The sequence below is a fragment of the Arthrobacter globiformis genome, assembly GCF_030818015.1.
In the GTDB taxonomy this organism is placed as follows: domain Bacteria; phylum Actinomycetota; class Actinomycetes; order Actinomycetales; family Micrococcaceae; genus Arthrobacter; species Arthrobacter globiformis_C.
The window spans coordinates 1,707,784-1,820,617 of the sequence record NZ_JAUSZX010000001.1 but is presented as its reverse complement, the minus strand read 5'-3'; the positions used below and the strand labels follow the sequence as shown (position 1 = coordinate 1,820,617).

Genomic DNA, 112,834 nt, shown 5'->3' with positions numbered 1-112,834 from the left:
ATAGCACCGCCCCCGGCGAGGCACGCGTGTTCACGTCGCTGACGCTGTCCAAGACGTATGGGCTCACGGGCCTGCGCATCGGAGCACTGGTGTGCCCGCCCGGACTGGAACAGCGGATGAACAACGTCATGGAGGCGATCGTCTCCTGCGTAGCGTCACCGTCCCAGTACGCTGCGCTCGCCGCGTTGACCGGTCCGCAGGACTATGTGTCGCAGGCCCACACGCACTACCGTGCCAACCGGGACGCGGCGTCGGCCGTGTTGGCAGAGAAAGGCATTCCCTTCCTGAGCGCGCAGGGGGCGTTTTACTTGTGGGCGGACGTCTCGCACGTGAGCGGCGGAAACGTCCGGGCCTGGGTCAAACAGTTCCTCGCCGAGGCCGGCGTCTCCTTTGCTCCGGGAACCGCCTTTGGCTCCATCGGCGAGGGCTGGATCCGGATAGCGTTATGCGGCGACCAAAGCGAACTGGTCGAGGGCGTGGCCAGGCTCCCCCAGAGGTAGCCCGGCCCGGTAAGAGGTTTCAGTAGTCGGTGCGTTCGGCGTTGTTGCGCCAGGCATCGAACGGGTTGCCCGACGTCGGAACCGGGGTGTGGCTGACAGGCAGCAGTTCCGGCCGGGAGCCGCCGAAGTATTCGTAGAAAAGCGCGTCGTCGAATCCCGCGGCGGCCGCGCCGTGCCGGTCGGCGGCGAAGTACACCCGGTCGATCCGCGCCCAGAGCGCAGCAGCGAGGCACAGCGGGCAGGGCTCGCAGCTGGCGTACAGGACAGCGCCACTGAGATCAAAGTTCCGGGTCTCTGCAGCAGCGGTCCGGATTGCCACCACCTCGGCATGGGCGGTGGGGTCGTTGTCCCGCGTGACGCGGTTGACCCCTTCGTGGACAGTGCCGTCGGCCGTCACCACCAGCGCACCGAAGGGACCGCCACCGGCCGCGACGTTCCGTTGGGCCAATGCCACAGCCTCGGTCAGGTGTTCGGTCACGTCTGCAGCTGAAGGGTGGGCGCGCATGGTCTGATCATAGCCAGCAGGATGGCGTTGCGGGACAGCCGGGTTCCGTTCATTTGTGTTGGCATCGTGCCATCGACAGGTCCCAAGAGCCGGGCTTAGAATACGCGCGTTGGGGGGACCCGATTTTCGGACCACATATCGGTCTCAATGTTCTGGATGCGCACCATTGACATTGGAGACGGTATGGAAAAGCAACGAGCACTTTTGGCGGCTGTCGCGGCTGCCTCACTCCTCTTGTCGGCGTCCCCGGCGGGCCACGCGGCCCCGGCAGGCAAGGCAGCAGGGAGCCAGTCCGCACCGACTGTGCTTGCAAAGGGCCTGCTGAGCCCGCTCCACCTCAGCGACGGACCGGACGGTTCGGTTCTGGTCAGCGAGGAATTCGCGGGGCAGCTGACGAAAATCGCCCGGGACGGCAGCAAATCGGTGGTCTACCGGAACGCGGCCTGGGATGTGGCCGGCAGCGACCGCCGCGGCCGCACCATATACCTGGCCGAGAGCCAGGGCGCCGGTCCCATGGATCCGAGGCCGTTGGCCGGCCACATCAGGAGCATTGACGCCGACGGCAAGCACCGCACCTTCGGCGACCTTGCTGCCCTGGAGAGGAAGCACAACGCCGACGGCGGCACCAGCTACGGCTTCAAGGACCTTCCCGCCGCCTGCGCTGCGAAGCTCCCGAAGGACATCCAGGCCTCCTACAAGGGCCAGATCGATTCGCATCCCTACGGAATCGAAGTTTACGGCGACACCATCTACGTAGCCGACGCCGGAGCCAACGCCATCGTGTCGGTCGATGTGGAGTCGGGCGAGGCCGAAACCGTTGCCGTGCTGCCCGCCCGGCCGCACACGTTCACCGCCAAGGAGGCCGCCGCCCTCAAGCTTCCGGGCTGCATCGCCGGCCACACCTACCGCTTCGAGCCCGTGCCCACCGACGTCGAACGCGGACCGGATGGTTGGCTCTATGTCTCCGTGCTGCCCGGCGGCCCGGAGGACCCGGTGCTGGGTGCCCGCGGAGCGGTGTACAAGGTCAATCCCCACAACGGCCACGTGAAGCTGTTCGCCGACGACGTCATGTCACCGACCGGGCTGGACATGGACGACGACGGGCACGTGTACGTCGCGTCCCTGTTCGGCAAGGGCGTGCTGCGGCTGTCTGCCCACTCAGGCAAGCAGACTGTGGTGCTTCCGGGAATGCTCACGGCAGACGTCGACATCAGGGGCGAGAGCATCTACGCGACGGTCAACTCGCTGCCGGCACCGAATGCGGCACCGGACGGCCGCGTCGTCAAGGCCCCGCTCGGCGACTGACAAAATAAAGGGGATCAAAAAGTAGAGGTGCGGCCGGATCGAATAGATCCGGCCGCACCTTTACAGTGCCAGATGGCTTGGGCTGTGCCGTGCGGAAGCGGAAAGGCTAGCGGTTCCGGTCCTCGTCGATTGCCTCGTCGTCCGCCAGATCGAGGTCTTCTTCGTCGAAATCGTCTTCGTCGATTTCCACGTCCGGCTGGACGTCGCTCTTGTATGGGTCGGCGTCGCCGGCGTGCTTGGCCTTCTCGGCCAGGGCAGCCACCTCGGCGTCGCGCCGCTTGGCCTCCCGGAGCAGCTCCTCCAGGTTGGAGGCGTTCACCGGAATTTGGTCGGCCACGAACTCGAGTGTGGGGGTAAGCCGGGCAGTGATGTTGCGGCCCACTTCCTGCCGCAGCACACCCTTGGCCTTCTCCAGTCCCCTGGCGGCATCAATCTGCACGGCCTGGTCACCGAACACGGTGTAGTAGATGGTGGCATGCTGCAGGTCATTGGTCACCCGGGCATCAGTGACAGTAATGCCCTCAAGCCGGGGATCTTTAACCTTCCGGCCCAAAGCCTCAGCAACAACAACCTTAATCCGCTGCGCCATCTTGGCAGCGCGTGCCGGATCAGCCATTTTTTCTCCTAGAAAATTGATGTACGACGGCGCGATGGCGGCTTGGCTTTTGAGTTGCGTTACTGCCACGCACCTGAGGTGAGTTTATGACGATGCCGGAGAGTTTTGGGGCGCCCGGGAGTGGCATCGGGCACCCCAAAACTCGGAGGCTCCCGGATCGGGCGACAGGGCGGGGCCGCCGGGAAAAACCCAACGGCCCCGCACCTGAGACGCTAAGACAACCTAGACGCGCGGCTTCTCGCGCATCTCGAAGGTCTCGATGATGTCGCCCTCGGTGATGTCGTTGTACGAGCCAAGTCCGATACCGCACTCGAAGTCCGTGCGGACCTCGGTGACGTCGTCCTTGAAGCGCTTGAGCGTCTCCACCGTGAGGTTGTCGCCAATGAGCTTGCCGGCGCGGGTGATGCGGGCCTTCGTGTTGCGTCGGATGGTACCGGTGCGAACGATGGAACCTGCAATGTTGCCGAACTTGGAGGAACGGAACACTTCGCGGACCTCGGCCGTGCCCAGCTGGACCTCCTCGTACTCCGGCTTGAGCATGCCCTTGAGGGCCAGCTCGATGTCATCGATGGCTGCGTAGATGACGGAGTAGAAGCGCATGTCCACGCCTTCGCGGTCTGCCAGTTCGGCAACACGCTCGGCGGGCTTGACGTTGAAGCCGATGATGACGGCGCTGTCGACCGTTGCCAGGTTGACGTCGTTCTGCGTGATCGCACCGACACCGCGGTGGATGACGCGGAGCTGGACGCCTTCGCCGACGTCGATCTTGAGCAGCGCGTCTTCGAGGGCTTCCACGGCACCGGACACGTCACCCTTGAGGATGAGGTTGAGGGTGTCGATCTTGCCTTCGGCGACGGCCTGGTCGAAGTCTTCCAGGCTGATGCGCTTGCGGCGCTTGGCGAGCTGGGCGTTGCGGTCGGCCGCTTCACGCTTTTCGGCGATCTGGCGGGCCGTACGCTCGTCGGTGGTCACCAGGAAGGTGTCACCGGCGCGCGGCACGTTGGACAGGCCAAGGACCTGAACCGGACGCGACGGCAGTGCGACGTCGAGGGCCTCGCCGTCTTCGTCGAACATGGCACGTACGCGGCCGTGAGCCGTGCCGGCCACGATCGTGTCGCCGACCGCGAGGGTACCGGACTGCACCAGGACGGTGGCCACGGAACCGCGGCCCTTGTCCAGGTTCGCTTCAATGGCGATTCCTCGTGCAGCCTTGTCCGGGTTGGCCCGAAGGTCCAGCGCAGCGTCGGCGGTCAGCAGCACGGCGTCGATCAGTTCGTCGATGTTGACGTTCTGGCGGGCAGAAACCTCAACGAACATGGTGTCGCCACCGTATTCTTCCGGAACCAGGCCGTACTCGGTCAGCTGGCCCTTGACCTTGTCCGGGTTGGCGCCTTCCTTGTCGATCTTGTTCACGGCCACGACGATCGGCACGTTGGCCGCTTGGGCGTGGTTGAGGGCTTCAACGGTCTGCGGCATCACGCCGTCGTCCGCAGCCACAACCAGGATGGCGATGTCCGTGACCTTCGCACCACGGGCACGCATGGCGGTGAACGCCTCGTGGCCCGGGGTATCGATGAAGGTGATGTCGCGCAGGGCGCCCTCGTGCTCGTGGCTGATCTGGTAAGCACCGATGTGCTGCGTGATGCCGCCATGCTCGCCGGCAACGACGTCGGAGTTACGGATCGCATCCAGAAGCCGGGTCTTACCGTGGTCAACGTGACCCATCACGGTAACTACCGGCGGACGCGCCTCAAGCTCTTCGTCGCCTTCAGCCTCGAGTTCGGCCTCGACGTCGATATCGAAGGCGCTGAGCAGTTCGCGCTCCTCGTCCTCCGGAGAAACGACCTGCAGCTTGTAGCCGAGTTCCTCACCAAGGAGTGCAAACGTGTCCTCGTCCAGCGACTGGGTTGCCGTTGCCATTTCACCGAGGTGGAAGAGCACGGTAACCAGTGCGGCGGGGTTCGCCTCGATCTTGTCAGCGAAGTCCGTGATGGACGATCCACGACGAAGCCGGATAACGGTGTTGCCGTCGCCGCGGGGTACGCTCACGCCGCCCAGCGACGGTGCGCTCATCTGCTCAAGTTCCTGGCGCTTTGCGCGCTTCGACTTGCGCTGCTTGCCGCGGCCAGCGCCGCCCTTGCCGAAGGCACCCTGGGTGCCACCGCGACCGCGGCCGCCCTTGCCGAAGCCACCGCCGGCCGGAGCACCGCCGCCGCCACCGGGAGCGCCGGTTCCGGGAGCGCCGGGACGGCCGGGACCGCGTCCGCCGCCACCGGGACGGCCGGCACCTGCAGGTGCGGGACGCTCGGTGCGGTTAGGCATCATGCCAGGCGTGGGCCGGTTTCCGCCGGCACCCGGACGGGGACCGCCGGGACGGGGTCCACCTGCGCCAGCTGCGGGACGCGGGCCGGGCGTAGCGCCTGGACGCGGAGCACCGGGGCGGGGTCCACCTGCACCGGCTGCCGGACGCGGGCCGCCGGGACGGTCGCCGTCAGTGCGGCCGCCGCCCGGACGGGGCATGCCCTGGGAAGTTGCAAACGGGTTGTTGCCCGGGCGCGGCGGACGTTCGCCGTCGCCTCCGCGGCCGCGGGGCATGCCCTGGGACGTGGCGAAGGGGTTGTTGCCGGGGCGGGGGCCACCGGGACGCGGAGCGCCGCCCGGACGTGAGGGGGTTTCAGCCTTCGGCGCGGGACGTGCTCCCGGCTTGGCACCGGTGGAGGGCGCAGCAGGCGTTGCGGCAGCCGGAGCTGCCGGTGCGGCGGGAGCAGCCGGGGCTGCAGGCGCCTCGGCCTTGGGGGCCGGTGCCGGTGCCGGTGCCGGTGCGGGAGCCGGAGCAGGCGCCGCAGCCCTGGGGGCAGCGGGGCCGGGAGCCGGCGCGGTACGGGTTTCTGCCGGCTTCGCCGGAGACTTGGGGGCGGCTGCGGGGGCTTCGGACTTCGAAGCGGCAGCAGCCGGGAACGCGTTGCGGAGTTTCCGCACCACGGGGGCCTCAATGGTGGAAGAGGCGGAGCGAACAAATTCGCCCAGTTCCTGCAGTTTGGTTACTGCATCTTTGGAAGTAATACCGAGCTCTTTTGCAAGCTCATGTACGCGGACCTTGGCCACATTTCTCCTGTCTCGGTCCGCACCGAGCCAGGCACGAACCGTCTACTTCTTACTGCGGGCCCCCGCTGCTGTTACAGCTGAAAGGCCCATTGCAGAGCGCAACAAAATTGTCATCGTTACGCACTCATCGCTGGGAACTCATCGGGTTTCCATCAGATTTCTGACCCGCTTTCAGGTTGGACGGTTGGTACTGCAGACGCCGGGACGTCCGCAGCGTGCGCTCCTGCCGTTATCCGGCGTTCGACGTCGGCGGTTCCGGTTGACCCGTTGAGGGCTCTTCCGAAGGCTCGCCGCTTGACCGCCAGGGCCAGGCACGCTTCGCTGGGGTGCAGCCATGCACCCCGGCCAGCCATCCGGCGTCGTTCATCCACCACCACGGCGGACGAACCGCCGGTGTCGGAGACGAGCCGGAGCAACTCTGACCGCGGCCCTTTTTTCCGGCATCCGATGCAGGTACGCTGCGGCTGATTCCCGAGTTGCTGCACGTGTGCCACTGCCGAGTATCTTCCTGCCTGTACCTATCTGCCTGCCCGGCCGCCCGCCACTGCCTTGCGGCAGGACCCGGCGCTCGAACACGCTGATGCCGGCCGCTAGGCGCGGCCAAGTTCTATTCTAGCCCCTCACGGGGCCCATACCCGAAACCGGAAACCGAAACTGCCCGCCGCAGGGGCGGGCTGTTCGATCAGGCTACGAGCTTGTGCCGGACGATTTTTCCTCCGCCCCGGCCGGCGCTTCTAACCGCGCGGAGCGGCGGCGTCGGAGACGATATCGATCCGCCACCCCGTCAGCTTGGCGGCGAGGCGGGCGTTCTGCCCCTCCTTGCCGATGGCAAGGGAGAGCTGGTAGTCCGGCACCACGACGCGGGCCGAACGGGTAGCCTCGTCGGTGATGGTGACTGAATTCACACGCGACGGCGACAATGCGCTGGCGATGAAGGTGGCCGGATCCTCGCTGAAGTCAACGATGTCGATCTTTTCGTCGTTCAGTTCGGTCATAACCGCCCGCACGCGCGAGCCCATCTCGCCGATGCACGCACCCTTGGCGTTGATGCCCGGGGTGTTTGCCTTCACCGCGATCTTGGTGCGGTGCCCGGCTTCGCGGGCCAGGGCGACAATCTCCACGGAACGGTCGGCGATCTCCGGGACCTCCAGTTCGAAAAGCTTCCGAACCAGGCCCGGGTGCGAACGGGAGAGGGTGATGGACGGGCCCTTGGTGCCCCGGTGCACGTCGATCACGTAGGCACGAAGCCGGTTCCCGTGGATGTACTTCTCCCCCGGCACCTGCTCCGGCGGCGGAAGCAGGGCTTCCACGGTGCCCAGGTTGACCTGGATCATGTGGGGGTTGTTGCCCTGCTGGATCAGCCCGGCAACAAGTTCACCCTCACGGCCCTTGAATTCACCCAGGACGTTGTCGTCCTCAACGTCGCGCAGCCGCTGCAGGATGATCTGCCGGGCGGTGCTGGCGGCAATGCGGCCGAACCCGGCCGGCGTGTGCTCGAACTCGCCGATGGGTGCGCCATCGTCGTCGATTTCCGTGGCCCAAATGGTTACGTGGCCGCTCTTGCGGTCCAGCTCCGCCCGGGCCTTCTCGAAGGCGCCCGGCGACTTGTGGTAGGCGACGAGCAGTGCCTGCTCGATCGTGGGGATGAGGAGATCCAGCGGGATTTCGCGCTCACGCTCCAGGAGTCTCAGCGCGCTCATGTCAATATCCATCAGGCCTCCTCAGAAGGTCCATTGTGCTCAGTTTCCAGACCGGCCTCGTCGAGGCGGCTGAACTCAATTTCGACTTTTCCGCTGCGGATCTTGTCGAAAGGAAGTTTTACGGGGTCGCCCTGCCTGGGCTTCATGCCCTTTTTCACGGCTATTTCGGGGACGAGGGTCACGCCGGCATCGTCAACCGATTGGATCCGGCCGGTGACGTTCTCGCCCTGGATCACGTTGACGTTGACCATGCGGCCGCGGGCGCGGTGCCAGTGCCGGGGCTCGGTCAGCGGCCGCCCAACGCCGGGCGATGAAACCTCAAGATCATACGGACGGCTGTCCGTGCTCGGGTCAGTGTCCAGGATGTCGGAAAGTTCCTTGGAAATGTCTGCAATGACGTCAAGGCTTACCCCGCCGGTTTCTTCCTGCGGCAGATCCACCACTACGTGGACCACGCGGTTGGAGCCTGCGATGTGGATGGCAACATCCTCCAGGTAAAGCCGGTGCGACTGGACCGCGGGTTCCAGCAGCGCCCGGAGGCGTTCAGCCTCGGGATTGTGGACAGCCGCGGGTTCAGCCTTTCCCGCGTCGGTCCGGTCTGATGAAGTCGTGGCTTCTGCATTGCTCACGATGCCGGCCGCCTCCCGTTAGATGATGTTGTGACTACTAGCCTAGCGATTTTCCGGGCGGCTTGGTGCACGGACTTCCCGCCGGCCGTGACAACATGGTCTGTTGTGAATGACGACAGCGGGCGAAAAGGAAGGCCGGCCAGCTATCTACGGTACGGCCTGCTGGCACTCTCCGCATTCCTGGTGCTGAGTCTCGGTTTTGCGCTGGTTCCGCGGGAATCTCCGGCACCGGCAGCCCCACCCTTCTCCGAGCAGGCGCGCACCGCCGCCCTCGCCGAAACCCTGGACCTGAGGACTTCCAGCCAGCAGCTCGCGGACGGGTCGTCCGGAGCCCGGCGGCAGCTGTTTTCGCACACTGTGACATTGCTGACTACGCAGGCAAGGGCGCTCCTTCTTCCGGGCGGTGCCACCGCCGGTGCTGCGGCGGGCGCAAGTTCAGCGGCCGGCGCGTCGGGAACCGCAGGCCCGGCCGCCACGGCATCATCAGGGACAGCACCAGCGGGCACGGCAACGCTGCCTAAGCTGGTGGCCGCGCTGTCCAAGAGCGGCAAGGCACGTCTCGTCCATGCCGAGAAGGCCGACGGCGGGATGGCCCGCCTGCTCGCTGCGGTGGGGACCGCTCAGCTGCTTCAGGCGACGGCGCTTGCACAGGCTGCCGGGACACCGCCACCTGCGCTTGAGGCGCCAACGGCAACGCGGGGCAACGCGGCTACGGCGTGCTCCGTCGCCGGCCCTTCGGACAGCAGCACTGAGTCACATGACGGCGCCCAGTCAAGCAACGGTGCCCAGTCCACCCGGACTGCCGACCCGTCTGGCAGTGCCACGCTGGCTGCAGCCCTGAACCGGGTGGTCCGGACAGAAGTTGAGACGGTGTACGGCTACCAGGTGGCGCTGACCCGCCTGGACGGGTCCGCCGCGGACCAGGCTGCCTCCCTCCTGGCCACGCACGAGACCCTGGTTGGCCAGGCAGAGGCGTACACACGCGTTCACTGTGTGCCCGTTCCTCCCCGTGAACCGGGCTACACCCTGGGCACCTCGTTCCTGCAGAAGCCCGCTGCGGGACTGGCCAGCCTGGAGGCAGGAACGCTCCCGGTCTACGGCGACCTTGTGGCGCTGAGTGACGGTGAGACGCGGCGGTGGGCCGTCGCCTCGCTGGTCGCCGCTGCCCAGCGGACAATGCGCTGGGGGTCCGATCCGGGGCCCGTTCCTGGCATTGTGCTGGACACCACGCTCCTGCCGGAGCTTCCGGAACCGGCTGCGCCGTCGGCCCGCCAGACCGACGGCGGCGCAGCGGCAACCCCCGCCGCACCCTAATGCGGGGCAGGTTACATTCCACTGGCAGCCTGCTACCTCCAAGTGGTTTGCTGGAGCCATGGATTCAGCGAACAAGCCAGCGTTGCCCCCTGCGGGGCAGCACGCTAATGAGCCCCACGGCAACGACTTCGTGCACCGCCTGAACTGGCTGCGTGCGGGCGTGCTCGGCGCCAACGACGGGATCGTGTCGGTCGCGGCCATTGTGGTGGGCGTGGCCGGAGCGACCAGCGAGAACGGCCCGATCCTCGCCGCCGGTGCTGCCGGCCTCGTAGGTGGTGCAGTATCCATGGCCCTGGGTGAGTACGTCTCCGTGAGCAGCCAGAGCGACAGCCAGAAGGCGTTGATCGAGAAGGAACGGCGTGAACTTGCCGAGGAACCGGAAGAGGAGCTGCTGGAGCTCGCCGCGATCTACCGGAGCAAGGGCCTGAGCGAGGAGACGGCCCGGAGAGTGGCCCGGGAACTCACGGAGCACGACGCCCTGGCTGCCCATCTTTCCGCCGAGCTCAATATTGACGAAGAGGACATTGTGAGCCCCTGGCATGCCGCCTTTGCATCGGCCATCGCCTTCACACTGGGGGCCGTGCTGCCGATGCTTGCCATCCTGCTGCCTCCGGAAAGCATTCGTGTTGCTGTGACTTTTGGAGCAGTCCTGCTTGCCTTGGCCGTGACGGGCGCCGTCGGAGCGTGGATCGGCGGGGGCTCGAAAACCCGGGCGGCTGCACGGGTGGTGGTGGGGGGCGGCCTCGCCCTGGCTGCGACGTTCACCATCGGCAACCTGCTAGGAGCCAGCGGCATCGTGTAGGCGTGCCAGCGGCATCGTCCAGGAAGCTGCTGCCCAGCCCACCCGTCTCGTTAGGCCGCCTCTACTACGCTTGAGCTGTGAGCCGGCCAGCAGACGTTCCCATCCCCCCGGACCTGGCGCGCCGCTATTCGCGTACCAGCGCCGGCAGGGCCTGGCTGGCGTCACTGCCGGACATGATCCGGGGCCGGCTGGAGCAGTGGCAGCTTGAGCTTGACCTGGAACCGGGAGCGCTCCCCTGGAGCGGACACGGCGGTGTAGTGGTGCCGGTCCGCGCGGCAGGATCGGCCGCGGCATTGAAGGTGGCCTTTCCGCATGATGAAGCGCTGGTGGAACGCCACGCGCTGGCGCTGTGGAACGGCCACGGTGCGGTGCGGTTGCTGGCCTCCGACGCCGGAACGTGTTCCATGCTCCTTGAGCGCCTGGATGCCGGCAGGTCGCTCCGGACAGAGCCGATGGACACCGCCCGTGAGGTGTGGGGCGGGCTGATGCGGCAGCTGAGCCTCGTTCCCGACGGCCGGCCGCAGTGGCTGGAATTTGTGCACGTCGCCGCGCGGGCAGAACAGTGGAGCGATGACCTGCCCGCCGAATGGGAACAGCTGGGCCGCCCGTTTCCCCGGTGGCTGCTGGAGGCCGCGCTCGAGGTTTGCCAGACGCGCGGCGCCGTGGGCCGCCGCTCCTCTGAGGACGTCCTTGTCAACACTGACTTCCACTACCTCAACATCCTGGCCAGGCCCGAAGCGCCCGGGCCGGCGTCTGGGAGCACAACTGCCGGAAATACTGTCGCCGACGGCTTTGCCGCCATCGATCCCCAACCGATGGTGGGTGAGGCGGAGTTCGCCGTGGCTCCCGTGCTCTGGAACCGGATTCCGGACCTGCCCGCAACGGATCCAGCCGCGGGCCTGCTGGCCAGGTGCCATGACTTCAGTGTCTCGGCCGGGCTGGACCCGGAGGTCGCCCGGCAGTGGAGCCTGGTCCGGGAAGTGGACAACGCCCTGCACTACACCTCGAGGCCAGGCCACGCCGGTGACGTGGCACGGTCACTGTGGGTGGCCAGCACACTTGCCGGGCGGACCTTGGACGGGCTTCCGGCTGCCCACGATTTGCCCGAACCGGGCGAGGACGCCATGAACACGTCGCCGTCGTAGGGGCGTCAGGGCCGGCATTACCGGACGGCTTCGACGGCCGTCCGCACCGCTTCCACCGCAGTGGCGACGTCGTCGGCGTCGGTGGTCCAGTTGCTGACAGATATCCGCACCACGTCCCTGCCGTGCCAGCGGGACCCGGACATCCACACCTTGCCGTCGGCGATGAGCCGATCCGCCACGCGCCGGGTTGTGGCGTCGTCGCCGAAGGCTACCGTGACCTGCGTGTAGCCGACGTCGTTGAGCACTTCCACCCCAACGGCGCTGAGCTTTTCCGCGAACTGGGCGGCGGAGGAGGCCATACGGCGTATCTGTTTCGCAACGCCGTCCCTGCCCAGGGACCTCAGCGCTGCCCAGACGGGCACTCCCCTGGCCCTGCGGGAGAGCTCCGGCACCCGCTGGCTGGGATCACCGGAGCCGTCGGCATCCTGGAGGAGGTAGCTGGCATTCAGCCCCATGGCACTGCGCAGCGCCTGGGCGTCCCGAACCGCGACAACGCCGCAGTCGTACGGGACGTTGAGGCTTTTGTGGGCGTCCGTGGCCCACGAGTCGGCGCCTTCCACACCGGCTGTCAGCCCTGCGAGTTCCGGGACGGCCGCGGCCCAGAGTCCAAAGGCCCCGTCAACATGCACCCAGGCGCCGTGTGCTTTGGACACCGCGATGGCTGTGGCGAAGGGGTCGAAGGCTCCGGAGTGGAGGTTTCCGGCCTGCAGGCACACCAGCACCAGGGCGGGCCCCGGACTCTGGGCTCCGCCAGATTGGTCCGCGGAAGTATGTTCCAGCGCGATCCGGTCCAGGGCACAGTCCAGCTCGGCGGCGTCGATGCGTCCCTGGCTGTCGGCCGGAACCAGGGCGGGGCTGCCCATTCCCAGGTAGCGCAGCGCGAGGTCCATCGTCTCGTGACGTTCCTCCCCCACAAGGCAGTGGATCCGCGGCGCCCCGAAGAGTCCGTCGCGTTCCAGGTTCCACCCGGCGTCCTTGAGGAGCCGCCACCTGGCGGCCGCCAGCCCGGTGAAGTTGGCCATGGTGGCTCCGGTGACAAAGCCGACGTCGGACTCCTCCGGCAGGCCCAACAGCTGCAGCAGCCAGTGGCCGGCGGCATCCTCGATCGCGGCAATGGCGGGGGTGGCGTAGCGGAGCACCGAGTTCTGGTCCCAGGAACTGACGAGCCAGTCGGCCGCCATGGCAGCCGGGAGGGTGCCTCCGATGACCCACCCGAAAAAGCGTCCGGACGGCATGGCCATGAGGCCCGGTTCGGCGTGGCTGGCCAGGTAGTCCACCACGTCGGCAGGGGCCATGCCCGACTGCGGCAGCGGCCCGTCGAATGCTGCGGCAAGTTCCCGGGCTGTCTGCTGCGGACCTACCCGGCGGCTGGGCTGGCTTTCCAGCCAGTGCGTGGCGTGCCGGACGGCCGCAGCCAAGGCATCCCGGTACGGTTCTGCACCGGCTGACATAGAGGCATGCTACGCCGTCCCTGAGCAGCCCGCGAGGAGATAGCTCCGGCGGGAGCCGGGCTCAGGCGAAGTTCTCCTGCCAGACGTCGAAGGCGAGCTTGACGATCAGGGCGAAAACCACCATGAGGAACACCACACGCACGAACTTGCTCCCCTGCTTTACAGCGGTGCGAGCGCCGAGGTAGCCCCCGGCCATGTTCGCCGCGCCCAGCAGCAGGCCGACTCCCCAGAGCAGGGAGCCGTGCGGGAGGAAAAATATAAGTGCCCCGGCGTTCGTCGCCACGTTGACGATTTTTGCCTTGGCGCTGGCCTCCAGGAAGGCGTACCCCATCGCCGAGACCAGCGCGATTACCAGGAACGATCCGGTGCCGGGTCCGATCAGGCCGTCATAGAACCCGATCACGGCGCCGATGGCGCAGGCCACTACATAGTGCTTGTGGCCGTCGTGCCGGAGGACGGTGATGTGGCCGGCATCGGGCTTAAGGGCAGTGAACACCGCGACGGCGACCAGGGCCACCACGATGATCGGCTTGAACACCTCCGCCGGCAGCCGGGTGGCCAGCAACGCACCGCCAAAGCTGCCCGCCAGTGCGATCACGGCCATCGGCACGGCCGTGCGCAGATCGGGCCGGACGCGGCCGTAGTAGGTCACGGCGCTGGTGGTGGTGCCGAAAATGGAGCCCATTTTGTTGGTGCCCAGTGCCTGTACCGGGGTGATCCCCGGCACGAGCAACAGCGCAGGCAACTGCAGCAGGCCGCCGCCGCCCACGACGGCGTCCACCCATCCTGCGGAGAAGCCAGCCACCACTATCAGGACAATAGTGGCGAGCTGGATCGACTCGAACCCCGAAACCACTTAGTGGATCGGCGTCAGTTGCTGCGGACGGCGTTGACCACGTAGTCAACGGCCTTGTCCACTGCCACGTTTTCAGCCTCGCCGCTGCGGCGGTCCTTGATTTCAACGACGCCGTCCGCCAGTCCGCGGCCGACGGCAAGGATGGTGGGCACGCCAACAAGCTCGGCGTCACCGAACTTGACGCCCGGGGAAACTTTGGGCCGGTCATCGTAGATGACTTCCAGGCCCGCGCCTTCAAGCTCGAGGGCAAGCTGCTCAGCAGCGGCGAAGATCTCCTCGCCGCGGCCGACCGCCACCACATGCACATCGGCCGGAGCCACGGAGCGGGGCCAGACGAGGCCCTTGGCGTCGTGGTTGGATTCCGCCAGCGCGGCCACGGCACGGGTGACGCCCACGCCATAGGAACCCATGGTGACCACCACCTGCTTGCCGTTCTGGTCCAGGACCTTCAGTTCCAGCGCTTCGGCGTACTTGCGGCCCAGCGCGAAGATGTGTCCCATCTCGATGCCGCGGGCCGTTTCGAGGGGTCCGGAGCCGTCCGGGGCTTCGTCACCGGCGCGCACTTCGGTGCACTCGATGACGCCATCCCAAGTGAAGTCGCGGCCCGCGACGAGACCGAAGACGTGCTTGCCGGCCATGTTGGCGCCCGTAACCCAGGCCGTGCCGCTGACGACGCGGGGATCCACCAGGTACAGGAGCTTGGCGGCGCCTTCCAGGCCGAGGAGGGGTGCGCCCAGGGACATGCCCGGGCCGAGGTAACCGCGGACGATGAGCGGGTTGCGGGCCAGGTCCTCCTCGCCCGCGGCTTCCACGGCGATCTCGCCGGCCACCGGGAGGTAGGCACCGATGTTGGCCTCGACGCGCTTGAGGTCGACGCCCCGGTCGCCGGGGACACCGATGACGACGATCTGGCGCTCTCCGGTGGGGAGGGTGACGGCGAGAACAACGTTCTTGAGCGTGTCGGCGGCAGTCCAAGGGCCGCCGTCGGCCTCGCTGCGCGGCACGAGCTCGTTCGAGGCAGCCACAAGCGTTTCGATCGTGGGAGTGTTCGGGGTATCGCGGATCTCCGCGGCCGGGGCGTTGGTGAAGTCGATCTCGGCGGGAACCACAGTGGTCACAGCTTCGACGTTGGCGGCGTAGCCACCGGCCGAGCGCACGAAGGTGTCCTCGCCGACGTCGGTGGGGTGCAGGAATTCCTCGCTCCTGGAGCCACCCATGGCGCCGGCCGTGGCCGTCACAGGAATGACTTCCAGGCCCAGCCGCTCGAAGATTTTCAGGTAAGCCGCACGGTGGGCGGAGTAGCTGGCGTCCAGCCCGGCGTCGTCGACGTCGAACGAGTAGGAGTCCTTCATGATGAATTCGCGGCCGCGGAGGAGTCCGGCGCGGGGACGTGCCTCGTCGCGGTACTTGTTCTGGATCTGGTAGATGCTCAGCGGCAGGTCCTTGTACGAGGAGTACAGGTCCTTCACCAAAAGAGTGAACATCTCCTCATGCGTGGGGGCCAGCAGATAGTCGCCGCCCTTGCGGTCCTTCAGCCGGAACAGCCCTTCGCCGTACTCGGTCCAGCGGTTGGTCGCCTCGTAGGGCTCCTTCGGGAGCAGCGCGGGAAAGTGAACTTCCTGGGCGCCGATGGCGGCCATCTCTTCCCGGATGATCTGTTCCACCTTGCGCAGCACGCTCAGTCCCAGCGGCAGCCAGGTGTAGATGCCCGGAGCCGCGCGGCGGATGTATCCCGCACGCACGAGCAGGCGGTGGCTGGCCACCTCGGCGTCGGCGGGGTCTTCACGCAGGGTGCGCAGGAAAAGCTTGGAGAGTCGAAGAACCACGGGTAGGTGTCCGTTTCTGGGGGAAGTGCTGATTGTCTGGGTACTAATCTACCGGCTGGGGAGCAGTACAGGTTTCCGGGCCCTGTGGTGGCTGCAGAGAAAAGCCACGCCCCGCAGGAGAAGCCCCTGGCCGTTTCCGGCTGGTCATCCCTGTGGTGGCGTGGCTTCACGGCCGGTCATGCCGCTAATTCTCGTAAGACCACCCGAGCCCGAAAACGCGGTTAGAACGAACCTATGTGATAGCCGTCACCGATTCCAAATCCGCTTTGGCGGGGGCAGCGTGGGTCGCAGGCTAGAAGAGGACTGTAGCGAAGGTCCCCACCTGCCGGAAGCCAACGCGTTCGTATGTTGCCCGTGCCCGGGAGTTGTAGTCATTGACGTACAGGCTGGTGACGGGTGCCATTTTCTGGGCCAGCAGCACCACGGCCGCCATGTACCCGGCGCTCAGCCCAAGTCCCCGGTGGCTGGGATTCATCCATACGCCCTGCACCTGCGTGACCTCCGCCGTGACGGCGCCGAGTTCGGCTTTGAATACGACTTCGCCGTCCTTCAGGTGGACCAGGGAGTGGCCCTGGCGGATCAGGCCTGCCACCCGGCGGCTGTAGAAGTCGCGGCCGCCGAGGTACGGCGAGTAGCCAACCTCTTCCTCGAACATCGCCGCACAGGCGGGGAGGATGGTGTCAAAATCTGCGTACTGCCCATATCCCAGCTGCCAATTCGGCTCGACGGCAGGAGGGCCGGTGATGGTCATGAGCGGCTGGTCGGGCCGTACCTCGTGGGCCAGGTGGCCCAGCTCCTCCAGGTGGCGGTGCAGGGCAAGGACCGTGGCGGCCGGTCCGAAGACTGACGCGTACCGGCGCCCGGAGCGGTGGGCCGCAGCAGCCACTGGTCCGGCCAGCTCGGGATCCAGCTGGACGGGGACCAGGTTGGCGCCTGCCCAGCAGGCGCCAACCAGGACGTCGTCGTCGAAAACACCCAGGACGTTCGCACCGCCCGGGGTGGGCGCGGCAGAGTCCGTTGACTCCAGATGCGCCAGAATGAACACGTTGGCGACGGGATCCGTGCCGGCCAGTTCGCGCAGTTGCCGGGTGTCCGCAACACCCAGTACCCGGACGGTGGCACCGTCCGGCGCGGCGCCGTCCTTATGAGACGCTAACCACGGGGCTACCCTTGACAGCATCTTCGCCATCGGCCTCCCCCATCTCTTCCGCGATACGCATGGCCTCTTCGATCAGTGTCTCAACAATCTGGCTCTCGGGGACAGTCTTGATGACCTCGCCCTTCACAAATATCTGGCCCTTGCCGTTGCCGGAGGCGACGCCGAGGTCAGCTTCCCGCGCTTCACCCGGACCGTTGACGACGCAACCCATGACGGCGACGCGCAGCGGGATCTCCATTCCTTCGAGCCCGGCGGTGACCTGCTCGGCGAGGGTGTAGACGTCCACCTGGGCGCGCCCGCAGGACGGGCACGAGACAATTTCCAGCTTGCGGGGCCGCAGGTTCAGCGACTGCAGGATCTGGTTGCCCACCTTGATCTCCTCGACAGGAGGGGCGGAGAGGGACACGCGGATCGTGTCGCCGATGCCGCGCGAGAGGAGGGCGCCGAAGGCTGTGGCCGACTTAATGGTTCCCTGGAAGGCGGGTCCGGCCTCCGTCACGCCGAGGTGCAACGGCCAGTCGCCCTTCTCGGCGAGCATTTCGTAGGCCGCCACCATGACCACCGGGTCATTGTGCTTGACGGAGATCTTGAAGTCGTGGAAGCCGTGCTCCTCGAACAGCGAGGCTTCCCAGACTGCCGACTCGACCAGGGCCTCCGGGGTGGCCTTCCCGTACTTCTTCAGGATGCCTGGTTCCAGCGATCCGGCGTTCACGCCAATGCGGATGGACGTGCCGTGGTCCTTGGCCGCCTTGGCGATCTCCTTGACCTGGTCGTCGAACTTGCGGATGTTGCCCGGGTTGACGCGTACTGCCGCGCAGCCGGCCTCGATGGCTGCGAAGACGTATTTCGGCTGGAAGTGGATGTCGGCGATGACCGGGATCTGCGACTTCCGGGCGATGATCGGAAGCGCTTCAGCGTCGTCGGCGGACGGGCATGCCACGCGCACGATGTCGCAGCCGGACGCGGTCAGCTCGGCAATCTGCTGCAGTGTGGCGTTGATGTCCGTGGTGGGCGTGGTAGTCATCGACTGCACGCTGATGGGGAAATCGGAACCGACGCCGACGGAGCCCACCTTGATCTGGCGCGTCTTGCGGCGCGGGGCAAGGACGGGCGGCGGTGCGGATGGCATTCCCAGGCTGACCGAGGTCACGTGGACTCCTTGAATTCGAAAATCGGTAGTGCGGCGGCGGCTAGGCTGCGTGCTCAGCCAGGAGGCCGGTCACAGGTGCCCATTCGGTGGTTCGGGTGCCGGAAATGACGCCCGCAGCAGCGAAGGGATCCTGCCGCAGGATCTCGTTGAGTGCGGCTTCGTCGGCCGCCTTGAAGATGAGCAAAGCGCCTGCGCCGTCGCCGTAGGGTCCGCTGGCAAGGAGAGCGCCGTCCTGCGCCAGTCCTGCAGTCCATTCGCGGTGTGCTGGGCGGGTGGCCGCGCGCGTTTCGGAGGACTCGGCGTCGTATACGTACTCAACAGCAAAAACAGTCATAGAGATACCCTATCCCGCGGCCGGGCTAGCCGAGGAGCACGACCTTCGTGAAGGCGGCAACTCCCGCCGCCCACAGCATGGAGGCCAGGGTGCCGATGATGAACCGTTCCGCAGCCACGGGCGTTTCCTTGAGTTCCGCGAACCGGCCCAGGCCCTTGATTGCCACCACGTAGGCGATGGCCACGGGCTGCCCGGCCAGGATGGCAAGGCAGACAGCCAGCCGCTCGAGCACGCCGATGATGGCGCCGCCCCGGAGAATCCGTGTGGCAGAAGGGCCACCTCCGGGTGCCGGCGCGGCAGCCGTTCCGGCGTCCACCGTAATGTCGCCGTTCACTGTATTGCCCCTGTCCCCTGCGGCCGGGCTGTCCCCTGCGGTCGGGCTGTCCACTGCGGTCGGGCTGTCCCCTGCGGGGCTGTCCACCGTCACATCCGCCGAGGGATCGTCGGCGCCGTCCCGGCCGGCGGCGGCATCGGCTTTGTCGTCGATGGTCCGGGCCAGCCGGAAAACCAGGGCCGTGACAGGCCAGCCCACGAATCCGGCCGTCAGCAGGGCGGCTGCGATCCAGACAGCGTTCATGGTTCTCCTCGGTTGTCGTCGCCGTCCTGGGCCCCGGGGGTGAGGTTCTCAAGGACGAGGCGGTGGGCGGTCGCCAGCAGCATTTCCACCGCCGGCCTTGCGGCCCATTCTTCCTGCCAGCCCGACCGGAGGACGGCCCGGCTCACCGACTGTTCGCTGATTCCCAAGTCCTGCGCAACCTGTTTCTGGCGTCCGTGACGTCCGGGGCCCCGTGCCGTTGTGGCTCCACTTTTCGCGCGGAGGGCATCCACCACGCGCCATTGGGCCTCGGTCCGGTCCTGCACCAGCCTCCCGACCAGGCGCAGCACCGCCTCCGCGTTGGCGCACGCCACGGCGGCCTCGCGCTCCCGGCTCCCCGCAACGACTGCCGCGGGGACATGGCTCGCGGCTGACTTGGCCCGCTCCACCGCCCGGCGCGCGGCAACGAAGGCGGGTCCAGACCCTTCACGGGGGCTGGCGTCCGGCGCCAAGGTCCCCGGGCCAACACCGATTCCCACGTACCAGTGCCCGCTTCGCAGGGCCTGCAGCGCCACGTCGACCACCAGGGCAGGGTCCTGCAGAACCCCCTGCACTTCGTCGCCGACAGAGCGTTCAAAGCGGACATCGGGATGGCTGCCGAGGGCTCCGAGGAGCTCGGGCACGCGGTCCACGTCATTGGTGCTGCCACGCTGGTCGATGGTCAGAACGTACATTGCTAAACCGTATCCGGCTTATTTTTGCAAATCAATCATTTAGGGCTGATATTTCCGAATCAACCGATCGAGGGGGACACGCGAAGATCAGCCGAAAAGATTAACGGGCTTCACGATGTCTGCATAGATCAGCAGCGCACCCATTCCCATGAGAAGCGCGGCAACCACGTAGGTCGCAGGCAGCAGCTTCGCGATGTCGAAGGCACCAGGGTCGGGTTTGCCGAGCAGCTTCGCCACCCGCCGGCGCACGGCCTCGTAGAGTGCGCCTGCCACATGGCCGCCGTCGAGCGGGAGCAGCGGGATCAGGTTGAAAACGGCCAGTGCAAAGTTCAGCCCGGCGAGGAGTCCCACCAAGGCGGCAAGCCGGGCCTGGGCGGGCACTTCCTCCATGGCGGCCACCTCGCCGGCCGCGCGGCCCACGCCCACCACACTCATGGGACCGTTGGGGTCGCGGGGTTCTTCGCTGAACGCCGCCTTGGCGACGCCGGCAACCCGGGCCGGCAGATTAAGGACCACCCCGGCCACCTGCTTGATGTTCTCCCCTGCCATGGGCAGGACGGACGACGCCGGCTGCGGAACCAAGGCGGTCTGCGCACCGATGCCCAGGAAGCCGACCTCCTGGTACAGGAGCTTTCCGGTGTCGTCCTTTGCCTGGCGTCCGTCCGCTCCGAGGACCGGGCGGGCGGACAGGACAGGGGTGACGCTGCTGGTCACCGGGGAGCCGTTGCGGTCCACTGTGATGGACACTTCCTTGCCGGCGGAAGCGCGGATCCAGCCCGTCAACTGGTCCCAGCTGGTGACGGTTTTTCCGTCGAAAGCGGTGATGACGTCATTGGGCTTGAGTTGGGCTGCAGCTGCCGGTGTCGGCTTGCAGTCGGCGGAGTCCGGGTTAACGGTCTCTCCCGCCTTCACCTGGCACTTGGAAACTTCCGCGATGGTGGTGGTGGGCTCTGAGATGCCGAAGCCCATGAGCAGCACGGCAGTGAGCACGAGGCCGATCAGCAGGTTCATTGCCGGCCCGCCGAGCATGATGATGATCTTCTTCCAGACCGGGAGCCGGTAGAACACGCGGTTCTCGTCCCCGGGACCCACATCTTCATGGGCCATGGAGCGGGCCTCGCTGGCCAGCGTCTGGAACATGCCGGTGCTGGACGGGCGCACCGAGCCGTCCTCCTTGTTGGGCGGGTACATGCCGATCATCGACACATAGCCGCCAAGCGGCAACGCCTTGAAGCCGTACTCGGTCTCACCTTTTTTGGTCGACCAGATGGTGGGGCCGAAGCCGATCATGTACTTGGTGACGCGCACCTTGAACAGCTTGGCGGGCACCAGGTGGCCCACCTCATGCAGCGCAATGGATACCGCAATGCCGACCGCCACAAAGACGACACCAAGAATAAAGAGGATAACGGGACTCATGCTTCAGATCTGCTGCTTCCTAGAGACTGCTCACTGCTAAACGTTCGTGGGTGCGCGCACGTGCCCATTTCTCAGCATCGAGCACGGATCCGACCGTTAGCCCGGAGGAACCCGAATGTTCGCTGAGGACGGCCTCGATGGTGTCCACGATGCGCGTGAACCGGATGTGGCCGGCGTGGAAAGCCGTTACAGCTTCCTCATTGGCGGCGTTGAACACAGCAGGGTAGGTGCTTCCCTGCCTCGCCGCGTCCTTGGCCAGCCGGACGGCGGGGAACGCGGCGGAGTCCAGCGGCTCGAACGTCCAGCTGGTGGCGCGCGTCCAGTCGCAGGGTGTTGCGGCGTTGGGCACCCGGTCGGGCCAGCCCAGGCCAAGCGCAATCGGCAGGCGCATATCCGGTGGCGACGCCTGGGCGATGGTGGAACCGTCCACGAACTGCACCATCGAGTGGATCACGGACTGCGGGTGGACCACCACGTCGATCCGGTCCAGCGGAATGTCGAACAGCAGGTGCGCCTCAATGACTTCAAGGCCCTTGTTCACCAGGCTGGCTGAGTTGGTGGTGACCATCAGGCCCATATCCCAGGTGGGGTGGGCCAGCGCCTCCTCCGGCGTCACGGCGAAGAGCTCTTCGCGGGTACGGCCGCGAAAGGGCCCGCCCGAGGCGGTCAGGATGAGCTTGTCCACCTCCGCGGCAGTACCCGAGCGCAGGCACTGGGCGATGGCGGAGTGCTCGGAGTCAACCGGCACAATCTGTCCCTCCGCGGCGGCGGCTTTGACCAGCGAACCGCCAACGATCAGGGATTCCTTGTTGGCGAGCGCCAGGGTGGCGCCGGATTCCAGCGCGGCGAGCGTGGGTGCCAGCCCGATCGAGCCCGTGATGCCGTTGAGCACCACGTCCGCCTTCACGGCGGCGATCGTGGTCGAGGCCTCCGGGCCTGCGATGATCTCGGGACGGTACTGCCCGATCCCCGCCTCGCGGGCGGCGTCGTTGATCAGGTCCCTGAGTCGCCCGGGATCGCCTTCGGCGATGCCGACGGCCGCCGCCCGGGTGTGCACGGCCTGCCGGGCGAGGAGTTCGAGGTTGCCGCCCCCGGCGCTCAGCGCCACAACCTCGAAAAGATGGGGGGCGCCGTCGACGACGTCAATCGCCTGGGTGCCGATGGAACCGGTGGATCCGAGGATGACAATGGTCCGCGGCTGGCTGGCTGGACGGCTGGAGCCGGAAGTCTGCATGGCTTAAGTATCCCGCACCGCCGGTGGCCGGCGGACGTGCGGGGACCGCCACAAGGCGGGCTGCGCGGGCAAGTGGCAGCACCTTGACGCGCATCCGCGCCGGGGTAACGTGGTGCCCGTGGACTGGGCCGCGTGGTTCGATGCGCCGGACTATGAATTCGCCCGGCAGGTGCTGCAGCGCGGTGTTGCTGCACTCTATCTCGTTGCGTTCCTCTCCTCCCTCAACCAGTTCCCGGCCCTTCTCGGCGAGCGCGGACTCCTTCCGGTTCCGGACTACCTGGAGGCTTTCAGCCGGATGCGCCGGCCCACGCTGTTCCGCTGGCGCTACTCCGATCGGCTGTTCCGGGCCGTCTGCGCTACGGGTCTGTTCATCTCCGGCGTCCTGGTCCTCGGCCTCCCCCAGCTGGGTCCGCCCTGGGTACCGCTGATCGCGTTCCTGGCGCTGTGGCTGCTGTACATGTCAGTGGTCAATGTAGGGCAGACGTTCTACGGGTTCGGCTGGGAAATGCTGCTCCTGGAGGCCGGCTTCACCGTGGCCTTCCTGGGATCTGACCAGACCGATCCGCCCCGGACCATCCTGATCCTCGTGGCCTGGCTGGTGTTCCGGCTGGAATTCGGGGCCGGCATGATCAAGATCCGCGGCGGCCGGGAGTGGCGCGACCTCACTGCCCTGTACTACCACCACGAGACCCAGCCGATGCCAGGCCCTCTGAGCCGGCAGGCGCATCTGCTGCCGAAGCCCTTCCACCGGCTGGAGGTGGTGGGCAACCACTTCGCCCAGCTGGTGGTGCCGTTCTTCCTCTTCGCGCCCCAGCCGCTGGGCAGCATCGCGGCGGGCATCATCATCTTCACCCAGCTGTGGCTGGTGGCCAGCGGCAACTTTGCGTGGCTGAACTGGATAGCGATCGTGCTGGCCTTCGCCGGCGTCAGCGATCCCGTGGCGCACACGGTGCTGCCGGTCATTCCGCTGGACTGGCACACCACCGGGGAGACGCCGCTGTGGTGGCTTCTCATCACCCTGGCCGCGTCCCTGCTCCTGGTGGTCCTCAGCTACTGGCCCATCCGCAACCTGTTCTCCCAGTACCAGCTGATGAACGCCAGCTTCAACCGCTGGCAGCTGGTGAACACCTACGGCGCGTTCGGCACGGTAACGAAGCAGCGCATCGAGGTGGCGGTGGAGGGCACCCTGGACGAGGATCCGGACGAGGCGGCCGACTGGCGCGAGTACGGTTTCAAGGGAAAACCCGGCGACGTGTACCGGCTCCCCCGCCAGTGGGCTCCCTATCATTTGCGGCTGGACTGGCTCATGTGGTTCCTGCCCCTGCGCACGGTCCACGAGGAATGGTTCTACGCCTTCCTTGGCAAGCTGCTCGAGGCTGACGCAGCCATGCTGCGGCTGCTGCGCCATGACCCGTTCGACGGCGAACGCCCCCATTGGGTGCGCGCCCGCACCTATCTGTACCGTTTCGCCACCCGTGCGGAATTCCGGGAGACCGGCCAGCGCTGGATCCGGACACCCCTCTACGAGGCAATCCCGCCCATTTCCCTGCGGGCACGGAAGTGATGGCGTCCGGAATATAGGAGACCGACGGCGGGCTACCGTGCCCGGCGGAACCTAACGGGCCCTGCGGAGCACCGACTCTGCGTGCCGAAGGATGGGACCGTCGATCATCCGGCCCTGGTATTGGAACACCCCGGTCCCGGCTTCCTTTGCTGCCTCCAGCAGGTGCGTAGCAGCGGCCACGTCCTCGCCCGAGGGTGCGTAGGCGGCCCGGACGGCGGCCACTTGGTTGGGGTGGATGCAGGCCTTGGAGCCGAACCCGGAGGCAGCGGCGTCCCGGGCCTCCGCGGCGAGCCCGTCGAGGTCGGGGATGTTCACGTAGACCGCGTCCACGGCCTGCTTGCCGGCTGCGCCCGCTGCCAGGAGCACGGAGGAGCGGGCGTGCAGGGCGACGGCGCGGTAGCCGCCGTCGTCATTCCTGCTGGAAGTGCCGCCGAGGGAGGCAAGCAGGTCCTCCGCCCCCCACATCATGGCCACCACGTTGGGTTCGGCAGCAATGGCTGGTGCGTGGACCACGCCCGCGGCCGTTTCGCACAGGGCAATCACGTGGAAGTCCGGCAGCGCCCGGAGCTGATTCGCGCTCTCCGCCTTGGCGAGCATGACGGTGCGGTAGGGCGTGTGGGCCAGGCAGTGCAGGTCCTTCTCGAAGTCCTCGGTGCCGGCCGGGTTGATCCTGATGATGGTCCGGCTGGGATCGAGCTCCGGCCCCTCGCCGGAGCCTCCGAGCTGGGCCAGGATGGCGCCCCGTGCCCGCTGCTTGTCCGGCGACGCCACGGCATCCTCGAGGTCCAGGATGACGGCGTCGGCGCGCTCGGCGGCCTTCTGGAAGCGTTCGGGGCGGTCGGCAGGGCAGAAAAGCAGGGCAGGGCCCATCACAAAGGTCATACAGACATTGTCCGATTATTTGCCCCGCTGCGCCTCTATATGCGCCTCGCGCGTCCACATCAGGCAGCTCCGCGTGGCCAGTGCCACCACGGTGCCGTCCTGATTGCGGCCGGTGTGCTGCATGGTGACGACGCCCTGCCCCGGCCGTGACCCGGACAGCCGCTTGCCGGTGATGACGGTCTCCGTATAGAGCGTGTCACCGTGGTAGAGCGGGTGCGGGAAGGAGACGTCGGTCAGCCCCAGCTGCGCGATGATGGTGCCCTGTGTCAGCTGGCCGACGGACTGACCCACCACCGTCGACAGCGTGAACATGGAGTTGACCAGCCGCTGGCCGAAGGGCTGGCCCGCGCTCCATGCGGCGTCCAGGTGCAGCCCCTGCGTGTTCATGGTCATGGTGGTGAACAGCACGTTGTCCGTTTCCGTGACGGTCCGGCCCGGCCGGTGCGCGTAGACGACGTCTTCCTCGAGTTCCTCAAAGTAGAGTCCCCGCTGCTCGATGACGCGGACGCTGCCGCTGCTGGAACTGCCTGCGTCCCCGGCTGCGCTCATACGGTAAGTTCCTGGTCTTCCTCGAACAGCTCCGCACCGGTAGCGGCGGCAACATCCTCCGCCGACACGTTCGGGGCGAGTTCGCGCAGGATCAGCCCGTCAGGCGTGACGTCAAGGACGGCAAGGTCGGTGATGATGCGGTCCACGCAGGCCTTGCCCGTCAAAGGCAGCGAGCAACGATCCACGATCTTCGGTTTCCCGCTGCGGTCCACGTGCTCCATCATGACAATCACCTTTTTGGCGCCGAAGACCAGGTCCATGGCGCCGCCCATCCCCTTGACCATCTTTCCGGGGATCATCCAGTTGGCGAGGTCCCCGTTGGCGGCCACCTCCATGGCGCCGAGTACGGCCACGTCCACATGCCCGCCGCGGATCATGCCGAAGGACTGCGCGGAGTCGAAGAACGCCGCGCCCTTGTTGACGGTGACGGTCTCCTTGCCGGCGTTAATCAGGTCCGGATCCACCTCGTCCTCCCCCGGATAGGGGCCGACGCCGAGGATGCCATTCTCGGAGTGCAGGACCACTTCAACGCCGGCCGGGATGTAGTTGGGGATCAGCGTGGGCATGCCGATGCCGAGGTTCACGTACTGGCCGTTGCTGAGTTCCTGCGCCACCCGCGCCGCGAGTTCGTTGCGCGTCCATCCCTTGCCCTCAGGGTGGGACGTGGCGGCACGCCGGTACTCGTGACGGACGGCCTCGGGGCGGGGCGGCGCCCCTTGCGGGCTGTTCGACTCCATGGCTACGCTCCTGCCTCTTCGGTGGTGCCGGTGGTTCCTGCCGTTCCCGTGCTCCCTGACTGGGTTGCCGACGCCGCGGAAAGTGCGACGGTCCGTTTTTCAATGCGCTTCTCGGACTCGGGCACCACGACTACCCGCTGGACGAAGATGCCGGGCAGGTGGACGTGTTCGGGATCCAGCTCGCCCGGCTCCACGAGTTCCTCCACCTCCGCGATGGTGATCCGTCCTGCCATGGCGCAGAGGGGGTTGAAGTTCATGGCCGTGGCGTGGAAGACGAGGTTCCCGTGGCGGTCGCCCTTCCAGGCGTGGACCAGCCCGTAGTCGGGGGTCAGTGATTCCTCCAGGACGTAGTCGACGCCGTCGAAGCTCCGCACTTCCTTTGGCGGTGACGCGACGGCGATGCCTCCGTCGGCGTCGTATTTCTGCGGCAGGCCACCGTCGGACACCTGGGTCCCCACCCCCGCCTTGGTGTAGAAGGCGGGTATGCCGGCGCCGCCGGCGCGCAGCTTCTCGGCCAGGGTGCCCTGTGGGGTCAGGACCACCTCCAGTTCGCCGGCGAGGTACTGCCGGGCGAACTCCTTGTTCTCCCCCACGTACGAACTGACAGTCCGGCGGATCCTGCCGTCCCTGAGGAGGATTCCCAGGCCCCAGTCGTCCACGCCGCAGTTGTTGCTGACGGTCTCCAGGTCCTTGGTGCCCCGGCGGTGAAGGGCATCGATGAGCGCCACCGGGATCCCGCACAGTCCAAAACCACCGACGGCGAGCGACGCGCCGTCGGGTATGTCGGCGACCGCTTCGTCAGCGCTGGCAACAACCTTGTCAATCATCGTTGATCCTTTCGGCGTCTCCACGGACTTTCGACAGACACAGCCACCGGGCCTGCTACAGCCCGAGTTCCCGGGCGATCAGCATCAGCTGGACCTCCGTGGTGCCCTCCCCGACCTCCAGGATCTTGGAGTCGCGGTAGTGGCGCGCCACGGTGAACTCGTTGATGAAGCCATAGCCGCCGAATACCTGGGTGGCATCCCGCGCATTGTCCATGGCCGCCTCGCCTGCGACCATCTTAGCTATGGCCGCCTGGGTCTTGAACGGCTTGCCGGCGAGCATCCGGGCGGCCGCATCGTAGTACGCAAGACGGGCCGTATGGGCGCGTGCCTGCATGCGGGCGATCTTGAACGCGACCGCCTGGTGCTTGCCGATGTTGGTCCCGAAAGCGCTGCGGTCCTTGGCATAGCGGACCGAGAGATCCACGCAGCCCTGCGCAGCGCCGGTGGCCAGGGCCGCGATGGCGATCCTGCCCTCGTCCAGGATGGACAGGAAGTTGGCGTAGCCGCGGCCGCGCTCCCCCAGCAGGTTTGCCTCGGGGACGGTGACGTCATGCAGCGTCAGGGGGTGGGTGTCCGAGGCATTCCAGCCCACCTTGTTGTACGCCTTCTCCGCCTTGAAGCCGGGCGTGTCGGTGGGCACCAGGATGGTGGAGATCTCCTTCTTGATGCTGCCGTCCTTGCGCTCTTGCTGGCCGGTGACGGCGGTGACGGTCACCAGCTTGCTGATGTCCGTTCCCGAGTTGGTGATGAATTCCTTGTTGCCGTTGATGACCCAGTTTTTTGCCTCTGCGCCGCCTTCCAGCCGGGCGGTGGTCTTCGTGCCGCCGGCGTCCGAGCCTGCTTCCGGCTCGGTCAGGCCGAAGCCGGCGAGCGCCTTTCCGGATACGAGCAGCGGGAGCCACTCCTGTTTCTGGGCCTCGGTGCCGAAACGGTAAACGGGCATAGCGCCAAGGGATACCCCTGCCTCCAGCGTGATGGCGACGGACTGGTCCACCCGCCCCAGCTGTTCCAGCGCGAGGGCCAGCGCGAAGTAGTCGCCGCCCATGCCGCCGTACTCCTCGGGGAACGGCAGGCCGAACAGCCCCATGTCCGCCATTTGCGACACCACTTCGTAGGGGAAACTGTGTTCCTCGTCGTGCTTGGCGGAGACGGGGGCCACCACCTCGTCGGCGAATTCGCGGACGGTCTTGCTGAGGTCCTGGTATTCCTCGCTGAGGTCAAAATCGGCCATGGCTAGGCCTCCTTACGTTCGTCTGTTGGATCCTGTGTTGCGGTGCCGGCCGCGTGAATGGTGGCTACGACCTGGTCGGCCTTGACCAGGTCGCCTGTGGCGACGGTGATATGGACGGTGCCGGAGACTTCGGCCACGAGCTGGTGTTCCATCTTCATGGCCTCCACGGACAGCAGCACCTGGCCCGCCGTCACCGGATCGCCGTCGCGTACCGCAACGGAGACGACGGTCCCGGGCATGGGTGACCGGACTTCCGGATCGGCGGCGCCCTCTTCGCGTTCGACGGCGGCCAGCACCCGCTCCAGGCGGGACTCACGGGTGAGGACTTCGAGCCCGCAGGACCAGCCGCCGCTGCCCACGTAGACACGCTCCGCCCGCACTGCCCGGCGACGGCCGCCGTCGGCATGTTCCTCCCGTGACACACCAATCGCGAAGGTGTGCTGCTGGTCCTCCACCTCCAGTGTGATGACGTCGAGCCCGGTGGCCGCCAGCCCGCCAGCATTGAACCCGTCCAGCCCCGGACCGAGGACCCGCACCGCGAGCTCCGGCCCGTCGTCGACGCGGACCATTGCGTGGGCCGCATCGCCCTGCCAGGTGATGGCCACTGTGGCCATGGCACCGCCGGGAAGGCCGAAGCTCATCCGCCACGGTGCGGGAGCGCCGAGGCGCCAGCCCCGGGCGCTCTCCCAGGGCGAGAGGATCGCTGCCCCTCCTCCGCCGGGTTCAACAGCACCGACCTCGCTTAGCCAGAACCGCAGGGCGGCCGCCGTGAGTTCCGCGTCGCCGATGTTCCGGAACTCCAGGTCCGGCATCTTTCGGTCAATGAGCGTGGTGTCGAGGCGGCCGGCGCGGACGTCCTCGTCGTCTATCAGCAGACGCAGGTACTCAACGTTGGTGTCGATGCCAAGGACGGTGTACCGCTCCAGCGCCGCGTCCAGCTTGTCCAGGGCGGCCTTGCGGTCCGTGCCCCAGGCGATGACCTTGGACAGCATGGGGTCGTAGTCGCTGGAGATTTCCAGCCCCGGCAGCAGCGATGAGTCGATGCGCACGCCCTCGCTTTGTGCGTCAGTCCGCTCTCGGGGCGGAAGGACGCCGCCGTGTTCGTCGAGGAGCACCACCTCGCCCGAGGACGGCAGGAAATTCCGGTGCGGGGTTTCGGCGTAGACGCGGGCCTCCGCGGCATGGCCGTTAAGTTCGACGTCGTCCTGTCCGACGGCAAGCACCTCACCGGCGGCGATGCGCACCTGCCACTCGACGAGGTCCATTCCGGTGACCATTTCCGTCACCGGGTGTTCCACCTGGAGCCGGGTGTTCATTTCCATGAAGAAGAACTCGTCCGGGGAGTCGTCCGAAACGAGGAACTCCACCGTGCCGGCGCCGGTGTAGTGGACGCTGCGGGCGGCCTGGCACGCGGCCTCGCCGATCTTCGCACGGACGGCCTCGCCGTCGGACAGGGATTCCAGCAGCGGTGACGGCGCCTCCTCGATGACCTTCTGGTGCCGCCGCTGCAGGGAGCATTCGCGCTCCCCCAGGTGGATCACGTTGCCGTGCGTGTCGGCCAGGACCTGCACCTCGATGTGCCGCGGGGACGTCACCAGGCGTTCCAGGAAGAGGGTGTCGTCTCCAAACGCGCTCGCAGCCACGCGCCGCGCGGTTGCCAGGGCGGCCGGCAGGTCCGGCGGCTGCTCGACAGCATGCATTCCCTTGCCACCGCCGCCCGCCGAGGGCTTGATCAGGAGGGGGAACCCCACGGCCGCGGCGGCGGCGATGAGTTCCTCATCCGTCATGCCGGGCTCGGCGATGCCCGGGACCACCGGAACGCCGTACCCGGCCACATGGTTCTTCGAGCGGATCTTGTCCCCCATGACATCCAGGGCTTCGGCCCTGGGGCCGATGAAGGCGATGCCGGCGGCGTCCAGCGCCCGGGCGAAGTCCGAGTTCTCGCTGAGGAATCCGTAGCCGGGGTGCACCGCCTGGGCGCCGGTGTCCTGGCAGGCCCTGATGATCGCCTCGATGCTGAGGTAGCTCTGGGCCGCCGCAGCGGGCCCGATCCGGACGGCGGCGTCGGCTTCGCGCACGTGGCGGGCACCGGCGTCGGCATCGCTGTAGACCGCGACCGAACGGATGCCCATGGCGCGCAGGGTCCTGATCACCCGGCAGGCAATCTCGCCGCGGTTGGCCACCAGGACGGTGCGGAACATGTTGTCGGCAGTCATCTCGGGCTCACATTCGGAAGAGGCCGAAGGAGGTCTCCGGCAGCGGAACACGGGACACGACGTCGAGAGCCAGGCCCAGCACGGTGCGGGTGTCCGCGGGATCGATCACGCCGTCGTCCCACAGGCGAGCCGTCGAGTAGTAGGGGCTGCCCTGGTCCTCGTACTGCTGCCGGATTGGTGCCTTGAACGCCTCTTCATCCCCGGCGGACCACTCCTGCCCGGCCGCCTCGAACTGGTCGCGCTTGACGGTCGCCAGGACGCTTGAGGCCTGGTTGCCGCCCATGACGGAGATCCGGCTGGCTGGCCACATCCACAGGAAGCGCGGTGAATAGGCCCGGCCGCACATCGAGTAGTTGCCGGCGCCGAAGGACCCGCCGATCACCACGGTCAGCTTGGGCACGCGCGTGGTGGCCACGGCGGTGACCATCTTTGCGCCGTTCTTGGCAATCCCGCCCTGCTCATAGTCCTTGCCCACCATGAAGCCGGAGATGTTCTGCAGGAAGAGCAGCGGAATGCCCCGCTGGTCGCACAGTTCAATGAAGTGGGCGCCCTTGAGTGCCGACTCGCTGAACAGCACGCCGTTGTTGGCCACGATGCCGACCGGGTGTCCGTGGAGCCTGGCGAATCCCGTCACGAGGGTGGCGCCGTAGTTCTTCTTGAACTCGTGGAAGCGGCTGCCGTCCACCAGCCGGGCGATCACCTCGCGGACGTCGTACTGCGCGTTGACGTCCGTGGGGACCGCGCCGTAGAGCTGGCCTGGCTCGGCAGCAGGTTCGACGGCGGTGTCCACGTCCCAGACGGGCGCGGCGGGCCGCGGCAGCGTGGCGACGATGTCGCGGACAATCTGCAGGGCGTGTTCGTCGTTTTCGGCGAGATGGTCCGTAACGCCGGAGATCCGGGAGTGCACATCGCCGCCCCCGAGCTCTTCAGCGCTGACGATCTCTCCGATGGCCGCCTTCACTAGGGGCGGCCCGCCCAGGAAGATGGTGCCCTGGTTGCGGACAATGACCGTTTCATCGCTCATCGCGGGAACGTAGGCGCCGCCGGCGGTGCAGGAGCCCATGACGGAAGCGATCTGGGGAATCCCGGCGGCGGACATTCGGGCCTGGTTGTAGAAGATCCGGCCGAAGTGGTCCCGGTCCGGAAAGACCTCGTCCTGCTTGGGGAGGAAGGCACCGCCCGAATCCACGAGGTAGATGCACGGAAGCCGGTTCTCAAGCGCGACCTCCTGGGCCCGGAGGTGCTTCTTCACCGTCATGGGATAGTAGGTGCCACCCTTGACGGTGGCGTCGTTGGAAATCACCAGCACGTGGCGGCCGTGCACCATGCCGACGCCCGCGATGATGCCGGCGCCAGGCGAATCGTCATTGTACATGCCGTTCGCGGCCAGAGGGGCGATTTCGAGGAAGGGGCTGCCGTCGTCGAGAAGGCGGTCGATCCGCTCCCGGGGAAGCAGCTTGCCGCGTGCCATGTGCCGCTCGCGGGATTTCTCCGGCCCGCCCACGGCCGCCGTCGCGAGCCGTTTCCGCAGCTCATCGGCGAGCGCGCGCTGCGCAAGGCTGTTGGCCTCGAATGCGCTGCCGGTGGTATCCAGCCGGCTGGCGAGTGTCTCCATTGACCGTTTCCATTCCCGGGCACTTCCGGCGGCAGTCCTGCCGCATTTTCGGTTAGTGCCTCGTAACTGAGTTTAGGTTAGTCTCTAGTAACTGTGATGTCCAACACAGGATGTTGGTAGAGTTCTTGGGTTCCGAGGAGGAAATGTGCCCACCACAGATCACGGAGAGCTCACCGCTCCCGGCCAGGCCGCAGCCGGCCATGAGGCATCCGGCCCCACGCAGCGCAGCCAGGCGAAGGAGTCCCGCCGGCAGGCGCTCCTGTCCGCTGCGGCCACGCTCTTCGCCGTCAACGGGTTCAACCGGGTCTCCCTTGAGGACCTTGGCGCCGCAGCCGGCGTGAGCGGACCCGCCGTGTACCGCCATTTCCCTGGAAAGCAGGCCGTGCTGGGTGCGCTGCTGCTCACCGTCAGCCAGGACCTGCTCGACGGCGGCCGCCGCGTGGTTGCCGACGCCGCCGATCCCTCCGCCGCCTTGGCACGGCTGGTGCAGTTCCACGTGGACTTTGCCCTCAGCAACCCCGACGTGATCCGGGTGCAGGACAGGGATTTCAGCAACCTGACCGGCGAGGACCAGGCCCAGGTTCGTGCCCTTCAGCGCAGCTACGTGGAAGTGTGGGTGGACGTGCTGGCTGGCATCCACGGCACAACGGACACGGCAGACCTCCGCATGCGCGCCCACGCGACGTTCGGCCTGATCAACTCCACGCCGCACTCCGTCCGCAACCACGGCCGGCGGATGGCCATCAAGTCCGCGCGGCCGCTCCTGGAGAACATGGCCCTGGCGGCCCTGCTGGTGACGGCCAGCCCCCTCGCCGGCTGACCCTGATTGGTGGTTTGGTGCAAGGCTGCCTGCCTCCCGAGCCCGAGCGGCAGGCAGCCGGTGCAACCTGCTAGGCCATCGCGAAGGCCATGGCGGGATCCGCGAGGAGGGCGCCGACGTCGGCCAGGAACCTGGATCCCTGCTCGCCGTCCACCAGTCGGTGGTCGAAGGAGAGGCTCAGGGTCATGACCTGCCTCAGCGCGACCTGGTCCTGGTACTCCCACGGGGTCTTGCGCACGGCGCCCATGGCAAGGATGGCGGCCTCCCCGGGGTTGAGGATGGGTGTGCCGGCGTCGATCCCGAAGACACCGATGTTGGTGATGGAGATGGTGCCGCCGGAGAGGTCTTCCGGGCTGCTCTTGCCGGCCCGGGCGGTGTCCGTCAGTTCTGCGAGCGCCGTGGACAAGTCGACGAGCGTCAGGCGCTCGGCATCCTTGATGTTGGGAACGGTGAGGCCTCGCGGGGTTGCGGCCGCGATGCCGAGGTTCACGTAGTTGAACTGCACGATCTCCTGGTTGGCCTCGTCCCACTTGGCGTTCAGGCCGGGATTGCGCCGCAGGGCGATCAGGACGGCCTTGGCCACGAGAGTCAGCGGTGTGAGCTTGTGGCCGGCAAAGGGCTTGCTTTCCTTGAGCCTGGCCAGCAGTTCCATGGCCGGAGTGACATCGACCGTCAGGAACTCCGTCACATGCGGCGCCGTGAAGGCGCTGCTTACCATGGCAGCCGCCGTGAATTTGCGGACACCCTTGATAGGCGTACGGACCTCACGGTCGCCCTGGGCCGTCGCGGAACGTGGTGCCGTTTCCTGTGCTGCCAGCTCCTGGGCGGCCGCGGGAAGGTCCCCGCCGCCCACGAAATTGCGCACATCGTCACGGGTAATGAGCCCGCTGGGGCCGGTCCCCGCCACCTTCTCCAGATCCACGCCGAGGTCCCTGGCAAGCTTCCGGACAGGCGGCGTGGAACGGGGCCGCTCGGCGGGGTTGGTGCCGGCAGGCTTGGTTTCGACAGGCTCAACCACCGGGGCGGCGGTTTCGGCAGGCTTGGTTTCGACAGGCTTGGTTTCGACAGGCTCAACCGGCGGGGCGGGCTCGACCAGCGTGCGCTGCCGGCGGACGGGAGGGCCAGTGCTTTCGATGACGGCGCCGTACCCGACGAGGTTGGGTTCCCTCTTGGGGAGCGGCGCCTCAGCTGGAGCGGCAGCGCCGGCCTGGTTACCGGCGTCGTCCTTTACCTCGAACGAGACAATCGGTTTGCCCACCTCCACCACGGTTCCCGGCTGTTCATGCAGGGCCGTGATCACGCCCGCGAACGGTGAGGGCAACTCCACCACTGCTTTGGCGGTCTCCACCTCTGCGATGACCTGGTTCAAGCTGACGGTGTCCCCGACCCCCACCTTCCAGCTGACGATTTCGGATTCGGTCAGTCCTTCGCCGAGATCGGGCAGCCGGAATTCCTTGATCATGGTGGCGGTCATCCTTCCAGCCCGCTCAGCGAATTCGGCCGGCCCAGCGCGCGGTCCACGCCGTCGAGGATCCGGTCAAGATTCGGCAGGTGGTGCATCTCCACCTTCGAATAGGGGTACGGCACGTCAAAGCCGGTGATGCGGACCGGTGCCGCCTCCAGGTGGTAGAAGCAGCGCTCGGTGATGCTGGCCGCAACCTCCGCGCCGAGCCCGCCCGACTGCCCGGCCTCGTGGGTGATCACCAGCCTGCCCGTCTTGCGGACCGAGGCTTCAACGGTGGCGAAGTCCACGGGAGCCAGCGACCGCAGGTCAATGACCTCAACCGACACGCCTTCGTCCGCGGCCGCAGTGGCTGCATCGCGGGCCGTCTTCACCAGCGGCCCATAGGCCACGAGCGTGACGTCGCGGCCGTCCGCCACCACCCGCGCCTGGCCCATCGGCGGGGCGGCATTGGGATCGAGCGACTCGTCCACCTCACCTTTGTCGTGGTACCTGCGCTTCGGCTCAAAGAAGATCACGGGGTCATCACAGGAAATGGCCTGCTGGATCATCGTGTGCGCATCCTGAGGGCTGGCCGGGGTTATCACACGAAGACCTGCCGTATGGGTGAAGTAGGCCTCCGGCGACTCGGAGTGGTGCTCCGGAGATCCGATGCCGCCGCCATACGGGATGCGGATGGTGATGGGCATCTTCACGGCGCCGCGGGTACGGTAGTGCATCTTCGCCAGCTGCGAGACGACCTGGTCGAAGGCGGAATAGACAAAACCGTCGAACTGGATTTCCACCACCGGCCGGTAACCGCGGTAGGCCAACCCCACCGCCGTCCCGACAATCCCGGATTCGGCGAGGGGTGTATCAATGACGCGGTGCTTGCCGAAGTCCTTCTGCAGCCCGTCAGTCACGCGGAAAACACCGCCCAGGGTGCCGATGTCCTCGCCCATGAGGACCACTTTGGGATCGTTGTCGAGGGATTTGCGAAGGCCGGAGTTTATTGCCCGCGCAAAGGTCAGCTGCGTCATCAGCGTGCACCTTCTTCAGTAGTGGCCCCTGCGGGATCGCCGAAGCTGGCCAGGTAACGGGAGTAGTGGTCCTGCTGGCGGTCCAGCCAGGAGTTGGGAGTGCTGTACACATGCTTAAAGACGTCCAGGGGTTCGGGATCCGGCATGCCGACGCAGCCGGAACGCAGCTCGCTGGCGACTGAGTCCGCTTTGTTCCGCACGGAAGATTCGAACTCTTCGGTGAACAGGCCCTTCCGGTCCAGCAGCGCACGGACGCGGCCGATCGGATCCTTTGCCGCCCAGTCCTCGAGTTCGTTGGCGTCACGGTACCGGGTGGGGTCATCCGCCGTAGTGTGCGGGCCCATCCTGTAGGTGACGGCCTCGATGAAGGTGGGGCCGCCGCCCCGGCGGGCCCGGTCAAGTGCCACGCGCGTGGCGGCCATGACCGCCAGCACATCGTTGCCGTCAACGCGCATGCTGGGCATGCCGAAGCCGGTCCCTCGTTCCGCGAGGTGGGTGTGGGACTGGAGGCGCACGGGTTCGGAAATGGCCCAGTGGTTGTTTTGGCAGAAAAACACCAGCGGCACCTGGTAACTGGCCGCGAAGACCATGGCCTCGTTGACGTCGCCCTTGCTTGTGGCACCGTCGCCGAAGTACACAATTGCCGCGGAATCGGCACCGTCATTCTGGATTCCCATGGCGTACCCGGTGGCATGCAGCGTCTGCGCGCCGATGACGATCTGCGGAATCGCCATGTTGACCGCGTACGGGTCCCAGCCGCCGGAGGCAGCACCGCGCCAGACACGCAGGATGTCCGCCAGGTCCACCCCGCGGCAGTAGGCCACGCCGTTCTCGCGGTAGCTGGGAAAAATAAAATCGTCATCCCGTAGTGCCCGCACGGATCCCACCTGCGAGGCCTCCTGGCCCAGCAGAGGCGGCCAAAGGCCAAGTTCGCCCTGGCGCTGCAGTGCAGTTGCCTCTTTGTCGATCCGCCGGATCACCACCAGGTCCTCGTAGAGCGAGCACAGCTGCTCGTCTGATACGTCCCTGACCCAGGGGTCATACTCCGGATGGCTGACGCGCTCCCCCGCGGGGGTGATCAGCTGAACCATGCTGTGGCCTGCGCCACCCTGGTGCCCTGTCTTGTTGTCCCGGCCGGCGGCTGTTCCGCCCTGGCCCGCATCGTCTGTCACCACTGTTGCCGCAACCTTCTGACGTCGTGTAACCATCCCGCGGCAGGACTCGTGATCCCGCCGCATTCCGGCCTCCCGGGCGCCTTTGCCCCGGTTAATTGTGACCATACTCACAATGTTCAGGTGGTACAACCACCGCGGCAAAAACTGAGCACAATGCCCTGTCTGACGGCCTCGGACCGTGCTAGCCTTGCGCATTATGCAAGCTTTGGATGGCACAGACACCCGGCTGCTCTCCGCCCTGGCACAGGACCCGCGCCGCACTGTGGTGGCCCTGGCCCAGAAGCTCGGCCTCTCCCGCAACACCGTCCAGGCGCGGATGGCCCAGCTCGAGAAGAAGCACGCCTTCCTGTCGTTCGAGCGGCGCATCAATCCGGTGTCCCTTGGCTATCCGCTGATGGCTTTCATCTCTGTGCATGTCCAGCAGCAAAAGCTCGGTTCCCTTGCCGAGGAGCTGGCGGCCGTGCCGGAGATCCTCGAGGGCTACGGCCTTACGGGCTCGGCGGACCTGCTGCTGCGCGTGGTGGCACTGGACGCCGAAGACCTCTTCCGGATCAACGGGAAGATCCTGGCCTGCGACGGTGTCGAGAGGACCGATACCGCCCTGGCCATGGGTGAACTGATACCTTTCCGGATCCAGCCATTGCTTGAGCGCAACTCTGCGGAAGACTGACCGCAACAGACGGCCGTAACCACGGGAAGCATCGCTGTTCCGGGCCGCTGGCGCTATAGGCTATTCCACAAAAGTGACCGGGCGCCGGCTGTGCCCCGTTAGTTGGAGCGCCGCTGGTGCGGTGCCGGAAAGGCCCACCCTTGAGCAATCCCCCGCTCCCCCCGCAGCAGCCCGGTTCCTACCAGCCAGGCCAGCAGCCCGGTTTCGAGCAGCCGGGCCAGCAGCCCGGTTCCGGGCAGCTTCGCCGGCGGCCGCTTCCACCTTCCCCGTTCGGCTTGCCCGGCATGCCTCCGGCCAGGAGCCGCAAGGGCCTCTGGCTCGTCCTGGGGATCGTGGCAGGCGTGCTCTTGCTGGTGGTAGTCGGGGTGCTGCTTCTGGTGAACCTCGTGGGCGGGGCCACCCGGCAGGCCGGTGACCTCGCGGACAGCTTCACCAAGCTGGTTATCGCCGGAGACACGGACAAGGCCTACAACGACTACATGGACCCGAGCCTCAAGGAGCAGCTGACGCGCGATGAATTCGCTTCCGGCGTTAAGAGCCTCCAGCTGGATCCGTCGTGCACCACGGCCTACGACGACCTCAAAGTCAGCACGCAGAACGGCAGCAACATTGCGGACGTCGCCGGGCTCATCAAGTGCGAGGGCAAGGACATCGAACTCGTGTACCGTTTCGCCGGCAAGGACGAGTTGAAGCTGGTCACCATCCGGCTCCGGCCAAAGACCTGACCCTTCTCTGACCGCCCACCCATCCAAGAGCCGACCTGACCCGAATTGCTTCCGAGAGTCCCGACCGGGGCTCCGCACATCCGGCCGGGGCATCTGCCCGGGCCGGCAACCGGAAGGAATTTGGGCCATGCGCAACTCACCTAACCGTCTTATCGCCACGGTCTTTGGAGCCGTCTACCTGCTGGTGGGCCTCGTCGGATTCGCCGTGACCTCGGGAGTCGGCTTCTTCTCCACCGAAGGCAGCAACCTGATCATCTTCGAGGTCAACCCGCTGCACAACGTGATCCACCTGGCCATCGGCGCGGCCCTGCTCTACGCGGGGGTCAAGGGCATCCAGCTGGCGCGCACCGTCAACACGGCAGTGGGTGCGGTATACCTCCTGGTCGGTATCCTCGGCCTGTTCCTGCTCAGCTCGCCGCTCAACATCATTGCCCTCAACGGCGCGGATAACGTTCTCCACCTGGCGAGCGCCGTCCTGCTGCTCGGCGTCGGCCTGTCCCTGGACAAGGTCCCCGCCACGGCCCGTGCCTAGATGGCGATGACCGGCCAGGCCATCGCGGCAACCCCGGCGACGCAGGAAACGTTCCGCTCCGATGCCGTGCGGCTCTTCGCCGGCTTTGCCGGCCTAGGCGCCGCAGCGGTGAACCTCGCCGTCGCCTCCAGCCTGTTTGCCGCCGCCGGCCCTGCCCTCCCAGTGAGGGCGGCCGGCGCCACGGCGGCCCTGCTCTGGGGAGCGGCCCTGCTGGGGTGGACGGTTGCCGGACTGAGCAGAAGCCGCTTCCCGCTGCTGCGGACCTCCACCCTCCTGCTGCCTGCGGTTGCCGCCGTGCATGTGGCGGCCATCGTTCTGGGCGCCGGGAGCGGCGTGGCGGGTCTGGGCATCAGCCACCTCGCCGCCCTGCTGCTGACCCTCATGATCCTCGCGGCCACATCGTGGCTCCGCCGCAGGTCCCCCAATCTTCCTGGCGGATCGGGCCGGAACACATCGGGCCGACTTGGCGCGGGAACGCTGCTCGCCGCCGCCTTCGCCGGAGCGCTGCTGGTTGCGGCCATCACGACGCCCGGACTCGCCGCGTCGACGGCGGGCCAGTTCGCTGTGCCACACGGTGAACATACTGGGGGCCACCACTCGCCTTGAGTCACAGGCTTACCCCCGACGGCGGCAAGTTCGACGGCGACAAACACAGCTGGAGCCCCCGCGCGGTGCGCGGGGGCTCCAGCCTGTGTGGGTACGGCTAGTGCTCCACGGCCTTCTCGGCGCCAACCCCGGTCAGCGACCGGACTTCCATCTCGGCCTGCTTGCTGCGATCCTCCTGTCTCTTGTCCAGGACTGTGCCGAGCCAGCCCAGCAGGAAGGCCAGCGGGATGGACACGATGCCCGGGTTGCTCAGCGGGAAGACGGCGAAGTTGGCGCCCTTGATCATGGAGGTCGCACCGCCCGACACCACCGGTGAGAGCGCGATCAGGATGATGGCCGACCCGAGCCCGCCGTACATGCTCCAGATGGCACCCTGTGTGGTGAATCGGCGCCAGAACAGGGAGTAGATGATGGTGGGCAGGTTGGCGGAGGCCGCCACGGCGAACGCCAGGGCCACCAGGAACGCCACGTTCTGGCCGTTGGCGAAGATCCCGCCCAGGATGGCGAGGACGCCAATCACAATCACAGTGCGGCGGGCCACCTTAACTTCGGTGTCGGCGTCGGCCTTTCCCTTCGCGATGACGTTGGCATAGATGTCATGGGCGAACGAGGCGGCGGCGGTGATCGTGAGGCCGGCAACCACGGCGAGGATCGTGGCGAAAGCCACGGCCGAGATGAAGCCCAGCAGCAACGGGCCGCCCAGGTGGAAGGCCAGCAGCGGCGCTGCGGAGTTGACGCCGCCCGGGGCGCCCTTGATGGTGTCCGCCCCCACCAGGGCGGCGGCGCCGTAGCCGAGGACCAGCGTGAAGATGTAGAACAGTCCGATCAGCCAGATGGACCACACGACCGACTTGCGGGCTTCCTTGGCGGTGGGCACCGTATAGAAGCGCATCAGCACGTGCGGCAGGGCGGCCGTACCCAGCACCAGGGCCAGGGCCAGGGACATGAAGTCCAGCTTGGACGTTTCGGTCTTGCCGTACTGCAGGCCGGGGTTGAGCACGGCAGGGTTGTTCGCGGCCTCGACCGCGCCGCCCAGCAGGCTGGAGAGGTTGAACCCGTAGATGGCCAGGACCCAGAGGGTCATGACGGCGGCACCGGCGATGAGCAGGCAGGCCTTGATGATCTGCACCCAGGTGGTGCCCTTCATGCCGCCGATCAGGACATACATGATCATCAGGGCGCCGACGACGATGATCACCAGGGCCTGTCCGCCCCAGTCGCTGATGCCCAGCAGCAGCGAGATCAGGCTTCCGGCGCCGGCCATCTGGGCCAGGAGGTAGAAGAAACAGACCGCCAGGGTGGAGATGGCGGCCGCGATGCGGACCGGACGCTGCCGAAGGCGGAACGACAGGACGTCGGCCATGGTGTACTTGCCCGTGTTCCGGAGCAGTTCCGCCACCAGCAGGAGCGCCACCAGCCAGGCGACCAGGAAGCCAATGGAGTACATGAAGCCGTCGTAGCCGTTGATGGCGATGGCGCCGGTGATGCCCAGGAAGGAGGCCGCCGACAGGTAGTCGCCGGCGATGGCGGTGCCGTTCTGCGAGCCGGTGAAGGAACGCCCGGCGGCATAGTAATCGGCGGCCGTCTTGTTGTTCCGGCTGGCCCTAAGAACGATGACCATGGTGACGGCGACGAACAGGGCGAAAATGCCCATGTTCAGCAGCGTGGTGTCCTTGAGTGCGGCAACGTCAACCGCTGCGGGAATGGTGATCATTTTGCTCCTCCGCCCTGTGCGCTGCTGCGGGACTTGTCATACCCGTGGCCTTCAATGCCGTGCCGGATGTCTGCGGCGATCGGGTCCAGGCGCCGGTTCGAATAGCTGACGTACCAGCCGGTGATGGCGAAGGTGGTCACGAACTGCAGCAGCCCCATGATAATGCCCACGTTGATGTTGCCCCACACCTTGGTGGACATGAAGTCCACGGCGTAGGCGGCAAGGATGACGTACGCGAAGTACCAGAGCAGAAACGCGATGGCCATGGGGAACACAAAGCTGCGGTGGCGCTTGCGCAGTTCCTGGAACTGCTGCGTGACCTGGACTTCCTCGAAGTCCGCGGACGCCGCCGCGGCCGGGGTTCGGGCATCGTTACCCATCATTCCTCCTCGTTGAGACTGACTCACACACGGCCGCACTTCTCCAGCCAATGTGACTGCCATCACTCTGCATCTGGCGCGGATGATTTTCCAGTGCTTGCACGCTGTCGGTCGGCCAACGGCGTCGCTACTGCGCCAAACGGCACGCGCTACGCTGGCAGCATGCCGGACTCCCCTCTCTATTCCGCAGCCGCCGTGGCCGTCATCGCGCTCGCGGTGGCCGTCGTCGTCGCCGTCGGACTCAAGGTGCTGCGCTCCTTCCGCGAGCTGGGCACCGATGCCGAGCGGGCCACCTACAACACCCTCCACGCCGCGTCGAAAGCCGGACGGCACCTGCGGACGGGTTTGAACCCCGCGGGCGCCGCCAAGGCAAGCCGCCAGCTGCGGGCCCTGCTTGGCTGTGACGCGCTGGCCATTCTGGATGTATCCGGCGTACTGGCCTGGGACGGGACCGCCGAGGAGCTCCGTCCGGGTCTGATGGCGCTCGCCGCGGACGTGCTCTCCAGCGGCAGGACCCAGGTTTTCAACGCCGCCGACCTGCAGCTCCACTCCCCCAAGTCCGGATCAGTCGCGGCCGCCGTCGTGGCTCCCGTCCGGGCCGGCTCGCGCGTGGTGGGAGCGGTTGCCGCATTCGCCCCGCAGGCGGGGTCAGGGCTGGTACGCGCCACCACCGAAGTGGCCGACTGGGTGGCCGCACAGGTGGAGCTGGCCGAGCTGGACGCCTCCCGGACGCTCCTGATGGAGGCTGAGGTGCGGGCCCTCCGCGCCCAGATCAGCCCGCACTTCATCTACAACTCGCTGAACGCCATCGCCTCCTTCATCAACACCGATCCGGCCCGGGCGCGGGAACTGGTGGTGGAGTTCGCGGACTTCACCCGGTACTCGTTCCGGCGGCACGGGGACTTCACCACGTTGGCCGAGGAGCTGCGCTGCATCGACAGGTACCTGCTGCTGGAGCGGGCCCGGTTCGGCGAGCGGGTGCAGGTCAGCCTGCGGATCGCGCCGGAGGTGCTGAGCACGGTGATCCCCTTCCTGAGCCTGCAGCCGCTCGTGGAGAATGCGGTCCGGCACGGTCTGGAGGCAAAGGAGGGTCCCGGCCACATCACCATTTCCGCCAACGATTCGGGGGCGTTCGCCGAGGTCACCATCGAGGACGACGGCGTGGGGATGGATCCGGTGCAGCTGCAGTCCATGCTGGCCGGCCACGTGGACGGTGAGCACGTGGGCCTGCGGAACGTCGATGCCCGGCTCCGGCAGGTATACGGCGACGAGCACGGACTGGTGATCGAGACGGCTCCGGGCGAGGGCACGCTCATCACGATGCGGGTGCCCAAGTCCCAGCCGGACCACGACGCGTGAAATTGCCGGCGCCGGAGGTTCCTAAGCCCGAAGCTGCGGGCCCGAAAGATAACCTTGGACCATGATTAACGTTCTCGTCGCCGACGACGAGCTGCCCGCGATCGAGGAGCTTGCCTTCCTCCTGGGCAGTGACGAGAGGATCGGCACCATCCTCCGCGCCTCCTCCGGTGCCGAGGCCCTTCGGGTCCTTGAAGCCGAGGCGGTGGACGCCGTCTTCCTCGACATCCACATGCCGGCGGTATCCGGCCTGGACATCGCACGGGCCATATCCCGCAGCAGCCGGCCGCCCGCCGTCGTCTTTGTGACAGCGGATGAGGACTGCGCCCTGGAGGCGTTCGAGCTTGCGGCCGTGGACTACCTGCTGAAGCCCGTTCGGGCCGAGCGGCTGGCCCGCTCCGTGGGCCGGATCAGTGAACTGATCCGCGACGGCGGTTCCGCTCCGGAGATGATCACCGTCGACCAGGGCGGCACCACCAGGATGATCCGGCGCGACGACGTCACATACGTCCAGGCGCAGGGTGACTACGCCCGGCTCCACACCGCCGATGCCAGCTACCTGATCCGGGTTCCCCTTGCCGACCTGGAGCAGCAGTGGGCGGACGCGGGCTTCATCCGCACCCACCGCTCCTACCTGGTGGCCCTCGCCCACGTCTCCCACCTCAAGCTCGCCGCCGGCCGCCCCAGCGTGTCTGTCGAGGACGCTGAATTGCCGATCAGCCGCCGGCACCTGCCGGCCGTCCGCGAGAAGCTTGAGGCAACCAGGATCCGGCCGCAGGCATGACGCGAGTGAGGGTCACGGCGCCCCGTTCGGTGTCCCGCGGTTCGGCCGACTCCTCGGCCGAACCGCGGGAGTCCGCTGAGGAGTCGGCCGTCGGCCAGGTGTTCGTCCGCTCGCTGATCCGATCACAGCTCCGGCTTGCCCTTGTGGTGGCCGGCGGATTCCTGCTGATCCTCGGCGCCTTTCCGCTGCTGCTTGCCGCCATACCGGGCCTGGCACAGACCCGGATTGCCGGGATCCCGTTGGACTGGCTCCTGCTGGGCGCCGGGATCTACCCTGTGACCGGAATCAGCGCCTGGCTGTACATCCGCAGCGCGGCCCGGAACGAAGCCCGTTACCGCGATCTCGCCGGGGATAGATGATGCACCGGAAAGTGATGCACCGGCAAATAATGTTCCGGCAAGTGATGCTCCGATGAACCCGGCAGTGGGCATCGCGGCGGTAGCGGCCGTTTCCGTGGCGACGGCGGTGATCGGCTTCTACGGGCTACGGATCTCCCGCACCACCGGCGACTTCTATGTCGCCTCCCGAACCGTGCCGCCGTGGTGGAACGCGTCGGCAATCGGCGGGGAGTATCTGTCCGCCGCCAGCTTTCTGGGCGTTGCTGGCCTGATCCTGCTGTCCGGCACGGATGCCCTTTGGTATCCCGTGGGCTACACCGCCGGGTATCTGATGCTTCTGTTGTTCGTGGCCGCGCCACTGCGGCGTTCCGGGGCCTACACAATCCCCGATTTCACCGAGGCCAGGCTCGATTCGCGGGCCGTGCGCCGTGTCACCAGCCTGGCTGTGGTCATTGTGGGCTGGCTCTACATCGTCCCGCAGCTGCACGGCGCTGCCCTGACGATCCGGACCACTACCGGCCTGCCGGCCTGGGCCGGCTCAACGGCCGTCGTAGTGGTGGTGTGCCTCACCGTGGTGGCCGGCGGCATGCGTTCGATCACTTTCGTCCAGGCCTTCCAGTACTGGCTGAAGCTCACGGCCCTGGCCGTGCCCCTCATTTTCATCCTGCTGGTGCTGGCAGACAACGGCTCCCCGGCGCCGGCGGCAGCGGCCACGAATCCGGGCGGAGCGGATCCGGCCAGCCCCTACCAGAGCATCTCACTCCTCGTTGCCCTGCTGTTCGGAACGCTGGGACTACCCCACGTTTTGGTCCGTTTCTACACCAACCCCGACGGGCACTCGGCGCGGCGGACCACGCTGATCGTCCTGGGCCTGTTGTCCGTGTTCTACCTCTTTCCCACGGCGTACGGCCTGGCCGGCAGGCTGTTCGCCCCGGATCTGGCCAGGGCGGGGCAGGCGGATGCGCTGGTGCTGCTGCTTCCGGGCCGTCTCGTTGGGGGCCCGGCCGGCGAATTGTTGTCTGCCCTCGTCGTGGCAGGGGCCTTCGCCGCGTTCCTGTCCACGACGTCCGGGCTCGTCGTCTCGCTGGCCGGCGTAATCAGCCAGGACGTCCTGGGCGGCAGTGTGCGCGGCTTCAGGGTGGCGGCACTGGTCTCGATCACCGTTCCGCTGGGCCTGGCGCTCATGACGGACTCGCTGGCACTCGCCGGTAGCGTGGGCCTGGTCTTCGCCTTCACGGCGTCAACCATCTGCCCGGTCCTGCTGCTCGGCATCTGGTGGCGGGGCCTGACCGACGCCGGCGCCATCGCCGGCATGGTGACCGGGGGCCTCCTGTGTGGCGGCGCCATGGTGGCGGGGACGGTGCTCGGTGTGGCGGGAACGCCGCCGTGGCTGGCGCAGCCCGCGGCCTGGACGGTGCCGGCTGCCTTCACCGTGATGGTCCTGACATCGCTTGCCACCAGTTCCCGGGTGCCGCGGACCATCACCAGGGTGATGACCAGGCTGCACACGCCCGAGCGGCCGCTGGCCACGGAACGCTGAGCGGCTGGGCCAACGCTGAGCGGCCAGGCCGTCAGTCGATGGCGGCCATCAGCTCGACCACCCGGTCAAGGAAGGCGTCCACCTGCGTTTCCTCGTAGCCGTCCGTGCCGACGGCGGGCCGGAAGACGGCCCGGCGCACGTTGTCAACGCTGAGGGGCTTGTCCTGCTCCAGGTAGCCGATCAGGTCCCGGCACAGGGTGTCCACGTCTTTAGTGTTGTAGCTGCGTGCTTTTTTCTTGACCGGGCGGCGGAACCTCTCGCCGTCGGGCCGGTGAAGGCGGCCGCGGAGTGTCCCGGAAAGCTGTCCGATCTGCCGGAGCCAGGCGTCCTCGCCCCGTTCGGCGATGAGATCGTCCCGCTCCCGGCGGGCGAAGGCGTCTTCAAGCCGGTCCAGCGCGGCGTCCACGGCGGTGGCCGAGTACCCACCCTTCACGGGGTCGAAGGAGACGGACCGGACGTCAGCGCTTTTGATGGGGTGGGCGGAAGCCTCGGGCGTCTCCAGTGATACGCGGGCCTGCTGGAGGAACTGGTCCACCTGCTTGGCGTTGTAGCCGTAGTCGGTCCGCGCCACGCGTTCGAACGACGCGGGAATCTGACGCTTGCTGTCCACTCTCACCATGTTTCCTTCGATACTTCTTCGGCGGGTCGTAACCGCATTATTCTAGGGCGTGCGGAGGGCAGGGTGCCGGAGGCCCCTGCCGGGAAAACTCAGGCCCCTGCCCGAAAACTCAGGCCGGGGAAATACTCAGGCCCCGGAGAACAGGACGAACAGCATGAAGGCCACCGGCGAGGCGAACACGATCGAGTCCAGCCGGTCCATCACCCCGCCGTGTCCTGGCAGGATGCTGCTCATGTCCTTGACGCCGAGTTCGCGTTTGACCATCGATTCGGCGAGGTCGCCGGCAGTGGCGGCAGCGACCATGCCGATCGCCAGCACAACCCCCACCCACCAGGGCTTATTCAGCAGGAAGATGCTGGCCAGGATTCCGACGAGCATGGCGCCCGCGATGGATCCGGCAAAACCCTCCCAGGACTTCTTCGGGCTGATCTTCGGCGCCATGGGGTGCTTGCCCAACCGGGCGCCCACGAGGTAACCGAACGTGTCGTTGGCAACCACCAGGAGCAGCAGGATGACAATCTGCCACGCGCCCTCCGGCACAGTTCCGCCAGGCCACGGTCCCACCGGGGAAGCGCCGCCTTCGACGTGCAGCGGCAGCGCGGCGAAGCTGATCAGGAAGGGCACCCAGGCGAGCGTGAACACCCCGGCGAAGATGCTGCGGGCCGAGCCCGTTGCGCTTTCCACCGACCGCCAGAGCAGCACCGCCACGCTGCTGGCGAGCATCGCGAACAGCAGGCTTTCCAGGCCGCCGAAGTAGGCCGAGAACGGCATGGCCACCGTGCCCACCATGACCGGCACGATGGGCAAGCGGGTGCCGTTCGTTTCGAGGGCGCGGAAGACCTCCCACACCCCGAAGGCGGCGAAGGTGGTAACCACGGCAACGAAGCCGAGCGGCAGGAAGATCAGCCCGCCGAGCACTGCAAAGAGCATGGCCAGGCCCACGGCGATTGCGGCCGGCAGGTTGCGCCCCGCCCCGGGGGTGGGGTTGGGCCTTGGCTGGCGGGTCCGGGTTCGGGCCCGCGCACCGGGGGCCTGTTGTGCCTGGCCCATCAGACCTCGAGCAGCTCAGCTTCCTTGCGCTTGAGGAGCTCGTCGATACCGTCGACGTGCTGCTTGGTGATCACGTCGAGTTCCTTTTCACCGCGGGCGCCCTCGTCCTCGCCGGCTTCGCCATCCTTGACGAGCCGGTCCAGGGTTTCCTTGGCCTTGCGCCGGATGTTGCGGATGGACACCTTGGCGTCCTCGCCCTTGGACTTGACGATCTTGACGTATTCCTTGCGGCGTTCCTTCGTCAGCTCCGGGATGGTGATGCGGATGACGTTGCCGTCGTTTGACGGGTTGGCCCCGACCTCGGAATCGCTCAGCGCACGCTCGATGTCGCGCAGCGCGGTCTTGTCGTAGGGCGTGATGAGGATGGTGCGGGCGTCGGGAACCGCGAAGGACGCCAGCTGCTGCAGCGGGGTGGGGGTTCCGTAGTACTCCACCATGACCTTGTTGTACAGGCCGGGGGTGGCACGGCCGGTGCGGATCGAGGCGAAGTCTTCCTTGGCTACCTCAACAGCCTTGTCCATCTTGTCCCCGGCTTCGAGCAAGGTTTCTTCGATCACGATCTCTCCTCAGAAATTGGTTCCCGGCCAACCGGGCATTTCATAATCCTGGTCCCACCCAATGGGCGGAACCGTCCTAGAAATATCCTAGCTGTAACTAGGGTGTGACCAGCGTTCCCAGCTTTTCGCCGCGGATGGCGCGCGTGACGTTGCCTTCGCCTTCCATGCCGAACACCACCATGGAGAGCTTGTTGTCCTTGCACATGGTCATTGCGGTCTGGTCCATGACGCGGATGTCGCGGCGGAGGGCGTCGTCGTAGCTGAGGTTTTCTAGCTTCTCCGCCGTCGGGTCCTTCTTCGGGTCGGCGGTGTACACACCGTCCACGCCGCTCTTGGCCATCAGCACGACGTCGGCGTGCACCTCGAGTGCGCGCTGGGCAGCCACGGTGTCCGTGGAGAAGTACGGCAGGCCAGCGCCGGCACCGAAGATGACCACGCGGTTCTTTTCCATATGGCGGATGGCCCGGCGCGGAATGTAGGCCTCGGCCACCTGTCCCATGGTGATGGCGCTCTGGACCCGGGTCTCAACACCCGCCTGCTCCAGGAAGTCCTGCAGCGCGAGGCAGTTCATGACGGTTCCCAGCATGCCCATGTAGTCGGCACGCGACCGGTCCATGCCGCTCTGGGACAGTTCGGCACCCCGGAAGAAGTTACCACCGCCAACCACGATGGCCACCTCGACGTCGGGAACGGCTGCGGCGATCTGCTTGGCTACTGCGCGGACGGTGTCCGGGTCGACGCCCAGCTTGCCGCCGCCGAAGACTTCACCGGACAGCTTCAGGAGAACCCGGCGCCTGCTCTTCTCTGACTGGACGGGAGTATTGACGGCTTCCATGGTGCCTTCCGGTTGGTGAACTCTGAGCTAGGTTATCGCGCATCCGGCCAGCGCTCACATTCTTATGTGGCCGGTGCATGCAAAAGGGGCGGCCACCGAAGTGGCCACCCCCTTGCGTGTCAGACTAGGAGCCGACGCGGAAACGCGTGAAGGCGGTTCCCTTGACGCCGGCCTCTTCGAGGACCTGCGCCACAGACTTCTTGGCGTCCTTGGCGAAAGCCTGGTCAACCAGGACCTCACCCTTGTAGAAGCCGGTAACGCGGCCTTCGACGATCTTGGTCATCGCAGCTTCGGGCTTGCCCTCGGCCTTTGCGGTTTCCTCGGCGATGCGGCGCTCGGATTCGACCAGGTCCGCCGGAACGTCCTCGCGGGAGAGGTAGTTCGGGGCCATTGCCGCAATGTGCACGGCGACGTCGTGGGCTGCGGTTGCAGCTGCTTCGCCTTCGCCGTCAACAGCGAACAGGACGCCGACCTGGGCCGGGAGGTCCTTGGAGGTCTTGTGCAGGTAGGCGTCAACCGTGGCACCCTCGATGCGGGCGATGCGGCGGACAACAACCTTTTCGCCGAGGATAGCGCCCTCTTCGACGACAACCTCGGACAGCGGCTTGCCGTCAACATCGGTGGCGAGCAGGGTCTCGAGGTCGGCAGCGCCAGACTCGACGGCGATGGCCAGGACCTTGTCAGCCAGCTGGATGAACTTGTCAGCCTTGGCGACGAAGTCGGTCTCGCAGTTGACCTCGATCATTACGCCGACGCCGCCCTCGACCTTGGCAGCAACCAGGCCTTCAGCGGTGGAGCGGCCTTCGCGCTTGGTGGCGCCCTTCAGGCCCTTGATGCGGATGATCTCGATCGCCTTCTCGGCGTCGCCGTTGGCTTCGTCGAGAGCCTTCTTGACATCCATCATGCCGGCGCCGGTGCGCTCGCGCAGAGCCTTGATGTCAGCGGCAGTGTAGTTCGCCATGTGAACCCCTCTGTCTAGAAAATTTTTGTGTGTACGGACCGACAGGACGGCAGCTCACTGGGTGAGCGGCCATCCTGTCAGTTGCCCGGACGCTGCGGACAGCGCCCGGAAATCCCGATGAAGTTGTTACTTCGCGGAGTCGGTGCCCTCGGCGTCCGCCGGGGCTTCCTCAGCGGCGGGAGCAGCCTCGGCAGCCGGAGCTTCCTCGGCCTTGCTGCCTTCGAGGAGCTCGCGCTCCCATTCAGCCAGCGGCTCTTCCGGAGTCTCGGTGGTGCCGGTTGCGCGCTGGTTGCGGGCGATCAAACCCTCGGCAACGGCGTCAGCAACAACGCGGGTCAGGAGGTTCACGGAGCGGATGGCGTCGTCGTTGCCCGGGATCGGGAAGTCGACCTCGTCCGGATCGCAGTTGGTGTCCAGGATAGCCACAACCGGGATGTTGAGCTTCTTGGCCTCGTCAACAGCCAGGTGCTCCTTCTTGGTGTCAACTACCCAGAGCACGGACGGTGCCTTGGTCAGGTTGCGGATACCACCGAGGTTGGACTCGAGCTTGGTGAGCTCGCGGCGCAGGAGCAGCAGTTCCTTCTTGGTGTAAGCGGAGCCGGCGACGTCGTCGAAGTCGATCTCTTCGAGTTCCTTCATGCGCTGGATACGCTTGGCAACGGTCTGGAAGTTGGTGAGCATGCCGCCGAGCCAACGCTGGTTGACGTACGGCTGGCCAACGCGGGTGGCCTGCTCGGCGATGGCTTCCTGAGCCTGCTTCTTGGTGCCGACGAAGAGAACGGTGCCGCCGTGGGCAACGGTGGCCTTGACGAACTCGAAGGCGCGGTCGATGTAGGACAGCGACTGCTGGAGGTCAATGATGTAGATGCCGTTGCGCTCGGTGAAGATGAAGCGCTTCATCTTCGGGTTCCAACGGCGGGTCTGGTGTCCAAAGTGGACGCCGCTGTCAAGCAGCTGGCGCATGGTTACGACGGGCATGCCGACGCTCCTTCCGGCAGGTCATTCATGAGAGCGGCCGCGGCCGCTCTTACCCTGCCAATAGTTGACGGTTATTTAGCCTTGCCCAGGCGGGCACAGGCTCCTGGCATCCATTGCACATCTCATCAGGACCGTTGCCGGACCTGACCGCAAGAGGCGCAATCCTCCGCAGCAGCAAGCAACTGCTTACCGGTTGTGGAGGGCTGGATACGCGTAGTCAGCTGCTGCTCCCCCGCACTCCTGAATGGGGCGTGCTGACGCTACCCATGAAAGGGAATGCGTTGAGGGCACAGCAAACTGCTCCACCAAGTGTACTACAGCGGGCCGCGGCAACTGCACCGGATCTGCCGCGCCAGGCGGCGTTTTCCACATAGGCCGAAGGCCCCGTTCCGGCAGGCGGATCGGGCGCCCATGCTTGGGGACATGAAAGCTCACGTGATGGCGGCGGTACTCCTGCTCACGACGGCGGCCGCCGTACCTTCCGCTGCACCAGCACTGTGTGCTGCAGGAGCACCCCCCGGCTCGGTCTTTTCCCCTGCCAGCGTTACTTCTCAGGCCACTACGCCGGCGCCGGCGGGCTGGAGCTGGCCGCTTGCGCCACGGCCGGCGGTCCTGCGTCCGTTCGATCCACCGGACAAACCGTGGCTGAGCGGGCACCGGGGCGTGGACCTCGGATCAGCGGCCGACGGCGGTCCGGTCACCGCACCGGAGTCTGGAACCGTCAGCTTTGTGGGCGTGGTGGTGGACCGGCCCGTCATCACCATTGATCACGGCAATGGCCTCCGCAGCAGCTTTGAACCGGTGCGGAGCACCCTCAAGAAGGGCGCTTCCGTAGCCAAGGGTGCCGTGGTGGGCACCCTGCTGGCCGGCCACTGCGGCTCTTCGCCGTGCGTGCACTGGGGCGTCCGCCGCGGAGAGGAGTACCTCAATCCGCTGTCTTTCATCCTGGACCTGCGGCCCTCGGTGCTGCTGCCGCTGAACTGACTTAGACGATCGCCCGTGCTAGACGATCGCGGAGACGCCGGTAATGGCCCGGCCGGCCACCAGGGTGTTTACTTCGTGGGTGCCCTCGTAGGAGTAGATGGCCTCTGCGTCGGCGAAGATCTTTGCCATCTCGAAGTCCGTCACAATGCCGTTTCCGCCAAGGAGGCTGCGGCCGATGGCAACACTCTCCCGCATCCGCGCGGTGGTGAACGCCTTGGCGAGGGCTGACTGCTCATCCTTGGCCTGGCCGGCATCCTCGAGCTGGGAGAGCCGCACCATCATGCCCATGGAGCTCACCGCGTTCCCCAGGATCTGGACCAGCTGGCTCTGCACCAGCTGGAAGGAAGCCAGCGGACGCCCGAACTGGTGCCGCTCCACGGCGTAGCTCCGGGCCACGTCGAAGGCGGCTAACTGCTGGCCTACCGCCTGCCAGGCGACGGCAAGGCGTGTGACCTTCAGGACCTTGTTGGTGTCGCGGAAGCTGTTGGCGTTGGCCAGCTTGAAGAAGTCCGGCACCGCCACATTGTCGAGGGTGATATCGGCATTCTGCACCGTCCGCAGCGAAATCTTGTTCTCGATCTTCGTTGCACTGAACCCCGGCAGCGCCGTGTCCACGAGGAAAGCCTTGACCTGGTTGTCGGCCACATCGCGCGCGTAGACCACTACCCAGTCGGAGAAGGTTGCGTTGCCGATCCAGCGCTTGGCGCCGTTGAGGATCCAGCGGTCGCCGTCCCGCCTGGCCGTGGTGCGCGTGCCGCCGGCGACGTCGGAACCGCCCAGGGGTTCGGTCAACCCGAAGGCCCCGATCTTGCGCAGCGAGTAGATGTCCGGCAGCCAGGCCTCCTGCTGCTCCCGGGACGCCAGGGCTTCGATGGAGCCGGTGAAAAGCCCGTCGTGCACACCCATGAAGGTGGCGATGGACGTGTCCGCGCGGGTAACTTCCGCGTGCACGATGCCGGCGAACAGATTGGAATATCCCTGGCGGCGCACCGGGCTGACGAGGTCCAGCTCGGCCAGCTTGGGAATCAGATCCAGGGGAAATTCGCCGCGGTTCCAGCAGTCCACCGCTATCGGCTTTACTTCCCGGGCCAGGAAGGAACGGACCTCGGCCAGCCTGTCCTGCTCCTTGGAACTGAGCAGCTGCTCGAAGGCGAAGAAGTCGCCGTCGGCGTAGGGCAGGCTGTTGATGTCGGTTGCAGCGGCGGACATGGCGCTCCTTCGCACTGGCCAGCGTCCGCGATGAAACAACACGGCACCGGCGGGATAGTTACTGGTCAGTAACATATCGCAGCATCGCGGAAAATGGAAAGAGCCCTGATCCGCGAAGACGCAGATCAGGGCTCTGGAGGTAGGGCTACTCGGACTTGAACCGAGGACCTTAGGATTATGAGTCCCGCGCTCTAACCAGCTGAGCTATAGCCCCATGCACCGGCCCCGCATACCGGGAGGTGCGCCCCGGCCAGCGCCGGCCCGGAAGGGGCCCGTCGTCGGCGGGGCAGATTCACTCTAGCAAACCGGCGAAGCGCTTCAGACCACTTCAGATACCGCTGACCCTCAGACGACCTGGACCTTGGACGGCCCTGAACCCTAAACGACCTTGTCCTCGTAGCTCGCCCCGTAGTACAGGTCCTCGAACGTCTGCAGAGTCCCCTGGATGCTGTGCGGTTCCACCATGCAGCGGCTGGCCTTGCCCATGGCTTTTCGCTCTTCGGCCGGCAGGCGGAAAATCCGGGTGATTTTCTCCGCGAGGTCCGCACTGTCATTCGGCGTGAACAGGTAGCCGTTTTCGCCGTCGCGAACCAAGTGCGGAAGGGCCATGGCGTCCGCCAGCAGGACGGGCGTCGATGCGGACATGGCCTCCAGGGTCACCAGTGACTGCAATTCCGCAGTACCGGGCATGCAGAACAGGTCGGCCCGGATATAGGCCTCGCGGAGTTCGTCATCGCTGGCCAGGCCCAAAAACTTCACCCGGTTCTGCAGTCCGAGCCGTTCCACCAGGGCCTCGAGCGACGGGCGCACCTCGCCGCCGCCGACGATTTCAAGATGGACATTCAGGTCGGCAGGGGTGTCGGCCACCGCCTTGATCAGCACGTCAACGTGCTTCTCCTCAGCCAACCGCCCGGCAAACAGCACGGTCGGGTGTTCGTGCGGCTCAATGACCTCGTCGGGCTTGAGCTCGTATGCTGCCGAGTCGATGCCGTTGGATAGCGGCAGCACCTTGCGCAGGAAGGCATGCTGGTGCATCGCCTTGGCGGCCAGCGGGGTGGGAGTGGTGACGACGTCCGCCTGGCCCATGACCTTCCCCATGTCCCTCCAGGAGATCTTCCCGATGATGTCCTTGAACCACTGCGGGAACGGCAGGAACGGGTTAAGGTTCTCCGGCATGAAGTGGTTGGTGGCGACGATGCGGACGCCGCGCTTCACGGCCTCGTACAGGACGTGCTCGCCGATCATGTAGTGGCTTTGGATGTGCACCACGTCCGGCTGGACCTTGTCGAACAGCAGGCTGATTTCCTTCTTGATCTCCCACGGGAAACAGATCCTGAAGTACTCGTGCGTGAAAACGCCGTGCGAGCGGAGGCGGTGGACAGTGGCTTCGGCTCGGAACTCCGTATAGCTCTTGCCCTTGTCCTGCCGGCAGGCCAGCACGTGGACGTTGTGTCCGCGTGCCGTCATGCCCTTGGCCAGCCGGTAGCCGAACTGGGCGGCTCCGTTAACGTGGGGCGGATACGTGTCCGCCGCGATGAGGATGGTCAGTGGACGCTGGGCGTCGGGCATGGTCACGTAGAAAGCTCCTGGTGGTCATGGTGGTCGGCTGCGGCTGACCACACCGGCCGGTGCCGGCACGTAATGCACCGGCACATTCTTGCCTGGTCCGCAGTAACAAATCGGCTAGTGGGGCGCCCTGCCCGTGGCCTTCCGAACGTCCTTCTTCCGTTTGGTGACCTCGGGATGGTGTCTTGAAAGGGCGATTACCCCCACGATAGCAAGGGTTGCCGCCGTACCCATGGCAATCGCCAAGACGGCGTGGACATCGGGGCGCAGCTCGCCAAGGATCGTGATGCCGATCGCGATGCCCACAATGGGGTCGACCACGGTGAGGCCCGCAATCACCAGATCCGGCGGACCCGTGGAGTACGCGCTTTGGACGAACCAGGACCCCAGTCCCCCGGCCGCTGCGATCGCCACCACCGAATACCACGGCACGTTCAGCAGGAGCAGGCCGTTCGGATCCAGCAGGTGTTTGCCGATAATCCGCGTCAGCACGGCCACGAAACCGAACAGGATGCCGGCACCCAGGATGTAAATGAACGCGCTCATGCGGTTCTTGAACATGGCGGCGAGGCTGCCGAAGATGCCCACCGCCAGGGAAAGCAGCAGCACAATGGTGAGTTCGTCTTCAGGCGTGACGTGGTGGCTTTCCTGCGTGACGTTGACGGCCAGCAGGACGAACAGTGCCGATCCCGTAACGCACAGGGTGATCGCCACCACCGTGGCGCGGTTGATGCTCAAGCCCTGGTCCTTGGTGTTGACCACGGTGGTGATCACCAAGGCAATGGCGCCGATGGGCTGCACCACAGTGAGGGGTGCCGTGACCAGCGCTACGGCGTTCATCGCCATACCCATGCAGAGCAGGAGGAGGCCGAAGACCCACCGGGGGTTCCGCAGGAGGCGCAGGAAACCGTTGGAGCTCAGCGCCAGACCGCCCGTGTCTGCCTTGACGGCACTGCCCTGGCGCTGGGCACCAAAGGCGAGGCAAAAGGCGCCCATGACCGCGAGCAAAACCGCAACCCAGACCATCAGTTGTTCCCGCCGTCGTCGGCCGTCTGCATTTTTCCTTTGCGCCGGATCGCCCAGAAATAGTTGTAGGCGGCAATCCAGTGGCCAACGAGCCCCAGCCCCAGGACCACCCAGGCCGCGACGAAGCAAGCCCCGGCGAACGGAGTGGACAGCTTGGACAGCACCAGGAGCGGAGTTCCCAGCAGCAGCAGGCCGGTGCGGGCCTTGCCCACGAGGCTGACGGGCAGGTCCGGGTGTCCGCGGAAGTAGAACAGCGACATGCCCAGCAGGACGGCGTCGGGAACGACGAGCGCCGCCAGGTACCACCACTGCACGACGCCGGCGATCACCAGGGTGACCGCGACGGCTATCAGGGCCAGCCGGTCGGCGATGGGATCCAGGACGCGCCCCAGTTTGGAGGTCTGGTTGAACCGCCGGGCGATGTAACCATCCACCCAGTCGGTGCTGCCCATGATGGCCAGCACCAGCACGGCAAGTCCGTATTCTTTCTGGGCCAGCACAAGCCAGATGAAGATCGGCACGCCCATGAAGCGCAGCACCGTGAGGAAATTCGGGACGGTGAAGATCAGATCGCGATCGACGTGCGGCTGGCCAGGACGGGAACCAGCGCCGATGAATCTCATCAGGCCTCCCTCTCCACGGCCGGCGGCCTCGTACAGTCTTCGATCAGGGGTCTTCGTTCAGGGCTCTTCGTTCAGGGCAAGGCTCAGCTCTTGAAGAGTTTCCGCAGCAGGGCGAGCAGGACGGCGGTGGAGGCCGCGAGGGCAAGGAGCGGCTTCCACCGCGCCTCCAGCTGGCCGGGCAGCGAGGCTTCCGAAGCCCCGGAGCGGGCCGACGCCGACACGGCGGCAAAGCGTTCGGCCACACGTCCGCGGGCCTCCTGGAACTTCTCGTTGCCCTCCGCGGCGCGGTGCCTCGCGACGCCGAGGAGAGCCTGGGCCTGGGTCTTGACGTCCAGTTCCTCGCCAAGCTCATCCCGCACACCGGTGAGGTGTTCACGGCGCTGCTTCAGCCGGCGGCGGAGTTCAGGCTCGGTGGGCACGGGAACGTCCACGGCCTCGGCAGCCTTCTTGGCTTCCTTGTCCGCCTTCTCCCTGGCCTTCTCGGCGGCCTTTGCTTCGGCGGCGGCCTTGGCCTGGGGTGAGTTGGGATCAAGCACGGCGGCGTCGAAGTCCGAGCCCTCCTTCGCGATGCCCAGGTCGTGCCTGAGGCCGCGGACGGTGTCCTCGGGAATCAGCGGCATGGCCTGCTTGAACTTCCGGAGGCCGATGAGCCCGCCAATCAGGGCAATGAGCAGGAAGACCGCGCTGACGAGCAGGGCCGCCAGCCAGGCCGGCATGATGGTGGCCAGGCCCATGATGGCCGCAACGACCAGCCCGGTGATGAGCAGGGCCAGGAAGACGGCGGCCACCCCGAAGAAGGCCCCGGCGACGCCAAGCTGCTTGCCTTTGCGCTTTGCCTCAATCTTGGCCAGCGCGATCTCATCATTGAGCTGGCGTGGCACGAGTTTGATGGCGAGCCTCAAGGATTTTGGCAGCGCAGTGATACGCAGTCCTTGGTTGGCCCGCCCGCTGTGACGCCCGCTCATAGGTTCCGCCTAACTGGTTCTGTCGTCGATTTTTCTTCGCTGCTTCGGGGGTTCCCGGTGCGCCCGCGCTCCCCCGCTGACAAAACTATCATTCAGGGTCAGCCGGAACTTCTGGAAATAGCCCCGGCGAGCCCTCCAACGCTGTAAAAGTCTGATCTGTCAGCCCTAGGATGGTTCTCTGTGACCACCACCAACCCGGGCGATGCGCTCAGCCGCCGGCAGAAATTCCTATACATCCTTCTACTCGGCGCCCTCACCGCCCTCGGGCCGTTCACCGTGGACCTCTACCTGCCCGCCTTCCCCGCCCTGGAAGCGAGCCTCAACGTCTCGGAAGCTGCCGTCCAGCTGACCCTGACCGGCACCACCGTCGGGTTTGCCCTGGGGCAGCTGGTGGTGGGTCCTTTCAGCGACAAGTTCGGGCGCCGGCTCCCGCTGATCCTGGCGACCGCGCTGCACATCGCCGCCTCGCTGGGAGCGGCGCTCTCCACCGACATCACCACCTTGGGCGTATTCCGGGTCCTCATGGGCATCGGCGCTGCCGGCGGCGGCGTGGTGGCGATGGCCATGGTCCGCGACCTGTTCAGCGGGTACGCCATGGTCCGGATGTTTTCCCGGATGGCACTGGTCAACGGGCTCGCGCCCATCCTGGCGCCCGTTATTGGATCCCAGCTTCTGCTGGTCATGACGTGGCCGGGCATCTTCGTGTTCCTGGCCTGCTACGGCACGGCGGTGATCCTTGCCGCCGTCGTGCTTGTCCGGGAGACACTGCCGCGGGAGAAGCGGGGCCAGTCCGGCCTGACGGCCCGGCAGCGGTACGGTGTGCTCTTCTCCGACCGCATCTTCGTGGGCTTGCTGATGCTGGGCGGAATGAACTTCGGCGGTCTGTTTACCTACCTCTCGGCTTCCCCGTTCCTGTTCCAGGACGTCTTCGGGTTCTCACCCCAGCAGTACGGACTGCTCTTTGGCATCAACTCGCTGGGCATCGTTGCGGGGGTCCAGACGAGTTCCCGGCTGATAAAGCGGGTCCCGCCGCAGTGGATCCTGGCCTGCTCCACCGCATGGATGTTCCTGATGGCCGTGCTGATCGTGGTGTTCGACCAGTTGGGGTTGGGCCTCTGGGGCGTCATGGTGCCGCTGTGGTTCTACATCCTGGGCACCGGGTTCACTTTCCCCTGCGTGCAGGTCCTGGCGCTGGCCAGCCACGGCGCACAGGCTGGCACAGCCGCGTCCCTGCTGGGCGCGTCCACGTTCCTGATGGCGGGCATCATCTCCCCGGTCGTGGGGTGGCTGGGAGGTAACTCCGCCACTCCCATGGGTGCCGTCCAGGCCTGCTGCATCTTCCTCGCCGCGGCGGCCTTGTGGCTCGTGGTCCGGCCCCGGACGGTGCCCTCCATCCACTGACTCCCGGCAGGCTGCGGCAGCCGCGGCGGGTAGGCTGGCAGCATGACCCGCAAACCCCACCGCAACGGCCGAGGGCTGTTCCTCGGAGCCATCCTCGGCGCGGTGGCCGGCTTCTTCGCCGGCAGGATGATGGGCAACGCGGCACTGGGCATCCTGGTAGGCGCCGTCGTCGGTTCTGCGCTGCTATACCGCGTCAATCCGGGACCGTGGAACAGGCCCTGACCCGCCGCTTCCCCTGAGCCACGCCATGCCTCCAGAGAGGAGGCGACCGACGCCGGGCCATCTGTTCGCTTGGGTACCTGCGCGATAAAGTTGTTACGTGCCCCACTGGCAGGATCATCCTCCACTTCCGGCCACGTGGCAGCGGTGCGACTCCGGCATACTGCCGTTGTGGTGGGACCGGCTGTGCACCCAGACCAGTGCGCAGTCGGCAGCGCTCTATGCGGCGGGGCTTTTCACTGAGGACCGGCGCCGGCCCATAGCCCAGTGGTTCAACCCGGCTTTCAATGCTGCCCTGCTGGTGGCCCCCGAGACCTCCCCCGAATGGCCCGTCCAGCGGTTCGGCATCTTCTATGCCCCGCCCGACAGCGGCTTCACGCGCGTGCACTCCTCGCCCCACGAGTGGCACCCCCGCGAACCGCGGAAGTCCCCCACGGAGAGGGAAGCGTTTGAAGCCGCCATCGCCGAGGCCGAGCGCTTCCTCCAGGTGGAGATGGATTTCGTCTGACCCCGCACCGTCTGGCACACAATCTGGCCACACGCTCTGGCACAGCACTGACGGCACAAAAAAGTCCCGCGGCCGACTCTTGGGCCAACCGCGGGACTGTGCGCTCCTCCTGCTGGACTTGAACCAGCAACCCTTCGATTAACAGTCGAATGCTCTGCCAATTGAGCTAAGGAGGAATGAAGCAGGTATGACATTAGCAAACGTTCCGCCTCAATGTGAAATCGGCGCCAATGCTGGGCACACATACCCCTCCGGGGTATAAAAAAGTCCCCGTTCCGGAACCCGGAACGGGGACTGTGCGCTCCTCCTGCTGGACTTGAACCAGCAACCCTTCGATTAACAGTCGAATGCTCTGCCAATTGAGCTAAGGAGGAATGAAGCGGGTACTAGCCTAGCAAACACCCGGCCCGGAAACGAAATCGGCGTCTTTCCGTCTCCGGAGACCCGGCCGTGGAGACGGGGCGCTGCTCCACGCTAGGCATCGGAGCGCAGCGACCGGCGCTCCATTTCGAGCATCATGAGCTCCCGGTTCAGCTGCTGGAACTCCTCGGGGTGGGTAGCGGCATCCAGGCGCTGCAGCTGCCCCAGCTTGTCCGCCTTCACGCGGGTGATCTGCAGCTCGAACAGCCTGGCGAGGATGTCCCGGCAGTACTTCTGCACCGCTTCGGCGGTATGGGCAGGCAGCGGAACCACAGCGAGCTCCGAAACCAGCGGCTGCAGGGGCTCGGGAACCTCCTGCCGCAATGCCTCCACCCACTGCACGGCATCCCCCGAGAAGCCGGGAGCCGTGGCGCGGATGGCGTCGTGGATGGCCTGGTAGGCGGGCGTGGCGAACCGGGCGGTCGCGAACCGCTCCCAGGCCGCGCCGCCCAGCATTGCCGGCTCCTGCAGCGCCACCTCGAGGGCCTGCCGCTCCATGGACGCCACCGGGTCCCGGGGATCCGGACGGTGGAAGGACGGAAGAACGCCCGACGGCGGGAGCGCCGCTACGCCGGGTGCGTTCTGGCCGCTCCCCGGGGCTGAGTTGTATCCGGTTGAGTTGTATCCTGCACCGCCGGACCGGGCGGCTGCCCCGCCGGCTTGGGCTCCGCCCGCCTGCGAGCCGGGACCCTGCGCCCCGGACGCCTGCGCACCCGGTGCCCCGCGCTTCGCGGCGGCCGCTACAGCCCGCGTGACGTCCTCAATGGGCATCCCCAGCCACCCCGCCAGTTCCCGGGCATAGCCGGGCCGGAGCCCGGCGTCGCGGATCTGGGCCACAACGGGGGCGGACTCGCGCAGCGCGGCCACCCGCCCCTCCACGGTGTCCAGGTTGTGCCGGCGCAGGGTGGCGCGGATGGCAAATTCGAAAAGCGGGCGCCGGGAACTGATCAGCTCGCGGACGGCGGCGTCCCCCCGCGTCTGGCGCAGGTCGCAGGGGTCGGCCCCGGTGGGTTCGACGGCCACGTAGGTCTGGGCCACGAAACGCTGGTCCTCTTCAAAGGCCCGCAGGGCGGCCTTCTGGCCGGCCGCGTCGCCGTCGAAGGTGAAGATGACCTCTCCCCCGGTGCCGTCGTCGGACAGCAGCCGGCGGGCAATCTTGATGTGGTCGGCAGCGAACGCCGTACCGCAGGTGGCCACGGCCGTCGGAATTCCCGCGAGGTGGCAGGCCATGACGTCCGTGTAGCCTTCCACCACCACCAGCTGCCGGTCCTTGGCGATGTTCCGTTTGGCAAGGTCGATCCCGTACAGCACCTGGGACTTCTTGTAGAGCGTGGTTTCCGGGGTGTTGAGGTACTTGGGGCCCTGGTCGTCCTCGTACAGCTTGCGGGCGCCGAAGCCGATGGTGTCGCCGGCGATGTCCCGGATGGGCCAGATCAGGCGGCCGCGGAAGCGGTCGTAGATTCTCTGCTGATTTCCGGGTCCCCCGGCGGAGAACATCCCGGTCAGCTTCAGTTCGGCATCGGTGAAACCCCTGCCGCGCAGGTGCTTGAGCAGCGCGTCCCAGCCCTGGGGTGCGTAACCGACGCCGAAGTGGTCGGCCGCTGCCCGGTCGAAGCCGCGCTGCTGCAGGAATTTCCGGCCCTCAGCGGCGCCGGCGGTGAGCAGCTGGGCGCGGAAGAACTCGTCGGCGATTTTGTGGGCGTCCAGGAGCCGCTGGCGCTTGCCCACTTCCTCGCGGCTGGGTCCGGTGCCACCGTCCTCGTAGCGGAGCTCGTACCCGATCCGCGCGGCCAGCTTCTCCACGGCCTCGTGGAAGGAGGTGTGGTCCAGCTTCTGCACGAACGAGATGACGTCGCCGTCCTCGCCGCAGCCGAAGCAGTGGTAGCGGCCCACCTGCGGGCGGACGGTGAACGACGGCGAGCGCTCGTCGTGGAAGGGGCACAGGCCCTTGTAGGAGCCGAGGCCGGCGCCCTTGAGCGTGACGTAGCCGTCGACGACTTCCTTGATGTCCGTGCGCTGGCGGACTTCATCGATATCTTCCCGTTTAATCAGCCCAGCCACGAAGCAATCCTAGTCCTTGGCAACTCGGCATGAGCCCGAGTTCCGGCCCTTGGCGGACTGGTGCGTCCAATCTCACCACAGGGACGGCAGGCTGCCCACGAGCCGTTCGTACATGGCCAGCGCGGAACCGTCCGTCAGCGATGCCACCTGGTCAATGACCACGCGGAGCCGGGCGGCGTCGTCGGGAGCTTCCCGCCAGTCCGCCGCGAACATGGGCTCGAGGTGGCGGTCCCCGGAGGCGTTCAGCGCCGTGACCAGGGCATGAAGCACCTCGCGCTGGCGTTCGTAGATGGGCTGCCGGTGGTCCGTGGTCATCACGAAGGTGGTGGCCAGGCCCTTCATCACCGCAATCTCCATGACGGTCTCGTCCGGAACCATGAGCTCGGCGTTGTACCGGGTCAGGTTCGCCGGACCGTAGACGGCGCGGGTGGTTTCCAGTGCGCTCTGGCAGAAGCGGCCAATGAGCTGGCTGGTCATGTCCTTCAGCGCCGCCATGGACTTGCGGCTGCCGTCCGCCTCGCGCACCCAGACGTCGGTAGCTTCCAGCCGCGCCAGGGCCGCATCGATGGCGGCGGGATCGTTGTGCGGCAGGTACCACTGCTTGGCGTACCCCACCACGCGCGCCCGGTGGTCCGGGTTGTCCATCCAGCGCAGCTGGAAGTGGCCGGCCACGATCGCGTCCTCAACGTCGTGGACCGAGTACGAGATGTCGTCCGCGAGGTCCATGACCTGCGCCTCGAGGCAGGACCGCCGTTCGGGGGCGCCTTCCCGGATCCAGTTGAAGATGGGCAGGTCGTCCTCGTAGGCGCCGAACTTGCTGGTCCGCTGGCCGTGGATCACGGGGGCGTCCAAGGCGGACCACGGGTATTTTGCGGCCGCGTCAAGGCTGGCCCGGGTGAGGTTCAGGCCGGCGGGCCGGCCTTCGGTGTCGAGGACCTTCGGCTCGAGCCGGGTGAGCAGACGCAATGTCTGGGCGTTGCCCTCGAACCCGCCGATGGCGTGGGCCATCTCGTTGAGAGCCGATTCCCCGTTGTGCCCGAACGGCGGGTGCCCGAGGTCGTGGCTGAGGCAGGCGGTGTCCACCACGTCGGGGTCGCAGCCGAGGGCGCGGCCAAGTTCCCGGCCCACCTGGGCCACCTCGAGGCTGTGCGTCAGCCGGGTGCGGACAAAGTCGTCGGTGTCCGGGGCAACCACCTGCGTCTTGGCGCCGAGCCTGCGCAGGGCCGAGGAGTGCAGCACGCGGGCGCGGTCACGCTCGAAGTCCGAACGGTACGTGCTCTTGGGCGGCTCCTCCACCCAGCGGGCGGAATCGTGGGCTTCGTAGCCCGGCAGCGCCTGCGGGGTGGTGCGGGCTTCCGCCAGCCGGCTTTCAGCCACCGGACACATCCAGTTCCGCCGCGGCGATGTCGCGCGACTGGTCCTCGTTCAGCTGGCGGCTCAGCAGCCAGTCCTTGGGCAGGGCCGGCCTCTTGGGTGAACCGGCACGCCCGCGCGGCCCTTCAGAGTCGACGCCGGGGTACGGCATGTCCATGTCCAGCTGGTCCAGCAGTTCGCGGAGCACTTCGAGTGTGGGCACGGTGGCCAGTTTCGCCCGTAGTTCCCCGCCCACCACGTAGCCCTTGAAGTACCAGGCCATGTGCTTGCGGATCTCCCGCAGCGCCTTGTATTCGTCGTTGCCGAAGGTTTCGACCATGAGTTCGGCATGCCGGTAGACGCCCTCGGCCACCTCGCGCAGGCCGGGCCGGTGCCGTTGGTCGCTGCCTTCGAACGCCGCCTGCAGGTCGCCGAACAGCCAGGGCCGGCCCTGGCAGCCGCGGCCCACCACGACACCGTCGATGCCGGTTTCGCGGACCATGCGGACGGCGTCCTCGGCAGACCAGATGTCGCCGTTGCCCAGCACCGGAATGTCCGGCAACGCCTCCCGCAGGCGGGCGATAGCGGACCAGTCCGCCTGGCCCGAGTAGAACTGAGCCGCCGTGCGGCCGTGAAGGGCGACGGCGGCAACACCGGAATCACGCGCGATCCGGCCAGCGTCGAGATAAGTCAGGTGGTCATCGTCGATGCCCTTGCGCATCTTGATGGTCAGGGGAATGCCGCCCTTGGACGCCTCACGGACGGCGGTCTGGACGATGGAGGTGAAAAGATCAATCTTCCAGGGCAGAGCCGAACCGCCGCCGCGCCGCGTGACCTTGGGCACGGGGCAGCCGAAGTTGAGGTCGATGTGGTCCGCCCGGTCCTCCTCCACCAGCATGCGGACGGCCGCACCCACAGTGACGGGGTCCACGCCGTAGAGCTGGACGGAACGGACTTTCTCGTCGTCGTCGTGGGAGATGATGCGCAGCGATTCCGGCGTGCGCTCCACGAGGGCACGGGAGGTGACCATCTCCGCCACGTACAGCCCGCCGCCGTATTCACGGCAGAGCCTGCGGAAGGCGGTATTGGTGATTCCGGCCATGGGGGCGAGCACCACCGGGGTGTCCACGGTGATGGGGCCGAGTTTCAGCGGCGGAAGTTCCAGCCGGGGGGCGGGAGGCGTTGCTACAACAGTCACCCGTCCATTGTCTCAAAGGCGGGCAAATCCTCTCAAAGCCGGGAAGCGGCAGGATGCCGACGGCGGCACGCAATCCCGCTGGAGTCACCCCCGGCACCCAATCCCGTTGTATCTAGTCCCGCTGTAGCTACTCCTGCTGGGCGGCACGCCGTCCCCGCCGGGTCGCCGGCGGCGCACCGGCGTCGGCGTTTTCCCGGCCAGCCACCACCGCGGCGGCCGCGAGCGCGCCGGTGTCCTCGACGTCGTCGGCCGTTACGGCGGCACGGCCGCCCGGCCGGTGATCGGCATCCGAGGGCTGCCCGGGCTGTTCAGCCGACCGGATGCCCGTGGCCTTGACCACCAGCACGGCGATCAGCGTGGTGACCGGAATTGCCAGGACCAGGCCGATTGAACCGACCAGGGTGCGGATGACCTCCTCGGACAGTTCGGCGCTGGTCAGCGCCTCCCCCAGCGGACGGTTGTAGAGCATCACGATGATGAGGATGGGCAGGGCGGCGCCGGCGTAGGCAAACGCAATGGTGTACACAGTGGAGGCGATGTGGTCGCGGCCGATCCGCATGGCCGAGGAGAACAGCTTCCGGGCGCTCGTGTTGGGCGCGAGTTCGTACAGTTCCCACACCGCGGAGGACTGCGTGGTGGTGACGTCGTTCAGCACGCCGAGCCCGGAGATGATGAGGCCGCACAGGATGATGCCGGAGATGGAGATGTGGTCCGAGATGTTCACGAGCGTGGCGGCGTCGTGGCTTCCCACCCCTGCGAGGTTCGCCGCGTCGGTGGCCCAGGCCGCCAGCAGCGCGGTGATGCCCAGCCCGAAAATGGTGCCCAGCAACGCCGTCGAGGTCCGCGCCGAGAAGCCGTGTGCGAAGTACAGCACCCCGATCATGATCACCGTGGAGCCGACGAGGGCCAGCAGGAGCGGCGGCTTGCCCTCGACGAGGCCGGGGAGCATGAAGCTGCCCAGCACAAAATAAGCACCGACGAGGCCGATCAGGGCGCGCAGCCCGCGCCAGCGCGCCACGGCCACCACCACGACGGCGTAGAGGATGGCCAGCAGGATGATTGGCATGGTGCGGACAAAGTCTACAAAGATGTACGACGGCGACCCTTGGGCCGCCGGGGCATCGGCGCCGGTGGCGGCCGCCTGAGCGTGGGACAGGTTCAGGTAGCGGATGTTGTCTCCCACCTTCACCCCGTGCGACTTGGCGATGTCCGGGTTGATCACCACCTTGACCGGGTTGCCGCCCTTGTCCGGCTCGGTGAACGCAAAGGTGCACTGCGAGCCGCCGCCTGTATTGCCCTGGGCTGTGCTGCCCTGCGCTGCCGAGTCTCCGGCTGTCGCCGGGGTGCAGCTCTCGGTGACGACGCGCTGGATCCGCCCGGTGTCGAAGGTGACGCCGGGAGCGGCGGCATAAGGGTTGGCCAGGGTCAGGCCTTCCTTGCTGCCGGAGGGCCAAAGCGCCGCCATGGCCGCGAGGGTCAGCAGGGTCAGCGGGACCAGCACCGCGGCCAGAATCCTGTTTGCTTTCCTGCGGGCGGCCATCGCTTCCGCCGTCGGCTCCGAATGTCCTGTATGACCGTGGGAGTGACCTGCACCCATCAGCAGCTAAACCTCATGCTTGAACTCTACGGGGCCCGCCATAGGGTTGATAAATGAACGACGAAGTGTCGGAGGATGCAGCAGTGAGCCAACGCCGAACTGACCACGAAGCGGTGCTGACGGTTCTGGCCCCTTCCGGTCCCACCCGCGGCGTGGCCCTGGTGCTGCACGGCGGCAAGTCGCACAGTTTCGAGCCGGTCCAGGCCCGGCATCTAAGCCCTGCGCGGATGGTGCCGTTCGCCCGCCACCTGCACACCGCCGGCCGGAAACAGGGCCTGGCGGTGTGGATCCTGCGGAACAGCGTGCGGGGCTGGAACGGCGAGGACATGACCCCGCTGAAGGATGCGCGCTGGGCGCTGGCAAGGATCCGGGCGGAGCACCCCGGCGTGCCCATCTACCTGCTGGGGCATTCGATGGGCGGACTCACCGCGATCTGCGCCGCGGACGAACCGAACGTGGACGCCGTGGTGGCTTTGGCTCCGTGGCTCGATGATGCCACTCCCGTTTCCGCGGTTGCCGGACGGAAAGTCCTGATCGTACACGGGAACGAGGACCGGTGGACGAGTCCCTCGGCCTCACTGCGGTTCGCGCGGCGCGCGGCGGCGGGGGCGACTGAGATGCGGTACGTCTCCCTCCGCGGGGCGGGGCACTTCATGGTCCGGCGGGTCCGGCTGTGGCACAGGCTGGCCACCGGGTTCCTTATGAAGGCCTTCATGGAACGGACCGGAGTTCCCGGGTCAGGGCCCTCCGCGTCCGCCGCAGCCCTGGACAGGGTGCTTCCCCCGTCCGGCGAGGCACTGCCGTTGGTCCTCTGAGAATAGTGAGGCGACCACTTTCTCACGGGGGAGGCAATGTCAGGCCGTCCCCGCTACCGTGAATACATGCAGTCCACCAGCGGCTTTGTACCCTGGCCGCCGCGGCGGCACTGAAGGCCTCCGAGGACCGTATGCCCTGGACCCCCGCCGCCAGCGACCGCTTCTACCGCCTCCTCGTCCGGACCGGCCTGTTCCTGCGGTGGCTGTTCCGGATCCGCCTGATCGTGACCGGGCAACAAAACCTGCCCGGTGATGCAGCGCGAAGTGGCCGCAAGGCGGCGAGAGCGGTGCTCCCGGGCCGGGGTGCCGTCGTCGCCATCACCCATTTCGGCTATCTGGACTTCGCCGCTGCCGAGCTGGTGTTGTGGCGGCACAACCGCGGGCAGCTGCGGTTCATGATCCACCAGGGAGCCGCGGACCACTGGCTGGCGGGTCCTTTCATCAGCGCGGCGGGCCAGGTGGTGGTGCGCCACGGTTCGGGAACTGCGGCCTACGATGATGCCGTGGCCAGGCTCCGTGCCGGCGAATACCTGGCCGTCATGCCTGAGGCCGGCGTGAGCCGCAGCTTCAAAGTCCGCGAATGCAAAACGGGGGCCGTGCGGATGGCAGCCGAGGCGGGCGTGCCGCTCATTCCGGTCTCCGTCTGGGGTGCCCACCGGATCCTGACCCGCGGCAACGGCCTTCCACTGCACCGCATCCCTCGCGCGCCAGTGCGCGTGCATATCAGCGAGCCGGTGCATCTGGCCGCTGGCATCGATGCAGAGGCTGAAACGGCGCGGCTCCGCAGGACGCTCCAGGCGGGCATCGACGCCGCCATCGCCAGCTTTCCCGTGGCGGCGCGGCCGGGCGACTGGTGGATGCCGGCGGACCTCGGCGGCGGCGCCATCTCCGAGGCGGAACGCCAAAGGCTTGATGCGGCCGATCTGGCGAGGGATCGCCGTCGTACTTCCCGAACAGCAGCGGGCCCAGAGGGGAACAGCCCAGGTATGTAGCAGCACAGGGCGTTCCCAGGCCTGGGAACGCCCTGTGCTGCTACGTAGACGGATCAGTCGGAGACGACGAACGTCTCGGAGCCCTGCCGGCGGGCCTTGCCCGCTTCCATTAGGGGCCCGACGACGGCACGCAGCGCTGCCATTGAATCGTCCACTTCCATGAGTACCGGGTATTGGTACGCGATGAGGGCCAGGAGGTCACGGACCGCGGCCTGGGCCTCGTCGGCGTCCAGCTCCGGCTCGTGGCCGAGGAACACATCGGAGGGGTGATCAGAGTTGCCTTGGGCATAGCTGATCGCGAAGGCCTGGATCTTGCCTTTGCGGCTTGCCGGCACGCCGGACCCGAAGGCGCTGGCTTTCGGGGCGCGCAGCACGATCGCGCCGTGCGCACCGCTGAGCTCATCCAGGAAGAGCCGCTGTACCGTGCCGATGCCCAGTTCGCCCGGGCTGTCCCAGCCGTGGACGGAAGAATAGTACCGGCCCACGACGTCGGACAGCTCCACCGAACCGGTGGCCAGGTCCTCGATGCGCTCCGACGCCGCTTCCTCGGAACCGTCACCGAAGACGGGCAGCTTCAGGGCTGCCGGCTCCACGACGACGAGCCGGGTGTGCTGGATCGGGGTGAGCCCCGCCGCCTCCGCGAAGGCGGCGCCAGTGGTGCCCGGCTCCACCTTGCAGCGCAGCCGGGTAACGCCCGACGGCGATCCCTCCGCCTCGCGGCGCAGCATCATGAGCAGCGTGGAACCGATGCCTGACCGGCGGTGGTCCCGGGCCACCTCGACGTACACCCACAGCCGCTCCGGGTGCAGGCTGGCCTCGTGGACCACGCCGGCGGCAACTGGGATGGCCACGCCGTCCACGACGTCCTCGGCCACGATGCAGCGCCGCCACGGCGCGTTGCCGGAGGGCGCGAGGGTGCCGCGGAACTGCCCCGCCTGGACGGTTTCCGGGTCGCCCCAGACCTCCAGCAGGGCGAGGTCGTCTCCCTCGCGCCATTCGCGGTATTGGATCGCCACGGCTAGGCGCCGATCAGCCGTGTGGCCAGGTAGCCCTCCACCTTGTCCAGGGACACGCGTTCCTGGCTCATGGTGTCGCGTTCACGGATGGTGACCGCCTGGTCCTCGAGCGTGTCGAAGTCCACGGTGATGCAGAACGGGGTGCCGATCTCGTCCTGGCGGCGGTAGCGGCGGCCGATGGCGCCGGCGTCGTCGAAGTCGATGTTCCAGTTCTTGCGGAGCTGGGTGCCAAGGTCCTTCGCCTTCGGGGAGAGGTCCTCGTTGCGGCTGAGCGGCAGCACCGCGGCCTTGACCGGGGCGAGCCGCGGGTCAAGCTTGAGCACGGTGCGGACGTCCACGCCGCCCTTGGCGTTCGGGGCCTCGTCCTCGGTGTAGGCGTCGATGAGGAAGGCCATGAAGGACCGGGTCAGGCCGGCGGCCGGCTCAATCACGTACGGGGTGAAGCGCTCGTTGGTGGCCTGGTTGAAGTAGCTGAGGTCTGTGCCGGAGGCCTTGGCGTGCGTGGAGAGGTCGAAGTCGGTGCGGTTGGCGATGCCTTCGAGCTCGCCCCACTCGGAGCCCTGGAAACCGAAGCGGTACTCGATGTCCGTGGTGCCCTTGGAGTAGTGGCTGAGCTTGTCCAGCGGGTGCTCGAAGAAGCGCAGGTTCTCTTCACGGATGCCCAGGTCCGTGTACCAGGACATGCGTTCCTTCATCCAGTACTGGTGCCACTCTTCGTCCGTGCCCGGCTCCACGAAGAATTCCATTTCCATCTGCTCGAACTCACGGGTGCGGAAGATGAAGTTGCCGGGTGTGATCTCGTTGCGGAAGGACTTGCCGATCTGGCCGATGCCGAACGGGGGCTTCTTCCGGGAAGTGGTGAGCACGTTGTTGAAGTTCACAAAGATGCCCTGGGCGGTTTCGGGGCGCAGGTAGTGCAGCCCCTCGTCGCTGGCCACCGGGCCCAGGAAGGTCTTCAGGAGGCCGGAGAATTCCTGCGGCTCGGTCCATTCGCCGCGGGTTCCGCAGTTGGCGCAGGCGATGTCCTTAAGGCCGTTCTCGGCGGGGCGGCCCTTCTTCTCCTCGTATTCCTCTTCGAGGTGGTCCGCACGGTAGCGCTTGTGGCAGGAGAGGCATTCGACGAGGGGGTCGGAGAAGACCTCGACGTGGCCGGAGGCTTCCCATACCTGGCGGGGCAGGATCACTGAGGAGTCCAGGCCCACCACGTCCTCGCGGCCGCGCACCACGGACTGCCACCACTGGCGCTTGATGTTTTCCTTCAGCTCGGCACCGAGGGGTCCGTAGTCCCAAGCGGAACGCGAGCCTCCGTAGATCTCGCCGGCCTGGAAAACGAAACCTCTCCGCTTGGAAAGGGAAATGACCTGGTCGAGGACGGATTTTGCTGCCATGGGGAACTCCAATTTCTACAGGGCCGCTGGGTGCGGTCCGCGGTGTCTCTGGCCCTGGACCGCGGCTGGATGCCGGGCGGGGGCGTGTGAAAGGGAAAAACTGTGCAGGAAGCTGCGAGTCCTAGCCTACCGGGAGCTTCCTCCGGAAGGCGCCCTTGTCTCGGGAAGGCCTCTTCACCTCCGGAAGGCGCCACGCGGCCAGGGCAGGCGTCCTCACCTCCGGAAGGCGCCACGCGGCCAGGGCAGGGTGGCCACGACGATGGAGGCGAGGGTCAGCAGGGTTCCCAGAACAGTGGCAGCCTCCACCACGGTGCCCGGCGTGGGCACCAGCAGGTCGAGGCCGAGCGACCCCAGGAGCTGCCCGGCGATCATTCCGAGTCCGGTCACCAGCACGCCGAGGCTGCGAACCAGCAGCGCGCCAAGGCCGATGAACACGCAGCCCATGGGGCCGCCGAGGTAGTACCACCACTCCCCCGGCAGCGGGTCGGCCGGCCCGGCGACGGCCACCTTGATGGACCAGGCAACCCACAGCACGCAGGTGCCGGCGACGAAGTTCACCAGCGTGGCCGCTATCGGCGTCCCATAGTGCACGGTGGCGGTGCCGTTCATGGCCTGCTGGAAGCTCATCAGGAACCCTGCCAGAACCGGCAGGATAATCGGCAGCAGGAGCGCTGTGGGATCGGCAGCCCCTGCCGCGCTGCCGGCTGCGCCTGCCGCGCTGCCGGCTGCGCCTGTAGCGCCCGCAGCGCCGCCTGCGAACCGGGGTGACACCGCCCAGGAGACGGCCGCGATGGTGAGGATGCAGCCAATGACGCGGATGCCGGTCACGGACTTCTTGCCTGCCGGACCGATGCCCAGGCGGTCCACGAGCAGGCCGCTGAGTGTCTGTCCGGTGACGGTTGCCACGGTGAAAAGAGCGATGCCCAGCAGCCCCACGGTGAAGGACTGCGCGAAGACGAAGAAGGCGCCGATGCCGCCTGCGAGCGCGTAGTACGGCGGGAAGCGGTGTTCCCGCAGGGCGGGCAGGATTTGGGCGAGCCCGGCCCGTCCGCGCGGAGCCAGCAGGGACACGATGACCATCAGGATAAGCCCGGTGCTGAAACTGACGACGGCGGCGGCTATCCCGTCCCCGAGTCGGGCACCAAGGGCGCCGTTGATCCGCCCCTGGACGGGGATGGCAAGCCCGGAGGCCACGGCCATCGGAAGGCCCACGGCAAGGGGCAGCCGGGGTGCATGGGTCATTCGTTTCACCTTACGTCAGGCATCATTACTGGTATGAGCAACCCGGAAATCGAAGAGATCCCCATCCGCGACACCATGATCCGCCTGGGCCAGCTCCTGAAGCTCGCCAACCTCGTGGAGGACGGCGTGGAGGCAACGGAGCTGATCAAGAACGGTCTGGTGAAGGTCAATGGTGAGATCGATGACCGGCGCGGCCGGCAGCTTCACAACGGGGACACGGTGACGGTGAACGGCCAGACCGTCCGGGTCAGCGCTCCCCAGGCGTAAAAGCTATTTGCTGTGGGAGGCCTACTTGTTCAGCACCTCGTGGGTGAGGAACTCGGACACGTGCCCGACCTCCTGGGCGTTGATGCCGTGCCACATGCCGGTGTAGAGGACCTTGGTCAGCTTTACGTGCTTGCGTACCCAGCCCATGGTGTATTCGATCTTGTCCGGCGTGATGACCGGATCCTGCTGGTCCCGGCCCCAGAACAGTGGCACCGTTCCGTCCAGTTCAGCGTCGCGGAACTCGCCGTCGGACTCCGCATTGACCACAAACCCTGAAAGTCCGACGACGGCGGCAAAGTCAGCGGGCCGCTGCCGAAGCAGCGTGGTGGCCATGGCCATGCCCATCGAGAACCCGAGAAGGGTGACGGACGGGTGGTTGGCCTTGACCGTGTCCAGCCAGTCCAGGACGTACGCTGATGCGGCCTTGACTGCGTCGACTGAATATTCGATCGAGCCGGTCAGCGGGAACCAGGAAAAACCCGGTCCCATGGCGATGGGTGCCCGGACCGATGCCACCGCGAAGTCGTCCGGGAGCATGTCAGCCAGGCTGAGGAGGTCCTGCTCATTCGCGCCGTAGCCGTGCAGCAGGACGAGCAGTGGCTTGCCGGCTCGGGCTTCCTCAGGCTTGGACCACAGAACAACGGGGGCAGGAAAGGAGTCGGCTAAAGTCATGGCTCCATTCTTACAGTTACCCACTGGTAACAACCTACGGTGGCGTAGCCGGGCGGTGACGGTACAGGATGGGAAGGTGAGCGGAACCGAACCCATGCAGCAAGCCCCCGAGCCCATGGAAGTATCCCAGGAGGTTGCGGGTCGCCACCCGTGGAGCAGGTATGTGGCCATGGGCGATTCCTTCACCGAAGGCATCGGCGACCCCGAACCCAGCAGCCCGGGCGGCTACCGCGGCTGGGCGGACCGGGTGGCGGAAGAGCTCGGACGGGGTCATGAGGATTTCGCCTACGCGAACCTTGCCGTGCGGGGACGGCTGCTGCAGCAGATCATCGACCAGCAGCTGGCGCCCTGCCTGGCCCTCAAGCCCGACCTGGTGACGCTGTCCGCCGGCGGCAACGACCTCATCCGGCCCGGCGGCGACCCGGATGCCCTGGCCGAACGGCTCGACCCCGTGGTGCAGGTCCTGGCGATGAGTGGAGCCACCGTGGTGCTGTTCAACGGTCCGGACACAGGATCGTCCGTATTGGGGCGGATCCGCAGCAAGGTCGCCATCTACAACGAAAACCTCCGCACCATCGCCGCCCGGCACGACGCGATCATCGCCGACATGTGGTCGCTCCGGCAGCTGAAAGACCCGCAGATGTGGAACGAGGACCGGCTGCACTTCTCGCCGCTGGGACACCACACCATCGCCGCCATGGTGCTCGAAGCCCTGAACGTCCAGCACAGCCTGGAGCCGCTCGCGCCGAAGCCGCTGCCCCCGCGCAGCTGGCGCGAGGCCCGCAGCGAAGACCTGGTCTGGGCCCGCGAGTACTTTGTGCCGTGGGTGGTCCGGCGCCTGCGCCGCCGGTCCTCCGGCGACGGCATAACCCCCAAACGGCCGACGCCGGGACCCGTGTTCGGTGGTCCGGGTGTTCCGTTGGGTTCCGGTGTTGGACCGCTGGGCCTGGGTGATCCCGTCCGGCAGTAGCCCGGCGGGTGGCTGGGGCGGGAGCTGTTGATCCGGTGATTGCCGGGTTGGACGACTCAACCGCCCAAGGTGAGTGAACTGCCAAACGTGACTGAACTGCCAAAGGTGAGGAGCGGCGTCGGGCATGGAACCCCATGAGGTGCTGCGGACCCGGCTGGCCGGCCAGCAGCTGAGGGAGCCGCGGGCAGCCACGGCGGAGGATGCCCTGAAAAACCTGCTGGCGGTCCAGGCGCAGGAGTTTCCCTATGCTCGCTGGTCGGTGGCCCAGCGGACCACCGGCGCCACAGCGGACGACGTTGAGCAGGCCGTCGCCAATGGACGGATCCTCCGGACCCACATCCTGCGGCCCACCTGGCATTTTGTGCACCGCGATGACCTGCCGTGGCTCCGGGCCTTGTCCGCACCGCGGCTGCACCAGGCGAACGGCGGCACGTACCGCAGGACCGGGATCGACGATGCGGCAGCGTCCCGTTCCGCCGGCGTGCTGGCGGAAGCGGTGTCTGGCGGGGCGCACCTCACCCGTGAGCAGCTGGCTGTCAGGCTGCAGGGCGCGGGTATCCCGGCCAAGGGACTCGCCCTCGCATACCTGATCATGCATGCCGAGATCAGCGGGGTGCTGGTGAGTGGCGCTCCCGTCCGCAGTCCCGGCGGCTCGCTGCGGCAGACGTACGCCGCGTTCGATGAGCGAGTGGCCGGGGCCGCTCCGCCCGCCGTGCCCTCGCGGGAGGAATCGTTGGCGGCGCTCGCGCTGAGGTATTTCGGGAGCCGCGGGCCTGCAACCGTCCGGGACTGCGCGGACTGGTCCGGACTCACGATGACTGATGTGCGCAAGGGGTTGGCGCTGGCGGACGAGATCGATCCGGGCGCCGTCGTTGCCGCCAGCTTCGACAGCGCCGAGTTCCATCTCCGGCCGACGGAGGCTGTCGGGGAGGCACCGGGGCGGGGCGAGAACCCAGAACAGCCGCAGATCGACCTGGTCCAGTGCTACGACGAATACATCATGGGCTATTCGGTCTCACGGCACTATTTCGGCGGAACCGCGCCCGCGTATCCCTTTGGCGACAACCCGATGCATGTGGTCCTGCTCGACGGGGTAATGGCGGGCTCCTGGCGGCATTCCCTGGTCCGACGCGGTTCCGCCGCACAGCGCTGCGAACTGGACATCCGGCTCTCCCGGCCGCTCGGACAAGAGCTGGAAAATGCGCTGGAGGTGGCAGTTGCCAGATACGGGGACTTCCTCGGCATGCCTGTAGTCCGGGTTCGGGTGGGCACCTGACTTCCAGTGCGGCCCTCCAGTGAAGCCGTGCGCTCTGGGCATAAGGATCCTGGACGCGTTCTCCGGCGGGACTAAGCTGGAATGGACACTCACCGAGAGGCCTCACCGTGTTCGACTTGTTTTTCTGGATCATCATTCTCGCCGTCCTGGTTCCCATGGGCATGCGGATGTACCGGCGGTCGGTCCAACACCGGAACCAGGGGCCCGGCCTGCCCGGACAGTACCCCGGCCAGTTTCCCAACCAGGGAGAAGACCAGTTCGGCAGCCAGCCGGGCAGCCCATTCGGAGGCCCATTCCAGGGCCGTCGGGACAACCGGCCCCGGGACGGCTACACGCAGCAGGACTACTTCAGCGGTGGATTGGGATTTCCCCAGCGCGGTGGCCGGGAAGAGCTTCCGCCCTTGAATCAGCCCTACCCGGATCAGCAGTACCCGCCGCCATACACCCAGCCCGGTCCCGGCGGCACTGGTGCCCCGTCCTGGCAGCAGGGGCCGGTCCCCTATGAGGACAGCCCGGAGTACGGGGCCAACCCGCCTCAGCCACAGCAGAACCCGGCACCCTCAGCTCCCCCGCCGCCGTCGGCTCCGCAGGGCTTCCGTGCGCGGAAACTGGCCGAGTTGGACCAGCAGTACAGCGACGGCCAGATCTCCATGGAGGAGTACATGGCCCGGCGCAACGACATCATGAACGGTTAGTCAGCGGGCCCACACATTAAGCCCATGCCCTGCGCGTCCCGCCGCTGCACGCTGCCGGTCAGGCTGGTTGACCGTCAGGGTGAGATGAGTTGACAGTCAGGGTGAGTTGACAGTCAGGGTGACAGGGGACGCCGTCGCCGTCCTACGCCGTCCGGGATCCGGCTACCAACGCGATGGAGAGCATCAACGCCCGGATACGTCGACCTGCGAACGCCAGCGGCCAGTTCCTCACTAAAACAGGCAGCTCGGAAGTGCATCCGCCTCGCCCCATGAATTTGGACCCCCACTGGCAAGGGGCGAGCACGCTCGGTAACCGGCTGGAAGGCCGCCCTACACGCTTTCCAGGTCGTCTTCGACGTGGCCTCCCGTCGGCAGCAGGCACTAGAACAAGAAACCGCCCAAGTTTCACCGTGACAGACACCGCAGCCACGTTCCTGCTGCTTTACGAGGATTCTACCCCCCCAAAAACTGGGGCCGGTCTAGGGAATGCCAAGCTTTTTATAAGTTGCCCGACCGAACATGTTCCGAGGGGGACTGTACGCGAAGTTGCCAGGACTGCAGCAGCACGCGCTTTGATTTCCCGCATCCAGCCGGGAAGGTTGCTCGGGACGGGCATAGGCAAACAACTTCAACGAGTGGTGAGGCTAATGACCAACCCTATGCAGGTCGAGGCGGACTACACATCTTTTCACGTGGACAGGCGCCCTAAAAGCCGCAGGACTTCCTGGCTTGGCGTAAGGCGGGGAGGTGGTGGCTCCGCTGGTCTTCGTCTGCGCGGGCCGCGGAATCTGGGCCTCACCGCATTGCTGGCAGCGCTGCTGTTGGCGCTGAGTGCCCTGGTGGTGCCGGCTACGGCGGTGGCTGCTGCTGGTGATGTTGGGGTTGAGGATTTCTCGCATTCGGGGACGGGGACGCCCACGGGTACGAAGCGGCAGACGAATGCATTGTGGTTCAACGACGGGATCTGGTGGGGGAACCTGTGGGACACTGCCAGCTCGGATTTTCATATCTTCCGGTTCAACGCCGCGACGAGCTCGTGGGTCGATACGGGTGTGGCGACGGAGACGCGGGCGAACACTCATCATGACGTGTTGTGGGACGGGAAGACCTTGTTTGTGGCGAGCTATCGGTTCGTTAATGACGGTCTGCCGTTTGAGCCGAACTTCCCGTCGACAATGCGGCGTTACAGCTACAACTCGAGTACGAAGACGTACTCGCTGCTGACTTCTGAAAGAATCCACAACAACAAGGTTGAGACCATGTCCATCGACAAGGACTCGACTGGTCGGGTGTGGGCCACCTGGCAGCAGGGGAACCGGATCTTTCTGAACGTCACCGGCACGGATGGCATAACGTGGGGGACGCCGTTCGCGCATCCTGCGTCGTTGAGCAACGTGTCTGTGGACGACACGTCGGCTGTGATCGCCTTCGGCGGAGCCGGCAACGGCAAGATGGGTGTGATGTGGAGCCGGCAGCTCGGTGACGCCACCGACGGCATGTACTGGAGCTTCCACGTCGATGGGGCCTCGAACTCCACCTGGTCCGCTCCTGTGGCGGCGGTGAAGGGGCTGCGCAGCGGTGATGACCACATGAACCTGAAATGGCTTGACTCGACGGGTGGGCGGGTCTTCGCCGCAACTAAAACTTCGAACACGTCGGCGTCCCTGCCGCTGATCCAGCTGTTGGTATTGAATAACACGACATCAACATGGTCGGCGCACACGATCGCGACCGTGTCGGAGTGCCCCAACCGGGTGATCGTCATGATTGATGAGAGCACGCAGAGGCTGCGTACCTTCGCTACCTATCCGAAGCCGAGTGGCACGACGAACGCCGGTGTCTGCACAAGCTCGGGGGGTGCGATTTACGAGAAGTCCACGTCGCTGAGCAATATCAGCTTCACCACCGCGAAGACGGCCCGCATTGTGGACGCCGACCAGTACGTCCACAACGTAACGTCAACGAAGCAGAACCTCAACAGTGCGGCGCAGGGCACGCTCAACAGCGGTCTGCTATTGCTCGCCGATGTGAACGCCACAAGCCGGTACTGGCACTCTTACGAAGCCCCTATCGGCGGTGGTGACACGACGGCTCCGACGGTGACGGCTACGTCCCCGGCTGCTGGGGCACCTGGTGTGGCGGTGACGGCGAACGTGACCGGGACGTTCTCGGAGGCGATGAATGCGTCGACGTTCACGTCGGGCACGTTCACGCTGAAGGCGGGTGCGACGACGGTGCCGGCCGCTGTGACGTACAACAGCACGGACAGGGTTGCGACGTTGAACCCGGATACGGGTCTGACGGCGGGTACGACGTACACGGCGACGATCAGGGGCACCTCCGGCGGGGTGAAGGATGCTGCCGGTAACGCGTTGGCCGCGGACAAGACCTGGACCTTCACCACGGCTGCCGCTGGTGGGACAGGCGGAGTCACCACCGTTTCGCAGGACTTCAACGGCGATGGGCGTGCTGACCTGATTGCCCGGGATTCCAGCGGGGTGCTCTGGTCCTACCTGGGCAATGGCACCGGCAGCTTCCCCACCAGGATCCGGGTTGGTGCAGGCTGGAGCGTGATGACCGCGATCAGCGCCGCCGGTGACCTCACCGGTGACGGACGCGCAGACCTGGTAGCCCGGGACACGAGCGGAGTGCTGTGGACCTACCGCGGCAACGGCAACGGCACTTTCCCGACGAGGATCCGGGTTGGCGCAGGCTGGAACATTATGAACGCGATCAGTGCCGCCGGTGACCTCACCGGTGACGGACGCGCAGACCTGGTAGCCCGGGACACGAGCGGAGTGCTGTGGACCTACCGCGGCAACGGCAACGGCACTTTCCCGACGAGGATCCGGGTTGGCGCAGGCTGGAACATTATGAACGCGATCAGCGCCACCGGTGACCTCACCGGTGACGGCCGCGCAGACCTGGTAGCCCGGGACACGAGCGGAGTGCTGTGGACCTACCGCGGCAACGGCAACGGCACTTTCCCGACGAGGATCCGGGTTGGCGCAGGCTGGAACATTATGAACGCGATCAGCGCCACCGGTGACCTCACCGGTGACGGCCGCGCTGATCTGGTCGCCCGGGACACGAGTGGAGTGCTGTGGACCTACCGCGGCAACGGAGCAGGTACCTTCCCAACCAGGGTTAGGGCCGGGGCAGGCTGGAACATCATGAATGCATTGAGCTAAAGACCTGAACTGGACTGACCAGCAACGAGGGCACCGCCTTCGTACATCCGGTACGAAGGCGGTGCCCTCCCGCGCCTGAAAAATCAGCAAGGGCGCCGCGCTTACAGTTCTGACTGTGATGAGGATTTGGGGCGCCAACAAGCCGAGCGGCTCGGCATCGAGCAGGACGCTGGCGAGCTGACCAAGGGATTCCTAAGCAGCATTAAGCGAGATTTGACCACATCTTCTGGCGCCTCCCTGGTCAAGCTCTGCCAGCAGTCAGGCAGATACTGCTCTTGATATAGTCCAGCACGCTTGCTCGCGTTCTTGGAAACAAAGGATTTCGAGAGGACTTGGAATCGAGAAACAGCGACGGACGGGATCGGTAGTGCCGGGGCCAGTTCGGAGTAGAGTTCAGGGCCGAGTCTTTCGGTCCGGTTCTCAATGGAAGCATAACGGCTGGTTCGCAGCAGCCACGTCGTAACAGCCATGGCGGATTCCGCAGGCATCAGGACCAACGGAATATGCAGATCCAGTCCGATTTTCTTCGTTGTCTGGGCGTGCGGCATTGTCAATGTCCCCTCGGAGCTTCCCACCTGATGCAGCCGATCCCAGCTTTGATCCCACCAGCCGCAAATAACCGTTGGGGGTTCCCGGAGTGGGCGAAAGGGTGGGCGTTGGCAACCGTCTTGTGGGACGACAGCCGGACGGCCCTCTTTCGGAACAGTGGCCGTCGAACCGTCCGTGGTCCGAATGCAATAACGGCCCTGCCTCCTACGCGGTGTTTCCCACGATTGGACGCCCGCCGACCGGGCCGCTGAGCTGAACGTAACCGACGAGGCTCACTTTCTGCGTGGTACATGGGCTACCGGACGGTGGGCCGGTGACCGCGACGATGATCTCCGTCGGCGTTTCCTGGAGGTGGACGACTGAGGGCACTGCACAGCTAACCTGTCCTGCGGACAGGTAGATGCGGTTATTCTCGTTATCAATTTGCACGAGAGTCCATGGAACTGTCTCACCCGTAGCCATTGAGCTGTCTGTTGGGAGTCGGTTCGAGAGTGGAGTGATGGCATGGATGGACGGGGCTGTCTTACCGGGTGGAGTAACCGATGCCGGCTGGCTTCCTCCTAGTTGCTGCCCTCCGGCGCTGCATGACATAAGACCCAAAAGGGCCACCACGGCAACAAGTATCGACGCGGCTCGTTGCGTAGTCGTGATTTTCAGGCGCTGGCAGCCAGCGGCCCACGGTGGCCGCGGGCGAAACCTGCCATGGGACTTCATGTCCCTATTGTTCTCGTGCTTGCTGGGCCCAAGTGGAAAAGCTGAAATTCGTCCTCGGATCGTTGTTCTTCCCCAGTTGACCGTCATCCTAAGCTGGAGTTCCGTTGTAGGTTCCTTAACGGCAACGGCCGGGAACGGGGGTAGCCCTGTCCCGGGTCGATCAATAGTATGAGGCGTGGCCGCACGAATCAGAGGTTCAGAGTTGGGCAGGCATCTAACGGTTGTCCTGCTAGGTTTCTCTCTCTTTGCTACGTCTTGCGCCACCGCGGGCGCCGGCCAGGGCGGTGAAGCTGCCCATCCGCCCACGCGTGAGCCGACGCCACCTACCAACTCGCCCGCTAGTCCTGAGGCCTCGCCCGCGGACGGAGCTATCGCCCACGCGGCCAGCACACTGAGCCGGGAACTGGCAGGAGATGCCCGGCTCGCCTCAGTCGAAGTGACGGAGGGGAACCGGATCATCGTTCATTGGCATGGCCCGGTGGACTCAAAGCTACGGGACCTACTGGTCCGGTTTCCGAACATCGACGTTTCAGTCGAGCCCACCACCTGTTCTCCTGAGAAACTGAACGATTTTGCAAGCGAACTGTTGGCCTCAGACCCTACTGTGAACATCGCTTCGGTATCGCCGGATGCATCGTACCTGACGCTAACGCTGGATGAATCAGTCAAAACAACGGCGGACGTTGCCGGTCTGGAGCGCAAGTATTCAGAGGCAGTGGGCTGCCCGGTCAAAGTGCAGTTTGGAGACATTGCCCCTGCCAAGGGTTGATCCGTCCCGGATCCTGGAGGTCCCGTTGCGGTTTCCTAAGGGGAGCGTGCCAGGGAGGATGGCGCATCCGCCTTCGTTTTGGTTACTCCCGGACAATCGGTTTCAGGTCGGCTTCACCCCGGCGATGCCAGGTTTCGCCCCGCCAGTTGGTGAGTTTTCCGGGGTTCCAATCCCCAGAGTCCAGCGCCCCGACTGCCAGGAGATTGTGTAGTTGATGCCTGTTGTCCCGGTCTCTTTCAGTGCCTGGACCTGTGCGTATTCAGGGAATTCGTTGGTCAGCCTGAGATCGACTGAGGCTATGTCCCAGTCACGCAAGGAATTGACCAGGTGCTGGGCATCAGGGTGCACGTTGACGAAGCCATCGGGCGCCATTTTCTCGACTTGCTCCACAGAGCCGGACGCCGCGGCGGCCACGACGCTTCTTGCGAAGGCCTCACGGGAGGAAAGACCCGGGTGCGTCGGATCGGGCCCGCATCCAGCCATAGATAGCCCGGACATCAGCGTGCAAAGCATGATGCCGAAGAAACGGAGCAGCGCAGTCTTCAATCCAACCCCAGTCCACGTACCGCTGACAATACCGGCTCGCCCAACTGATGGGATAGCTCCCGCCAATGGTCCCCCCGCAAAAGCGCTCACGTTTGGCCACCTAACGGACCCTCAATGCAGAGCGCCATTCCAAGTCACGTTCTTGGCAAATGGGGAGACTCGGGCCGGCCTTGACCGGCCGTGGACCGAGTTTCGAGTTTAGTCGATCTGCGGGAAGCCGAGGTCAATGACCGAGGTGGACGGGTCCGGCCAGCGCGTGGTGACCACTTTGCCCCGTGTGTAGAACCGGATGCTGTCCGGGCCGTACATGTGGGTGTCGCCGAACAGGGAGTTCTTCCAGCCGCCGAACGAGAACGTGCCCACCGGGACGGGGATGGGAACGTTGATGCCCACCATGCCGGCATCGACGTCGAACTCGAACTGCCGTGCTGCCCCGCCGTCCCGTGTGAAGATGGCCGTGCCGTTGCCGAACTCGTTATCGTTGACCAGCCGGACGGCATCGCTGTAGGTGTCGACGCGGACCACCGACAGGACCGGGCCGAAGATCTCGTCGTCGTACACCTTCATGCCCGGCTTCACGTGGTCAACCAGGCTGACACCGATGAAAAAGCCGTTCGAATCGAACTGCTGCGAGCGCCCGTCCACGACGACCGTGGCTCCTTCGTTTTCCGCTCCCGCAACGTAGGAGGCCACGCGGTCCCGGTGCTCCGCGGTGATCAGCGGACCCATCTGGGAGGCCGGGTCGGTTCCCGGACCGATCTTGAGGCCCGTCATGCGGCTGGAAATCGCCTCGACAAGGTCGTCGGCGATGTTGCCCACCGCCACCAGGACGCTGACGGCCATGCAGCGTTCACCCGCCGAACCGTAGGCAGCGGAAACCGCAGCGTCGGCCGCCATGTCCAGGTCGGCGTCGGGCAGCACCACCATGTGGTTCTTCGCCCCGCCCAGAGCCTGGACCCGCTTGCCGTGGTCCGCTGCCCGCTTGTAGATCGACTGTGCGATGGGCGTGGAGCCGACGAAGCTCACCGCTTTGACGTCGGGATGCTCGAGCAGGACGTCAACGGTTTCCTTGTCCCCCTGGACAACGTTCAGCACCCCGGCGGGCAGTCCCGCTTCGGCGAAGGCCTCGGCGATGAAGATGGCGGCGGAGGGATCCTTCTCGCTGGGCTTCAGCAGCACGGTGTTGCCGCACGCCAGGGCGCTGCCGATCATCCACAGCGGCACCATGGCCGGGAAATTAAACGGGGTAATGCAGGCCACGACGCCCACCGGCTGGCGCACGGAGTGGACGTCGATGCCGCTGGAGACCTGCTCGGAGCGCTCACCCTTGAGCATGTGCGACAGGCCGGTGGCGAACTCGATATTCTCCAGGCCGCGGGAGATTTCACCCTCAGCGTCGGAGAGGACCTTCCCGTGCTCGCTGGTGAGAACGGCCGCGAGCTCGGGCTTGCGCTGGTTCAGGATTTCGCGGACCCGGAAGAAGATGTTGGTGCGCTTGGCCAGGCTGGTGGCCCGCCACGCCGGCAGCGCGGCGCGGGCGGCTGCGATGGCCTCCTCGGTCCGCGACGCGGAGGCGAGTGCCACCTGCTTCTCCTGCTCGCCGGTGGCGGGGTTGAAGACGGGGCCGAAACGCTCGGCGTCGCTGACGCGGCTGCCATTGATGAAATGCGGAATGGTTTCCAAGGAAGTCTCTTTTCGTGCGTTGCTGACAGGTACGTGGCTTGGTGGGGCTACTTGGCTGAGTCCAGCGAGCCGTCGGCGAGCTTGATGATCATCGAGCAGTCCTTGCCCGCCTCGCCGGCGTCGATGAGCTGCTGGAACAGCTGCTGGACGTGTTTGCCGATCTCGAGCGGCGTGCCGGTGTCCTCGGCGGCGCTGATGGCCAGCCCGATGTCCTTGTTGGCCAGTTCGGTGGTGAAGGTGGGCGCAAAGTCGTTGTTTGAAGCCGCGGTGGAAACGACGCCGGGCACCGGGTACCAGGTCCGCAGCGCCCAGGAGTCGCCCGAGGAAACGGACGCGATGTCCCAGAAAACGTTCTTGTCCAGACCCAGCCGGTCCGCCAGGACGGCACCCTCCGCGGTGGAGGCGAGGTTGATGAAGAGCATCAGGTTGTTGCAGATTTTCGCTGCCTGCCCGGTGGTGGCGCCGCCGGTAGGGATGATGTTGGCTGCCATCGGGCCGATGTAGCCGGTGGCGTCTGCGACGGCGCCCTCCTCGCCGCCCACCATGAAGGTCAGCGTCCCCGCCTTGGCACCGCTCATGCCGCCGGAGACCGGGGCGTCCACAAAGCGGAAGCCGGCGGCAGCCGCGGCATCGTGCAGTTCCTGGGCGGACGCGATATCGATGGTGGAGGAGTCCACCAGCAGCGTGCGGGTGTCGGCATGGGCCAGGACGCCGTCTTCGCCGAGGTAGACCGCGCGGGCATGCTCACCCTTGGGCAGCATGGTGAACACCACGTCAGCGCCGTCGACGGCCTCGGCAATGCTGCCGACCGGCTTGACGCCGGCCTCCTCGGCGGCGGCGAGCGCCGCGGGATTCAGGTCAAAACCGCGGACATCGTGCCCGGCCTTCGCCAGGTTCGCGGTCATGTTGCCACCCATGTTTCCGAGGCCGATCCAACCGATTACTGCCATGCGTAAGCTCCTTTGCTTCGGATCCGGCCGCCGGGGCCGGAAGGTCTGTGTCCACCATCACACCCTGCTAGAGTGCAATCAAGGGGAAATATCACAGACGGTATGTGCACTGATGCACACAGATGAAAGGCTTGCCGTGGACCTGAGGCGGCTTCCGAGCCCGGACGACCTGCTGATCCTGCTGACAGTGGCACGCCTGGGCAGGTTCAACGCGGTGGCGGAAACCCTGGGCACCACCCACACCACCATCTCCCGCCGGATCCTCGCCCTGGACAAGCAGCTTGGCGGCCGCACTCTCGAACGCAGCCCGCACGGCTGGGAGCTGACCCAGCTCGGTGCCGCCGCCGTGGAGGCGGCGGAAGCCATCGAGAACACCCTTGGATCGCTCTCCGGCCTGATCAGCCAGGACCAGAGCGCCCTGTCCGGGCTCGTGCGCGTGGCGACGACGGACGGCGTCGGAGCCGTGTTCGTCACGCCTGCGCTGGTCCGGCTGCAGCAGCAGAACCCGCAGCTGAACATCGAGATGCTCAGCGCTACGCGGAAGGTCAGCCAGAACAGATCCGGCGTGGACTTGGAAATCGTGGTGGGCCGGACGGACGTCAGCAACGCCCAGACCATCTTCCTGAGCAACTACTACCTGCGCCTCTACGCCAGCTCCGGCTACGCCGCGGAGCACGGACTGCCGGAAACGCTCGACGACGTCGGGCAGCATGGCTTTGTCTCTTACGTTGAGTCCGCACTCCAGGTGGCGGAGTTGGGGCACCGCTGGTCCTCGCAGCTGCCGATGCCTACCTCGAGCTTCCAGGCCACGAGTGTATTCGCCCAGGTCGAAGCGGTGCGGCAGGGCGCAGGCATCGGGCTGCTGCCGAACTTCATGGTGGCTGGGCAGCCGGACTTCGTTCCCGTGCTCGCCGACGACTTCGAGCGCCAGCTCCCCATCTGGGCGGTGGCACGGCCGGAATCCCTCCGCTCGGCCGCGGTGCAGGCCGTCATCGCCTCACTCAAGGAGGAAGTAAAGGCCCGGGCCGGGCTGCTGGCGGGCTGACGCGGCATCCCGTCAGGCGGCAGCCCAGCCGTGAGCCAGCCGTCAGGCCTTGAACAGGCGCCGCACAACTTGCCCTGACGCCAACGCATCCAGCCCCTCGTTGATCTCGGCGAGCGGCCTGGTGTCGGTGTGCAGCAGCTCGACCGGCAACCTGCCCTCCCGCCAATACCCCAGGTAAAGCGGGATATCCCGCCCGGGAATGGCGTCGCCCATGTACGAACCGAGCAGGCGTTTGCCGGCTCCGGCGAACTGCAGCGCCGGCACCGTCAGCTCGGCTGACGGATGGGGCAGACCGACCGAGACCACGGCGCCGCCTCGGGTCACATGCCCGAGGCACGCGGCAATCACACCGGCCGAGCCAACCGCTTCGATGGCGACATCGACCCCGTCGCCGGCGGCTTCCGCGATGAGTCTGGCCGCGTCCTCGGGCGTCCCCACGGCGGTGGCGCCGCAGTCGAGGGCGAGCTGGTGCTTGCCCGGATTGGGATCGACGGCAATCACACTGCCTGCCCCGGCGAGGGAGGCGGCCATGACGCTCGAAAGGCCAACGGCCCCGAGACCAAACACGGCCACCGACTGGCCGGCCGTGACAGCCGCGGTGTTGAGCACAGCTCCCATGCCGGTGAGCACGGCGCAACCGAACATCGCCGCGACGGTGTCCGGGACGTCGTCGTCAATCACCACCACCGACTCCCGGGCCACCACGGCGTAATCGGCAAAAGCCGAGACGCCCAGGTGGTGGTTGATCCGCTCCCCTGCCGGCGTCCGCAGCAGCGCCTCACCGTGGAGCAGGTCGCCGGAGCCGTTGACCTCGGCCGCCCGGTGGCAGAGCGCGGGACGGCCGGACCGGCAGGCGCGGCAGTCCCCGCAGCTGGGCACGAAGACCAGCACCACGTGGTCGCCGACCGACACGCCGGAGACGCCGTCGCCCACAGACACGACCCGCCCCACCGCCTCGTGGCCCAGTGCCATGGGCAGGGGCCGGACGCGCGAACCGTCCACCACCGAAAGGTCCGAATGGCACAGGCTGGAGTAGGTGATGGCAACGCCCAGCTCGCCGGCGCGCGGCTCCGGCCGGTCCAGCTCCTGCACCACCAGGGGCCGGGCGTCCGTGTAGCCGGGCTTCTGCGACGCAGTTCCGGTGCCGGGGACGGTGGAGTAGAGGACTGCTGCTTTCATGGAAATCCTTCGTCTCGGTGAACGGGCAACTGCCCGGCCCCGCATGGGTGGCGGGTCCGGGCAGCGGCTGAATGCTCGTCAGCGTCAGGGTCGGCGATAAAGCCGGGTCTATTTCTTGCCGGCTGCGAGCAGGTCGGCAGTGCCCTGGGCGTCGGCCGCGTCCACGTCGTGGAGCGAAATGCCGCGGGTTTCCTTCAGGAAGAACACGGCAACGGCGGTGATGGCGCAGGCAATCAGCAGGTAGATGGCCACCGGAACGGAGGACTTGTAGGTGCCCAGGAGCGACGCGGCGATGATCGGGGCCAGCGAACCGGCAACGATGGAGGTCACCTGGTAGCCCAGCGAGACGCCGGAGTAGCGCATCCGGGTGGGGAACATTTCCGCCATGATCGCCGGCTGGCCGGCGTACATGAGTGCGTGGAACAGCAGGCCGATCATGATGGACGCCAGGATGATCACGTCATTCTTGGTGTCCATCATCGGGAAGGCGAAGAAGCCCCACGTGGCACCCAGGATGGCGCCGGCCATGTAGACAGGCTTGCGGCCGAAGCGGTCGGACAGCTTGCCCACCAGCGGAACGGCGGCAAAGTGCACGGCGTGGGCGAGCAGAAGCAGCAGCAGGATCCGCGTCGTGTCGGCCTGGACCACCGTCTTGAGGTAGGTGATGGAGAACGTCACCACGAGGTAGTAGAGGATGTTCTCTGCAAAGCGCAGGCCCATGGCGGTGAAAACGCCGCGCGGGTAGCGCCTGAAGACCTCGGCAACGCCGTACCCCTTGTGCCCGGCCTCGACTTCCTTGCGGGCTTCGAGGAAGATCGGGGCGTCGTTGACCTTGGTGCGGATGTAGTAGCCGATCACCACGATCACCGCGGAGAGCCAGAACGCCACGCGCCAGCCCCAGCCGAGGAACGCTTCCTGGGTCAGGGTGGAGGACAGGATGAACAGCACGGCCGTGGCGAGCAGGTTGCCCATGGGCACGGCGGACTGCGGCCAGCTGGCCCAGAAGCCGCGGGACTTGCTGGGGCTGTGCTCTGCGACGAGGAGAACCGCGCCGCCCCATTCGCCGCCGACGGCGAAACCCTGGGCGAACCGCAGGAAGACCAGGAGCGCGGGCGCCGAGTAGCCGATCTGCTGGAAGGTCGGCAGGCAGCCCATAAGGAAGGTGGAAACACCGACCAGGATGATGCTCAGCTGCAGCAGCTGCTTGCGGCCGAACTTGTCGCCGAAGTGGCCGAAGACGATGCCGCCGATCGGGCGGGCAACGAAGCCGACGGCGTACGTGAGGAAGGCGGCGATGATGCCGTCCAGCTCCGTGCCGGCGTTGGGGAAGAAGGCCTTGCCAAAGACCAGGGTGGCAGCCGAAGCGTAAAGGAAGAACTCGTACCACTCCACCACGGTGCCGGCCATGGACGCCGTGACAACTTTCTTGAGGCCTGAGGCCTTGATATCGGTTTCCTCTGTGCGCCTTGCGGCGGAGCTTTCCGTACTCATTGCGAACTCCTTCGGCGTCTTCCTCGACACCACGGGGACCAGTCGATGGCGAAAGGGTGTGATGCGCACCACGAACGCCGGATTCAACGAGTATGGTCTGCCGAAGACGCAAGCTCAACGCCAAATAGTGCAGGGCACATCTGCATAAATGCACATGGAGGCACCGGCATTGCCACGATACGGCCGGCTTCCGGCCGCCCGGGCGGCGCACGCGTCAGTTGAGGAGGTGAGCCCTGAGCTGGGCGTTCAGCTGACCGATCTCCGTAAGGAATCCGTCGTGGCCGATCGGCGAATCGATCATGTGGACATCCACGTTCCCGGGCAGGGCCTCGGCGAGTTCCAGCGACTGGGCGGGAAAGTACAGCCGGTCCGTTTCCACGGCGGCCACGAAGAAGTCTGCGGAGGCCCGTGCTAGGGCTTCCTTGAGCGTTCCCCGCCCCCGGGTGACGTCATGGCTCATGAGTGCTTCCGTCAGGGCGATGTAGCTGTTGGCGTCGAAGCGCCGGACCAGCTTGTTGCCCTGGTGGTCGAGGTAGCTCTCCACCTGGTACCGGCCGCGGCCCGTCAGGGCCTCGGCCTGCAGCGGCTCTTCAGCGGCCTGGGCGTTCCTGCCGAAGCGGAAATCGAGTTCGTAGGCAGACCGGTAGGTGATGTGCGCGATCCGCCGCGCGAGCGCCAGGCCCTCCGCGGGTTCCGGCCCGCCGTAGTAGTCGCCGCCGTTGAAATGGCGGTCCTGCCGGATGGCAAGAGTCTGCGCCTGGGCGAAGGCGATTTGTTCAGCCGTGCTCCTGGCACCGACGGAGATGACACCGCAGCGGCGCACCCGCTCCGGGAAAGTCACCGCCCATTCGAGGGCGCGGGCCCCACCCATGGATCCGCCCACCACTGCGTGCCAGCTGCTGATGCCGAGCCGGTCGGCGAGCCTCGCCTCGGCGATGGTGGAGTCCCTGAGCGTGACCAGCGGAAAGCGCGAACCCCAGGGCTTGCCGTCCGGAGCGGTCGACGACGGTCCCGTGGACCCGTAACAGCCGCCAAGGATGTTGATGGAAATGACAAAGAACCTGTCAGTGTCCGCCGGCGCGCCGGGCCCGGCGAGCTGTTCCCACCAGCCCTCCTCGTTCCCGGCACCCCGCGTCACGTGCGTGCTGCCGGTGAGGGCATGCTGGACGAGGATGGCGTTGGAACCGTCCTCGTTGAGCGTTCCCCAGGATTCGTAGGCCAGTGTCACGTCCGGCAGGAAGCCTCCGGCCTCGAGTTCCAGGCTGCCGATTTTGAGGTACCGGACTGTGCCATCCTGATTTGTGCCGCCGGGAACGGTGCCGTTCAAAGCCGGACCGTGCGGAGCCCCGGCGGCGGGAAAGTCGGTGCTGCTGACAGAAATCGTCATAGGTAAACCTCTTCTACGCGCTTGCCCGCCGGCAGCTGTCCGGCAGGCCAGGTCTTCACCCGGGGCACCCCACCGCGGAAGGAGGGTTGCCGGCCAGCAAGCCGGGGCTGTCGCTGGCACTCATGACCTGTTGCCCAGTTTACGAAACAGTCGGACATCTGCGCGAAGAATGTGACGGCTGTGTGACTCCCGGCCCGCCCCTGCTGCTCCGGAGGCAGCTGGCTGTGCGTGGTCGACGCCGGGTGGACGACGAGGGAGCGCACGTCACCGATGGTCGCCACGTGGGAGTGCAGCTCCAGGGCATCCACGAAGCGCTGCCTGCCTCGGCGCCGGCCCTGTTATGCGCACAGCTTTGTGACGAACTTGGTCAAAGTATGGACTTTTCGCATAGTTAGGCGACCCTAAGCTGAGAGCCCCGTCACAAAGTGCCAAGATGAGGGCATGCGCATGGATCACGTCTCTTACGCCTGTGAACACGATGGCCTCGCGGCCACCACCGAACGTATCTCCTCTGCCCTCGGCGTCGAAGCCGTTAAGGGCGGAGTGCACCCCCGGTTTGGGACCCGGAACATGATTATTCCGCTGGCCGGCCACAAGTACCTTGAGGTTGTTGAGGTCCTGGACCACCCGGCGTCGGACAAGGCGCCGTTCGGCCAGGCCGTCCGGGCCCGGTCCGCAGCGGGCGGCGGCTGGATGGGCTGGTGCGTCGAAGTTGACGACCTCGCCCCGTTCGAGGAGCGCCTTGGCCGCGCCGCCGTCAACGGCAACCGCAAGTTCCCGGACGGCCGGGAGCTGGTCTGGAAGCAGATTGGCATCCTGGGCCTGATCGCGGACCCGCAGGTTCCGTACATGCTGAAGTGGGAGGGCGATCCGGGACTGCACCCGTCCAACGCCTATGACAGCAATGTGAAGATGTCCAGCCTCACGATTGCGGGCTCTGCCGAGCGCGTGACCGAGTGGCTCGGCGAGCCCGTCGAACGGCCGCTTGAGGATGTCGCAGTGAACTGGGTGGCCCCGCACGGTACGCCGGGAATCCTCTCCGTCACGTTCGAAACCGCAGCGGGCGCCGTCACCATCTGACGCACTTTCTGCCCTTTACTCCGGCCGCCATCAGCGGGTGCCAACGACGTCACCCGCCGATGGCGGCCGGATCATTTTTAACGGCGTTCCCAGCCCAGGACGTCTGGCCCGGGCTCACTAGCCGAGCCCGACAGTCTTGCCGAACAGGCTGAACCCGACGAACGCGACAATGTCCAGCAGGGCGTGCGCGACGACGAGCGGCATCACCCGGCGGGTTTTGGTGTAGACCCAGGCGAAGACCACGCCCATGATGGCGTTTCCAATGAAGGGCCCGAAGCCCTGGTAGAGGTGGTAGCTGCCGCGAAGCATTGAAGAGGCAAAGATCGCCAGGGGCATGGACCAGCCGAACTTGGAGAACCGGTCCAGCAGGTAGCCCACCACAATGACTTCCTCCACGATCGCGTGGCGCATGGCGGACAGGATCAGCACGGGCACTGTCCACCAGTAAGCGTCCAGGCCGCTGGGGATGATCGCCGTCGTAATGCCCAGGGCACGCCCGGCGGTGTACAGGCCGAGCGACGGGATGCCGATCAGGGCCGCCAGACCGAGCCCCTGCAGCAGGTCCTTTCCGGGCCGTGCAAAGTTGAATCCCAGCTTCTGGAACGCGGAGCCGGCGTCGTGACCGGACCCGGACTTCGCCTGGCGCTGGTCTGTCATGAAGTAGATCACCAGCAGGACCGGCACCAGGGCGAAGATGATGTCCAGCAGCTGGTAGGTCAGGTCGAAGTACTCGCGGGTACTTTGCGACCTGTTCAGCGTGGACGTCCCCTGCGCCAGCGGTGCCCGGGTCATCTTGTCCAGCAGCTGCACCACGGAATAGACGGCGGACTGCCCCAGCGACAACCCAAGGACAATCCACACTTCAAACCGCAGCCGACGGCGGGAGGGAACCAACATGTTCCTATCTTGCCTGCACCTGCTGATACTTTCCTGTCAGCGGCCGGTTCCTATCGGGCCGCGGGCTGACCCTATGCTGGGGAACTATGAGCGCTCCCGGGAAAATCATCATGATCCGGCACGGCCAGTCGGCGGCCAACGCGGATACCTCCATCTACAACAGGGTTCCCGACTACCGGATTCCGCTGACGGAGCTCGGGCTGGAGCAGGCGAAGGCCGCCGGGGAGCGCATCCGCCGCGAGCTGGACGGACGGCAGGTGAGCGTCTACGTCTCTCCGTACCTGCGCGCCTACCAGACCCTCGAGGCGCTGAACCTTGGCTCCCTGACGGAGCGGGTGATTGAGGAGCCGCGGCTACGCGAGCAGGACTGGGCCAACTTCCAAATCTCAGGCGACATCGAGGACCAGAAGGAACTCCGCAACGCCTACGGCCACTTCTTCTACCGCTTCCGGGAGGGCGAGTCGGGCTCGGACGTCTACGACCGGATTTCCTCCTTCATGGAAACCCTGTACCGGCACTGGTCCAAGCCGGATTACTCCCCCAACGCCCTGCTGGTCACGCACGGGCTGACCATGCGCCTGTTCTGCATGCGCTGGTTCCACTGGTCGGTGGAGTACTTCGAGTCGCTGAATAACCCCGAAAACGCCGAAATCCGGATGCTGGTGCGCAACAGCCTGGGCAAGTACGAACTCGACAAGCCCTTCACACAGTGGGTGGACCGGAGGGTGGACGAAACCGTGTTGGACGCCCCGCCGGTGATCTTCTAGGCGCGCTAGCATGGGTGCGTTTCGGCACCGTGTTCTTAGCTAGGTGCCGGCCACGATCACTTCGGTGCCGCGCGCTTCGAATGCGGCCTTGTCTGCGGCCGAAATGCCTGAGTCGGTGATGAGCCGGGTGAAGTTGTAGCCGTCCATGGTGGCGAACGCCCGGCGGCCCACCTTCGAGGAATCCGCGATCACGTAGGAAACGCTGGCCCGGCTGGCCAGCAGCGCATTGACTGTTGCCTCGGCCTCGCCGGTGTTGGTGGGCCCCACCTCGGCGTCGACGCCGTTGACCCCGATGAAGGCGATGTCCAGCACTACCTTCTGCATGATGATGTCCGTGTACGGACCCACGAGCTCATAGGACCGCGTGTTGAGGATGCCCCCTGTCACCATCACCTTGATGTTGGGCCGGACGGCAAGCTGCGAGGCGATGTTGATCGCGTTGGTGACCACCGTGAGGGTGGGCTGGTTCGACGGCGAGTTGAGGTCTTCGCGGGTGGCCAGAATCTGCGCCAGGGCGGTGCTCGTGGTGCCGCCGCAGAGCCCGATCACCATGCCCGGGGCGATGAGTGCCGAGGCGGCCAGCGCGATCTCCTGCTTGGCCACGGCGTGGTCGTCCCGGTTGTACCTGCCGGGAAGGTCGTAGGCCAGGGCGCCGGTGGTGGCACCGCCGCGGGTTCGTGTCAGCAGCCGCCGCTTGGCCAGGCTGTCCAGGTCCCGCCGTGCAGTCGCCGGCGATACGCCGAGCCGGGTGACGATCTCCTCGACTTCCACCTGGCCGGTTTCGGCAAGGAGATCAAGGATGGCCGTCAGTCGGTCGGTGCGGGTCATGCAGGGCCTTTCAGATCTAAAACGTCACCAAGAAATGACGCTTTTTGATTGTATCAAACCCCTAATGATCAGATTGCGTCACCGGTCGCGTCTGGTGGCCCCGGCTGACACTACCGTGCCCGCACCCCTGCGCGCCACACTGCGTGGGTGAGCGGCATGCCGGGCCGGTAGGCGAGGTGGGTGGCGGACGGGGCGTTGAGGAGTTGCAGGTCCGCCCGGTGACCGACGGCGATGGAGCCCACCGCGCGTTCGCCGTCGACGTCCTTACCGGCCTCGCGCTGCAGCGCCAGGGCGCCGCCGTACGTCGCCGCCCGGACGGCCTCATGGACACTCAGGCCCATCTGAAGGACGGCAGTGGTGACACAGAATGCCATGGAACTCGTGTAGGACGTGCCGGGATTGCAGTTGGACGCGAGCGCCACGGGCACGCCGGCATCCAGCAGCTGCCGGCCGGGCGCCAGCGGCTGGCGGGTGGAAAGGTCGCAAGCCGGCAGGCAGGTGGCCACCGTTCCCCGCACGCCTGTTCCCGCAGCGGCGTCCCAGCCGGACCAGCCGCCGGCGAGGCTGGCGATGTCCTGCTCCGAGAGATAGTTGACGTGGTCCACGCTCGCTGCGCCGAACTCCACCGCGAGGCGGACGCCGGGGCCGTGCCCCAGCTGGTTGCCGTGCACCCGCAGCCCCAGCCCGGCGTCACGGCAGGCCTGCAGCACGGTGCGGGACTGCTCCTCCGAAAAGGCTCCCCGTTCGCAGAACACGTCGGCCCAGCGGACGTAGGGGCGGGCGGCGTCCAGCATGGGGCCGCAGGCAAGTTTGGTATACTCATCCGCGTCAACCCCGGCCGGCACCAGGTGGGCGCCCAGGTAGGTGACCTCGTCCGCCACCGTCGAGGCGATCCGGGCACTCCTGGCCTCCTGCTCGACGTCCAGACCGTAACCGGTTTTCGTCTCCAGGTACGTCGTGCCTTGCGATACCGCTTCGGCGACGCGCCCCTGCGCCAGCCGCGTGAGGTCGTAGTCGCCGGTGTTCCGGGTGGCTTCAGTCGTGACGGCGATGCCACCGGCGCTGTACTCCTCCCCCGCCATCCGCGCCTCGAACTCCGCCGTCCGATCCCCGGCGAAAATCAGGTGCGTGTGGGAGTCCACCCAGCCGGGCAGCACGGCCCGGCCGCCCGCATCGAAGGCCTCGTCGGCCGCCGGGGCGGCCGATGCCTGGCCAATCCAGGAGATCCGTTCGCCCTCGATCACCACGGCCGCGTCCTTGAGGACACGGTGCTCCGCGTCCTGGGTCATCAGTTCGGCAATGTTGGTGATCAGGGTGCTCATGGATCCATTCTTCAGCGCCGGATGGACCAGCGCGTCGCAGCCAGCGCATCCGCCGTCTGGGATACCGGACCGGCACCCATGTCCCGTCCGGCACTGCCTTCCCTCCCGGGACTGGCATCCGGACTCGCCAGGATCTGGGCAGCGGCCAGTTCCGCGATACCGGACGACGTCTGGAAACCGTAGCCGCCCTGGCCGGCGAGCCAGAAGAACCCGCGGGCCTCGGCGTCGAACCCCACTACCGGGACGCCGTCGGCCGCCTCGGTGCGCAGGCCCGTCCAGGCCGTCCGGACGGGGCCGATCCCCAGCGTCGTCAGCGTATTGAGCCGGGAGATGAGCCGCTCCACGTCCCCGGGACGGGGTCGTGCATCCTCCGCCGGACTGGCCACGTGTTCCGACGGCGAGATCAGCACGTCGCTGCCTTCCCTGCGGAAGTAGAAGGAGTCGTCGGCAGCTGCCACCATGGGGCTGCCCTCCGGCAGCGGGTGGGCGACGCCGACAATTGCCGCCGTGCGCCGGTACGGCTGCAGGCCGATCTTCTCGACGCCGCTCAGCACCGCCAGCTCGTCCGCCCAGGCACCGGCCGCGTTGACCAGAACGCCGGCGGAGAAGCCTTCCTGCCCGGCGCCGATCTCCCAGCCCGACCCCATCCGCTGGGCGGAGTGGACGCGGGCGCCGGTGATGATGTCCACTCCGGCAGCTTCGGCACGCGCCCGGTGCCTTTCCAGCAGCACCGGGGCGTCGCACCCGAAGGACCCGGTGTCCAGGCCGGCGGCGGAGAAGGACTCCGGTTTCAGGGCCGGGCATAACCCGAGCGCTTCCCCATGGCTGATCAGGCGCATCTCGCCGCTGGCCTCGGCCCGCACCGTCTCTTGGTCCCCGATGAGCAGGAAGCTCCGCGGTGACAGCACGGGCTGGGGCTGTTCGGCGTCGTCCGCCGCGATCAGCTCCAGGGTGCGGACGGTGAGTTCCTGGACCACTGGTGGACCGTAGCTCGGGATGAGCTGCCGGGCCGAGCGCGAGGACGAGTGGTATGCCAGCCGCTGCTCTGCCTCCACGAGGGCAACAGTGCATTTGCCCGCCAGCGCGGAGGCCAGCGACAGACCCGCTATCCCGCCGCCCACAATGACCACGTCATAGGTTGATGCCATGGGCTCAATCTTTACAGATGGCCTGAACCTGATGCAGTCACCGCGTCCCGGCTCTTGACGAACGCCTGGACGCAGGTCTCGACGTCGTCGGCGCTGTGCGCGGCGGACAGCTGGACGCGGATGCGGGCGGCGCCGCGCGGCACTACGGGGAAGCTGAAGGCGGTGACGTAGACGCCGTGCTGGAGCATCTGGTCGGCCACCTTTGCTGCCAGCACGGCGTCGCCGAACATGACAGGCACAATGGCGTGCTCGCCGTCGAGCAGTTCGAAGCCTTCCTCCGTCATCCGGCGGCGGAACAGCTCCGCGTTCCGGAACAGCCTGTCCCGCAGCTCCCCGGATGTCTGCACGAGCTCCAGTGCTTTAATGGTGGCTGCCACGATGGCTGGCGCGAGGGAGTTGGAGAAGAGGTAGGGGCGGGCCTTCTGCCGGAGCATCGCCACCACTTCGCCGCGGCCGGACACGTAGCCGCCCGAGGCGCCGCCCAGCGCCTTGCCGAAGGTGCCGGTGAAGATGTCCACCCGGTCGGAGACGCCCGCGTGCTCGGGGGTTCCGGCTCCGGTGGCGCCCATGAACCCGACGGCGTGGGAGTCGTCCACCATCACCAGGGCGTCGTGCTTCTCGGCGAGGTCGCAAATGGCCTCCAGCGGGGCCAGGTAGCCGTCCATGGAGAAGACGCCGTCGGTGACGATGATCTTCCGCCGGGCATCCTTGGCCTTCACGAGTTTCGCCTCCAGGTCAGCCATGTCCTGGTTGGCATACCGGAACCGCTGCGCCTTGCAGAGCCGGATCCCGTCGATGATCGATGCGTGGTTCAGGGCGTCGGAGATGATGGCGTCCTCCGGGCCGAAGAGGGATTCGAAAACGCCGCCGTTGGCGTCGAAGCAGCTGGAGAACAGGATGGTGTCCTCCGTGCCCAGGAACTTTGAGACCCTGGCTTCGAGTTCGAGGTGGAGGTCCTGGGTGCCGCAGATGAAGCGGACACTGGCCATGCCGAAACCGCGATCGTCCATGGCGGACTTGGCCGCAGCGATGATGTCCGGGTGGTCGGCCAGGCCGAGGTAGTTGTTGGCGCAGAAGTTCAGGACGGGCGAGCCGGCCTCACCGATCTGCCCGGCTGTGATGTGGCTGGCCTGAGCGGAGTCGATATGCCGCTCGGTCTTGTAGAGACCCGCGGCGCGGATGTCGTCGAGCTCGGCGCGGAGCTGGTTCTTGATGGCTGAATACATGGCGGATTCTCCTCGGCTGGGACAGTTAAAGACTCTATTGGTGGCGATGGCGGCGTCAGGATTGGTGCGCGGCCAGGCTTCGGGCGCCGTCTGGTTTCGGGCGCCGCTCAAATTTCCGACCAGTCGAGCACGACCTTGCCGCCGACGCCTGCCTTCGCGATTTCGAAGCCCTTCTCCCACTGGCTGGCAGGCAGCACGTCCGTGACCACTGCGGAGATGCTGGCGTGCAGCGCAGGGTTGGAGGACAACATGGCACTCATGGCGTACCAGGTCTCGTACATCTCGCGGCCGTAGATGCCCTTCAGGGTGAGCATGTGCGTGACCACCTTGCCCCAGTCGATGTTGATGGACTGGCTGGGAAGCCCCAGCATGGCGATGCGTCCGCCGTGGTTCATGTTGTCGATCATCTCCGGCAGCGCCGTAGGGTGGCCGGACATTTCCAGTCCGATGTCGAAGCCTTCGCGCATCCCCAGCTCCCGCTGCGCTTCCCGGACCCGCGTCTTGGAAACGTCGATGGCGAGGTCCACGCCGAGCTGCCGGGCAAGCTCGAGCCTCGGGGCCGAAACGTCGGTGATGGCGATCTTGCGGGCGCCGGCATGGCGGGCCACGGCGATGGCCATGAGGCCGATCGGCCCAGCGCCGGTGATCAGCACGTCCTCACCCACCAGCGGGAAACTCAGGGCGGTGTGCACGGCGTTGCCGAAAGGGTCAAAGATGGCGCCGAGCTCGGGCGTGACGGACGGGTCCTGGTGCACCCAGACGTTCGTCTCGGGGATGACCACGTATTCGGCGAACGCCCCGTCCCGCTGCACGCCCACGCTGACCGTGTGGATGCACATCTGCCGGCGGCCGGCGCGGCAGTTGCGGCAGATCCCGCAGACGATGTGGCCTTCGCCGGACACACGGTCGCCCACTTTGACGTAGCGCACGTCCCCGCCGGTGGCCACCACCTCGCCGTAGAACTCGTGACCGGCGATCAGCGGGGCCTCGATGATGCCCTGCGCCCAGGCGTCCCAGGACTGGATGTGCAAATCAGTCCCGCAGATGCCGGTGGTCAGCACGCGGATCTTGACCTCGCCGGGTCCCGCCTCGGGTTCCGGGCGGTCGGTCAGTTCAAACCCGGCATGTGCGCCGGCCTTGTAGAGGGCCTTCATTGGCTTCCTTACGTTCGGCATGCGGTGGCATGCGGGGAAATCTCCCTTCATTAGAGCCACCTTCGACCCGTTAGCACAAGGGGAATTTTCTCAATCGACGATTAAGGAATTGCTAAGGAATAAGATGGAGCGCATGGAAATCCACCAGCTCGAAATGCTGCGGGAGCTTGGCGCGCTGGGAAGCGTCAAGGCTGTGGCCGATACCCTGCTCGTCACGCCCTCGGCCGTGTCCCAGCAGCTCGCCCAGCTGCAGAAAAGCGTCGAGGTGCCGCTGACCCGCAAGGAGGGCCGGAACCTGGTCCTCACAGAGGCTGGCCAGGTGCTCGCGGACGCGGGCGCCGCCGTCGTCAGTGCCATGGCCGACGCGCGGATGGCGATCGGTGCGTACCACAGTTCCACGGTGGCGCCGGTGACCGTGAGCGGATTCCACAGTGCGGGGCAGGCGCTGTTTGCGCCGCTGGCACGGCTACTGGACGGGCCGGACAAGCCGAAGGTGCTGCTCTCCGACGAGGACGTCGCCCAGCAGGATTTTCCCGCACTGACGGCGAGGTACGACCTTGTCCTGGCGCACCGGATGGACCACAGCCCCAAGTGGCCGGAGGAAAGGGTGGCGGTGATACCGCTGGCCCATGAGCCGCTGGACGTGGCACTGCCGGCTGGTCACCGCCTGGCGGGCCAGGCGGCGCTGACGGCGTCCGACGTCGTCGGCGAACCCTGGGTGACCAGCCGCGCTGGCTACTCCCCCGCGGACGTGCTGTCCGCCGTCGCTGCGGTGTCCAGCCGGGAGCTGAACATCGTCCACCGGATCAATGACTACTCCACGGTGGCCGCGCTGGTGGCATCAGGAAGCGTGATCGGCCTGCTGCCGCGGCACACAGCGCGGCCCGTGCTGAATCCGGACATCGTGCTGCGGCCGCTGCACGGGATCAGCACCCGGCGGCGGATCGATATCCTGGCGCGCCCGGAAAACCTCAAGCGCGCGTCGGTTCGGGTGGTGTGCGAGGCGCTGCAGGACATCATGGCCCGCCTCAGCCACGCTTAAGCCCAACTGGGTCGCAGCACAGGGCGTTCTGAGCGCTCAGAACCCCCGCAGCTGCGACCCAGTTGGGAAATGGGGTCAGACGCCGAGCTTCTCCAGGATCAGCTCGCGCACACGGCCGGCGTCGGCCTGGCCACGGGTGGCCTTCATGACGCCGCCGACGATGGCACCGATGGCCTGAACCTTGCCGCCGCGGATCTTGTCCGCCACGTCGGGCTGCGCGGCCAGGGCTGCGTCGATGGCTTCCAGGAGCGGGCCGTCGTCCGACACCACGGCCAGGCCGCGCTTCTCGACGACCTCGGCCGGGGTGCCTTCGCCGGCGAGCACGCCGTCCAGCACCGCGGAGGCCATCTTGTTGTTGATCTTGCCCGCCTCCACCATGCGGCTCAGTTCCACGATGGTTTCGGGTTCGACGCCCAGCTGGCCGGGGTCGACGTCGGCGTTCTTGGCGCGGCCCACGATTTCGCCCATCCACCATTTGCGGGCCACTGAAGCCGTGGCGCCGGCGGCGATGGTTTCCTCGATCTCATCCAGTACGCCGGCGTTGACGACGTCGCGGAATTCCAGGTCCGAGTAGCCCCAGTCCTGCTTCAGCCGCTTGCGGCGCTCGGCCGGCGGCTCGGGCAGGGTCGCACGGAGCTCTTCCACCCATTCCCTGGAGGGAACGACGGGAACCAGGTCCGGCTCCGGGAAGTAGCGGTAATCGTCGGCGTCGGACTTTTCCCGGCCCGACGTCGTCGTGCGCGTGTCCTCGTGCCAGTGGCGGGTTTCCTGGATCACGGGCTCGCCGGAGTCCAGGACGGCGGCGTGCCGCTGGATCTCGTAGCGGACGGCGTGTTCGACGGCGCGCAGCGAGTTCACGTTCTTCGTCTCGGAGCGGATACCGAAGCGTTCGCGGCCGTGCGGGCGCAGCGAGACGTTGGCGTCGCAGCGGACGTTGCCGCGCTCCATCTTGGCGTCCGAGACGCCGAGGTTCTTGACGATTTCACGCACCGCCGCGACGTAGGCCTTGGCGAGCTCGGGGGCGCGGGAACCGGCGCCCTCGATCGGCTTGGTGACGATCTCCACGAGCGGGACGCCTGCACGGTTGTAGTCCACGAGCGAGTATTCCGCGCCTTGGATGCGTCCCGCCGAGCCGCCGAGGTGGGTCAGCTTGCCGGCGTCCTCCTCCATGTGCGCGCGCTCGATCTCGACACGGAACACAGTGCCGTCCTCGAGTTCGATGTCCAGGTAGCCGTCATACGCGATCGGCTCGTCGTACTGGGACGTCTGGAAGTTCTTGGGGGTGTCCGGGTAGAAGTAGTTCTTCCGGGCAAAGCGGCAGGATTCGGCGATCTTGCAGTTCAGCGCGAGGCCGATCTTGATGGAGGACTCCACCGCGGTCTTGTTCACCACCGGCAGGACGCCGGGCATGCCCAGGTCCACCTCGTTGACGTTGGTGTTGGGCTCGTCGCCGAACACGTTGGGCGCGGAGGAGAACATCTTGGTCTTGGTGTTGAGTTCAACGTGCACCTCGAACCCCAGGACGGGATCGTACTTCTCCATGGCTTCTTCGAAGCTCAGAATCGCGTCAGTCATCAGTGTGAACCTCCGTGGCTCGACGGGGCGTTAGCCAGGGAAACAGTGGCCGGCAACGCAGGGGCCTTGTCCAGCAGCGGTCCGCCCCACTTCGCTTCCAGCAGGGATTCCAGGACAGCACCCACCCGGTAAAGGCGGGCATCCTCGCGGGCCGGTGCCAGCAGCTGGATGCCGACAGGCAGTCCGTCCTCGTCGGCCAGGCCGCCGGGCAGCGAGAGGCCGGGGACGCCGGCCATGTTGGCGGGGATGGTGGCGACGTCGTTGAGGTACATCGCCAGCGGGTCATCCAGCTTCTCGCCCAGCTTGAACGCCGTGGTGGGCGCCGTGGGGGAAATCAGGACGTCGGCCTTGGCGAAGGCAGCCTCGAAGTCACGCTGGATGAGCGTGCGGACCTTCTGCGCGGAACCGTAGTAGGCGTCGTAGTACCCGGCGGACAGCGCGTACGTGCCCAGGATGATGCGGCGTTTGACCTCGTCACCGAACCCTGCGGCGCGGGTGGCACCCATGACGCGCTCGATGGTCAGTGGCGGATCCTCGGGGAGCACGCGCAGGCCGTAGCGGACGCCGTCGAACTTGGCCAGGTTGGAGGAGGCCTCGGACGGCATGATCAGGTAGTAGGCACCCAGCGCGTACTGGAAGTTGGGGCAGGACACCTCAACGATCTCCGCACCCGCCTCTTTCAGCAGCTCCAGCGATTCGTTGAAGCGGTTCTCGACCCCGGCCTGGTAGCCCTCGCCGTGGAGCTCCTTGATGATGCCGATCTTCATGCCGTCCACGTTGCCGAGCCGTGCCGCGGCCACGAGGTCGCCCAGCGGGTCCGGCAGGGAGGTGGAGTCATGCGGGTCGTGGCCGCCGATGACCTGCTGCAGCAGTGCCGAGTCCAGGACGGTGCGGGAGACGGGACCGATCTGGTCCAGCGAGGACGCCATGGCGATAGCACCATAGCGGGACACGCCGCCGTAAGTGGGCTTGACGCCCACGGTGCCGGTGACGGCGCCGGGCTGCCGGATGGATCCGCCGGTGTCGGTACCCAGGGCCAACGGTGCCTCAAAGGCAGCGACGGCGGCAGCGGACCCGCCGCCCGAACCGCCGGGGATGCGGTCCAGGTCCCACGGGTTGCGGGTGGGGCCGAACGCCGAGTGCTCGGTGGAGGAGCCCATGGCGAACTCGTCCAGGTTGGTCTTGCCCAGGATGGGCATCTTGGCTGCGCGCAACTTCTTGACGACGGTGGCGTCGTACGGGCTGTGCCAGCCTTCGAGAATCCTGGAACCGGCCGTGGTGGGCTGGCCGATGGTGACGATGAGGTCCTTGACGGCGATGGGCACACCAGCCAGCTCATGCAGTTCCTCGGCGGCCTGCCCGCCGGCGGCGCGGATGGCGTCCACCTCGGCCGCGACAGCGAGCGCTTCCTCGGTGTTGACGTGCAGGAACGCGTTGACGCCGCGCTCTCCCCCGTCGACGGCGGCGATACGGTCAAGGTGCGCCTGGGTGACCTCGACGGCGGTGACCTCACCGGCGGCCAGCTTCGCGGCCAGCTGGGCCGCGGAAAGACGGATGAGTTCCGTGCTGTTGGTTTCAGTCATGTTCTAGTCCTCATCCAGGATTGCGGGGACCTTGAAGCGGTCTGCGTCCGAGTCCGGAGCGCCGGAGAGTGCCTGCTCGGCGGTGAAGGTGTGGCCCACCTCGTCCTCGCGGAACACGTTGCTCAGCGGAATCGGGTGCGAAGTGGCCGGAACGCCGTCACCTGCGGCCTCGCTCACGGATTTCACCGCGTCTACGATGACGGCAAGTTCGCCGGCCATCCTGTCCAGCTCTTCAGCACTCATCTCAATGTGCGCGAGCCGCGCTAGGTGCGCGACGTCGTCACGGTTGATCGCAGCCATGGATCTCCCTGCAAGTTCGGAATGGGTTTCCGAACTAGTCTACTGTCACGTTGCCCTGCCGACTTCCGGCTACTCACCTTCCGGCCTCAGGCCGGACGGTCCTCCGCGTGCCGCCGTCGTTCCTTACTCTCTTTTCGCCCAGATAAAAGGAAAGCAGAGTGCGGAAATCATTCCGCACTCTGCTTTTCTTCTTGTTATTTGTCAGGGTGCCGGCGAGCGGCTAGTGGATGCCGATTGCTCCGGTCAGGATTGCCACTCCGAGCATTACGAGGGCTACTACTGCACTCCTCCAGAGAACCTTCTTGTGGTGGTCGCCCAGGTCTACCTTGGCCAGGGAGACCAGGAGCAGGATGGCGGGAACCAGCGGGCTCTGCATGTGGAACGGCTGGCCGGTGATGGAGGCACGGGCCATCTCGGCGGCGCTGATGCCGTAGTGGGCGGCGGTTTCGCTCAGGACGGGCAGCACGCCGAAGTAGAAGGCGTCGTTGCTCATGAAGAACGTCATGGGGATGCTGAGGACGCCCGTGATGACTGCCATGAGCGGGCCCATGCTGGACGGGATGATCTGGACCAGCCACGCGGACATGGCTTCAACCATGCCGGTGCCTTTCAAGACGCCGGTCAGGACCGCGGCGGCCATGACCATGCTGACCACAGCCACGATCGACGGGGCGTGCGCCACGAGCTGCTTGCCCTGGTCCTTGACGTGGGGGAAGTTCACCAGCAGGGCGATGGCCGAGCCGACCATGAAGACGTAGGGCAGGGGCACGAGGTCGGCGATGAGCATGCCCATGACGGCGACCGTGAGGCCCAGGTTGAACCACTGCAGCTTGGGACGGAGCGTCTCGCGGTTGGGGTCCAGTGCGGTATCCGCCATGGCGGTGTCGCTGTCATCCACCAGCGTCTCGGTGCGTTCCAGCACGGCGACGGAGGAGCCTTCACCGCCGACGGCGGGGCCACCCGTTGCGGGAACAGGTGCGGTACCGCGGCCCGAACCACCGCGGCCGGTGCGGCCGCTGCCGGCGGGAGTGCCGCCGTCGAACGCTTCAGCAGTTTCCGGCGTTCCCCAGATCTCCGGCTGCGTGGCACGGAGGCGGTTGCGTTCCTGGAGGCCGAGGACCCAGGCGAAGACCAGCACGACGGCGAGGCCGGCGATCAGCGACGGGATCATGGGAACGAAGACGTCGTTGACGTCGATCTTCAGGGCGCTGGCGGCGCGAGCCGTGGGGCCGCCCCAGGGAACGATGTTCATGGTGCCGTTGGCCAGGCCGGCCACGCAGGTGAGGACCACGGGGCTCATCTTCAGCCGGAGGTAGATCGGCAGCATGGCGGCGGTGGTGAGGATGAAGGTGGTGGAGCCGTCGCCGTCAAGGGATACGGCAGCGGCCAGCAGGGCGGTGCCCAGGACCACCTTGGCGGGGTCATTGCCGAGCTTGCGCAGAATGAACCGGACCAGCGGATCGAACAGCCCGACGTCGATCATCAGGCCGAAGTAGATGATTGCGAACATCAGCAGCGCTGCGGTGGAGGTCATGGACTTCATTGAGTCCATGACCATGTCGCCGATGCCGAGGCCGGCACCTGCGAAAAGACCGAAAATGGTGGGGACGATGATCAGCGCCAGCACTGGCGTCAACTTCTTCGTCATGATCAGCACCATGAAAACCGCGATCATGGCGAATCCAAGTAATACCAGCACAGCCGGCTCCTTCTAGTGAACAGCACCACCCCGGTGTGATGCGTACTACAGACGTTAGAGTGGCCCCGGTCACGGCAGTGCCTTTGGCTCAATTGATTGGCATACTGCTTATTGGGAGCATTTTGCGCATTTTGCTCAAACACCCTGCTGCCAGCCCCAGCCACCCTGCAGCCCGCTGAACCCAGAAGGAGGGCCATGATGAGCCCCGCCGGCAGGCTTCCGCTCAGGTTCTCCACCCAGACTCTGCTCCTGCAGCTTGGCGTGGTTCTCCTGGTTGTGCTCCTCAGCGGGGCGGTGCATGCGTGGTTGACGTTCGAACGACTGGGCCGCGAGGCGGAAAACCAGGCATTGACGCTGGCCCGGACCGTGGCCTCGGACCCTTCTGTCCGTGCGAACGTGCAGGCCATCAGCAGGCAGGCCGGTACTCCCCCGCCCGCAGAGCTGAAGACCGGGCCACTTATGGCGGTGGCCGAGGGCGCCCGTACCCGCACCGGCGCTCTGTTCGTGGTGATCACCGACGAAACGGGCCTCCGCCTGGCCCATCCCGACGCCGACCGGCTGGGCGAACGCGTAAGTACGGACCCGTCCGAGGCGCTTGCTGGCCGCGAGGTGACCACCCGCAACACCGGCACGCTGGGTCCGTCGGCGGGGGCGAAGGTCCCCGTGTTCGCGCCCGGCACAGGTTCCGGTTCCGGTTCCGGTTCCGGTTCCGGCTCCGGGACCGTGGTGGGTGAGGTGAGCGTGGGCTATTCCACTGAGTCCATCGGGCAGAGCCTGGCCCGCGACATCGTGCCCATCGTGCTGACCGCGGCCGGCTCGCTGGCAGCAGGAGTCCTGGCCTCGTTCCTGCTCCGGCGCCGGCTGCAGCGGCTCACGCTCGGCTTGGAACCCGAGGAAATCGGCGCTCTGGTGCATGATCAGGTGGCGGTCCTGGAGGGTGTGGATGAAGGTGTCGTGGGCATCTCCGCCGACGGCCGGATCAGCGTGTTCAACGCCGCCGCCCAGCGCCTCCTCGGTCAGCCCGACCTCGCCGGCCAGCTCTGGCAGGACGCCCCGGTGCCAGCCCAGCTCAAGGCCCTGACTCTGCCCGATGCCCGGGAGGGCGAGGCAGTGGAACTGGTGGCGGGCGAACAGGTCCTCGTCGCCAGCGCCCGGAAAGCACTGCACCGCCGCGAAGACCTGGGTTGGGTGGTCATGCTCCGTGACCGCACCGAACTCCAGCACCTGACCCGGCAGCTCGACGCCGTGGGAACCATGTCCACAGCCCTGCGCGCTCAGCGGCATGAGTTCGCCAACCAGCTGCACACCATCGCCGGGTTTATGAGCATCGGCCAGCACCAGCAGGCGCGCAATTACCTTGAGCGGCTCGCCGCCACGGGTCCGCTCAAGTTCCCCGTGGACCAGGCCGAACTGTTGCAGGACCCGTATCTGCAGGCCTTCATCGGCGCCAAGGGCGTGGAGGCCGATGAGCGGGGGGTATCGTTGCGGATCGGGCCGGAAACCCTGGTGCGGGGCCAGGTGACGGAACCGCAGGACGTCACGACGGTGCTCGGAAACCTGATCGACAACGCGGTCAACGCGGCAGTGGCCGGCACGGCTGCCGAGCGCTGGGTGGAGCTTGAGCTGCTGGACGAGGCGGGCGACGGCGGCGGTACCCTGCACGTCGTCGTCGCCGATTCCGGCGACGGGCTGCCAGTGGGCGGCAATCCGGAGGCGGTGTTCGCCGAGGGGTTTACGACGGCGGGCGGCGGGGCCCTCCAGGGGCAGGTCCGCGCCGGGGGCGGCCAGGGCCTGGGCCTGGCCCTCGCACGGCAGCTGGCGCGGCGGCGCGGGGGCGACGTCACGGTGCTGGAGCCGGGGAACGTTGGTGGCCCGGGCGCCGTGTTCATGGCCACGCTGCCGGGCACCACCACGGCGCGCAAAGACTGATGGATACCGGACGGGAGGACGAGGATGTCTGAGGATTTCAGGGTGCTGATCGTGGATGACGATTTCCACGTCGCCAAGCTCCATGCCGCCTACGTGGATTCGGTTGCGGGGTTCCTGGCGCTGCCGCCAGCGGGTTCGGCATCGCTGGCGCTGCAGTCCATCCACAGCCTGCGCCCGGACCTGGTGCTGCTGGACGTGTACCTGCCGGACGCCTCGGGCCTGGATCTCCTGCATCAGCTGGACGTGGATACGATGATTCTCAGTGCGGCGTCGGACGCCGCGTCGCTGCGGACGGCGTTCCGGCGAGGCGCCCTCGGGTACCTGCTCAAGCCGTTCACTGCTGAATCCCTGTCCCAGCAGCTGCGGTCCTATGCCCGGTACCGGCGAATCCTCGGCCAGCCCGGCGCCCTTGACCAGGACACCGTGGAGCGGGCGAAGCGGGCGCTGATTCCAGGTGACGTCTCGCCGTCGGCCAAGCCGCGGTCGGCGACGGAGGCGGCGGTGCTGGAGTCGCTGATTCCCGGCGAGCAGTACTCGGCGGCCGACGTCGCAGGGCGCGTTGGCGTGTCCCGGGCAACCGCCCAGCGGTACCTGTCCTCGCTGGCGGACGACGGCGCGGTCGAAATCCAGCTCCGCTACGGCACCACCGGCCGGCCCGAACACCGCTACGGCCTCCCGCCGCAGTAGCCCCCACCCCAAGCGCGAACGGACACTTAGGCCCCCGCGGAAGGGCCTCAAGTGTACGTTCGCGCTCTGTGGGGGGTGTGCTGGGTGCCGTGTGTTAGCTGGCGCTCTTCTGCGCGACGAGCTCGATCTCCACGAGCATCTCCGGGTCCAGGAACGGTAGCACGTGGACCAGCGACAGCGTGGGGCGGATCTCGCCGAAGACCTCGCCATGCGCACGGCCGGCGTCCTCCCACTTGCTGATGTCTGTCAGGTACAGCTTGGACTGCACGACGTCGGCGAGCGCGAATCCGGCGTCGGCCAGGACGGTCTCCAGCTTCTGCAGGATGAACCGGGTCTGCTCGTAGAAGTCGCTGCCGACGATGCCGTTCTCGCCGCTGGCCGAGGTGGCCGAGATGTAAAGCGTGTTGTCCACCTGGACCGCGCGGGAGTAGCCGAGCTTCTGTTCCCAGACCGAGCCGGTGCCGAACGTCTTGCGCATGCTGCGCCTTTCACTAGGTGTTTTAAGTCGGCTCCACTCTAGGCGGGCTGGACGTCAAGCCTGAAAACCAGCAGCTTTATGTCGGTGCCGGGCACATACCAGTCGCGCTCGGGTACCCGCCGGAAGCCTGTTTTCCGGTACAGCCCGTGGGCGCTTTCCCAGTTTCCCCCGGTCGTTAGTGCCACGGCACGGATCCCGTCCAGCGACCTGGCATGCGCAATGATCGCTTCGACCATGGCCAGTCCGGCGCCACAGCGCTGCACGGCCGGATCCACTACCAGCATGCGGAACTCAAGCTCGTCGTCCAGCGCGATATCGGCATACTTCTCGCCGGCCAGCGCCAGGGTCACCGAACCGACGATTTGGCCGGCGCGCTCCGCCACCCAGACGGTGGCCCGGTCTGCGCGGGTGGCCACATCCTGGATCTGCTTCATGTACGGATGGTCCGCGGTCTCGAAGTAGCCGGCCGCCAGATAGGCGTCCCGGGTGATGCGGGCGATGGCCGCAAAGTCGGCGGGGACGGCGGGACGGACGGTGATCTGCGGCTGCACCCGTCAATGGTAGTGCCGGGAGACCGATGCGCCGCGCGAAACAGCTGTTTCCGTGACTGAACTATCAGGTCCGCCCTGAGCACATGAACGGGGAAGGGGCTCCACGACTTACCGTCGTGCAGCCCGGACAGGGCAGGGAAGCACCGCTCGGCGGCATCGGCGTCGTGTTCAAGCTCTTTGGCGAGGACACCAACCAACAGCTCTCCATTGTGGAGCACCCGCTCCCCGTCGGCGCGCTGGTGCCCCCGTACATTCACACCCGCGAAGACGAGCACTCGATCGTCATCGAGGGCGAAATCGGGTTCCGGTCCGGTGACCGCGAGGCAGTCCTTGGTGCAGGCGGCTACATCACGAAGCCGCGGAATGAACTGCACACCATGTGGAACGCGGGGAAGGTGCCCGCACGCACGATCGAAGTGATAAGCCCGGCCGGATTTGAGCACTTCTTCTGGGGGCTTGCCAACCACATCGAAGCCGGGCTCCCGGACCCCGATACGATCGAGAAACTCGCGGCCCACTTCGGCCTGCGCTTCGCCGAGGCGCCCTGGCTGCCGGACATCATTGCGCGCTACAACCTGACTCCGCCGCGCATGTGAACCACACGCCCGGGCCGCATTCGGCCCGGGCCCCGGCGGAGCGCCTCCTACAGCGGGAACTTGCCGGACATCTCCAGCGTGCCCGCACAGGTCCAGGCTGACAGCCGTTCCTCGGCGGAGGGCCCTCCCTCAAGCGGGCTGGTGAGCCGCGGGCGCCGCACCCAGCATCCGGCTTCTTCGGCCACCAGCGCGCCCGCAGCGAAGTCGTGCTCATTCAGGCCCCGCTCGCCGAAGGCATCGTGCGTTCCGTCGGCCACCATGCAGAGGTCCAGGGCGGCCGAGCCGAGGCGGCGAACGTCGGCAAAGCCATCCATGAAGCCGCCCAGTGCCGCCGCCTGTTCCGCGCGGACCTCGGGGTCATAGCTGAATCCTGTGGCCAGGATCTGGCCGGCACGTCCCGGGACCGGACCCGTGAGCTGCACCCGCTTCCCGTCCTGTTCCAGCCACGCGCCCTGGCCGCGCGAGGCGTAGTACACGCGCCCCAGCGCGGGGGCGTGGACGACGCCGGCCAGCCACACGCCGTCGGGATCGGCAACGGCCACGGAGGTGGCGTAGTAGACGATGTTGCGGATGAAGTTGGTGGTGCCGTCGAGCGGGTCGATGGACCACCGCAGCCCGGTCGGTTTCTCGGGACGTGTGGTCCCGTGTTCCTCGCCGGTGATCACGTCGTCCGGGCGCGCAGTGCGGATGGCGGTGCGCACGGCTTCCTCGGCGGCCACATCGAAGGCGGTGACCCAGTCGCCGGCTTCGCCCTTGTTGGTCACCGTCCCCGAGTCCAGGGCGCCGTTGCTGCGTTCGGCTAGCACACCGGCACCGGCGGCGGCGGCCGCCTTGGCCACGGCGAGGAGCCCGTGCACGTCAAGGGGGTTTGCGGTATCGGGTGTCACTCGGAATCCTCCTCGTCGCCCGGGGGCGGTGTTGCCTCGGGATCCTCAGCTTCGGCTTCGGTGTCCCCAGCGCCATCCCCGTCAGCCCTGGCGGGTCCGTTGGCCAGCAACTCCCGGAATCCGTCCTCGTCCAGCACGGGGACGCCCAGCTGCTCGGCCTTGTCCAGTTTGGTGCCGGCGTTGTCCCCGGCCACCAGGTAGCTGGTGTTCTTCGACACTGAGCCTGCTGCCTTGCCGCCGCGGACCAGGATGGCTTCCTTGGCCTCGTCACGGCTGAAGCCTTCCAGGGTTCCGGTGACCACCACGGTCAGGCCCTCGAGGGTGCGCGGTGTGGACTCGTCCCGCTCGTCCTTCATCCGGACCCCGGCTGCTGCCCATCGGTCGATGATTTCGACATGCCAGTCCTCGGCAAACCATTCCTTGAGTGCGGCTGCGATGGTGGGGCCGACGCCGTCCACGCTTGCCAGCTCTTCCTCGGAGGCCTGCCGGATGGCGTCCATGGTGCCGAAGTGGTTGGCCAGCGCACGCGACGCCCGGGGTCCAACGTGCCGGATGGACAACGCCACCAGGACGCGCCACAACGGCTGGGTCTTGGCCTTTTCGAGTTCCTGGAAGAGCTTCCCGGTGGTGGCCGTGGGCTTGGACGGCGTCTTGGCCGTGCCCTTGCTGTAGAAGTACGGCACCAGCTCGAACTCGCCGGTGGGAACACCTTTGGACCGCTTCTCGCGCCGTATCTTCACCGGCGCCAGGTCCTCCGGCGTCAGGTCGAAAAGGGCTGCTTCACTGACCAGCGGCGGGACCTCAGGCTCCATCGGCTGGGTGAGCGCGATCGCGGCTTCCCAGCCGAGGGCTTCGATATCGAACGCCCCGCGGCTGGCAACGTGGAACACGCGCTCACGCAACTGTGAGGGGCACGACTTTGCGTTGGGGCAGCGGATGTCCACGTCCCCTTCCTTCCCGGGAGCAAGCGGCGTTCCGCAGGACGGGCATTCCGTGGGCATGACGAAGTCGCGCACCGGAGGGTCCTGCTGGTCCCGGAGCGCCAGCACCGGGCCGACGATCTCCGGGATGACGTCGCCGGCCTTGCGCAGGACCACGATGTCGCCGATCTTCACGCCCTTGGCCTTGACCACGTCCTGGTTGTGCAGGGTGGCCATTCCCACGGTGGAGCCCGCCACCTTGACCGGTTCCATGATCCCGAACGGGGTGACCCGGCCGGTGCGCCCGACGTTCACGGCAATGTCCAGCAGCTTGGTGTGCACTTCCTCCGGCGGATATTTGTACGCGACGGCCCAGCGCGGAACACGTGTGGTGTAGCCCAGGGCGCGCTGGGTGGCGAAGTCGTCGATCTTCACCACGATGCCGTCGATCTCGTGGAGCAGGCTGTGCCGCTTGTCCCCGTATTTCCCGATGAATTCCAGCACCTCGGCCGGGCTGCCGAGAACCTCGAAGTACGGGCTGACCGGCAGTCCCCACTCCGCCAGGAGCCGATAGGTTTCCGACTGGCTGGCGGCCTGGAGGCCCTCGCGGGCGCCGATCCCGTGCACGAACATCTGCAGCGGGCGCTTGGCGGTCTCGGCCGGGTCCTTCTGGCGGAGCGAGCCGGCCGCGGCGTTGCGCGGGTTGGCCAGGGGAGCCTTGCCCGCCTCAATCAGCGCCTCATTGAATTCGGCGAACGCCTTGGACGGGATGAACACCTCGCCGCGGATTTCCATCTCGGCGGGAAAGCCGCTGCCGCTGAGCTGCTGCGGGATCTCCTTGATGGTGAGCACATTGTGCGTGATGTCCTCGCCAGTGGTGCCGTCGCCGCGGGTCGCGGCCCGGACCAGCTTGCCGTCCCGGTAGAGCAGGTTCACGGCCAGGCCGTCGATTTTCAGCTCGGTCAGCCAGGCGGCCTCCGGATTCCCGGATTTGGCGACCCCTGCCTCCGCCTTGGCGATCCAGGCCTGCAGTTCCTCGATGGAGAACACGTCCTCCAGGCTGTACATGCGCTGGAGGTGTTCGACGGCGGCAAACGCCGCGGAGACTTCCCCGCCAACCTCCTGGGTGGGCGAATCATTGGAAACGAGCTCCGGATGCAGCGCCTCGAGTTCCTCCAGCCGGCGAAAGAGAGCATCGAACTCGGCATCGGAGACGAGCGGCTCGTCCTCCTGGTAGTACGCGAAGCGGTACTTCCGGACGAGGTCCGCCAGGTTCTCGTACTCATCCCGTACGGACTCAGAGGGAATGGCTTCCGGCTCAAGCTGGTCCGTTCCGGTGGCTGCGCTGTCTGTGGGGCCTGATGGTGTGCTCACAGACCTATCTTGCCTTACGGCCCGGACATTTTGCCGAGGCGGCGGGCCGCCTACCAGTGACCGGGGCGGTTCCGGCTCCACAGGGCGAAGGCCAGTCCGCCCAGACCCACCAGGAGGACGCCGCCCATGACGGCGAACAGGCCGAAGATGCCGAGGCCGGATCCCTTGTCCGCGACTACAACGGCGGCGGCCTGGCTGGCTTGGACCGGGGTGGCGATCGGTTTGGTCCAGCTGGACTCGGCCGCCGGGGTGGAGGACGACGGGCCGGGGGTGGAGGAGACAGAGGTGGCCGGAACCACCGCGGCTGGTGCCGCCGGCACCGCAGGGGGCGCCATTCCGCCATTCGCCGGCGGCGCCAAAGGTGTGAGGGTGGGCGCGGGGGCAGGTCGCGCCGGTGCCGGGGCAACGCGCGGCGCCGCCGGCGCTGCGGGCTGCACAGGGGTCGGAGCAGGGGCAGGTGCCTTTCGCGCCGGCGGCGCCGGAGCAGGCGTCGGGACGGGAGCCGCCGTCCTCGTCGGAGCCGGTGAACCGGACGACGGCGGGGCGATGGGTGCCGGCGATTCAGAGCACTGTTGCTCCGGCAGGCAGGCTGCCTGGGCCGCTCCGGCGGCGCCGGCCACAACCGTAAATGCCAGCATGGCAGCGGTAATTCCGGGCAGCAGCGCGCCCCGCAGACGAGTGATTCGGATCATGGAAGTACCTTTGCAGCCGCGCAGGACACCCCGCGCCGAGTTTTGTCCCGGGTATCTTCCTACAGTCCGGCGCGGCGCGCCAAATCGACTACTGCCGGTTTTCCGGCGGCAGCGCGATCTGGAGCTTGCGCACCTTGCCCCTGCCAACGATGTAGCCGCGTCCAGGAATGAAGTCGGTGCCGACCCGTCCGAGTGAGGTATTGAGGAGGCTGTCGCCGTCGATATCGCCCGGATTGATCAGCAGTCCCCTCCTGCCCGACTTGAACGGTTGCGCCAGCGACCATGCCGATGACCAGGTGGAAGTTTCGGATTCCCCCACCACCCACTGGTCCGCCTTGATGGACGCCGCCACGAGCCTTTCGATGCCGGACTCGGCCAGGGTGTCCGTGAACTCCGTGAGTCCCTCGATGAAGATGGCCACCTTGCCCGGATTCGCCGAGGCGTGGTCCGTGAGCGCTTCCACCGCCTCCTCGACGTCGTCGGCCCCCACCAACGAGCGGTCCCAGACCGGCAGGGACGCCACGGCGGACTTCCTGGCGGCAAGGTAAACCAGTTCGGTGTCGGGGTTGGACCGGCGCAGCGCGTAGGCCATGGTCACCAGGGCCACGGTGCGGCCGGCGCCGGGTGGGCCCGCGAGCAGCAGCGGGCCCTTGGCCATGATTGTGGCGGGCTGCAGTGTTTCGTCGTCCACACCGATCACGGGAAGGTCCGGCAGTCCGGCGGGCAGGATGTCCAGGTCGATCTGCTCGGGCAGCCGCTCGATCCGCGGAGCCCTTTCCACGCCCTGGCGGAGCATGGCCTCGCTGAGTTTGTGGACTTCGCGCGCCTGCAGGGCCAGGTTGGAGTTGCCGCCCAGGACGGCGAGCTGCACCTCGTGGCCGCCCAGCAGCCCCCGGCCGGGCGGCGAGGCCTGGCCGAGGACGTCCTTCGGCACGTCCATGGTCAGGTAGTCGTCCTCGGCGGACAGCCGCAGCACCAGCCGCCGCTGGATGGAGGCAAGCAACGACGCCGGGACGGAGTTGGGGCGGTCACCGGTGACGACGAGGTGGATGCCAAGGGGACGGCCGTCGGTCGCCAGCTGCAGGAAGAGGTCCCAGAGGCCGGAGAGCTTGCTGTACTCATAGGCCTCGCGGAAGGCCGACATGCCGTCGACCAGCACGAAGATGCGCTTTTCATCCGGCAGGACGGCGAGCTTGCGGTACTCCCCGATGGTGGAGGCACGCACCTCGGCGAAACGGCTCGCCCGGTCCTCGGCGAGGTCGTGGAGCCAGCGCAGGAGCCTGCCCACGCGCTCCACGTCGTCGCCGTCGATGATCCCGCCCACGTGCGGGAGCTCCTCGAGCATTTTCAGCCCGGCGGAGCCACAGTCGATCCCATAGACGTGGACGGGGCCGCCGCGGGGCGTGACGGCAGCCGCGATGGCGATCCCCCGCAGCGCCGCGGACTTACCCGAGCCGCCCGTGCCGTAGATGGCCATGTTGCCGTCTTTGTCCGGCTCGTAGAAGACGGTGGGCTGGTCCTGGTGGGCGGGGTCGTCCGCAACGCCCAGCAGGAGCCGTTCATCGGTGCGAGGGTTGGGCAGCAGGGAGAAATCGTAGGTCGTGGCCAGCTGGTTCAGCCACGGCTTCCGCGGCGGCTCGATGGCCAGCAGGTCCGCGGCGGCGATGACGTTGGCGGTCATCCTGGCGATGTCGTTGGGCCCGGCGGGTTCGTCCTGTGCGGCGGTATCGGGGGCCGGTGTTTCCCACGCGGGACCCGACCCGAAGGCCATCTCCACGATGTCGATCTGCGGGCGCTGCGGGCGATCGGTGGTCCAGCCGCCGGCATAACCGGTCTGGAAACCCTGGATGCGGCCCGGGCCGGTTTTCGCCGCGCCGCGGCCCGGGATGGAGGGGTCGAAGTATGCGGCGTCCGGAACACCAAGGATGTCCGTGGCGTCGTCCTCGTCGGCCATGCGCAGCGCCACCCGAAGGTTGGTGTTGGCACGCAGGCTTTCCTTGATGACGCCGGCGGGCCGCTGGGTGGCGAGGATCAGGTGGAGCCCGAGCGACCGGCCGCGGGCGGCAACGTC

102 protein-coding genes, 3 tRNA genes, 1 pseudogene and 1 riboswitch (2 of these 107 running past the window's edge) are annotated in these 112,834 nt (G+C 66.6%); of the genes and pseudogenes, 34 read left to right on the top strand and 72 right to left on the bottom strand.

Annotated elements, in window-relative coordinates; all coding sequences use genetic code 11:
- Positions 1-500 carry the end of a pyridoxal phosphate-dependent aminotransferase gene (locus tag QFZ23_RS08345; protein WP_306922046.1) on the top strand. Its footprint begins 652 nt before the window's first position, so only the last 500 of its 1,152 coding nucleotides appear in the window; its start codon lies off the left edge, out of view; its stop codon occupies positions 498-500.
- Positions 501-519: 19 nt separating this feature from the next.
- On the opposite strand, the gene QFZ23_RS08340 is transcribed toward QFZ23_RS08345, so the two are convergent.
- A complete protein-coding gene (locus QFZ23_RS08340) occupies positions 520-1,005 on the bottom strand; it encodes a nucleoside deaminase (RefSeq protein ID WP_306922045.1) in 486 nt (161 codons plus the stop codon).
- Between the two features lie 183 nt (positions 1,006-1,188).
- On the opposite strand from QFZ23_RS08340, the gene QFZ23_RS08335 reads away from it, so the two are divergent.
- Positions 1,189-2,310 carry a ScyD/ScyE family protein gene (locus tag QFZ23_RS08335; protein ID WP_306922043.1) on the top strand — a complete coding sequence of 374 codons (1,122 nt, stop codon included), beginning with the start codon at positions 1,189-1,191 and terminating at the stop codon, positions 2,308-2,310.
- Between the two features lie 106 nt (positions 2,311-2,416).
- Here QFZ23_RS08335 and rbfA read toward each other — a convergent pair whose 3' ends face one another.
- The 5 genes from rbfA to rimP form a co-directional block, all read right to left on the bottom strand.
- Positions 2,417-2,926, bottom strand: coding sequence for a 30S ribosome-binding factor RbfA (rbfA, locus tag QFZ23_RS08330; RefSeq protein WP_306922041.1), 510 nt, complete (start codon positions 2,924-2,926; stop codon positions 2,417-2,419).
- A gap of 222 nt (positions 2,927-3,148) precedes the next feature.
- A complete protein-coding gene (gene infB, locus QFZ23_RS08325) occupies positions 3,149-6,031 on the bottom strand; it encodes a translation initiation factor IF-2 (protein WP_306922039.1) in 2,883 nt (960 codons plus the stop codon).
- Between the two features lie 152 nt (positions 6,032-6,183).
- A complete protein-coding gene (locus QFZ23_RS08320) occupies positions 6,184-6,516 on the bottom strand; it encodes a YlxR family protein (RefSeq protein WP_306926753.1) in 333 nt (110 codons plus the stop codon).
- Between the two features lie 249 nt (positions 6,517-6,765).
- Positions 6,766-7,743: a transcription termination factor NusA gene (nusA, locus tag QFZ23_RS08315; RefSeq protein ID WP_076798160.1), complete on the bottom strand. Its 978-nt coding sequence runs from the start codon at positions 7,741-7,743 to the stop codon at positions 6,766-6,768.
- The gene (gene rimP, locus QFZ23_RS08310; RefSeq protein ID WP_306922037.1) at positions 7,743-8,360 is read right to left on the bottom strand and encodes a ribosome maturation factor RimP; all 618 of its coding nucleotides are present in this window, start codon (positions 8,358-8,360) and stop codon (positions 7,743-7,745) included. The genes nusA and rimP overlap by 1 nt, the downstream gene beginning before the upstream one ends.
- Positions 8,361-8,465: 105 nt before the next feature.
- Here rimP and QFZ23_RS08305 point away from each other — a divergent pair, with 105 nt between their 5' ends.
- The 3 genes from QFZ23_RS08305 (at position 8,466) to QFZ23_RS08295 (ending at position 11,621) form a co-directional block, all read left to right on the top strand.
- A complete protein-coding gene (locus tag QFZ23_RS08305) occupies positions 8,466-9,674 on the top strand; it encodes a ferritin-like domain-containing protein (RefSeq protein ID WP_306922035.1) in 1,209 nt (402 codons plus the stop codon).
- 58 nt (positions 9,675-9,732) lie between these two features.
- Positions 9,733-10,476, top strand: a complete 744-nt coding sequence (locus QFZ23_RS08300; RefSeq protein ID WP_306922034.1) for a VIT1/CCC1 transporter family protein — start codon at positions 9,733-9,735, stop codon at positions 10,474-10,476.
- Positions 10,477-10,553: 77 nt separating this feature from the next.
- Positions 10,554-11,621: an aminoglycoside phosphotransferase family protein gene (locus QFZ23_RS08295; RefSeq protein ID WP_306922031.1), complete on the top strand. Its 1,068-nt coding sequence runs from the start codon at positions 10,554-10,556 to the stop codon at positions 11,619-11,621.
- A 17-nt stretch (positions 11,622-11,638) separates the two neighbouring features.
- Here the strand turns inward: QFZ23_RS08295 and QFZ23_RS08290 are convergent, their stop codons facing one another.
- The 10 genes from QFZ23_RS08290 to dxr form a co-directional block, all read right to left on the bottom strand.
- Entirely contained in the window at positions 11,639-13,072 is a 1,434-nt protein-coding gene (locus QFZ23_RS08290) for a pyridoxal phosphate-dependent decarboxylase family protein (RefSeq protein WP_306922029.1), read from the bottom strand.
- Positions 13,073-13,133: 61 nt separating this feature from the next.
- Positions 13,134-13,928, bottom strand: a complete 795-nt coding sequence (locus tag QFZ23_RS08285; RefSeq protein WP_306922027.1) for a sulfite exporter TauE/SafE family protein — start codon at positions 13,926-13,928, stop codon at positions 13,134-13,136.
- A gap of 14 nt (positions 13,929-13,942) precedes the next feature.
- The gene (locus tag QFZ23_RS08280; protein WP_306922025.1) at positions 13,943-15,754 is read right to left on the bottom strand and encodes a proline--tRNA ligase; all 1,812 of its coding nucleotides are present in this window, start codon (positions 15,752-15,754) and stop codon (positions 13,943-13,945) included.
- Positions 15,755-16,046: 292 nt separating this feature from the next.
- On the bottom strand, positions 16,047-16,934 hold the full coding sequence (locus tag QFZ23_RS08275; RefSeq protein WP_306926751.1) for a GNAT family N-acetyltransferase: 888 nt from the start codon (positions 16,932-16,934) through the stop codon (positions 16,047-16,049).
- Complete coding sequence (ispG, locus tag QFZ23_RS08270; protein WP_003805892.1) at positions 16,897-18,063, bottom strand: flavodoxin-dependent (E)-4-hydroxy-3-methylbut-2-enyl-diphosphate synthase; 1,167 nt, start codon at positions 18,061-18,063, stop codon at positions 16,897-16,899. Before ispG ends, QFZ23_RS08275 begins: the two co-directional genes overlap by 38 nt.
- 40 nt (positions 18,064-18,103) lie before the next feature.
- Complete coding sequence (locus QFZ23_RS08265; protein ID WP_306922021.1) at positions 18,104-18,397, bottom strand: YciI family protein; 294 nt, start codon at positions 18,395-18,397, stop codon at positions 18,104-18,106.
- Positions 18,398-18,422: 25 nt separating this feature from the next.
- A complete protein-coding gene (locus tag QFZ23_RS08260) occupies positions 18,423-18,974 on the bottom strand; it encodes a hypothetical protein (RefSeq protein WP_306922019.1) in 552 nt (183 codons plus the stop codon).
- Entirely contained in the window at positions 18,971-19,666 is a 696-nt protein-coding gene (locus QFZ23_RS08255) for a MarR family transcriptional regulator (RefSeq protein ID WP_306922017.1), read from the bottom strand. The genes QFZ23_RS08260 and QFZ23_RS08255 overlap by 4 nt, the downstream gene beginning before the upstream one ends.
- 87 nt (positions 19,667-19,753) lie before the next feature.
- A complete protein-coding gene (locus QFZ23_RS08250; RefSeq protein ID WP_306922015.1) occupies positions 19,754-21,085 on the bottom strand; it encodes a M50 family metallopeptidase in 1,332 nt (443 codons plus the stop codon).
- Positions 21,086-21,104: 19 nt separating this feature from the next.
- Positions 21,105-22,319 (bottom strand): 1-deoxy-D-xylulose-5-phosphate reductoisomerase, encoded by a 1,215-nt coding sequence (dxr, locus tag QFZ23_RS08245; RefSeq protein ID WP_306922014.1) that lies wholly within the window; start codon positions 22,317-22,319, stop codon positions 21,105-21,107.
- Positions 22,320-22,437: 118 nt separating this feature from the next.
- Here dxr and QFZ23_RS08240 point away from each other — a divergent pair, with 118 nt between their 5' ends.
- Positions 22,438-23,883 carry a lipase maturation factor family protein gene (locus QFZ23_RS08240; protein ID WP_306922012.1) on the top strand — a complete coding sequence of 482 codons (1,446 nt, stop codon included), beginning with the start codon at positions 22,438-22,440 and terminating at the stop codon, positions 23,881-23,883.
- Positions 23,884-23,934: 51 nt separating this feature from the next.
- Here the strand turns inward: QFZ23_RS08240 and QFZ23_RS08235 are convergent, their stop codons facing one another.
- From QFZ23_RS08235 to QFZ23_RS08205, 7 genes are read right to left on the bottom strand one after another with little or no spacing between them, the layout of a single operon-like run.
- On the bottom strand, positions 23,935-24,765 hold the full coding sequence (locus QFZ23_RS08235; protein WP_306922010.1) for an HpcH/HpaI aldolase/citrate lyase family protein: 831 nt from the start codon (positions 24,763-24,765) through the stop codon (positions 23,935-23,937).
- A gap of 15 nt (positions 24,766-24,780) precedes the next feature.
- Positions 24,781-25,314: a MaoC family dehydratase gene (locus QFZ23_RS08230; RefSeq protein ID WP_306922008.1), complete on the bottom strand. Its 534-nt coding sequence runs from the start codon at positions 25,312-25,314 to the stop codon at positions 24,781-24,783.
- The gene (locus QFZ23_RS08225; protein ID WP_306922007.1) at positions 25,311-26,051 is read right to left on the bottom strand and encodes a CoA transferase subunit B; all 741 of its coding nucleotides are present in this window, start codon (positions 26,049-26,051) and stop codon (positions 25,311-25,313) included. Before QFZ23_RS08225 ends, QFZ23_RS08230 begins: the two co-directional genes overlap by 4 nt.
- A 2-nt stretch (positions 26,052-26,053) precedes the next feature.
- The gene (locus QFZ23_RS08220; protein WP_306922005.1) at positions 26,054-26,878 is read right to left on the bottom strand and encodes a CoA transferase subunit A; all 825 of its coding nucleotides are present in this window, start codon (positions 26,876-26,878) and stop codon (positions 26,054-26,056) included.
- A 55-nt stretch (positions 26,879-26,933) separates the two neighbouring features.
- Positions 26,934-28,109: an acyl-CoA dehydrogenase family protein gene (locus QFZ23_RS08215; protein WP_306922003.1), complete on the bottom strand. Its 1,176-nt coding sequence runs from the start codon at positions 28,107-28,109 to the stop codon at positions 26,934-26,936.
- A 2-nt stretch (positions 28,110-28,111) separates the two neighbouring features.
- Positions 28,112-30,325, bottom strand: a complete 2,214-nt coding sequence (locus QFZ23_RS08210) for an acetyl/propionyl/methylcrotonyl-CoA carboxylase subunit alpha (RefSeq protein WP_306922001.1) — start codon at positions 30,323-30,325, stop codon at positions 28,112-28,114.
- Positions 30,326-30,332: 7 nt separating this feature from the next.
- Positions 30,333-31,940 carry a carboxyl transferase domain-containing protein gene (locus QFZ23_RS08205; protein WP_306921999.1) on the bottom strand — a complete coding sequence of 536 codons (1,608 nt, stop codon included), beginning with the start codon at positions 31,938-31,940 and terminating at the stop codon, positions 30,333-30,335.
- 145 nt (positions 31,941-32,085) lie between these two features.
- Here QFZ23_RS08205 and QFZ23_RS08200 point away from each other — a divergent pair, with 145 nt between their 5' ends.
- Entirely contained in the window at positions 32,086-32,760 is a 675-nt protein-coding gene (locus tag QFZ23_RS08200; RefSeq protein ID WP_306921996.1) for an SACE_7040 family transcriptional regulator, read from the top strand.
- 70 nt (positions 32,761-32,830) lie between these two features.
- Here QFZ23_RS08200 and QFZ23_RS08195 read toward each other — a convergent pair whose 3' ends face one another.
- From QFZ23_RS08195 to pdhA, 3 genes are read right to left on the bottom strand one after another with little or no spacing between them, the layout of a single operon-like run.
- Positions 32,831-34,234: a dihydrolipoamide acetyltransferase family protein gene (locus QFZ23_RS08195; protein WP_306921994.1), complete on the bottom strand. Its 1,404-nt coding sequence runs from the start codon at positions 34,232-34,234 to the stop codon at positions 32,831-32,833.
- Positions 34,231-35,241, bottom strand: coding sequence for an alpha-ketoacid dehydrogenase subunit beta (locus tag QFZ23_RS08190; RefSeq protein ID WP_306921992.1), 1,011 nt, complete (start codon positions 35,239-35,241; stop codon positions 34,231-34,233). Before QFZ23_RS08190 ends, QFZ23_RS08195 begins: the two co-directional genes overlap by 4 nt.
- Positions 35,241-36,416: a pyruvate dehydrogenase (acetyl-transferring) E1 component subunit alpha gene (gene pdhA, locus QFZ23_RS08185; RefSeq protein ID WP_373427924.1), complete on the bottom strand. Its 1,176-nt coding sequence runs from the start codon at positions 36,414-36,416 to the stop codon at positions 35,241-35,243. Before pdhA ends, QFZ23_RS08190 begins: the two co-directional genes overlap by 1 nt.
- A 196-nt stretch (positions 36,417-36,612) precedes the next feature.
- On the opposite strand from pdhA, the gene QFZ23_RS08180 reads away from it, so the two are divergent.
- From QFZ23_RS08180 to QFZ23_RS08165, 4 genes are all read left to right on the top strand, one after another.
- Positions 36,613-37,086, top strand: coding sequence for an Lrp/AsnC family transcriptional regulator (locus QFZ23_RS08180; RefSeq protein WP_306921989.1), 474 nt, complete (start codon positions 36,613-36,615; stop codon positions 37,084-37,086).
- 140 nt (positions 37,087-37,226) lie between these two features.
- Positions 37,227-37,811: a hypothetical protein gene (locus tag QFZ23_RS08175; protein WP_306921987.1), complete on the top strand. Its 585-nt coding sequence runs from the start codon at positions 37,227-37,229 to the stop codon at positions 37,809-37,811.
- A 127-nt stretch (positions 37,812-37,938) separates the two neighbouring features.
- The gene (locus QFZ23_RS08170) at positions 37,939-38,343 is read left to right on the top strand and encodes a DUF4383 domain-containing protein (RefSeq protein WP_306921985.1); all 405 of its coding nucleotides are present in this window, start codon (positions 37,939-37,941) and stop codon (positions 38,341-38,343) included.
- Positions 38,344-38,949, top strand: a complete 606-nt coding sequence (locus QFZ23_RS08165; protein ID WP_306921983.1) for a hypothetical protein — start codon at positions 38,344-38,346, stop codon at positions 38,947-38,949.
- Between the two features lie 97 nt (positions 38,950-39,046).
- On the opposite strand, the gene QFZ23_RS08160 is transcribed toward QFZ23_RS08165, so the two are convergent.
- Positions 39,047-40,663: a solute symporter family protein gene (locus QFZ23_RS08160; RefSeq protein ID WP_306921981.1), complete on the bottom strand. Its 1,617-nt coding sequence runs from the start codon at positions 40,661-40,663 to the stop codon at positions 39,047-39,049.
- A complete protein-coding gene (locus QFZ23_RS08155; protein ID WP_306926747.1) occupies positions 40,660-41,043 on the bottom strand; it encodes a DUF485 domain-containing protein in 384 nt (127 codons plus the stop codon). Before QFZ23_RS08155 ends, QFZ23_RS08160 begins: the two co-directional genes overlap by 4 nt.
- A 162-nt stretch (positions 41,044-41,205) precedes the next feature.
- On the opposite strand from QFZ23_RS08155, the gene QFZ23_RS08150 reads away from it, so the two are divergent.
- The 4 genes from QFZ23_RS08150 (at position 41,206) to QFZ23_RS08135 (ending at position 45,061) form a co-directional block, all read left to right on the top strand.
- The gene (locus tag QFZ23_RS08150) at positions 41,206-42,402 is read left to right on the top strand and encodes a sensor histidine kinase (protein ID WP_306921979.1); all 1,197 of its coding nucleotides are present in this window, start codon (positions 41,206-41,208) and stop codon (positions 42,400-42,402) included.
- 61 nt (positions 42,403-42,463) lie between these two features.
- Positions 42,464-43,183, top strand: a complete 720-nt coding sequence (locus QFZ23_RS08145) for a LytR/AlgR family response regulator transcription factor (RefSeq protein WP_306921977.1) — start codon at positions 42,464-42,466, stop codon at positions 43,181-43,183.
- Positions 43,180-43,542 carry a hypothetical protein gene (locus QFZ23_RS08140; RefSeq protein WP_306921975.1) on the top strand — a complete coding sequence of 121 codons (363 nt, stop codon included), beginning with the start codon at positions 43,180-43,182 and terminating at the stop codon, positions 43,540-43,542. Before QFZ23_RS08145 ends, QFZ23_RS08140 begins: the two co-directional genes overlap by 4 nt.
- Positions 43,543-43,594: 52 nt before the next feature.
- Positions 43,595-45,061, top strand: a complete 1,467-nt coding sequence (locus tag QFZ23_RS08135) for a sodium/solute symporter (RefSeq protein ID WP_306921973.1) — start codon at positions 43,595-43,597, stop codon at positions 45,059-45,061.
- 31 nt (positions 45,062-45,092) lie between these two features.
- Here QFZ23_RS08135 and QFZ23_RS08130 read toward each other — a convergent pair whose 3' ends face one another.
- From QFZ23_RS08130 to rpsB, 6 genes are all read right to left on the bottom strand, one after another.
- Positions 45,093-45,680, bottom strand: a complete 588-nt coding sequence (locus tag QFZ23_RS08130) for a DivIVA domain-containing protein (protein ID WP_373427860.1) — start codon at positions 45,678-45,680, stop codon at positions 45,093-45,095.
- Positions 45,681-45,806: 126 nt separating this feature from the next.
- Entirely contained in the window at positions 45,807-46,730 is a 924-nt protein-coding gene (locus tag QFZ23_RS08125; protein WP_306921971.1) for a phosphatidate cytidylyltransferase, read from the bottom strand.
- Positions 46,730-47,287, bottom strand: a complete 558-nt coding sequence (gene frr / locus QFZ23_RS08120) for a ribosome recycling factor (protein WP_003805927.1) — start codon at positions 47,285-47,287, stop codon at positions 46,730-46,732. The genes QFZ23_RS08125 and frr overlap by 1 nt, the downstream gene beginning before the upstream one ends.
- Positions 47,288-47,384: 97 nt before the next feature.
- Positions 47,385-48,122, bottom strand: a complete 738-nt coding sequence (gene pyrH, locus QFZ23_RS08115; protein ID WP_236807821.1) for a UMP kinase — start codon at positions 48,120-48,122, stop codon at positions 47,385-47,387.
- 124 nt (positions 48,123-48,246) lie between these two features.
- Positions 48,247-49,083, bottom strand: a complete 837-nt coding sequence (gene tsf / locus QFZ23_RS08110) for a translation elongation factor Ts (RefSeq protein ID WP_306921968.1) — start codon at positions 49,081-49,083, stop codon at positions 48,247-48,249.
- A 126-nt stretch (positions 49,084-49,209) separates the two neighbouring features.
- A complete protein-coding gene (gene rpsB / locus QFZ23_RS08105) occupies positions 49,210-50,061 on the bottom strand; it encodes a 30S ribosomal protein S2 (RefSeq protein ID WP_306921966.1) in 852 nt (283 codons plus the stop codon).
- 423 nt (positions 50,062-50,484) lie between these two features.
- Here rpsB and QFZ23_RS08100 point away from each other — a divergent pair, with 423 nt between their 5' ends.
- Positions 50,485-51,045, top strand: a complete 561-nt coding sequence (locus QFZ23_RS08100; protein WP_306921964.1) for a M23 family metallopeptidase — start codon at positions 50,485-50,487, stop codon at positions 51,043-51,045.
- An 18-nt stretch (positions 51,046-51,063) separates the two neighbouring features.
- On the opposite strand, the gene QFZ23_RS08095 is transcribed toward QFZ23_RS08100, so the two are convergent.
- The 6 genes from QFZ23_RS08095 to QFZ23_RS08070 form a co-directional block, all read right to left on the bottom strand.
- Positions 51,064-52,254, bottom strand: coding sequence for an acyl-CoA dehydrogenase family protein (locus QFZ23_RS08095; protein WP_306921962.1), 1,191 nt, complete (start codon positions 52,252-52,254; stop codon positions 51,064-51,066).
- Between the two features lie 140 nt (positions 52,255-52,394).
- A tRNA-Ile gene (locus tag QFZ23_RS08090) sits at positions 52,395-52,468 on the bottom strand.
- Positions 52,469-52,632: 164 nt separating this feature from the next.
- Positions 52,633-53,829 (bottom strand): glycosyltransferase, encoded by a 1,197-nt coding sequence (locus QFZ23_RS08085; RefSeq protein ID WP_306921960.1) that lies wholly within the window; start codon positions 53,827-53,829, stop codon positions 52,633-52,635.
- A gap of 108 nt (positions 53,830-53,937) precedes the next feature.
- Entirely contained in the window at positions 53,938-54,846 is a 909-nt protein-coding gene (locus tag QFZ23_RS08080; protein ID WP_306921959.1) for a DMT family transporter, read from the bottom strand.
- The gene (locus QFZ23_RS08075) at positions 54,846-55,469 is read right to left on the bottom strand and encodes a CDP-alcohol phosphatidyltransferase family protein (RefSeq protein ID WP_306921957.1); all 624 of its coding nucleotides are present in this window, start codon (positions 55,467-55,469) and stop codon (positions 54,846-54,848) included. Before QFZ23_RS08075 ends, QFZ23_RS08080 begins: the two co-directional genes overlap by 1 nt.
- A gap of 83 nt (positions 55,470-55,552) precedes the next feature.
- Positions 55,553-56,434 (bottom strand): phage holin family protein, encoded by an 882-nt coding sequence (locus QFZ23_RS08070; protein WP_306921954.1) that lies wholly within the window; start codon positions 56,432-56,434, stop codon positions 55,553-55,555.
- Positions 56,435-56,614: 180 nt separating this feature from the next.
- Here QFZ23_RS08070 and QFZ23_RS08065 point away from each other — a divergent pair, with 180 nt between their 5' ends.
- The 3 genes from QFZ23_RS08065 to QFZ23_RS08055 all read left to right on the top strand — a co-directional run bounded on the left by QFZ23_RS08065 (position 56,615) and on the right by QFZ23_RS08055 (position 58,562).
- Positions 56,615-57,835, top strand: coding sequence for a multidrug effflux MFS transporter (locus tag QFZ23_RS08065; RefSeq protein ID WP_306921952.1), 1,221 nt, complete (start codon positions 56,615-56,617; stop codon positions 57,833-57,835).
- A gap of 42 nt (positions 57,836-57,877) precedes the next feature.
- Complete coding sequence (locus QFZ23_RS08060; protein WP_102970802.1) at positions 57,878-58,057, top strand: hypothetical protein; 180 nt, start codon at positions 57,878-57,880, stop codon at positions 58,055-58,057.
- Positions 58,058-58,154: 97 nt separating this feature from the next.
- Entirely contained in the window at positions 58,155-58,562 is a 408-nt protein-coding gene (locus QFZ23_RS08055; protein WP_306921950.1) for a hypothetical protein, read from the top strand.
- A 103-nt stretch (positions 58,563-58,665) separates the two neighbouring features.
- Here the strand turns inward: QFZ23_RS08055 and QFZ23_RS08050 are convergent.
- The 6 genes from QFZ23_RS08050 to QFZ23_RS08025 all read right to left on the bottom strand — a co-directional run bounded on the left by QFZ23_RS08050 (position 58,666) and on the right by QFZ23_RS08025 (position 65,191).
- Positions 58,666-58,738 (bottom strand) — tRNA-Asn (locus QFZ23_RS08050).
- Positions 58,739-58,863: 125 nt separating this feature from the next.
- A tRNA-Asn gene (locus tag QFZ23_RS08045) sits at positions 58,864-58,936 on the bottom strand.
- 100 nt (positions 58,937-59,036) lie between these two features.
- Positions 59,037-61,043 carry a DNA primase gene (gene dnaG / locus QFZ23_RS08040; RefSeq protein WP_306921948.1) on the bottom strand — a complete coding sequence of 669 codons (2,007 nt, stop codon included), beginning with the start codon at positions 61,041-61,043 and terminating at the stop codon, positions 59,037-59,039.
- Positions 61,044-61,115: 72 nt separating this feature from the next.
- Complete coding sequence (locus QFZ23_RS08035) at positions 61,116-62,429, bottom strand: deoxyguanosinetriphosphate triphosphohydrolase (protein ID WP_306921946.1); 1,314 nt, start codon at positions 62,427-62,429, stop codon at positions 61,116-61,118.
- Positions 62,413-63,594 carry a tRNA dihydrouridine synthase DusB gene (dusB, locus tag QFZ23_RS08030; RefSeq protein ID WP_306921944.1) on the bottom strand — a complete coding sequence of 394 codons (1,182 nt, stop codon included), beginning with the start codon at positions 63,592-63,594 and terminating at the stop codon, positions 62,413-62,415. Before dusB ends, QFZ23_RS08035 begins: the two co-directional genes overlap by 17 nt.
- Before the next feature lie 127 nt (positions 63,595-63,721).
- Positions 63,722-65,191, bottom strand: a complete 1,470-nt coding sequence (locus QFZ23_RS08025) for a YibE/F family protein (RefSeq protein WP_306921942.1) — start codon at positions 65,189-65,191, stop codon at positions 63,722-63,724.
- A 53-nt stretch (positions 65,192-65,244) separates the two neighbouring features.
- Here QFZ23_RS08025 and QFZ23_RS08020 point away from each other — a divergent pair, with 53 nt between their 5' ends.
- Positions 65,245-66,006 (top strand): alpha/beta hydrolase, encoded by a 762-nt coding sequence (locus QFZ23_RS08020; RefSeq protein ID WP_306921941.1) that lies wholly within the window; start codon positions 65,245-65,247, stop codon positions 66,004-66,006.
- A gap of 131 nt (positions 66,007-66,137) precedes the next feature.
- Positions 66,138-66,998, top strand: a complete 861-nt coding sequence (locus QFZ23_RS08015) for a lysophospholipid acyltransferase family protein (protein WP_306921939.1) — start codon at positions 66,138-66,140, stop codon at positions 66,996-66,998.
- Between the two features lie 53 nt (positions 66,999-67,051).
- Here QFZ23_RS08015 and QFZ23_RS08010 read toward each other — a convergent pair whose 3' ends face one another.
- The 3 genes from QFZ23_RS08010 to QFZ23_RS08000 all read right to left on the bottom strand — a co-directional run bounded on the left by QFZ23_RS08010 (position 67,052) and on the right by QFZ23_RS08000 (position 70,644).
- Positions 67,052-68,014 carry a GNAT family N-acetyltransferase gene (locus QFZ23_RS08010; RefSeq protein WP_306921937.1) on the bottom strand — a complete coding sequence of 321 codons (963 nt, stop codon included), beginning with the start codon at positions 68,012-68,014 and terminating at the stop codon, positions 67,052-67,054.
- A gap of 2 nt (positions 68,015-68,016) precedes the next feature.
- The gene (locus QFZ23_RS08005) at positions 68,017-69,402 is read right to left on the bottom strand and encodes a glycine--tRNA ligase (RefSeq protein ID WP_306921935.1); all 1,386 of its coding nucleotides are present in this window, start codon (positions 69,400-69,402) and stop codon (positions 68,017-68,019) included.
- Between the two features lie 213 nt (positions 69,403-69,615).
- The gene (locus QFZ23_RS08000) at positions 69,616-70,644 is read right to left on the bottom strand and encodes a DMT family transporter (protein WP_306921932.1); all 1,029 of its coding nucleotides are present in this window, start codon (positions 70,642-70,644) and stop codon (positions 69,616-69,618) included.
- A gap of 33 nt (positions 70,645-70,677) precedes the next feature.
- Between QFZ23_RS08000 and QFZ23_RS07995 the strand changes: the two genes are divergently transcribed.
- The gene (locus QFZ23_RS07995) at positions 70,678-70,911 is read left to right on the top strand and encodes an RNA-binding S4 domain-containing protein (RefSeq protein WP_003802087.1); all 234 of its coding nucleotides are present in this window, start codon (positions 70,678-70,680) and stop codon (positions 70,909-70,911) included.
- A 21-nt stretch (positions 70,912-70,932) separates the two neighbouring features.
- Here QFZ23_RS07995 and QFZ23_RS07990 read toward each other — a convergent pair whose 3' ends face one another.
- Complete coding sequence (locus QFZ23_RS07990) at positions 70,933-71,583, bottom strand: alpha/beta hydrolase (RefSeq protein ID WP_306921930.1); 651 nt, start codon at positions 71,581-71,583, stop codon at positions 70,933-70,935.
- A 115-nt stretch (positions 71,584-71,698) separates the two neighbouring features.
- Between QFZ23_RS07990 and QFZ23_RS07985 the strand changes: the two genes are divergently transcribed.
- The 5 genes from QFZ23_RS07985 (at position 71,699) to QFZ23_RS07965 (ending at position 79,747) form a co-directional block, all read left to right on the top strand.
- On the top strand, positions 71,699-72,553 hold the full coding sequence (locus QFZ23_RS07985; RefSeq protein ID WP_306926744.1) for an SGNH/GDSL hydrolase family protein: 855 nt from the start codon (positions 71,699-71,701) through the stop codon (positions 72,551-72,553).
- Between the two features lie 124 nt (positions 72,554-72,677).
- Positions 72,678-73,829, top strand: coding sequence for a winged helix DNA-binding domain-containing protein (locus QFZ23_RS07980; protein ID WP_306921929.1), 1,152 nt, complete (start codon positions 72,678-72,680; stop codon positions 73,827-73,829).
- A 107-nt stretch (positions 73,830-73,936) separates the two neighbouring features.
- The gene (locus tag QFZ23_RS07975) at positions 73,937-74,524 is read left to right on the top strand and encodes a hypothetical protein (protein WP_306921926.1); all 588 of its coding nucleotides are present in this window, start codon (positions 73,937-73,939) and stop codon (positions 74,522-74,524) included.
- Between the two features lie 647 nt (positions 74,525-75,171).
- Complete coding sequence (locus QFZ23_RS07970) at positions 75,172-77,715, top strand: FG-GAP-like repeat-containing protein (protein WP_306921925.1); 2,544 nt, start codon at positions 75,172-75,174, stop codon at positions 77,713-77,715.
- Between the two features lie 1,699 nt (positions 77,716-79,414).
- Positions 79,415-79,747, top strand: coding sequence for a hypothetical protein (locus tag QFZ23_RS07965; RefSeq protein ID WP_306921923.1), 333 nt, complete (start codon positions 79,415-79,417; stop codon positions 79,745-79,747).
- 102 nt (positions 79,748-79,849) lie between these two features.
- Here the strand turns inward: QFZ23_RS07965 and QFZ23_RS07960 are convergent, their stop codons facing one another.
- From QFZ23_RS07960 to mmsB, 3 genes and pseudogenes are all read right to left on the bottom strand, one after another.
- The gene (locus QFZ23_RS07960; protein WP_306921920.1) at positions 79,850-80,293 is read right to left on the bottom strand and encodes a hypothetical protein; all 444 of its coding nucleotides are present in this window, start codon (positions 80,291-80,293) and stop codon (positions 79,850-79,852) included.
- Between the two features lie 198 nt (positions 80,294-80,491).
- Positions 80,492-81,976, bottom strand: coding sequence for a CoA-acylating methylmalonate-semialdehyde dehydrogenase (locus tag QFZ23_RS07955; protein WP_306921918.1), 1,485 nt, complete (start codon positions 81,974-81,976; stop codon positions 80,492-80,494).
- Positions 81,977-82,023: 47 nt separating this feature from the next.
- A pseudogene (gene mmsB / locus QFZ23_RS07950) lies at positions 82,024-82,944 on the bottom strand (3-hydroxyisobutyrate dehydrogenase); the annotation flags it as partial.
- A 94-nt stretch (positions 82,945-83,038) separates the two neighbouring features.
- Between mmsB and QFZ23_RS07945 the strand changes: the two are divergent.
- Positions 83,039-83,971 carry a LysR family transcriptional regulator gene (locus QFZ23_RS07945; RefSeq protein ID WP_306921913.1) on the top strand — a complete coding sequence of 311 codons (933 nt, stop codon included), beginning with the start codon at positions 83,039-83,041 and terminating at the stop codon, positions 83,969-83,971.
- Between the two features lie 42 nt (positions 83,972-84,013).
- Here the strand turns inward: QFZ23_RS07945 and QFZ23_RS07940 are convergent, their stop codons facing one another.
- From QFZ23_RS07940 to metX, 3 genes are all read right to left on the bottom strand, one after another.
- Complete coding sequence (locus QFZ23_RS07940; protein ID WP_306921911.1) at positions 84,014-85,150, bottom strand: alcohol dehydrogenase catalytic domain-containing protein; 1,137 nt, start codon at positions 85,148-85,150, stop codon at positions 84,014-84,016.
- Between the two features lie 108 nt (positions 85,151-85,258).
- A complete protein-coding gene (locus QFZ23_RS07935) occupies positions 85,259-86,641 on the bottom strand; it encodes an MFS transporter (protein WP_306921909.1) in 1,383 nt (460 codons plus the stop codon).
- 214 nt (positions 86,642-86,855) lie between these two features.
- A complete protein-coding gene (gene metX / locus QFZ23_RS07930; protein ID WP_306921908.1) occupies positions 86,856-88,028 on the bottom strand; it encodes a homoserine O-acetyltransferase MetX in 1,173 nt (390 codons plus the stop codon).
- 12 nt (positions 88,029-88,040) lie between these two features.
- A riboswitch (SAM riboswitch) is annotated at positions 88,041-88,156 on the bottom strand.
- A 313-nt stretch (positions 88,157-88,469) separates the two neighbouring features.
- Between metX and QFZ23_RS07920 the strand changes: the two genes are divergently transcribed.
- Complete coding sequence (locus QFZ23_RS07920) at positions 88,470-89,108, top strand: VOC family protein (RefSeq protein ID WP_306921907.1); 639 nt, start codon at positions 88,470-88,472, stop codon at positions 89,106-89,108.
- A gap of 117 nt (positions 89,109-89,225) precedes the next feature.
- Here the strand turns inward: QFZ23_RS07920 and QFZ23_RS07915 are convergent, their stop codons facing one another.
- A complete protein-coding gene (locus QFZ23_RS07915) occupies positions 89,226-90,005 on the bottom strand; it encodes a CPBP family intramembrane glutamic endopeptidase (RefSeq protein ID WP_306921904.1) in 780 nt (259 codons plus the stop codon).
- A gap of 86 nt (positions 90,006-90,091) precedes the next feature.
- On the opposite strand from QFZ23_RS07915, the gene QFZ23_RS07910 reads away from it, so the two are divergent.
- A complete protein-coding gene (locus QFZ23_RS07910) occupies positions 90,092-90,772 on the top strand; it encodes a histidine phosphatase family protein (RefSeq protein ID WP_306921902.1) in 681 nt (226 codons plus the stop codon).
- A gap of 39 nt (positions 90,773-90,811) precedes the next feature.
- Here the strand turns inward: QFZ23_RS07910 and QFZ23_RS07905 are convergent, their stop codons facing one another.
- From QFZ23_RS07905 to tdh, 5 genes are all read right to left on the bottom strand, one after another.
- Positions 90,812-91,600 (bottom strand): DeoR/GlpR family DNA-binding transcription regulator, encoded by a 789-nt coding sequence (locus QFZ23_RS07905; RefSeq protein WP_306921901.1) that lies wholly within the window; start codon positions 91,598-91,600, stop codon positions 90,812-90,814.
- A 110-nt stretch (positions 91,601-91,710) separates the two neighbouring features.
- The gene (gene hutI / locus QFZ23_RS07900; RefSeq protein WP_306921899.1) at positions 91,711-92,922 is read right to left on the bottom strand and encodes an imidazolonepropionase; all 1,212 of its coding nucleotides are present in this window, start codon (positions 92,920-92,922) and stop codon (positions 91,711-91,713) included.
- A gap of 11 nt (positions 92,923-92,933) precedes the next feature.
- On the bottom strand, positions 92,934-94,070 hold the full coding sequence (locus QFZ23_RS07895; protein WP_306921897.1) for an NAD(P)/FAD-dependent oxidoreductase: 1,137 nt from the start codon (positions 94,068-94,070) through the stop codon (positions 92,934-92,936).
- A gap of 11 nt (positions 94,071-94,081) precedes the next feature.
- Positions 94,082-95,296, bottom strand: coding sequence for a glycine C-acetyltransferase (locus tag QFZ23_RS07890; RefSeq protein WP_306921895.1), 1,215 nt, complete (start codon positions 95,294-95,296; stop codon positions 94,082-94,084).
- A 107-nt stretch (positions 95,297-95,403) separates the two neighbouring features.
- Positions 95,404-96,450 carry an L-threonine 3-dehydrogenase gene (gene tdh / locus QFZ23_RS07885; RefSeq protein ID WP_306921893.1) on the bottom strand — a complete coding sequence of 349 codons (1,047 nt, stop codon included), beginning with the start codon at positions 96,448-96,450 and terminating at the stop codon, positions 95,404-95,406.
- 133 nt (positions 96,451-96,583) lie between these two features.
- Between tdh and QFZ23_RS07880 the strand changes: the two genes are divergently transcribed.
- Positions 96,584-97,492, top strand: a complete 909-nt coding sequence (locus QFZ23_RS07880; protein ID WP_306926742.1) for a LysR family transcriptional regulator — start codon at positions 96,584-96,586, stop codon at positions 97,490-97,492.
- Positions 97,493-97,567: 75 nt separating this feature from the next.
- On the opposite strand, the gene gatB is transcribed toward QFZ23_RS07880, so the two are convergent.
- The 4 genes from gatB to QFZ23_RS07860 all read right to left on the bottom strand — a co-directional run bounded on the left by gatB (position 97,568) and on the right by QFZ23_RS07860 (position 102,649).
- The gene (gene gatB / locus QFZ23_RS07875; RefSeq protein WP_306926739.1) at positions 97,568-99,070 is read right to left on the bottom strand and encodes an Asp-tRNA(Asn)/Glu-tRNA(Gln) amidotransferase subunit GatB; all 1,503 of its coding nucleotides are present in this window, start codon (positions 99,068-99,070) and stop codon (positions 97,568-97,570) included.
- Entirely contained in the window at positions 99,067-100,650 is a 1,584-nt protein-coding gene (gene gatA / locus QFZ23_RS07870) for an Asp-tRNA(Asn)/Glu-tRNA(Gln) amidotransferase subunit GatA (protein ID WP_306921891.1), read from the bottom strand. The genes gatB and gatA overlap by 4 nt, the downstream gene beginning before the upstream one ends.
- Before the next feature lie 3 nt (positions 100,651-100,653).
- A complete protein-coding gene (gene gatC / locus QFZ23_RS07865; RefSeq protein WP_003802035.1) occupies positions 100,654-100,950 on the bottom strand; it encodes an Asp-tRNA(Asn)/Glu-tRNA(Gln) amidotransferase subunit GatC in 297 nt (98 codons plus the stop codon).
- Positions 100,951-101,170: 220 nt separating this feature from the next.
- Positions 101,171-102,649 (bottom strand): CitMHS family transporter, encoded by a 1,479-nt coding sequence (locus QFZ23_RS07860; protein ID WP_306921888.1) that lies wholly within the window; start codon positions 102,647-102,649, stop codon positions 101,171-101,173.
- A gap of 195 nt (positions 102,650-102,844) precedes the next feature.
- Between QFZ23_RS07860 and QFZ23_RS07855 the strand changes: the two genes are divergently transcribed.
- Together QFZ23_RS07855 and QFZ23_RS07850 are read left to right on the top strand one after the other, a co-directional pair.
- The gene (locus QFZ23_RS07855) at positions 102,845-104,578 is read left to right on the top strand and encodes a sensor histidine kinase (protein ID WP_306921886.1); all 1,734 of its coding nucleotides are present in this window, start codon (positions 102,845-102,847) and stop codon (positions 104,576-104,578) included.
- A gap of 24 nt (positions 104,579-104,602) precedes the next feature.
- On the top strand, positions 104,603-105,265 hold the full coding sequence (locus tag QFZ23_RS07850) for a response regulator (protein ID WP_306921884.1): 663 nt from the start codon (positions 104,603-104,605) through the stop codon (positions 105,263-105,265).
- Positions 105,266-105,359: 94 nt separating this feature from the next.
- On the opposite strand, the gene QFZ23_RS07845 is transcribed toward QFZ23_RS07850, so the two are convergent.
- Together QFZ23_RS07845 and QFZ23_RS07840 are read right to left on the bottom strand one after the other, a co-directional pair.
- Entirely contained in the window at positions 105,360-105,743 is a 384-nt protein-coding gene (locus QFZ23_RS07845; RefSeq protein ID WP_003802026.1) for a RidA family protein, read from the bottom strand.
- Between the two features lie 38 nt (positions 105,744-105,781).
- Complete coding sequence (locus QFZ23_RS07840) at positions 105,782-106,294, bottom strand: GNAT family N-acetyltransferase (RefSeq protein WP_306921882.1); 513 nt, start codon at positions 106,292-106,294, stop codon at positions 105,782-105,784.
- Positions 106,295-106,410: 116 nt separating this feature from the next.
- Between QFZ23_RS07840 and QFZ23_RS07835 the strand changes: the two genes are divergently transcribed.
- Positions 106,411-106,890: a cupin domain-containing protein gene (locus QFZ23_RS07835; RefSeq protein WP_306921879.1), complete on the top strand. Its 480-nt coding sequence runs from the start codon at positions 106,411-106,413 to the stop codon at positions 106,888-106,890.
- A gap of 47 nt (positions 106,891-106,937) precedes the next feature.
- On the opposite strand, the gene QFZ23_RS07830 is transcribed toward QFZ23_RS07835, so the two are convergent.
- From QFZ23_RS07830 to QFZ23_RS07815, 4 genes are all read right to left on the bottom strand, one after another.
- Entirely contained in the window at positions 106,938-107,777 is an 840-nt protein-coding gene (locus QFZ23_RS07830) for an inositol monophosphatase family protein (RefSeq protein WP_306921878.1), read from the bottom strand.
- Complete coding sequence (gene ligA, locus QFZ23_RS07825; RefSeq protein WP_306921876.1) at positions 107,774-110,071, bottom strand: NAD-dependent DNA ligase LigA; 2,298 nt, start codon at positions 110,069-110,071, stop codon at positions 107,774-107,776. Before ligA ends, QFZ23_RS07830 begins: the two co-directional genes overlap by 4 nt.
- A 50-nt stretch (positions 110,072-110,121) precedes the next feature.
- Positions 110,122-110,763, bottom strand: a complete 642-nt coding sequence (locus QFZ23_RS07820) for a hypothetical protein (protein ID WP_306921875.1) — start codon at positions 110,761-110,763, stop codon at positions 110,122-110,124.
- Positions 110,764-110,851: 88 nt separating this feature from the next.
- Positions 110,852-112,834 carry the end of an FtsK/SpoIIIE domain-containing protein gene (locus tag QFZ23_RS07815; protein WP_306921873.1) on the bottom strand. It continues 2,478 nt past the right edge of the window, so only the last 1,983 of its 4,461 coding nucleotides appear in the window; the start codon falls outside the window, past its right edge; its stop codon occupies positions 110,852-110,854.

What these genes read in the sequence shown, in the direction of transcription:
- QFZ23_RS08340 (WP_306922045.1), bottom strand. Translation starts at nt 1,005, where the DNA reads ATGCGCGCCCACCCTTCAGCTGCAGACGTGACCGAACACCTGACCGAG.
- QFZ23_RS08335 (WP_306922043.1), top strand. Translation starts at nt 1,189, where the DNA reads ATGGAAAAGCAACGAGCACTTTTGGCGGCTGTCGCGGCTGCCTCACTC.
- rbfA (WP_306922041.1), bottom strand. Translation starts at nt 2,926, where the DNA reads ATGGCTGATCCGGCACGCGCTGCCAAGATGGCGCAGCGGATTAAGGTT.
- nusA (WP_076798160.1), bottom strand. Translation starts at nt 7,743, where the DNA reads ATGGATATTGACATGAGCGCGCTGAGACTCCTGGAGCGTGAGCGCGAA.
- QFZ23_RS08300 (WP_306922034.1), top strand. Translation starts at nt 9,733, where the DNA reads ATGGATTCAGCGAACAAGCCAGCGTTGCCCCCTGCGGGGCAGCACGCT.
- QFZ23_RS08290 (WP_306922029.1), bottom strand. Translation starts at nt 13,072, where the DNA reads ATGTCAGCCGGTGCAGAACCGTACCGGGATGCCTTGGCTGCGGCCGTC.
- QFZ23_RS08275 (WP_306926751.1), bottom strand. Translation starts at nt 16,934, where the DNA reads ATGCTGTCAAGGGTAGCCCCGTGGTTAGCGTCTCATAAGGACGGCGCC.
- QFZ23_RS08265 (WP_306922021.1), bottom strand. Translation starts at nt 18,397, where the DNA reads ATGACTGTTTTTGCTGTTGAGTACGTATACGACGCCGAGTCCTCCGAA.
- QFZ23_RS08260 (WP_306922019.1), bottom strand. Translation starts at nt 18,974, where the DNA reads ATGAACGCTGTCTGGATCGCAGCCGCCCTGCTGACGGCCGGATTCGTG.
- QFZ23_RS08255 (WP_306922017.1), bottom strand. Translation starts at nt 19,666, where the DNA reads ATGTACGTTCTGACCATCGACCAGCGTGGCAGCACCAATGACGTGGAC.
- QFZ23_RS08250 (WP_306922015.1), bottom strand. Translation starts at nt 21,085, where the DNA reads ATGAGTCCCGTTATCCTCTTTATTCTTGGTGTCGTCTTTGTGGCGGTC.
- dxr (WP_306922014.1), bottom strand. Translation starts at nt 22,319, where the DNA reads ATGCAGACTTCCGGCTCCAGCCGTCCAGCCAGCCAGCCGCGGACCATT.
- QFZ23_RS08235 (WP_306922010.1), bottom strand. Translation starts at nt 24,765, where the DNA reads ATGACCTTTGTGATGGGCCCTGCCCTGCTTTTCTGCCCTGCCGACCGC.
- QFZ23_RS08230 (WP_306922008.1), bottom strand. Translation starts at nt 25,314, where the DNA reads ATGAGCGCAGCCGGGGACGCAGGCAGTTCCAGCAGCGGCAGCGTCCGC.
- QFZ23_RS08225 (WP_306922007.1), bottom strand. Translation starts at nt 26,051, where the DNA reads ATGGAGTCGAACAGCCCGCAAGGGGCGCCGCCCCGCCCCGAGGCCGTC.
- QFZ23_RS08220 (WP_306922005.1), bottom strand. Translation starts at nt 26,878, where the DNA reads ATGATTGACAAGGTTGTTGCCAGCGCTGACGAAGCGGTCGCCGACATA.
- QFZ23_RS08215 (WP_306922003.1), bottom strand. Translation starts at nt 28,109, where the DNA reads ATGGCCGATTTTGACCTCAGCGAGGAATACCAGGACCTCAGCAAGACC.
- QFZ23_RS08210 (WP_306922001.1), bottom strand. Translation starts at nt 30,325, where the DNA reads ATGACTGCCGACAACATGTTCCGCACCGTCCTGGTGGCCAACCGCGGC.
- QFZ23_RS08205 (WP_306921999.1), bottom strand. Translation starts at nt 31,940, where the DNA reads ATGGAGACACTCGCCAGCCGGCTGGATACCACCGGCAGCGCATTCGAG.
- QFZ23_RS08195 (WP_306921994.1), bottom strand. Translation starts at nt 34,234, where the DNA reads ATGACCGCCACCATGATCAAGGAATTCCGGCTGCCCGATCTCGGCGAA.
- QFZ23_RS08190 (WP_306921992.1), bottom strand. Translation starts at nt 35,241, where the DNA reads ATGACGCAGCTGACCTTTGCGCGGGCAATAAACTCCGGCCTTCGCAAA.
- QFZ23_RS08180 (WP_306921989.1), top strand. Translation starts at nt 36,613, where the DNA reads ATGCAAGCTTTGGATGGCACAGACACCCGGCTGCTCTCCGCCCTGGCA.
- QFZ23_RS08170 (WP_306921985.1), top strand. Translation starts at nt 37,939, where the DNA reads ATGCGCAACTCACCTAACCGTCTTATCGCCACGGTCTTTGGAGCCGTC.
- QFZ23_RS08165 (WP_306921983.1), top strand. Translation starts at nt 38,344, where the DNA reads ATGGCGATGACCGGCCAGGCCATCGCGGCAACCCCGGCGACGCAGGAA.
- QFZ23_RS08160 (WP_306921981.1), bottom strand. Translation starts at nt 40,663, where the DNA reads ATGATCACCATTCCCGCAGCGGTTGACGTTGCCGCACTCAAGGACACC.
- QFZ23_RS08155 (WP_306926747.1), bottom strand. Translation starts at nt 41,043, where the DNA reads ATGGGTAACGATGCCCGAACCCCGGCCGCGGCGGCGTCCGCGGACTTC.
- QFZ23_RS08150 (WP_306921979.1), top strand. Translation starts at nt 41,206, where the DNA reads ATGCCGGACTCCCCTCTCTATTCCGCAGCCGCCGTGGCCGTCATCGCG.
- QFZ23_RS08145 (WP_306921977.1), top strand. Translation starts at nt 42,464, where the DNA reads ATGATTAACGTTCTCGTCGCCGACGACGAGCTGCCCGCGATCGAGGAG.
- QFZ23_RS08140 (WP_306921975.1), top strand. Translation starts at nt 43,180, where the DNA reads ATGACGCGAGTGAGGGTCACGGCGCCCCGTTCGGTGTCCCGCGGTTCG.
- QFZ23_RS08135 (WP_306921973.1), top strand. Translation starts at nt 43,595, where the DNA reads ATGAACCCGGCAGTGGGCATCGCGGCGGTAGCGGCCGTTTCCGTGGCG.
- QFZ23_RS08130 (WP_373427860.1), bottom strand. Translation starts at nt 45,680, where the DNA reads ATGGTGAGAGTGGACAGCAAGCGTCAGATTCCCGCGTCGTTCGAACGC.
- QFZ23_RS08125 (WP_306921971.1), bottom strand. Translation starts at nt 46,730, where the DNA reads ATGGGCCAGGCACAACAGGCCCCCGGTGCGCGGGCCCGAACCCGGACC.
- pyrH (WP_236807821.1), bottom strand. Translation starts at nt 48,122, where the DNA reads ATGGAAGCCGTCAATACTCCCGTCCAGTCAGAGAAGAGCAGGCGCCGG.
- tsf (WP_306921968.1), bottom strand. Translation starts at nt 49,083, where the DNA reads ATGGCGAACTACACTGCCGCTGACATCAAGGCTCTGCGCGAGCGCACC.
- rpsB (WP_306921966.1), bottom strand. Translation starts at nt 50,061, where the DNA reads ATGCCCGTCGTAACCATGCGCCAGCTGCTTGACAGCGGCGTCCACTTT.
- QFZ23_RS08100 (WP_306921964.1), top strand. Translation starts at nt 50,485, where the DNA reads ATGAAAGCTCACGTGATGGCGGCGGTACTCCTGCTCACGACGGCGGCC.
- QFZ23_RS08095 (WP_306921962.1), bottom strand. Translation starts at nt 52,254, where the DNA reads ATGTCCGCCGCTGCAACCGACATCAACAGCCTGCCCTACGCCGACGGC.
- QFZ23_RS08080 (WP_306921959.1), bottom strand. Translation starts at nt 54,846, where the DNA reads ATGGTCTGGGTTGCGGTTTTGCTCGCGGTCATGGGCGCCTTTTGCCTC.
- QFZ23_RS08075 (WP_306921957.1), bottom strand. Translation starts at nt 55,469, where the DNA reads ATGAGATTCATCGGCGCTGGTTCCCGTCCTGGCCAGCCGCACGTCGAT.
- QFZ23_RS08070 (WP_306921954.1), bottom strand. Translation starts at nt 56,434, where the DNA reads ATGAGCGGGCGTCACAGCGGGCGGGCCAACCAAGGACTGCGTATCACT.
- QFZ23_RS08060 (WP_102970802.1), top strand. Translation starts at nt 57,878, where the DNA reads ATGACCCGCAAACCCCACCGCAACGGCCGAGGGCTGTTCCTCGGAGCC.
- QFZ23_RS08035 (WP_306921946.1), bottom strand. Translation starts at nt 62,429, where the DNA reads ATGTGTCCGGTGGCTGAAAGCCGGCTGGCGGAAGCCCGCACCACCCCG.
- QFZ23_RS08025 (WP_306921942.1), bottom strand. Translation starts at nt 65,191, where the DNA reads ATGGGTGCAGGTCACTCCCACGGTCATACAGGACATTCGGAGCCGACG.
- QFZ23_RS08020 (WP_306921941.1), top strand. Translation starts at nt 65,245, where the DNA reads ATGAACGACGAAGTGTCGGAGGATGCAGCAGTGAGCCAACGCCGAACT.
- QFZ23_RS08015 (WP_306921939.1), top strand. Translation starts at nt 66,138, where the DNA reads ATGCCCTGGACCCCCGCCGCCAGCGACCGCTTCTACCGCCTCCTCGTC.
- QFZ23_RS08005 (WP_306921935.1), bottom strand. Translation starts at nt 69,402, where the DNA reads ATGGCAGCAAAATCCGTCCTCGACCAGGTCATTTCCCTTTCCAAGCGG.
- QFZ23_RS08000 (WP_306921932.1), bottom strand. Translation starts at nt 70,644, where the DNA reads ATGACCCATGCACCCCGGCTGCCCCTTGCCGTGGGCCTTCCGATGGCC.
- QFZ23_RS07995 (WP_003802087.1), top strand. Translation starts at nt 70,678, where the DNA reads ATGAGCAACCCGGAAATCGAAGAGATCCCCATCCGCGACACCATGATC.
- QFZ23_RS07990 (WP_306921930.1), bottom strand. Translation starts at nt 71,583, where the DNA reads ATGACTTTAGCCGACTCCTTTCCTGCCCCCGTTGTTCTGTGGTCCAAG.
- QFZ23_RS07985 (WP_306926744.1), top strand. Translation starts at nt 71,699, where the DNA reads ATGGAAGTATCCCAGGAGGTTGCGGGTCGCCACCCGTGGAGCAGGTAT.
- QFZ23_RS07980 (WP_306921929.1), top strand. Translation starts at nt 72,678, where the DNA reads ATGGAACCCCATGAGGTGCTGCGGACCCGGCTGGCCGGCCAGCAGCTG.
- QFZ23_RS07970 (WP_306921925.1), top strand. Translation starts at nt 75,172, where the DNA reads ATGACCAACCCTATGCAGGTCGAGGCGGACTACACATCTTTTCACGTG.
- QFZ23_RS07945 (WP_306921913.1), top strand. Translation starts at nt 83,039, where the DNA reads ATGCACACAGATGAAAGGCTTGCCGTGGACCTGAGGCGGCTTCCGAGC.
- QFZ23_RS07940 (WP_306921911.1), bottom strand. Translation starts at nt 85,150, where the DNA reads ATGAAAGCAGCAGTCCTCTACTCCACCGTCCCCGGCACCGGAACTGCG.
- QFZ23_RS07935 (WP_306921909.1), bottom strand. Translation starts at nt 86,641, where the DNA reads ATGAGTACGGAAAGCTCCGCCGCAAGGCGCACAGAGGAAACCGATATC.
- metX (WP_306921908.1), bottom strand. Translation starts at nt 88,028, where the DNA reads ATGACGATTTCTGTCAGCAGCACCGACTTTCCCGCCGCCGGGGCTCCG.
- QFZ23_RS07920 (WP_306921907.1), top strand. Translation starts at nt 88,470, where the DNA reads ATGCGCATGGATCACGTCTCTTACGCCTGTGAACACGATGGCCTCGCG.
- QFZ23_RS07915 (WP_306921904.1), bottom strand. Translation starts at nt 90,005, where the DNA reads ATGTTGGTTCCCTCCCGCCGTCGGCTGCGGTTTGAAGTGTGGATTGTC.
- QFZ23_RS07910 (WP_306921902.1), top strand. Translation starts at nt 90,092, where the DNA reads ATGAGCGCTCCCGGGAAAATCATCATGATCCGGCACGGCCAGTCGGCG.
- QFZ23_RS07905 (WP_306921901.1), bottom strand. Translation starts at nt 91,600, where the DNA reads ATGACCCGCACCGACCGACTGACGGCCATCCTTGATCTCCTTGCCGAA.
- hutI (WP_306921899.1), bottom strand. Translation starts at nt 92,922, where the DNA reads ATGAGCACCCTGATCACCAACATTGCCGAACTGATGACCCAGGACGCG.
- QFZ23_RS07895 (WP_306921897.1), bottom strand. Translation starts at nt 94,070, where the DNA reads ATGGCATCAACCTATGACGTGGTCATTGTGGGCGGCGGGATAGCGGGT.
- QFZ23_RS07890 (WP_306921895.1), bottom strand. Translation starts at nt 95,296, where the DNA reads ATGTATTCAGCCATCAAGAACCAGCTCCGCGCCGAGCTCGACGACATC.
- tdh (WP_306921893.1), bottom strand. Translation starts at nt 96,450, where the DNA reads ATGAAGGCCCTCTACAAGGCCGGCGCACATGCCGGGTTTGAACTGACC.
- QFZ23_RS07880 (WP_306926742.1), top strand. Translation starts at nt 96,584, where the DNA reads ATGGAAATCCACCAGCTCGAAATGCTGCGGGAGCTTGGCGCGCTGGGA.
- gatA (WP_306921891.1), bottom strand. Translation starts at nt 100,650, where the DNA reads ATGACTGAAACCAACAGCACGGAACTCATCCGTCTTTCCGCGGCCCAG.
- gatC (WP_003802035.1), bottom strand. Translation starts at nt 100,950, where the DNA reads ATGGCTGCGATCAACCGTGACGACGTCGCGCACCTAGCGCGGCTCGCG.
- QFZ23_RS07855 (WP_306921886.1), top strand. Translation starts at nt 102,845, where the DNA reads ATGATGAGCCCCGCCGGCAGGCTTCCGCTCAGGTTCTCCACCCAGACT.
- QFZ23_RS07850 (WP_306921884.1), top strand. Translation starts at nt 104,603, where the DNA reads ATGTCTGAGGATTTCAGGGTGCTGATCGTGGATGACGATTTCCACGTC.
- QFZ23_RS07845 (WP_003802026.1), bottom strand. Translation starts at nt 105,743, where the DNA reads ATGCGCAAGACGTTCGGCACCGGCTCGGTCTGGGAACAGAAGCTCGGC.
- QFZ23_RS07820 (WP_306921875.1), bottom strand. Translation starts at nt 110,763, where the DNA reads ATGATCCGAATCACTCGTCTGCGGGGCGCGCTGCTGCCCGGAATTACC.